This window comes from Bacillus sp. TL12 (assembly GCF_022625245.1).
Classification (GTDB): Bacteria; Bacillota; Bacilli; order Bacillales; family Bacillaceae_G; genus Bacillus_A.
Window position 1 is genome coordinate 57672 of the sequence record NZ_JAJJBY010000012.1, and the last position, 103800, is coordinate 161471.

Here is a 103800-nt window from a genome sequence, read left to right on the forward strand (position 1 = left end):
GTAGCTTTTAAAATATGTGTATCCGAAGCTACTGTAATAAGCTCACGAGAGTTCCATTCTATTTCTGTGTAACCCTCCATAACGTATAACCAATAGTTAAAGATTTTCGGTCCAGAAAGATAAGCGAATTCCGATTTTCTCGTTTTTTGCATTATATTTTTTAATAAGTACATCTCAAATTGTACAGACTCAATTACCCCCATAACCCCCCCATTAGAAGAAGAGCGAGTAATCCCCATTGCTACCCGTTTCTAAATTTCAGGGTGACGGTTAGGCTGTAATGCTACCCTCTAATGTACCAACACGTTTCGTAACTCATCTAGATTACACTTAATTACTGATTTATATAAGCAACTATTTATGAAAAACAGGAAAATTTTCGCCCTTCCTGTTAATTTTTCATTCTTTTCAATCTTATCTATGTACATTTTTTTATTTATTAGGTATATTATGGTTATTGAATGATTACGATGATTCATCTATTCGCTTATATACCTTGTGTTTCTTATATCCATGATAAAACTACAAAATTTTTGAACGTTCATTTGTCAAATGAATTCTACACGGAAGGAGGTTTGTGGTTTATTCATCAGGATATAATGTTCAGTTTTCCCTTTTAGGTAGCTGATAAAAATACAGGAGGCGACATGATGTTTCGTACGATTTCAAACTTTATGAGAGTAGCTGAAATAAGAAGGAAAATCCTTTTTACACTTGCGATGTTAATTGTTTTTCGAATTGGCACGTTTATACCAGTTCCTCATACTAACGCAGAGGTATTAAAAGTACAAGATCAAGCCAATGTTTTAGGTATGCTTAATGTATTTGGCGGAGGAGCATTACAAAACTTCTCAATCTTTGCTGTAGGTATCACACCATACATTACAGCTTCCATCATTGTACAGTTATTACAAATGGATGTTGTACCAAAATTTACAGAGTGGGCAAAGCAAGGAGAAATGGGCCGCAAAAAGTCAGCTCAATTTACCCGATACTTTACAATCATTTTCGCATTCATTCAAGCTATAGGAATGTCTATTGGCTTTAATAATATAGCAGGCGGGCAATTAATTTCTAATCCAGGATGGACTACATATTTATTTATTGCTACAGTATTAACTGCCGGTACTGCATTTTTACTTTGGTTAGGTGAACAAATTACTGCAAACGGCGTAGGTAACGGAATTTCAATGCTTATCTTTGCAGGACTTGTTGCAGCAATTCCGAATGTCGTAAATCAAATTTATTTACAGCAATTCCAAAATGCTGGAGATCAACTCTTTATGCATATTATAAAAATTGTATTGATTGGATTAGTTATTTTAGCAATCGTTGTCGGTGTTATTTATATTCAACAGGCAATTCGTAAAATACCAATTCAATATGCAAAAGCCGTTTCAGGGAATAATCAATATCAAGGAGCAAAAAATACGCATTTACCTTTAAAGGTAAATAGTGCTGGTGTAATCCCAGTAATCTTTGCTTCAGCATTTCTCATGACACCGCGAACAATCGCACAGCTCTTCCCGGATTCTAGTGTTTCCAAATGGTTAAGTACAAATCTAGATTTTGCACATCCAGTTGGCATGACACTTTACGTAGGTCTCATTATTGCTTTCACATACTTCTATTCATTTATTCAAGTAAATCCTGAACAAATGGCAGAAAACTTAAAAAAGCAAAACGGATATGTTCCAGGTATCCGACCAGGGGAATCAACAGAACAATATGTGACAAAGATTTTGTATCGCTTAACATTTATTGGTGCTATCTTCTTAGGTGCTATTTCAATTTTACCGCTTGTTTTCACAAATGTTGCTACTTTACCACCTTCTGCTCAAATTGGTGGTACAAGCTTACTCATCATCGTAGGGGTAGCATTAGAAACAATGAAAACGTTAGAAAGTCAGCTTGTAAAACGTCATTACAAAGGGTTTATAAAAAAAGTAAACTAGTGCTTTTACATACAAACTAGCCATAATGGAACCCTCTCGTTATATATACGAGAGGGTTTTTCATGTTGCTTTAAAAGTTACAGGCCACATATTTTAGAATAAAGTCCAATCAAATTTGTTTGTAAATTTAAAAATTCATTTTGGATTTTTAAAGATTCGTAGATATGTTGAATTTCGATATTAATGCTGCAAAACTATCATTTGCCCGGGAATGTACGCGAATTGGAAAACATAGTTGAGCAGCTCGTCATTATGGCAAAAGAGGATAAAATTCCTATTGATGATTTACCAAAACACTCGGTCGATTCAGCCTTTGAACAAGAGGTTTCTATCTCTCCAAATGAAGGGAATTCTTTACCTGAGGTTTTGGAAAAAATCGAAGCATGCCAAATAAACCTAGATAGGCATCATTATTAGCTTGATAGCGATGTGGTAATACCCAACACCCTTGCAAACTTCTGATTACACAGAAGGGCACTGTAGCCTTATATAAATTTTATATTAATTCATTATTAATAATATATTATCCATATTAAAATATGGTCTTTATAATGAAGATATCACTTTTAAAAGGAGGTACTAGAATGGAGTTTAGTAAACTTGGCAATAGCGGATTGACAATAAGCAAGATTGCATACGGAAACTGGATAAATCATGGGGGTAAAGTAGATGAGGATACTGCAAAAGAGTGTGTTAAAGCAGCACTAGATGTCGGTATAACAACATTCGATACTGCTGATGTTTATTCAGATACTAAAGCTGAAGAAGTACTCGGCCGGTCTTTACAAGGTATACGAAGGGAGAGCATTGAACTATGTACAAAGGTTTGCCATCCGACTGGGAATGGGCAAAACGATAAAGGTTTATCACGAAAACATATTCTAGAAAATTGTAATGCATCTTTGCTTACATCATTCATTTTCATGGAAAACGTAACGTTAGAGCTCATGATTCTTCACACCTATTTTTGTTCGTTGAGTTTGTTTGTTTTGTTAGCAGCCTTGACTCCAGCCCAAATAGAAAATGAACAAAGAAAAGTTAAACATATCAAACCTGTCACTGTAATGATTGCTAATCCATCTATTCCCTTTTCTCCTTATCTTTCCTTAACAACAAACAAGACGCCACCATGATCTAGGCAGCGTCTTACGAGGTAACTATAGAATTAATCATTAATAAGTATATCCGGCCCCTGTCTCAACATATATGTGAAACCCGAAACAAATACGATGCAAAATATAATAACAGAAGGCCACATATTAAAATGAAATCCTTTATCCATAACTAAATAATAGATGTTTTGGATCAAGAAATTAGCACCTACGATAATTCCCCCTAATATCGAACTGACCACAATGCTGATTAAATAAAATTTAAATTTCTGAAACATTTTCCCTCTACCCCTTTTCTAAAATAAACTTTATTTAGTCCGTTTTAGAAAATTATACCATTTCTATTTTTTATATCCTTAAATCTAGATATATTTAAGGATATTTTAAGAAAAGAAAGTGGAAGTACTATCTCTTCAAGTGTCCATTTAATTCAATAAAAAAGAGCATCCACGTTAGTAGATGCTCACCTGTGTGATAAGGAGTTTCCATTGAGTTATGTTCTAACTTCAAGTCCTTTAATTCAATCTCTAGCATTTCAACCTTTTCTCCTAAGTTTTGGTAAAATATTATCATGGTAAGTCCCTCTATTGTAATTTTGTTATTTTCAATTTACATTAGGTATGTGAAATTTTAATATCCACCTGTTGAATAAGGGAACGATGCTTGGTAAAGTAGCCCCTACCAATCTATTCTGTATGGTTCCTTTATCCATTTATAATTCATCAACATATCGTAAATAATCAACTGGCGCTCTTTCCGTCTGATCTGCCAGGTATCCATAATTCCGTCAATACTGTAGATAACATGATTGTATTTCTCCTTGTTCCCCCTTAAAGTCAAGCAGTTAGCGTTGGCTAGCTGCTCTTTTTATGATTCCTCATCAAGGGACAAAAAGAATATGTCGAGCTTACCTTTTCATATTCTTTTATAAAAAGGAGCGTGGTAATAGTGATTAAAAAAAATAACCAAGTTGTTTTCCACTCAATAAAAGTAAAAAAATCAACAATTAAAAATTTCATTATCATTGATTTAATTACCGGTACAGGTATTTATTGGATAATTAAATCTATTTCCGCCAGCTCTATCATTGCAATTGTTGGTAGTATTGCTAGTTCAGAATGGATAAAAAAGAGAGAAAGTCCTTTTAAGAAATCAACTTAAATTCTTGTATGGTTATTTTCCAATGGATAGAATCCTGGTTATCTAGTGATATTCTTCATTTTAATTTATTTGTAGGTATGACAACCATTATCTCTCTAGCGTCCGTTATCTTATTCTCTATAACGTTTAAGAAAATAGGTACCAACGATACAGAAAGACTTAAAATCAAGCTCCAAATATCTTATACAATGTGCACCTCACTACTTGTCTTATTAGCCATGTTTATTCTATGGATGCCTACAAATACTATTTATTTAAGACAGTATCTCATCATAATAATTTCCATTTCACTTCTTTTTGGATCGATTTCAGGACTGTACCATTATAGAAAAGAAATAGTCCTTGAGAGTTGAGTTAGGCTCCTTTTTAGAACTCGTTGCAGTTAGCGGGTTCCTTTTTATAAAATAACGTTTTTGTTAAGAAATCTTTTCTAACTCATGTTCGAAGTACCATGTAGCTGGATGTTCCATAATACTGTACTGCACTTCCCAACCTGTATTGCTTGCATACCACACACAAGGTTTGAATAGTCATCTCAATACGCGAGAACAAACAGAGAAAAGGCATCTAAAGGTGCTTTTTCTTTATGAAAAAATCCACACACAATGTGCAGGGACTAAAGAAGACTGTTCAGTTGGATGAACAACCTCATCATAATACATTTATCCCACATTGGCAAAACAGTAAAATGTGAGCGCTACCCCATTAAAGAGTGCTTTTGAACGCATTATCAATAAAATGATATCTAAAATAAATAATTACTTTAATGAATAGGTACAAGACTCCCTTTGATACTCTAGACGTAACCTATCGTCATCTTTTTTCATTTTTATAGTTTTTTCTTCATCTCCACTGATTTCTTGTATTTCTCCATTGATCTTAGCAGCAGTAGGCTTTACTTTGAAATCATCCTCAAATACCCTTGTATATTTTGACTCTATAATTGTACTTTTCCCTGTCATCCAAATCATCTTATCTTTCCCTGTAAACTTTATTGTTGTTGGACACCCCTCTTTACCACTAACATCCGCATCTATCAATTCCCAAGTACCGCTAAACCCGTCCTTATTTCCATTAGATACATTATTACTTCCACATGCACTTAAGATTAAAATATAACCAACTGATATAGCAATTAGTTTCTTTTTCATAGTACACCTCCAAATATAAATTTGTACTAATTATGAAAAAAACTATTTATTTAAGAGCATCTTGTTATATTTACTCTGCCATCGACCTTGTTATTCCTCTATATGGGGTCACCATATCATTTCGGGAAAATTGTACGTTAAGGACTACAAAACCTTAATGTGACAACATTTTTAAATGATAAATACATCTTCAGAAAGATAAAAACTGCAGATTAACTGAACATTGAATTTTGTACACACTTTATGAACGCGATTATAGCTGAAAAACGTTGATATCATTAAGTTTTATCCTATGTTCATAAATATAAGATTTATTGAACAAATACTGAAATTGATTGGATAGTCAAATCGACTTGATTATGTAATAATGGATTACTAAAAAAGAAAAGCGAGGTTCGTATATGAAGACTGTCAGCCAAGAAATCCAAGATTTGTCTATTAAATCCTTAGAGTCGACTTTTAATAAACTTTCAAATGCTTATAAAAGCATGAGCGAAAAAGGTACAAATACAACTCTTGTCAAAAAGAGACGAGACGCCGTAAAAATCGGTATAGAAAGCCTCAAAAACGTTTGGAATGGGGGAGATTTTTCCTATGACGAAGAAAACATTTTGACTTCTAAAGATATTCTACAAGGTGTCCTTCCATCTATCGAAAAACAGATAGCAAAAGCAAAAGAAGGTAGTTCTCAAAAAACACTAAATGAGCGACGCTTAACTGCGCTTGAACTGGCAATCGAATCCTTGGAGAACCGTCATAAAGCAAGGAGTCTTAGCTTTGACCTAAATGGTGAGGTTCAACAATCGGGCCAATTTGCGGAGTAATACTGATACATGAAACTTTAGATAAAGTTAAACGTAACTCTATAAGGGTGTTTTGGAATCACGTCGCATACTTATAGAGTTTGGTTGCAAACACGTTTGGAATTATTACTAGGTACTTTGGCCAGCTATTCTTTTTACATCATTCTTATGGGCGAGCTGGCATATTGCAGTACACGGCTCTGATCATTGGGATGTTGATACAGCCACGGTCATTGCGAACCATGGTATCGTAGGTCTATTCCTTGGATATTTGTGGGCGCGTTATCGCAGGGTGTGGGTAATTATTATTGTCCATGGATTAATTAATGCACATCCACAACAACTAATTGAGATTATATTCAATTAAAAGGCGCGATATAGAAAAAAGAAAAGTCACTGAATAAAGTGCCTTTTCTTTTTTTGTACGGAGTTAGCTTATTTATCCTTGATATTTCTTATTTTAAAAACATTTTATTTTTTTCTGCTTCTCTTCTCCCCTTCTTCTACATTCCACTCATCACCCCAATATATTGAAGCTCTATTTCCTTCTTGCGTACTTGTTTCTGGCTCTACTATATCTTGAATCCCTTCACTTACGTCTTTCAGATTAATCAATCCATCCATGTTTGAATTTTTTTGAAGTGCTAATTCTTTTTTAGGATCATTTGATTTATTAATAGTCATATGTGTCTCTCCTCTTTATTTTAGTAATTACTACGAACCATAATATTATTTCTAAATTATAAAAGCTTATACTTATTCTATTGTCAATTTCATTCCTATTAAAAAAGCGTGTGCTCTTTCTTGGTTGAAGGTTAAAAGCTAAAAATTATTTGTTTTATAATAAAATACAAAACATTTGTATAACTAGATTTCTACATGTAATATACATAATGATATATAATATTAGGGGGATTAAAAATGGGGCTAACACTTTTTCGGTATATTCTTTTTTTCTTAGGATTAACTTTCTTTGGACTCGGCAATGCCATTGCAGTAAAGGTTAAATTTCTTGGCCTACATCCATGGGAAGTTTTGAATATGGCACTTTATCAGCGATTTGGATGGACCATTGGTACATGGAGTGTTATATGCGGTTTATTTCTTGTTCTTGTTTCCTTAGTAGTAGATCGGAAATATATAAACATAGGAACATTCTTAAACGCACTGCTAATCGGCCCTATTATGGATTTTTTCTTAAGGTTGGATATTCTTCCTCATGCCACACATTCTTTGTGGATCAATCTTCTTATTTTACTTTCTGGAATTATAATTACAGGTATTGGCGGCGGTATGTATGTCGCTGCTGGAATTGGTGCAGGACCAAGGGATGGATTCATGCTTGCCATTTCTGATAAAACAGGATTATCTGTAAGCCGGGCTAGAATTATTGTGGAAAGCATTGTATTAGTAATTGGTTATATTCTAGGCGGTCCCGTTTTTATTGTGACATTCCTATACACTTTTATCCAGAGTCCAATATTCCAGCAATCATTCAAGATGTTTCAAAAATTTTTATATACTTTAGAGAGGAAAAAGAAAGACAACGTTAGTGCAAATTTATAAATATATAAAACTTCTTTTACAAAAATATACGAGTCTATTTTGAAGTCAAATAGAATAATGCCCTATTTAAGTAGAGTAAAATATCAAGTATACAGAAACAACCTTAATAACCTCTACCAAATTAACAAGTAGGGAGTTACTACATATCTATAAACAAAATTAAACAATTTTATTTCCACTACACAAATTTAAGTCCCTATCACTTTCTTGCCGTAGTTGTAGCTTTGGAATAAAGTTTAATCATTTATAAAAAAGTTGTACCGGTATATCCTTTTGGTGTGGACTTGAATTAAAGTTCAATCATTCATAAAAAAGTCTAATCGTTTATAAAAAAGATTGATCAAAAAAACTGTATTTAAATACAGTTTTTTTCTTGTTCAGCAATCAGGCCATTTTTTGAATAAGAAAAGGAATTATTAAGCTTTAAGTTATTGAAATAACGGAGCTGTTTAGTGTGATAATGAATAATTATTGAACTAAGTAATACTAGTATTTCAAGTACAAGATTAGCTTTATTTTTCCAATCTGCTTGTGTAATCAAACAAATTTTTCGCATTAATAAAATCTAATTATAAAGGAGACCAAAATTATGAAAGTTACTAAAATTAAGTGATAAATCGTATTTTATCAGCTATTTCTTGAATAGAATCATATTCGGTAATTCTAGAGTACAATAATAAAAAATCATTTTTCTATCTGAGTATCCCACTTTATAAGAATCCGGAATAATGCTATGAATATTGATAAACCAACAAAACAACTAGCTTAATATTCTGCTTTAAAAGTTTTGAGGTTTTTCAACAAATAAACCTCAAATATATCCACATTTCAAACAGAAATATGAAGATATTGGTGGAAATTGACTTCTTGGATTGTTATAAGAAAACATATGAACTACTCCATTGCCTGCCCTTATCATCCCTTTCTCAATTTGATTAGCATTACAATTAGGACATACTTTTAAGGTTCATAGAAATGTCGAATTTCGATATTGTTACATAATGTAACCATACAAAAATAGAATACACATATATAGTTCTCAACCATCCCTCTCTCAAATGGAATGAATTAGGAAAAAGAGAGGATAAAAATGGGTAAAAGAAGACTTTAGTGATCAAGAAAGGATTGGTGAAGAACCATGAACCAAGTAAGTGATAAAATCCGAACATACTTTGAGGAGTTTAATCGAGCGCATAATGCGTTTAAGCCAGAACTTCTGGCTCCTCATGTGATTGATCCCCTTGTGGGTGCCGATCCTAGTGGCGCTCTCCAGATAGTTTCAAAAAAAGATTATCTGGCGGGAACTGAAAAAAGTCAGGAATACTTACATTCTTTGGGTTTTCAATTCGTCAAAACGATCCCAGTTGAAGAAATCCCCCTCAATCCTTACTATACGATGGTGAAAACAAAAGGTACGATGCGCCTTGAAAAAACCCCGGGTCAGCCAATAGATTTGATCCATGATACTATTTACATCTTGTACATGAAAGATGAGAAACCTAAAATGGTATTTACTCTTTCTCACGAGGACCCTATGAAAATGGCGGAAGAGCAGCATGGTATATCCTACAATGGGCAAAGTTCATGGGATGATATGCTGTAAATATAACTAAATACCTTTGTTACCGAAAAGACCCCTTTAGATAATTTTATCCAAAGGAGTCTTTTCGGTACATCTTTTTTATAAATAGTTGAAATCCATTTTAAATTAACACTTAATTTATATAACTTTGATATATATATATTAAAAACGATTTAATTACATACCAATTCCATTGTCATAAACACACTATTTGGATCCTCTTTATATTCCGAGAACGGTTTGCAATATTGAAATCCCATACTTGTATACAAACTTCTAGCTGGTTTGAACACACTCATAGATCCTGTTTCTAAACTTAGCCTCTGGTAACCACGTCGCTTTGCTTCCTCAATTATATGTTGAAGAAGCCGCTTGGCAACACCTTTTCTTAAATGCAATGAAGATGTTTTCATTGATTTTATTTCTCCATGTTGACTATTGAGTTCTTTAAGTGCGCAGCATCCAACTAAATCATTACCTTCCCATGCACTCCAAAATGTAATATCTTCTTTCCGCAACCCTTCTAAATCTAGAGCATGTCTGCTTTCTGGAGGAGAATGTAGTGCCATGCTTTGCAGATGATCCATCAATAATTTTTCTACTTCTGTACCGGTACCGGTTAAATCATCTATTTTTATCTCCATAAAGCTTCCCTCCCCATCAATATTTTCCTCGTACTTATTTTAAAGTTCACAAACATACTACCTTTTTTAATTGATACTGGTACTCTAATTTATTTTTGCCCAGTTAATAACTGTATTCACATTTTGAAGCAATTGTTCATGCTGATATAAGTAATTTTTTTCCTCTGAGAAAAAGATTTCTTGCAAATCGATAACGATTAATGCTTGTTTCAAGTGAACCGCCCCTATCCGTTTGCTAATGAAAATTTTGATTGTCCTTAATATGTATTATTTTCTACTGTACAACTCAAAAAAGCCCTATGATATATAGGGCCATTTTATGAAAATGATATATAAATTATAACATATAAAGAGTTCTAACTCTATTTAATAGTTTGTTTTTTCTGTTATTTACAGGTGCATTAAGTATCCCACAGCCAAAATACAATCATGTTACATTTCTTTTTTCAATAATTTTCCCTGTTTAAAGTACACCTCAAGTATAGAGCGATTTACTAAAAATACACCAATCAAGATGAGACACGCTCCGATTCCCATTAGTGGATTAATTGGTTCCCCTAAAAATATATATCCTGCAATAACAGCGATTAAAGGAGATACATATAGCCAAGTTGATGGAAATACCGGATTGGTCTTTGATAAGAGCCAATAATAGAGCCCATGCCCACCAATTGAACCAACAAATATGAGGTACAAAATAGGCCATTGCACACTCCAAGATGTTAATATAGCTGGATTAGGCTGTTCTATAAAAATAGAAGTAATCAACAGAAAAATTCCACCGTAAAACATTTGGATTCCATTAATGAGAAACGGCGATACTTTTGGCAAATCTGAAAGTATTTCTTTTGAATGGATGGAACCTAAACCATAAAATAATTCGCCGACTAATAGGATAACGCAAGCTATACTCCATATAAAAGTAAGTTGATGGTACATCCCTGGTAAAGAGATACAAATAACGCCTATAAGCGCTATAATTAAAGCAAGAAATTGTTCCCGTTGTAATTTTGTTTTATTTTTCTTTACTTGTAATAGCAAAATCATCATTGGTCCTGTTGCCGAAAGAACAGCTGCTAATCCTGAAGAAATATATTGTTCTGCCCAATATAATGTTGCAAATGTCATAAAGGTTAAACAAAAACCAGCATACATAATTCTTTTTGATAACAAGTATGGCATGATATGTTTCCGTTTTATCATAAATATGATAATCAAAATAACACCCGCTAAAAAGAAACGGATTCCCGCTGAAAATAACGGTGGTGCTCCCGCTTCAATCCCGATTTTTATTGTTAAAAATGTTGTCCCGAAAATAATACAAATTAAAATATAATTAAAAATGACCATTACGTTTCCTCCTTTTGATTATTAAGGTGAGTATAAAGGAAGAAGTGTATAACAGTATATCAAGGTATATAACAGTTGGACAAATCTATAGTTGCTCCTATATATGTTTTTAGATTTAATTAAATTAAAAAGAAACTTAGGTGAGATAATGAAGATTATACTGCGGAAAGAATCTAACATACCATTCTATCAACAAATTTATATGCAAATCGTTGAACGAATTCAAAGTGGACTGCTATCAAAGGGAGATTCTTTACCTTCATTACGCTCTATGGCGAATGATTTACAAATAAGTATATTAACCGTCCGTAAAGCTTATAAGAAGTTAGAAACGAAAGGATATGTATATATAAAGCAAGGGAAAGGCGTCTATATACATAAACACGAGCGCCGTAAATCTCAATCTCTACCGTATGATTGGCAACATACGAAATCAATCAATGTTATTCGATCTCAATATGTAATGAATCAACATAGAAAGTATTATGATTTTTCACAAGCTATTCTTTACCCTCGTCTTTTACCTAATCCATTTCTTTCGGAGGAAATACAAAAAATAATAGATAAAGATCAAATGATCTTAGCAACTTATGGACCAGTTCAAGGAGATAAAGAACTTCGATTAGAGATTGCAAGATATTTAAAGGACTATCAAAAACTATCTGTAGACCATTCTAATTTATTAATTACAAGTGGCGCCCAGCAAGGAATTGATTTAATCGCTCAAACATTATTAAAACCAGGTGATACAGTTATAATAGAGAGCCCTTGCTACGGTGCAGCAATTGATGTGTTTGTAAATAAAGGCGTTCAAATCATACCAATTGAGCTTGATAAACAAGGGATTCGTTCTGATTTAATCGATGAAGTTTGTCAAAAAAGGACGCCAACTTTACTATATGTAAATCCTACTTTTCAAAATCCTACAGGTACTGTTATGAGTAAACAAAGGCGAATGGAACTTATAGAACTGGCGGAGATATATCAGTTTTTTATAATTGAAGATGACTCGTTTGGAGAAATATATTTTGATGAGGCTACAATTCCGGCTCCACTTAAAATCTTTGATACAAACGGGTATGTCATATATTTAAAAGGATTCAGTAAAACATTAGCGCCAGGTCTGCGTATCGCAGCAGTAGCGGCGGAGGGGCCTGTATTTGATTGGCTAAATGCTGTAAAAGCTTTGATGGATATAGGAAGCCCATTGTTAACTCAAAAAGCTATTCAACCCTTTTTACGAACTGAAAGAATGAAAAATCATTTAGAAAAATTGCGAACTGCCTTGCAAATACGATGCGATACTGCAGTAGAGATACTTTCTCCTCTAACAGATACGATTCACTTCCAAAAACCACAAGGCGGTTTTAATTTATGGATTTCTCTTCCGGATTCAATGAATTCATTTGCATTACTAAAAAAGGCAAATGAATCTAACATTTCTTTTTTACCTGGAACTGCTTGTTTTGTTCATGAATCGAAACATGATCATTTACGTATCAGCTATTCTATGTTAAGTGAACAAGATACTCTGATTGGATTGAAAAAACTTCGTGAAGTAATATACAATTTTCAAAATGGTCATTAATCAAATTCTTTATTGTTCACATAGTACATACAAACGAAAAACAAGTATATACTAGTCCTTCCTAGCATATACTTGTTTTTCGTCATCCTAATCAATTCTTATTTCTCTACTGGTTTTTTTAAAATGCAAAAAAAGATTTTCAATTTGCACCTTCTCTTACTCTACTTCACCAAACAAAAGAAGCGGATGGGTTCACCTTTTTTCATTTAAATAATTTTGTAAACGGTGAATACGTCTTTATAATCCAAGTAATAAAAGATTGAAATGTATATGTATTTTTATCAATAACTACGCTTGTTAGACTGCCTATAACAGCACTCCCGATTATGTCAACTGGATAATGATGCCCTACCCAAATACGTGAAAAGCCTGTTAAAACCGCTAATAACCACATAATAGAACCAATGAAACGTTCACGAAGTAAAATGGAAGTTGCTACAGCAAAAGCTAAAGCAGTATGTTTACTTGGGAACGAAGAATTATTCTTTGATGGGATAAGCAAACGAACGCGATGGACAATAAAAGGACGAGGTTTGAAATAAGAAAATTGGATGATACGGTTTATACATAAGGTGAATCCAGCTGATATTCCTGCATACAAAATAATTTTTTTGTAGAAATTGCTTCTAAACCACATACAAATCAATGTGAAAAGGTATAAATATCGGGTCTTCTGTGAGATAAAAACCATTATCGTATCCATAGCAGTTCCGCGTCCAGCAAGACGATTAATCGCTTTAAATAGTATATAATTCATTGCGAATGTTCTCCTTTATTTTCAGAAATATATAGAAACCATTAACTTAATAAATAAAAAGCAGTTTAGGACTGGATTATCTAAGGGGCAGTTAGTCACAAACAAATTTAAAATGGACCCCACAAGCTATAAACCATACCTCCAACAAAGAACACTAAACCTAAAACTAACACGATAAAAGCGAGGATTGATTTTCGATTATCTTCCAAGAACTTCACCTCCTATATAATTAAAATTGTTGGTCCTGTATACATTTCCCCACAACAAAAACCTTTAGTCATGATTATGTCTAAAGGTTTTTGTTAGCATACTTATAAGCAGAAACACACTGTACATACATCTAAGAAATTTTAAAACCTTCTTATTTGCCCTCGAATTTGTCCAGGTGGATGTTTTTCAGTATGAACGTTTACATAAGTATTACCTGTATTCATCCGATTTGCAAGTTCTAATAATGACATATTTTGTAAAGGGCCAACAAGATCAGTTTCTGAAATAGTTCCTGTTACCACTCCTCTATCTCCTAAATGAATATGAGCAGCAGTCACTTGTTCTATATCATGTACTACCAGTTTAAATTGAAGTTTCATAAAATCATTGTTAAATCTAAATTGCGCGTCTGTATAAACAGGAGGTACTTCCTCTCGACCTGTTAATTTAGAAATAAAACATGTGGACAAGACGTGCTTCACTTCCTTATTTCTTTGATGCTATATAGTATTCATTAAATAAAAAAACAGCTTGTTCATTTTCACTATAACAGAAATATGAACATACAAATCCTACACTTTTCCTTTCTAAATAACGCTTATAAAACTTCGCCATTGTTACAAATACTTTTAGCGGTGTAAGTGCAACGAATACATTTGATTCTGATATTGCAGATCAAAATCAAATTGGAACAGCTTAAATCAACTTTTATAAATTGTACACGGCGCCAAATGGAATCGTTGAAAAATAAATTCCACTTTGAATAATGTACGTAGGATAATAATGTTGTACAGGTGGGTACGCTAATGGCATACCTTGCATTTGCATGGCTTGTGCTTGTAGTGCTTGTAGAACGTGCTGAGCAGAATGAACCGTTTCCTGTGCCGCAGTATATGTTACAGCAGGGACCCGAATTTTATCATTAATATATGGAACATTCATATTCATTTACTCCTTCTTATTTAATTATCCACATAGTGTTTTATATACTATAGATATGAATTTTAAAAAGTTCCAATACCCGCCACCGGAAGAAAATTTATAATACAAAAAGAAGACTAAAAACCGATATATATAGAGTTCTTAGCCTTCTTTTCATTTTATATGATACTCATTGTTCTTTTAACACATTCTCTTCAAAATATTTTCCCCAATCAGGTTGTCTTCCATCAATATCTTTAAATCTATATTCTCTCGCTAACTCCCATGAGCTAAGTGCTTTTCCTGTTTTATTATGAACGTTCGTATCACTTGCTAAAGCGGCAATTGCTCTCCCTACAAAGAAAGGTGTTTCAGATGCGATAAAGTGAGGGTCTTTCTTTGTACCTTCTTGCCAGTTTTCTTCTGTTACACCAAATAAATCTAACATTGCTTCAGAACGGAGAAAGCCAGGACTTACCGCAACAGCCGTAATATGATGTTCCTTTAAATCTTTCGCCATCGCTTCCGCTAAGTGAATTGTTGAGATTTTCGCTAAACTATAATAGAGGTTGCCACGATATTGATAATCTACACCATCTGTAATTTCAATTACGAGTCCCCTCTTGTTCTTCACCATAAGCGGTACACCATAATAACTCGTCATCATATGCGAATGGACAGCACGTTGTTGCATTAGTAATCCGTTATGTAAGTTATGTTCCCAAAACGGTTTTTTCCATTCAGTAAGCGGATCACCGCCCCAAACATCATTTACTAAAATATCAAGTTTTCCGTTTTGTTCTTCTTGGATTCTATTAAATAGCGCTTTTATATCAGCTTCTACTGTATGATCTACACGAACAGCAATCCCTTTTCCGCCTTGTTTTGTAACGAATTCTGCGGTTTCTTCAATTGTTTCTGTTCTTCCCATTGATGATAAATTGCCTTTTGTACTTCTTCCTGTTACATATACAGTCGCTCCCGCTTCACCAAGCATCATCGCAATGCCTCTTCCGGCGCCACGTGTTGCACCTGCTACAACCGCAACTTTACCCTGTAATGGTTTCATGTCAAATTCTCCTTACTATTATCAATTTAGATATATGCTTTCGCTCATATTTTTTTGTATATTTCTCTTCATCCAGAATAACAAATTGTAACGTAATTCTACCACAAACACCAGATTAAACATTGAACTCACCTTGTCAATTTGAAGTAGCAAGCTTCTTATTTGCAGTTGAATCTTCATAAACTTGAACGTTTGCTAAAGGTAGGGTGTTATGATCTATAACACCGGATTTTATCTGAGTAGCAACCCCTTTACAATTTTCGCTTTCTTAATTATTCAAAACAATTTCTATCACTCCGGTTCCTACCACAATACATATAAGCAAGGTTATTATGTTTTTCTTCATAATAAACATCCTACTCCTATATAAAGTGTTAATCTTTCTTAAAATGGAAATCTACACGACTTACGTGTTTCATTTCCTCAATTACTCTATGAATTCCTATCCCAATTTTCTCTTCTTTCACATTTGATACATTTAGTTTTAAAAGTTTTTCTTTATGAAAAGAAGACAAATAATTTTTATCTACAGTCTCTATAAATATTTGATTTTGTCTTAAGTTTTTAATAAGCGTTTCCGTCATAATATTTTTATGTAATGATAAGCACGTATGTATTCCTATATTACTTTCTGTTTTACAAAACAGATGTTGATTTTCTTTATAAGCTTCTTCTAATACCTCAGATAACGCCTTAGATCTAGTGTAATATGACAATTGGATTTTTTGTTTGTGTCGTTCAAACATCCCACTTTTTATGTAAATTTCTAACGCAGCTTGGGAAATCATTGAACTATCAATATCTAATAGTTTTTTATATTTATGAAACGCTTCTGCAATAGAAGAAGGAATAACTGCCAAACCTACACGTAATCCAGGGAAAATAATCTTTGAATAACTTTTTAGATAGATTATATGTGAAGAATCATCGTAACTATATAGTGGATCTACCTTTGGATTTTGTTCTAAATCTGCTAAATAATCATCTTCTACTATAAATACATTGTATTTCCTCGCGAGAGAAATAATCTTTTCTTTTTCTTTCTTAGAATATGAAGTACCTAGTGGGTGATGGAATCTTGGAATGGTATAAAAGAATTTTATCTTTCTCGTTCGAAATATTTTTTCTAACTCAATTAAATCAATACCTTCAACAGTTCGTTTTATTCCAATTACAGGAATACGATTTTTTTCTATATATTCAATAAATAAGTGATAACTCGGTTGCTCAATAAGTATCGTTTCATTTTGATTTGGAAAGGGTATGGAAGTTAATATAGCGAGAGCTTGCTGAACTCCCGAGGTGATAAAGATGTTTTCTTCTTTTGTGAAAACTTGATAGTTCGTTAGTTGTTTTTGTGCAACTGAAATTAATGATGGTAGCCCTTTTGGTGTACCGTATATAAATAGATCATTCTTATATGTATCAATCGCCTTATTGATACAATGTTGAAAATCTAAATATGGAAATACATCAGGATCTGGCGCTGAAGATGCGAAATCAATCTTTTCTGATTCATTTTCTTCATGATTCCCCATTCTTTTCACCACATAGTACCCACTTTGAGGTACGGAATAAATAATATGACGCTTCTCTAATTCATGAAGCGCACGTATAATTGTTGCTTTGTTGCACTCATATTGTGATACAAGTGAACGTATAGACGGTAATTTCTTTCCTTCTTTTATCTCTCCTTTTTGAATCATGCTTTCTAAATCATTTAATATATTTAAATATTTATACATAATTGTACCCCCATGTCTATTTTGTACCGGTACAGTTTAGATTTGTTAACATTGTAGCACTGACTCAGAAAGATTACCATGTACATATACTGGCCAGTAACAAATCAACTATATGAGGTGAAATTATGAAAAATACAACTAAAGCATATACAGCAGCATTAGTATATTCTTTTATTATCGGTTTTTCATTTATGTTTGTGAAATTAGCATTAACAGTTACAACTCCGCTTGATACACTTGCTCATCGTTTTACTGTAGCTTTCTTAATAGCAACTATCCCAATCATTTTCGGGTTTGTAAAATTAAATATTTCATTTAAAAATATACTTACACTTTTGCCATTAGCAATATTTTACCCTGCACTATTTTTTGCTTTCCAGGCATTTGGTTTAGTGTATACAAGCTCATCTGAAGCCGGAATTATCCAAGCTACCATACCTATATTTACAATGATTTTAGCTTCTTATTTTTTAAAAGAGCATTCAAATGCATGGCAAAAAATATCTGTACTCATTTCTGTCATTGGTGTCATTTATATATTTGTAATGAATGGTATAGAAACTCATGAAACTAGCTTTATTGGAATTATCCTTATTCTGTTATCAGCATTATCCTCTGCTTGCTACAATGTATTAGCTAGGAAAATGACAAAAAAATTCAAGCTGCATGACTTAACGTATATAATGACAGCCATTGGATTTCTTAGCTTCAATTTAATCGCCATCATTAATCATATAAATAAAGGTACAGTAAACGAATACTTTATACCATTTACAAACGGAACATTCCTTATATCTATTTTATATTTAGGATTATTCTCTTCCTTACTAACAGCATTTCTACTTAATTATTCATTGTCTTATATAGAAGCAGCTAAGATGAGTGTCTTTAGTAATCTATCTACACTTATCACGATTATTGCAGGTGTATTATTTTTACACGAACAAATCGCACACTATCATATCTTTGGAGCTATGATGATTATCTTTGGTATAGTAGGCACCAATTTCTTGGGTAAAAAAGGAATTCATACGAAAGAAAAGAATACCTCTATTAGTAAATAATAAGTGAGGGATATTTCATGCAGCAGACAACGCCTATCAGTATTAGTAACATAGAAGAATTAGTTAAAGAATTGGATGTACTATTAAACGAATCCATATCATCTAGTCAAGAACTTAAGATTTGGTTAGTAAAACAATCACAAACTTTAAATTCTATTAATGAACAACTTATGAAACATTATATCGCCTTTCAACGAAATACAAATGATATAGATGCAAAAAATACTTTTGACTTTAATCAAAAACACGTACAACCTATATTAAAGCGTTATAAAAATCTATTTGACCAAAAATATTATGAATCATCCTATCGTTCGCAGTTAAATCCTTCTCAGTTTGGATTCTTAGATAAAAAAATTAAAAATACTAGAGAACTCTTTCATGAAGAAAATATTAGTTTAGAAATTACTGAAGATGAGTTAATAACAAGATATTTTGAAATCACTGGTAACCTCGTTTCTATGTGGAATGATGAAGAAGTAAATTTATCTGAATTAAATGTCTATCTACAGGATCCAGATCGAAGCGTTCGTCAAAAAGCAATGACTGCTATCTCTGAAAAATTTCTATCCGTAGAAAATGAGATTCAGGAAATCTTAAATCAGTTAATTATTCTTCGGTCAAAAAAAGCTAGAAATGTTGGTTTAACGAATTATCGTGACTATATGTTTAAAAAATATGAGCGTTTTGATTACACTGCTGAGCAATGTAATCAATTGGCTGAATCTATTCGTAAATACGTTGTGCCGCTTCAAGAAAAAATTCATAAAGAATTACAGAAAAAGCTTCAGATAGATACGTTACGTCCGTGGGATATACAGGCTTTACCTGCAGAGCATAAACTTTTACAACCTGTAGAACAGGAAAATGAATTAATAGAGAAAAGTAAAACACTTTTTGGTGAGATTGATTCAAGCTTTTCAGCTCTTCTAGAAAAAATGCATAACCATTTAGATTTAGAAAGTAGAAAAGGAAAAGCACTAGGTGGATTTTGTGAATATTTGCCCCTATCTAAGTTATCATTCATTTTTATGAATTTAACAAAAACACAAGATGATGTTATTGTTTTCTTACATGAGATGGGTCACTGTATACATCATGATTTAATGAAAGATATTTCAATACATCAATATCAACATTTACCGATGGAGACTGCTGAATTAGCAAGCATGACAATGGAGCTTTTCACAATGGAGCATTGGAACATTTTCTATACAAACAAAGAAGATTTAAAACAAGCTATGAAAGAGCAATTAACACAGATTGTAGAGTATTTACCAATTACACTCATCATTGATCAATTTCAACACTGGTTGTATGAGAACCCAAACCATACTGTCGAAGAACGAAATGCTAAGTTTCTAGAACTTTCTGCCCTATATAACTCAAGTGTAGTAAATACAGATGGATATGAAAGTTGGATAGTTGCACAATGGTTCTCTGTTCTTCATATTTTCGAAGTACCCTTCTATTATATTGAATACGCAATTGCACAAATTGGCGCTTTACAAATGTATAAGCTCTATAAAGAAAACCCTCACCAAGCATTGCAAAACTATAAAAAAGCTTTATCTTTAGGTAGTTCTAAATCTGTAAAAGAAGTATATGAAGCAGCTGGAATTCAATTTGATTTTTCTAGTGAAACAATAAAAGAAGTAATGAGTTTTGTAGAAGAAGAATTACAGTTACTAGAAAACATATAAATAATTAAAAATACGTTGCACTGCATTACTTTATTTTTAGCCTCTAATTTTAATATTAGGGGCTAAGTTTATCATTATAAGTTTACATAACTAAATTATAGTAATCTCTAATGGGTTCTTTTTTGTGAAAAATAAAAAATTAGCATCAAATAAAGGGATCAGAAAATCCAGGAACAAAAAAAGAGTGTTTTTCTTTAAAACACTCTTTCAAAGAGATTTACCAATCTCGACAATCATCACAATCATGATGATGTTGATGTCTACAACGGCAAGCATCACAATCATGTTTTTGTCTACAACGGCAAGCATCACAATCTCTATGTCTGCATCTACATCTTCCAAACATCAAATCATCCCAAAATTTATCACAATCTCGAAGATCTTTGCAATGACAATTACATCTCATAAATATGATTACCTCCTCTTAACAATAGAATTCATCATATTCTATGTTTAGAAACAAAAACAGCTTGTTTACTAGTCTAGTTTCTGCATTCTATAATAATATATATCTAATCTTCAAGTTTTTAATTATAAATTACGGAACAATTTCAAAAACAGTACCTTGGTTAAAATCAGTCACTTTCATAGAGCCATAAACCCCTAAATATAGTCTGGTTTGATTCAGATTCGACCCCAAATTAACATAATAAGCTGGTTGAGACCCAAAATTATAATCGGTTTCAATAACACTAAAATCATTTGGCTTACAATCTGTCCTTACCCTCGTATAAGCTAAGACCCCTCTAACCGGAGGGCGAGATTCTTCATACCGGGCAAGATCGGTAAATACAACGCTTCCCGTTAAATTTGGGATTCCATTCCCCATATATGGCTGGACTCCTGTAAGTGCAATTCCTCCAAACTTATCGGGACGGGGATCTTTATGAAAATAACTAGTTAAAGGCTGAAGACGCCTCACTGAAGTTATTATTGCTTCATTGTAATAAGCAATTGTTTTCTCATCCAAAGTCGGACTTGTAGAGCAGCCCCTTATAACTGAAGTAGGAAAAGTACCTTCCCACCCTCGCCAGCCAAATATAAATCCTTCTTGGTCAGGTTTAGAGTTCATTAATGAAGCTTGAATAAGCTGTGTAACCGGTATTGGTTTATAATGAATGAATGAAAAAATCGACTCTACCAAATCCTGTCCGACATTTCCCGCATATTTGATATACTGATTATAAAGCTTTTGAAATGAAATGCCTGATATATTACGAACCCCTTTTGCAATTACTGTAAGCGTTTCTTGGATAGGTGCGGGAAGTTCATTAAAACGTGTGACTACGGGTGGATTATAGATAAATGTATTCTTAACATCAATTTCAATTATTTTACCAGCCATCTCCATGTCGTCCTGACTTAAATTAAATGGATCATAGCCTGAACCACCATCTCCGGTTGTTAAAATAAGTTTTCCGGTTTCAGGTGAGAAGTTTAAGCTATTGGCACCATTATGATTATAAAATGGTCTTCTTAGGTTAAGTAATGTTCGTCGTTTTTGAGGTTGACCATTCGATTGTAAAATCCATTCTTCAACTGTATCAATATGATCATATTGAGTTTCTCTATTTATCCATCTTAGGTTTAAAGTTCTGGGATCACATGGGTTAGGCTTAAAAGATTCAGAAAGAGCACCTGGACCTTGTGTTCCAGCTACTGAATAATGAAGATAAAACAGACCGTTATTATAAAATTCTGGATGAAATGCTAGCCCTAGCAATCCCCGTTCATCATATCCACTACCAGAATCACCTAGTTTTATGATTCGCGAACGAATATCTAAAAAAGTCTTTATAACCCCGTTTCCTATGTAAAAGATCTCTCCTACCTGGGTTGCAATAAATAATCTTTCAATTGAGTCACCCGGAAGTATAGCTGTTTTCAAAACAGTGGGTAAATTTATCTTACTTACAATGGGTCGTAAACTAACCTTAACTTTTATCAACTAACTTTACACTCCTTCTAATTGTTTTCTTTTATAAGAATATGATTAGAATTGTGCTTTTAGTATCAAATTAAGGCCGGGAGATTGGGTGATTTCCTTTTAATATTGGTACATTTTTGGTAGGTTCTATGTGGATATTAAGATGGATATATGGAAATTTCAAACTGTTTATATTACTCAACTGTTAAGGAAATATCTGATACAATCTATTCATGAGTAGTCTACAAAACTCCGCGAAGATCCAGCAGTATAGAAAACTAAATATAAATATTATTGCGATAACTTTTAAGTCCACAGTTGTATCAACAGTAGGGCCTAGCACTGGAAAACGGAATACATACAGAATCATCATAATACCTGTAAGTAGACATATTGATGAAAAGGAAACAATCATAATTCTACTCTTCAATTGTAAAAAAGCCACACCCATCACTATACCTAATAAACCTGTTGTAAAGGGAAAGATAATTAGTTCACTCGGCTGAATAATAAATAAAAGGAAAATCGTAAGGGTAAAAGAAAGGATTCCCTGGCGGATATAAAAACAAGTAGCTAAAAAAATGGGTACTGTCGCTAGAGAACTAATTAGAAAGCCTATACCAGGCATAAAGCCTCCCGCTGATTGAAGCATAGTAGCAATTGTACTCAATAAAGCTGTAATAACTAACTTGGTTGCAAGGGCCATCTTTCTTACATAAACATAGTTTGCACCTGTCTCTATCATCGATTGATACCAATAACGAACAAACCGATTGATGAAAACACCCCCAAAAAATATCCAATTCGTCATTTTCTATATTATTCATTCTCTTGCGCTTTATGCGGTATTGCCTGTTAGTAATCAATTGGAATGAGGACTGCGCAAATATTTAAAAATAGAGGCTTATTCTAGGGAGGAACGATGTATCGTACTGATACAATAAAAAGAATTATGACCAAGACACTTCGCTTATTGCTTTGGCTAACTTGTGGTTTTTTAGCATATTAAGACTCTTACCGTGCCCCTTTATACAAAAACAGAGGGCAGATATGCATCCCCCTCTTGTGTCCAACCAATATTATTCTTGCTCTTCCATAATTTTCTCAAACGCAGCAGATACTTTTTCGAATTCCTCGTCACTCTCAATGTATGAGAATTCACTATCTTCTTCTACTTTTAAAAAGAAAATATCTATGTCTTCCTCTGTTTCCGTTTGAATGTCTTCTACAAAGCCAACAGCAATGTATTCTGCTCCTTCAACATTCATCGTTCCGAGCACTTCAACTTCCTGCTCCTTATTACGCTCATCGCTAAGAATAAAAATTTCGCCTACTTCAATTTCCGACATATTCATTCTCCTCCTGTTATACTCTAAAAAATAGAACGTTCAAATCGCATACTTACTAGTATATATTTCCATAAAAAATCAAATTAATGCACAAAGAACAACAATTTCTTACTGCTTCAGCGTAAGAACACAACTAAAAGGATATTGAATACATCAACTCTTTTCTAACTTAGACAAACCTGATTGGAATTCTTTAAAAATCAAACAGGTGTATATTTACACTTTGAAGATCATCTTCATTACTTTATCTAATCGTGTTACAAACGAAAAGCTATTAATCTGGACTTATCCTATGTGATATTGACAAGATTTCGTTTTATTCGATTATCGACATAGTTGTTGAACAGGGCCATTTTTTAGTTTGTCTTCTGTAAATTCCTTATTCAATATAAAACCTTCTAATGTTTTTTCTTAATAAATATATTTTTAACCTATAATTATTACACAATAATATAATTAATTTACATCTTTATTTCCTATTTTATTAACTACTAACTTATATCTTTCATACCATTTTTCCCATTCATCTTTCGGAAACTCCATATTACGTCCATCTAATACAGAAGAAAACATTTCTAAACATATATGCCATCCAGATAAGTCCTTTGGCGTGTGATCATTTATTTCATGAATGAACTCCTTTAAAATCAATATACAACCATCGTGATTTTTATGTACTTCAAATCGAACTCGGTCTTCTCCCCAAGTAAATTCTAATACGGAATTCATTTGGCATTCCAAAATATTGATATCAATAAATTCCCCAGAGCCATCCATCATATCAAACTTTATCATACCTCCCTTCCGCAAATCCTCTATGTGAAGATTTGGCATCCATCTTGCTAGTTTCTCATTCTCTGTTAATACAGCCCAAATTTCTTCTACTGAATAATGTAACGGACGATTAAATTGAGCTACATACTCGTTATCTATTTTCTCTAGTAGAGCTAACATTGTCACACCTCCATTTAAACAAAAACATACGTTCGTTTAACTTTAATATCACACAAAACACATGAAAAAGCAAATGCAAACTTATGATGTCTATAAAAATATAAATCCTTCCGTTTCGTTTAAAGTATGAAGCTAATGGACTTTTCTATTTTTCTCTAAATATTATAATGTATAATACATTTTATACTGAGCCAATGAACTTTTTTCGAATCCACACTTTTTTACAAACCCTTCAAGTAAACTATTATTTGGGAATCCTATAGAAAGACTGGAAAGCTGTAATTCTTTACTTACAGTTTGTAATAGATTTGTAGCTATTCCAATTCCTCTATATCTTTTATCCACAAATAAGAAACTGATTTTACCATTGTCACTCACACATATACATCCTTTTAAATCATCGTTAATATATGCTCCATAATACGTATTATTTTCAGTTTTCTCCATATAATCGATATCATTTTGCCAATTTATATGGAAGTTTAACCATTTTTGTATTCCATTTTGAAATTCGCTAAACTTAATTTGCTTTATTTCTACATTTTGTAGAGTCTGACTTGGCAAATTAGAAAGATCCTTCAAATTATAGTAAGACAGATTATATACTTTTTCATACCCTAACTTCTTATAAAATTGAATTGCTCTATCATTACCGACAATGACTTCAAGAAAAAGCTGCTGACATCCATTTTTTATCGCTTCTTCTTTATGAAGTTCAAATAATGTATGACTAACGCCAGTTCCACGAAAGTCCGGATGAACCGTTAATGTTCCACATCGCATTGTTTTTATACTTTCATAGTCTTTAATTCCACCAAGTATAACTCCAATTGGCTTATTTTCATCTAGTGCTAGATGAGAGTGTTCAAGTTTATTTCCTTCCGGACCAAAAAATCTTTTTATAAAGTCTTCTTTCGAAACCTCCATTTTTATAATGTAATCAGAAAAACCATCTCGAAAAGCTTCGTATACGAAATCTATATTTACTTCGCTACATTTTTTATAATGAATCATAGTAATACTTGCATCTACCTTTCCTATTAATTTGAAATAAATGGACACTTAATAAAACATTGATTTATTGATGAGCTGTCGTTACTTCGTATACACGTAAAAACGCAAGCAAATATTCACATGCTCTCTCACAAGCGAACATTTTAAAAACCTTTTGTTCTTCTACTGTTCTATCATTCGCTTGATCTGAGGCTGCTTTTAAACAAAGAAAAGGCTTTTTATTCACATGACATACGTATGCAAAAGCTGCTACTTCTTGATCGACAGCTATTGCACCATATACCGTATGTAATAAGTATCTCATTTCCGTACTACGAATACGCTGATCTCCGGATATGAAGGTCCCGAAGTGTACTGGATTATAAGAACGCACTTTTTTTATTTGTCTTACGAGATACTTCGTTGTTTCAATAGGAGCTGTTCTACCAGTATATAAGTCGAAACTATCTGATCCTGTTCCCGCAGCAGTTACATCATGCTGTAGGGTATTAAGTGCAACAACAATATGACCATTTTTTACTTTTTCGGATAAACTTCCACAAATACCTGTCATAAATAACTGTTCAGGTTTAAATTCACTTATTAGTAACTGTACGCAACTAGCACAGTTTACTTTTCCAACGCCCGTAATTACAGATATTACTTCTAACTCATCTATAGAATGAAAATGAAATTCCCAAGCTGCTCGTTTTTCTACACGATGACTTGGATAATGTTGATGCAGATATGTAAGCTCTGGCTCCCATGCTGATACAATTGCAATACGCTTCATTACACTTTTCACTTCCTCCTATTTTCATTTGAATCATTCATAACATGGAATCCACTCTCTGTATTTTATATATAAATCTCGTATCATTTCTTTATTCTTCGCAATCACCTCACATCCTCTATCATCGTAAATAAACATAATAATATCTTTAGTCGCATTTATAAAAAATACATCCTTAAATCCTTTCTATTTAACCAGCAATAGCAGCTTGTTCTTCATTTAGTTGAAATCTTTTCGCTATTTTTCTCGCTTCATTTGCAACATGCACTGAATGTTCATAATTGACCACTCCCACGGCTAAAGCCATGGGATTCTTTTTCGCAAACATCCTACTTGCATTCTTCCAGAAGAAAATGCAGAGGCAAGACTTGGGCGAACAACTCTTACCAGTGGAACACACCAATAAGAGGGCAAGGTCTGTGCCAACTACGCTATTCAACAGGCGATACTTTTTTTCGGTTTATCATTTGGATGTTTCGTTTTTTGTCTTATATCTTCAGACAAAAAGCGTCTATGCCAAACGGGTTGTTAATATACAATCGAAACGATTGGTTTTACGTCCATCTGATATAATTTACGGGCAATATTCTGTGCACCATTTACATCACGATGGATTTCTGTTTTATGAACAGAACATTTGAAGCTTCGTCCATTCGCTTTGTGTCTACCACCACAAAATGGACAACTATGTAGTGTAGTTTTTGTGTATAGGCACTAAATTCTGGGGGTTACATGGCTGAGTAGTTACAAAATTTTTATATCTTTTTCCCAATCTCCACTCGGCTTAAATGTAGTTTGTTTTTTATGTAACACGTTATTCTCTCCTAACAAAATTTATATCCCGCTTATCATAAGAAACAAAGCATCCTCTTATTTTTATTCGTGCTGTATTTTTTAAACCCTTTTAATACGTTACATGAAATTTTGCATATAATCGTAACTCCCAAACAACTAAATGTTTGTTATTATATTAATGATGATGAAATGTAGAGAGAGGAATTAAATTTACGATGGAAAGAAATATTTTAATTATTGATGATGATAAAGAGATTGTAGAATTACTTGCCGTTTATTTACGAAATGAAGGTTTCAACATTTATAAAGCCTATGATGGTGAGGAAGCGTTACATATGCTCTCACTTCATCAAATTGATCTTATGATTTTAGATATCATGATGCCAAAGCGTAACGGATTAGAAGTTTGTCAGCAAGTTAGAGAAGAAAATACGGTACCCATTCTTATGCTAAGCGCAAAAGCCGAAGATATGGATAAAATCCTCGGTCTGATGACAGGTGCTGATGATTATATGATTAAACCTTTTAATCCATTAGAATTAATCGCTAGAGTCAAAGCATTATTGCGTAGATCCTCCTTTCAGTATGCTGCGACACAAATAAAAGAAGATGGGATTATTCGGATTCGTTCTGTGGAAATGCATAAGCATAATCATACTGTGAAAATGAATGGTGAGTATATTAAACTTACATCTATTGAATTTGATATCTTATATTTACTTGCTAGTAATACGGGTAGAGTATTTAGTTCAGAAGAAATATTTGAACGTGTTTGGAATGAAGATGGTTATGGTTCTAATAAAACTGTAATGGTTCATATTAGCAACTTAAGAGATAAGCTTGAAACAAGAACAAATGGTGAAAAACTCATTCATACTGTTTGGGGAGTGGGTTATAAAATTGAAAAATGAAACGGTTGATATATTGAAGGTCATCCCAAAATGGAAAATTGCATTTTGGCTTTTAGTTTCTATTTTACTTACACCAATTACCGAGTTTGTCATATCCCGTCTAGTTACAAGTGTAATTGATAGTTCCCTTACATTAACAGCGTTAAGTGGAGAATTTGTCAGGATTGTCGGATACGAAAAATATAGGGGATTAAAAGAGTCCCTTTGGACAATGATGGGATCCTATCTGTTTTTATTCTCCATTTTTTCATTCTATGTTTATATTTTTTATCGTCACGAAAAAAAACTATATTATGAAGTGTGTATAAAGCAAATGATTGAAGAAATTCGTTATATTGCAGATGGTAATTTTAATCATAAAGTGTCTATTTTACAACATGATTATTTAGAAAATTTAGCAACTGGTGTCAATCGCATTGTAGAGCAGTTAAAAGTTTCTATTGAAGAAGAGCGTCAAACTGAGCAAGCAAAAAGTGAACTCATCACAAATGTATCGCATGACTTACGGACACCATTAACATCCATAGTTGGCTATGTTAATCTTATTCATCATGATAATTACAGAGATGAAGTAGAATTACGCCATTATATTCAAGTTATTTATGACAAAGTAACTAGGTTAAACATGCTTATGAATGATTTGTTTGAATATACCCGTGTTCAAAATAAAGATTTACAACTAAATACTGTACCTATTGATATAATTGAATTGCTTGGTCAACTATCGGTTCAATTCCGTATACAATTTCAAGAAGCAAATATTGAATGTAGACCTTCATTTCCTTCAGAAAAACTAATGGTACTCGCTGATGGAGATAAATTAGTACGGGTATTTGAAAACTTAATTATGAATGCGATGACGTATGGTAATGATGGGAAATTCATTGATGTAACAGCGTATCAAGACGGTAAAATGATTGCAATCGATATCGTCAATTACGGTCAGCCTATTCCAAGTACAGATTTACCACATATTTTTGAACGTTTCTATCGTGTTGAAAAATCTCGTTCCATATACACAGGAGGATCTGGCCTCGGTTTAGCCATCGCGAAAAGTATTGTGGAGATTCATAATGGAACGATTGAAGTGTATAGTAGTGATGAAAAAACAACATTTACTGTGAAGCTTCTTCCATATAAACAATAAAAGTATTTCGTCTCAATATCTAAATACATTATCCACCAAAACAAGAAAAGTATTGTATTTATAATACAATAAAATAATGATACTATCTCAAAAGAATCATTTCATTTCGAGATAGTATCATGCTAACTGGCATTTTAATACTCTGAGCCATCTAATATATATCGTTTCACGATTTCAAGGAAATGCTCTTTACTTTCCCTCTCTATCATCACCTCAAAATTTGTCGATTCATCTAAAACTAACACATTGTATCTTCCAAAAACAGTTTATAGAATACTAGACGGATTGTTTCTCCACCACTTAAATTACGGATATTCTTTCTTAATTCCTCTCCCCTGACAGCTTTTAAAGAAATGATAATCCCTTCTCCTTTTTGTAAAGTATAGATATGTATAGTTATTTCCTCTGAAGCATTATTTACTGTAACCAGAATGGTATTACCTAATGGGAATTCAAAACTTTCTTTATTGAGAAGCCACTGCTTCAGCGATAATCACGGCTATGTACACTTTTTTCAACCTTACATATGTGTCAATTTTTCAATATGAACTTATATAAATTAACAAAGTTTTGAGCGATACTTGATAATTCATGATGCTTCAACCAAATTAACCCTGTAGAGGCAGTCAAATCTGTATCAGCAATTTTAAAAGCTTGTATAGGATAATCTTTATATCGCTGAATTACGGTTTCTGGAACGATGGAGGCTCCAAAGTCAGACGCAACTAAATCTAATAGAACAGATATATCAGAACATTCAGCAATGACATTCGAGCATAACTCATATTTAGAAAATAAATCCAAAATCATATTGTATACCCCTAATCCCTCTGTACTAGGCAAGATTAATGGTAATTTTTTTATCTCCTCCAAAGTAACCTTATGATTAGCTAATTGCTGTTTTTTTGAAGTAATAAAATAAAACGGTTCTGTATGAAGATGGATAACAGAAAAGTCGTCCAACTTCAGCGGCAATCGAATGATCGCCAACTCTACTACCCTATCTCTCACTAGCTGACAAAGCTGAGCGGATTCATTTTGTTGAATTTTATACGTGATCATAGGATATTTTTCATGAAATTGTTGCATCAATTGAGGTAACCCGACTACTGATAAAGTATTGACACCAAGTGTCAGCCTTCCTGTTATTCCATTCCCTACTCCTTTTACTTCCATTTTTGCTTCTTCTAATAATTGCGTCATTTGTAATGCATATTTATATAAAGCTTGACCTGCTTGCGTTAGTTCTAAAAATTTACCTGATCTCTCAACCAATTTTGTTCCTAGCTCTTGTTCCATCGCTTTCAAGTGTTGACTGAGCGGAGGTTGTGAAATATGAAGCCTATGAGCAGCAGCCGAGATTTGTCTTTCCTCTACAATCGCAATAAAATAACGCAGTTGTCTTATATCCATAAATAGAAAACACTCCCCTTTTATATATGAAAAACTTAAGTAAAATTAATTTTTTTTATATTTTTCATATATCCTCCTTTAGTTTATCATAATCTTACGAATATTTTTTTACATTCCCTTTGTCATAGACGTATTGAAATTTCACAAGGGAAAAAAGACCATTTGATTATTTATAAAAGAAAGGACGGGATACACTATGGACTCCGCTTTTTGGTTAATAAATGCCAAATTAGAAAACGGTCATCACGTTGAAAATGGAACCATTATAGGAACAAAGACAGGCTCTTACCATCTTCTTATTGACAATGAAAAAATCGCAAAAAATTGTTACGGCTGACGAACCTTTTCAAGATCATCTACCGAAAGTAGATGTAAAGCAGCTATTAATTCTTCCATCGTTTATTGAAAAGCATTGTCATTTGGATAAAACGATAGTGGGCGATCGTTGGAAAGCAGTAACACCTGTAAACAGTATTTTTGAACGACTCGAAATGGAAAAAGAAGTTCTTCCCTCTTTATCTACTACTACTCAGGAACGAGCGGAACATCTACTGAAGACTTTCTTAAAAGCTGGATCTACCCATATTCGTACGCATGTAGATATTTATCCAGAAATCGGTTTGCGAAATTTAGAGGCTATTCAGAAGGTATTACAAACATTTGACGGCAAGTTATCTTATGAAATTGTTGCTTTCCCGCAGCACGGTTTATTGCGCACTCAATCAGTGAATTTAGTAAGAGAAGCAATTCGCCAAGGTGCCTCTCTTGTTGGTAGTGTTGACCCGGCGACTGTTGATGGGAATATCGAAGCATCATTACAAGAGATGATCGAGATTGCTGTGGAAGAAGATGCCGGTATCGATTTACACTTACACGATACCGATTATCTTGGTATTTTTACGATGAAAAGGCTAGCTGCCCTTACAAAAGAAGCCGGTCTGCAAGGAAAGGTCGCCATTAGCCACGCGTTTGGCCTAGGAGATATTCCACTCAATCAAGTAAGTGAAATGGCAGAATTATTGACTGATGCAGGAATTTCAATTATTACAAGTGTTCCAATTGACAGAAGTTTTCCACCTGTTGGCCTATTACATGACAAAGGAGTGGACGTCGCCGTCGGATGTGACAACATTTTTGATGTTTGGTCGCCATTTGGCAACGGTGACATTCTCGAACGTGCCAGCCGTTTAGCAGAAATTTCAAAGTGGGTAGATGAACGGTCCTTGGCACAAACTCTCGGATTTATTACGGGAGGCAAGACACCGCTCAATCATAAAGGGAAACAAGTTTGGCCGCAAGCCGGAGACGATGCAAATATCGTGTTTGTCAAAGCATCCTGCTCTGCTGAAGCCATTGCAAGAAGAGCAAAACGAGCAGCCACTATGTTTAAAGGAAAAATCGTTTCCGGATCGCTTTAATCTAGTAAATGAAGAAGCAAGATCTTAATCATTTTTAAATTAAGATAAAAGGTAAGTAAAATACAGATATCGTGTTAAAAATTGCATGCTTTAAGTTCCATGCAAAGCTTATAAGAGGAGGATAGTCCAATGGATCAAGAAAACAAAGGTTTTTCTCGTAGAAAGTTTTTAGGTAACGCATGCAATGGAGGGGCTACAGCAATTCTCGGCGTTACAGACGCGATGGGATTATTTGTACCTGGAACTGTAAGCGCGGACGAAAAAGAAAAGAAAGATGATCACAACATCAAAAAACCTGGAAAAAATAGTTCCTATATGCTGTTGAATGTGCGATTAGAAAGCGGATATAGATATGAAAACGGCCAGGTTATCGCAACGGACACTGTACTTCGCAATCTTCAAATCGATAAAGGTATTATTACAAAAATATTAGATACAAAAGTTCCTTATAAAAAAAATATCGATCGCTATGATGCAAAAGGCATGCTGCTGCTTCCTTCCTTTAAAGATATGCATATTCATTTGGATAAAACCTTTTATGGTGGTCCTTGGAGAGCTGCAACGCAAAGAAAAAACATTTTTGACATGATTGAAGTTGAACAAACGCTGCTACTTGAGTTGCTGCCGACTGCCCAAGAACGTGCGGAAAAATTAATTGAATTGATTCTTAGCTACGGTTCAACATATGCCAGAAGTCACTGCAACATTGATCCCGTCGTCGGCCTTAAAAATCTTGAGAGTTTAAAGCGCGCTTTAGCCAACTATTCAGATAAATTATCACACGAAATTGTCGCTTTTCCCCAACACGGCTTACTTCGTTCCAATGCAGAGGGACTACTACGGGAAGCTATGAAGCTCGGAGCGACACACGTTGGCGGTCTAGATCCAACTGTGGTTGATGCAGATATGGAAAAATCACTGCAAACTATGGTACAAATTGCGGTGGACTACAAAGCAGGCATTGATATCCACCTTCATGAAGGCGGCGAAACTGGATTGAAAGCAATTCGTCGATTGACAGATTTAACTGAAGAAGCTGGTCTGCAGGGCAAAGTGACAATCAGCCACGCCTTCTCTCTCGCCTCGCTGACAGCTGGCGCCGACATCGAAATGGCAAACCGCCTTGCTTCACTGGGCATCTCGATTGCGTCAACTGTTCCAATTGGCAAATATGCGATGCCGATTCCGCTTCTTCAAAAGCAAAAGGTGAATGTCATGCTTGGCAATGACAGTATTATGGATCACTGGTCCCCGCTCGGGATTGGTGACACGCTGGAAAAAGCTCATCTTGCTGCAGAGTTGTATGGATGGTCTTACGAATACAATTTGGCCCGCGCACTTTCTCTTGCTACCGGCGGCGTTACACCATTAGATGAATCCGGTAGGCAAGTTTGGCCAAAAGTTGGCGATGCTGCTACCGTCGTACTCGTTCCAGCAAGCTGTTCAGCCGAAGCGGTAGCCCGGCTGCCAAAGCGCGATGCTGTGCTACATAAAGGTACTCTGTCTGCCGGCTCTCTTGATAAAACAAAAAACTAATCACTGCGAATACGAATAAAATTGATAAAATTTTGTTTGGTATGCAACTAAGTAAATGAAATTGAATGGAAGGCAAAAAAAACACACAATAATTTCACCTAAAGATGCTTTTTTCCGAAATGCTCCCTAGCATTGCTATAAGCATGTAAAAGGAATTATAAAACTCAATACTAAGGAGGATCTTATGTTCCAGAATATTGGAATCCCAGGATTATTACTCGTCTTAATGCTCGCCCTGATTATTTTTGGCCCTTCTAAGTTACCGGAACTAGGAAGAGCATTCGGATCAACATTAAGAGAATTTAAAAAATCTACTAGAGATCTTATCGCAGATGACACTGATGAGTTACAAAAAAATCTAAACAAGAAAGAAAAACTAGACAAATAGATGAATAGGAGATGTAGAGCACGTCTTACATCTCCTATTTCATGGGGTGATTAATGTTGGAAGATAAAAATATGAAAACCGTTCAACACCTTGAAGAATTACGTAAACGCATTATTATCACTTTAGTTGCATTTTTGCTGTTTTTCATACTGACATTTATATATGTGCAAGATATTTACCATGTGCTGGTCAAAGATTTACCATTTAAGCTTGCGCTGTTAGGACCGAGTGATATCTTACTCGTTTATTTAACAATTGCTGCAATCGCTGCCGGCACTGTTACTATACCAGTTGCTGCGCATCAAGCTTGGTTGTTTGTACGTCCAGCGTTAACACCAAAAGAACAAAAGGTTACAATCACTTATATTCCAGCACTATTGATTCTCCTCCTATTGGGAATTAGTTTTGGTTATTATATTTTACTTCCTCTTGTATTACATTTTTTAATGTCACTGTCAAACGATATGTTTACTACTTTCTTTACAGCGGAGAAATATTTCCAATTTTTTCTTCATATGACATTGCCCTTTGGATTTCTATTTGAATTACCCGTTGTTATTATGTTTTTAACAAGTTTGGGAATTATCAATCCATACCGTCTGCAAAAAATTAGGAAATACGCCTATTTTCTATTAATAGTCGTTGCAGTTTTAATTACACCGCCGGATTTTCTATCAGATTTCCTTGTGGCTATACCGTTACTACTCTTATATGAGGGAAGCGTCAGCTTATCTAAATTTGTATACAAACGGCAGCTAAGTGCTAAAGAAAGGAACAAAAAAGCATACGAATATGTTTAATTTTTCAACTTGATGAAGCCCATGGAGTTTTTCCGTGGGCTTTTATGTCCAGTATATCGACTTTTCACTATCAAGGTGAAAAATAAAAATCTAGAATATAAGTAGTTTACATATTTTCAATGTTTTCCACTAACGTATAATACCCACCTTCTACTCCTTCAATTAGGTGCTTAATCTTGTTTAAATGTTCGGAGAAGTCATTTTTCTCTAACCAATTTTTATGATATTCAATACTCTCAAAAGTAGTCATCATAATTGCCTTATTATTATCAACAATCGATGCCAACGACTACTAATCCAACCAGGAATACCTTCCCTCTTAAAGTTAAGTAATTCTTCAGCTTGGATAGCAACTAATTCATCTAGTTTACCTGGTTTGGCAGTAAATACATTAATCCACACTATTACTTTATTAGATTCCATCTACATCCCCCCTTGAAGTTAAAAATCACCTTTTCTACATGAAATATCATGTATATCCGGAAAATTGATACTGAAATCTAGGTTGTTCATAAATGTCCCTCCTGTACTTTTAAATTAGTTTTACTTTCATTTTAAGGGTATTTCAAGACCTTAACTTGATAGCGATGCGTATTCCCATTAAAGCTAATATACAAATAACATCAATAAACTTGTAACAATCCCGACCCAAATGCAGAGAATGAAACAATAGCCCATGATATCTTTAATTTTCAACCCTAGCACTCCTAATAGAGGTAGTGCCCAGAACGGCTGAATCAGATTTGTCCATGCGTCCCCCCATCCTACCGCCATAGCGATAGTAGCTGGATCTACACCTAGCTTCAACCCTGCTGGGACCTGCAGTGGCCCTTGCAAAGCCCATTGTCCTCCGCCAGATGGTGCCAATAAGTTCACCAATCCCGCTGACCAATATGTAAAAATATCAAATGTATCCTTTGACGCAATGGATGCCATCCATTCGATGATAGAGCTTCCCAATCCTGAACTTCCTAAAACAGCAATAATTCCTGCATAAAACGGAAACTGTAGGATAATTGGAGAAATGGATTGCGCGGATTCTTTGAATCCTTGTGCAAAATTACCAAGAGAACCATGTAGCAGTAAACCGAGTGACAAGAAAAACAAATTAATGATATTTAAATCTAAGCTGCGACCATTCATGAATTCATACAAACAATACACCGTGCCGATTGCACCTAATACTATTCCTAAAACCGGTGTCCATTCCAATTTTTCCGCAGTAGTTAAATCCTTTTGAGGTGGTTTTACAAAAGAATTTGTATCTATTTCAGGTGCTTTATACCTAATAATTCCGCTTTTTGGAGCCATAAGTACGATAATAATTGGCATCGTGATGAATAGAGTGAAAAAAATAATTAGAGTAGAGTAGCTAAAGATTGTTTGCGAGGTAGGAATAATTCCAATCATATCTGCAAGAAAATGATCCTTTGTGGCAATCGTCAAGCCAATGGAACTAGAGAGGCCTGCGCTATATAAGGCTGTCGGAGCATAAGCGGCTGCTACGAGTAATGGAAAGTGCGCATCTGGATTTTTTTTCGCCACTTCCTTCGCAATGATTGCTCCTACAACTACTGCTAACCCCCAATTGATATAGTATGCAATTGCACTGATTAAAAATGTCATCGTATAAGCCTTTTGAGGTGTGTCGGCTAACTTGGCAATTGACTGCAAACCTCTATTAATAAACGGGACGGAAGCTAACGTCATCCCCGTAACCATTAGCAATACCATTTGCATTGTAAAAGTTAAATAAGTCCAAAAACCATCCCCCCACGATTTTACGATTGCGTATGGCTTTGTAGGGTTCATCAACAAGGCTACTATGAAAGTGAATAAAGTGAGCAGCACAGCGATAACAAAGGCATCCGGGACATATTTTTGGGACCATCTCGAAAATACATTTGCACACCGTGTAAGCAATGATTCTTTCTTTCCTGGATTTGGATTTGTCTCCAATAAGGAATGCTTCATAAATATTCTCCTTTCCAAATTTTAATAAGGTTAATATGATTAACATTCCACAAAAGAAAATGAAATCCTTTTACATATGCAAATTCTTCCTCCACTCGACTTAAGGAGACTTTTCATCTCTAGCTGCTATTTCTATCCCATAATTTACTTCTATTCTTGTCTGCTAATGCCAAACCTTCTTAGTATTTAAATATGGATGAAAGCACACTCCCCCCTGATTATAACCATAATTATCCAATCTTTATATTTTCCTTATAATTCTTTAGAAATTCTTTAACTTTTCTTTCCTCCTAATTAACTATTAATTTTTAAACTAGTAATATCGATATACAAGGAGGATCGTTTATGCAATATTTCAAGAAATTGATGCTTCTTATCTTGTCTTTTCTTATTACTGCAATTCTTGTTTTTTACTTTTATTTCTATGTAAATGGACCTTCAATCCAAGCACAATCAGCTATTTTAATAGATGCAAAATCAGGGGAAATTGTATATAAAAAAAATGAAGACACCCCTTTTCCTTCAGCGAGTTTATCAAAAATGATGACCGAGTATATTGTACTAGATCAAATACATAAAGGAACAATAAAGTGGGATGATCATGTAAAAATAAGTAATCATTCGATTCAAACAGAAGGAGATAATATCGATATAACGACTAAAGATCAAATAAAAGTTCGTGATTTGTTTCATAAAATGGTTCTTGCATCTGATAATAGTGCAGCCGTATCTTTAGCAGAACATATTTCAAAAAGCGAACAAGAATTTACGAATTTAATGAATGAAAAAGCGACACAATTGGGATTATCTAATAACACTTATTTTGCAAGTGCAACCGGCATAATGAATAAGCAAGAAGAATCTAAAATAACCGCCTTAGATGCCTCAAAACTAGCCCAGCATTTAATAACAGATTATCCTATGATATTGGAAATCGCCCAATTAACCTCTTATCAATTTACCTTCAAAGATATACATGTTTTCAATACAAATAAAATGTTGTATTCACTTGATAACAATGTGAAATTTAAAGGAGTTGATGGTTTACAAACTAGCTTTTCAAATACTACTGGATATAGTTTTGCTAGTACAGCCAAACAAGGAAACAAAAGATTCATTTCCATTGTAATGAAAGCAAATGGAGAAAATAGCGCATTTATCGAAACGAAAAAACTATTTACTTATGGTTCTGAGCCTACTCACCTTCCTTCTCTGCAATCTGTTAAGGATTATATAAAATCCTGGATATCCATGCCTCAGTTTAAAAATCTATCTTTACAAACAATAACAATTTTTTCTTATTATATCTATTTCACTATTTATAGATATATGAAAAAAAGATTCCGAGAATTTTTAATTTCACAGGCTCTTTTACATAAAAACCGACTTGTGTTTTCAAAACAAGTCGGTTTATCTTATTTGTCTTTCTCTTTCTCATAATATAGCTCATCTGCATATTTTTGATTTGTTCCTTTTAAATACGCAAAAATAATTTGAGGTCTCTTTATTAATGCCCAATCACCATGTTCATCAAATTTTCGACAAGAAGTTGTCATATACGCTTTCTTGATCGTAGTGAATTTTTTTCCACACGTTTTACCATATTTTTTTAAACGCATTGCAAATTCTGCATCCTCGGCCATCAACATCTTTTCGTTAAAGCCACCAATTGCATCAAAATCTTTTCTATAACACCAAAATATCCCGACAGATACGAGCCCATATTTAAAAATAAGCGGGATAATTAATAATAATCCTGATACGATAATCCCTAAAGAAATACGTTCGAACTTTCCTCTTACGCCTCCACCTATATACTTTCCACTTATTAAGTGTCCTTCTATTTCACTCAACATATTCTCACTCATTTGGCTATCTGCATCTATTGTAACAATAATTTCTCCTCTAGCTATTTTTGCACCAGCATTTCTAATTTTAGAAAGGTTTTTGTTTTCATCTTGCACTGTTATGCAATGATATGACTGTGCAATTTCTTCTGTTCGATCACTACAGCGATTTAGCACAACAATAACTTCGACCTGATTTTTATAAATGTTTGATGCGGCCACAATAGAATCCAGACATCTACCAATATACTTTTCTTCATTGTGTGCAGGGACTATAATAGAAAATTTAATGCCTTGTTCATTATCTCCCCCTACAAAACAACTCCCCCTATCCATATCACATCTCTCCCAATACAATTTTTATATTTAGGTATTACTTTTACTATAGAACAGATTTCTGTATTCGCATTGAATTATAATCACTCATGAGTACAACCTTCCTACTTTTTCATACAAAAAACACCGGAATTTAGGATTTATGCCTAACGACTCGGTGTTTTTTGTCTGCTGACACCCCCCACTGATTAAAGTGTCACTTTAATCAGTGGGGGTCTTACTGCCCGATAATGCTGGATAAAATAGTTCAATACAAAATTAGTATCCCTATTTTTGATAACTCAATTTCTGTATTATCTTTTAAAATAAATAACTTATCCTCATGTTGTTTCAACATATGTAAAATCTCTTTTTTACAATTTTTTCAAAATCATTGGTCCACTTAAACATTTTCATAAACATTTCAAATGTGGGTGTATAGTTAGCCTTTTCTAGATTAAGCAACTGCAACATAAATCTTTTTATTATTCTGGATTTCCTCTTTGCTACACTGACATCTAAAAATATAATTAAATCTGCTTTTTGAAAGCTTTGCGATACCCATTTATGATGAGCACCTTCAATAATCCAAGCGTTTGAATGTACAATATTATAAAGTTGTTCATCTCTTTCCTGAGGTGTATTTCTTACATCTCCATTTTTTGGTCCTTCTCCAAACAACATTATCTAGCTCATAATAAGGAATATTTAATTGAGAAGACAATTCTCTTGCTAATGTTGTTTTTCCACTTCCAACAGGACCAATGATATGAATTTTACTAGGTATAATACTTTTCAAGACAACCACTACTTTGTAAATTTTTTTACAAAATGGCTTTCCCTGTTTGCTCCATTAAACCTCTTCTAATTAAATTTGCTGAAACAGGCTGAAGATTCAACTCTCTTGCCCAAATAGATAATTGACCAATATGATGGATTTCATGTGCAATTACATGACGTACTATCTCACCATATTTAAACGTTTCATCAGTCCATGAAGCTGTTAATATTTTATTCTCTAAATTACTTGACCATGCTTGCAAAAAAGATTCCATTTCATTTTTAAAAGAATCTGAAAGTTCCTTCACTTTTTTAAGTGATTGATAGTCTTGAAATTGCAGATCCAAATCATCTTCTCCTTGAAGAGCACGTATCCAGCTATATTCTACATCTACAATATGAAACAAAGTTTCCAAAATACTCCCTACACCTCCAACGCGTTTACAGAGTAAATCATCTTCCGAAAGCTGCTTACACCATTCAAACCATTGCTCTCTAACTTGCCAGTTATATAGAAATAAAGTTTTCAATCAACTTCTCTCCTTTTTCATATGATATAGTACCCATTTAACAGCCCCTATCACATATTCAGACCTATCCATTTAAATATAATGACCGCTATTGGGTACAATAACCAACTTATAGTTATTCGATGATTGCAATAATTATCCTTGCATTTGTAACCACTTTATTTGAACTTTATGAGAATAAAGTGCTTTTTTCCAGCAGCCACTATAACAAGTGAAAATACGAAAACTTGTATTATTAACTTTCTGCTCGATAATTCCTTCCTAGCGCTTCTCCTATTGAAAAATAATGTCTAAAATTATAAAATAACGGACTCCATTTTTGTGGATTGATATGATTTTCTCTTTCTATAATCTCTTCATGCGCATGAACACAAATGACTTCTGTTTCAACAATTGCAAAGAAAGGATCATATTCAGGAATTCGAATATCCTTTATCTTTGCTTCAATTTGTAGTGGACATTCTTGAATACGCTGCGGCTTTACGAATTGTGAATCACATGGTGTAAAACCAGCTATTGTAAATTTATCTTTTTGATATGTAAATCCCATTTCTTGTTTATAAACCGGAACTTTCTCTACCCCTGTATAAGGCGCAATTTTTTCTACTTGCTCCCACTGCATTGAAGAAGGTAAATTAATAACACACTCTCTGTTTTTTTCAAGATTCTCAATTGATTTCCCTCCAAGTCCAACACCTAAAATAATATAGTTCCCTAAAGCCCAAGAAGAAGACATTGGACTTATATTTGTTGTTCCATCTTCATTTAATGTTGATAATAAATAAATTGGCATTCCGTAATATAAAATTTTGGGTTTAATTTCTTTACAGGAACCTTGTTGAAATGTGAAATCCATAAAATCACTCCTATTCTTATTATTCCATTTACATTGTAAAACACAAATAATTCCATTATCATCGAAATATAGACGTAAAATAAGGAGTGATGCAAATGAATGTAAATGTAGCAAAAATAGCTTCTCTTATTAGTGATACATCACGAGCAACAATTCTAGTCCAACTTTTGGATGGTCGTCCACATCCAGCCACTGAATTAGCACATGCCGCGAAAATCCAACCACAAACAGCCAGTTTTCATCTTCAAAAACTATATGAAGCACAGATTATAGATGTTGAAAAACATGGAAGACACCGTTATTACAAAATAGCCAATCATGAAATAGCAGAATCACTGGAAAAAATACTATATTTAACTCCTCCAGAACCAATTCAATCCTTTAAACAATCAAGGGAGTCTAAAGAAATTCAATATGCCAGAACTTGCTATGACCATTTAGCAGGAAAATTAGGTGTTGAAATTACAAATTCACTTTTAAATAACAACATATTAATTAAAGAAGATTTGCAATTTAAAGTAACGAAGAATGGACAAGAATTTTTTGAGAGTTTTGGTATTGATTTAGACTCGTTATATAAAAAAAGAAGATTTTTTTCAAAATGTTGCTTAGATTGGAGTGAAAGGCAACATCATATAGCGGGATCTTTAGGGAACGCTATTTTGGAGCAAATGTTACATGAAAATTGGATTGCTAGAGCCGAACACTCAAGAGCAATACACATTACTCCATTAGGAAAGAGAAAAATATATGAGACTTTTTCAATACATATGTAATGTCTGGTGCTCATTACAAATTAATAAAAGGCTGCCCTAAACAGAGCAGCCTTTTATCAACTAAACCGCATTTGCTCTTGAGAAAAACTCAATTTCACAAACCGAAACTGTTGTCCGTGTAGTGCCTGCAACAATATCAACAGTGTCACATGAGACAGCTGCAACAGTACCAGTCACTGTAGCACCACTTCTAGTAGTAATTGTTACAGCAACACCTGTACCTATCAAAGCTCTTAGTCTCTTAACTAGACCTGTTGTGCAACAACAATCGCATTTTTCATTTTGATCCTTTTTGCACTTTTTAAATTCTTTCCAGCAATCATCATCATGATCATCCCAGCATTTAGAATGTCTTTTTGAATCGCTACACTTAGAATATTTTTTTTCATACCAACCTTCACGACAACTCATAATTTCACCCCTTTATCCTTTTACTATAAATTATGTAAAAAGAAATAAAGTGATAGAGACAAACACATAGATACAAGAAAACAAACAACTGTCCTATACTTCGTTTAAAATAGAGACAATAAAAAATGAGCTCTTTATAAAGAACTCATTTTTTATGATTATATTTGTTTAGCTTTTAATCCTTGAATATATGAAACAACCTCTGGATTTACTAAAGAAGATAAATCACCCAGTTCCTTGCCTAAATACGCCGCTTTAATTACTCGTCTCATCACTTTTGAATTGCGCGTTTTCGGCAAATCTTCTACAACATGAATATCTTTTGGACATAACGCCTTTCCAATATGTGAATTTACTAAATTCATCAACTCTTTTTTGAGTTCCGTTGTAAATATTGTCCCTTCTCGTAAAACAACGAAACAGTGACAAACCTCGCTTTTCACTTCATCTGGTACACCTATTGCTGCTGCTTCGATTACATCATGGTGTTTTACAATAATCGATTCATATTCAGCTGGTCCGATACGCTTCCCAGCAATATTTAATGTATCATCAGAACGTCCTGTAATGATATATTGCTCTCCATCATAGATTACCCAGTCACCATGTACCCATTTATCCCCAAAACGTGACCAATACGTATTGACATAACGTTCGTCATCTTCCCAGAAGCTTTTCGTCATTCCAACCCATGGTTTTTCTAAACATAATTCTCCAACTTCATCACGAATTGGGCTACCTTGTTCATCTAATACAACCGCTGCCATTCCAGGTAAAGGTGCATTGAAACTAATCGGTGCAATTGGTTTAACTAGGACATTCCCAAATATTCCACCAGAAATTTCGGTTCCACCTGAATAGTTACAAATTGGTACTTTCCCTTTTCCAACTGTTTCAAAAAGCCACATCCAAGGATCTGGATTCCAAGGTTCACCCGTTGATGCGAATACTTCTAAACTTTCTAGAGAATGTTTCTTTACATATTCATCACCTTTTGCCATCAATGCTCGAATTAATGTCGGTGAAATCCCAAGATGAGTAATTTGATATCGATCAACAGTTTCCCATAATCGATCTGCTTCTGGGTAATCTGGAACACCTTCGTACATGACCATTGTTGCTCCATTAATAAGAGAGCCAAATAATAAAAACGGTCCCATCATCCAGCCCATATCAGTCACCCACAATACACGGTCGCCTTGCTGAATGTTCATACCAAACCCTGCATCAAATGCCGATTTCAGAGGAAATCCAGCATGCGTGTGTACCGTTCCTTTTGGTTTACCAGTTGTCCCAGATGTATAAATGAGCATAAGCGGGTCATCACTTTTCATTTCCTCAGCATGCGTAAATGGTTTTTCTTTTTCTAAAACACTCCATGAAACATCATAATTGTGGGGTATAAAATCATTTCCAGCATGACGAACAATAACAACCTTTTCAACAGATGGACAATGTTCACACGCTTTATCGACCTCATCTTTTAAAGAAACAATTTTACCGCGGCGTGAGAATCCATCCGCTGTAATAATCATTTTTGAGCCTGCTGCTTGTACACGCGTCATAACTGCATCAGCTGCAAACCCAGAAAAAATCGGAGAAATAATCGCACCTATTTTCATTACTGCCAGCATGGCAACAACGGTTTCTGGAATCATTGGCATGTAAATTGTTACGCGATCACCTTTCTCAATGCCCATATGCTTCAATCCATTGGCAACACGACTTACCCAGTTATCGAGCTCTTCATATGTAAATGATTTTGTTGTGCCATCTTCTCCTTCGTACATGAGGGCAGGTTGTTGTTTTGTCTCTTCATCTGCAAGCCAACGAGATAATACAGATTCTACTACATTGCATGTCCCATCCTTATACCACTGTGCAAACGGTGTGCCGTTTGCTAAATCTAACACTTCTGTATATGGCTTCATCCATTGATAACCAACTGCACGTTCTGCTTCCCCCCAGAACCATGCAGTTTCTTCAATTGACTTATCATAAAATGCTTCATAATCTTCATAACCAAGCGATTTCATCCACCCGTATAAACGTGTTTTGTCTTTATATTCTTCTGTTGGAAACCAAACGGCTTGCTTCAATGTTTTCCCCTCCTCATTTTTCGAACAAGAAAGCCCTAAATAGGGCTTTTATACTGGATAAACTGGATGTTTTCGATCTGTAAACACTTGATATTTACTCATGTACATGTCAAAGCGTTTCTTTAGCTCTTCACGTAAATCATTCGGATGAACAATACCATCAATTACCATTTCAGATGCTAGACGGTAAATATCAATATCTTGTTTATACTCTTCACGTTTTTCTGCAATAAAGCTCGCACGTTCTTCTTCTGGCAACGCTGCAATTTTGTTTGCATATACAGCATTAACGGCAGCTTCAGGTCCCATTACAGCAATAGAAGCCGTCGGCAACGCAAGACAGCAATCAGGTTCGAACGCTGGGCCTGCCATTGCATATAGACCAGCACCATATGCTTTACGAACAACGATTGAAATTTTCGGTACTGTCGCTTCACTCATTGCAGAAATCATTTTCGCACCGTGACGAATAATACCGGCTCTCTCAACTTTCGTTCCAATCATAAATCCAGGTACATCAGCAAGGAATAATAATGGAATATGATACGCATCACATAAATTAATAAACTTCGCTGCTTTATCGGCAGAATCGTGGAATAATACGCCACCTTTCATGCGTGGTTGGTTTGCAACAATACCAATAGGTTTCCCATCGATTCGTCCTAACCCTGTAATAAGTTCTTGTGCAAATAATTTTTTCACTTCAAAGAAAGAACCTTCATCGATAATACGATTAATAAGATCTTTCATATTAAAAGGTGCATTTTGATTTTCTGGGATGATTTGTTCTAACGTTTTTTCGAATTGCTTTGGTTCTTGAGGTGTTACCTTAGGAGCATTTTCTTTGTAATTACTTGGGAAGTAAGAAATATACTGTCTTGCCTGAACGATTGCATCTTCTTCTGTCTTACATAAAACATCGCCGCATCCTGATACGGAGCAATGCATACGAGCGCCGCCCATTTCCTCTAGTGTTACTTTTTCACCAATAACCATCTCAGCCATACGTGGTGAGCCTAAATACATAGAAGCATTTCCTTCCACCATCATGACAACGTCACAGAAAGCAGGAATATACGCACCTCCAGCTGCTGATGGACCAAATAGTAAACAAATTTGCGGCACCTTACCTGATAGCTTCACTTGGTTATAAAAAATGCGTCCTGCGCCGCGGCGGCCTGGGAACATTTCAACTTGGTCAGTAATACGCGCACCTGCAGAATCAACAAGATAAAAAAGTGGCACACGTAATTTTTCTGCTGTCTCCTGGATACGTAAAATCTTTTCAACAGTACGAGAACCCCAAGATCCTGCCTTAACTGTTGAATCATTTGCCATAACACATACTGTACGACCATGTATTTTTCCTGTTGCCGTTACAACACCATCCGCTGGTAAACCTGTTTGCTCACAATTTGCAAATAATGCATCCTCTACATATTCACCGTTATCAAATAGAAAAGCTAAGCGATCTCGAACAAAGATTTTTCCTTTTGCTTTATTTTGCTCATGATATTTCGGCGCTCCGCCTTGTTTAATTGTTTCAACACGTTCTGCAAATGAATTCGATTGTTGTTTTTGTTCTAGCACATTTACTCCCCCTTATAAATTGGTTCACGTTTTTCCTTAAATGCTTGTAGTCCTTCCAATCGATCTTTCGTATGAATTACACCTTCATACGCTTGTTTTTCCATTTGTAATCCAGTATGCAAATCTACTTGTATACCATTTGAGATTGCTTGTTTTGCTAATCGAACTGCAATTGGACCGTTACTAGCAATGCGTTCTGCTATTTCAATTGCTTTTTCTTCTAGTAAGTTAGCTGGTACAACGAACTCGACCATTCCATATTCCTTTGCTTCATGCGCTGAAATACGTCTCGCCGTATAAATTAATTCCTTTGCTCTGCCGACACCAATTAATCTTGGCAGACGCTGCGTACCACCAGCTCCTGGGATAATAGCTAAAGATGTTTCAGTAAGTCCAAGACTTGCTGTTTCTGCTGCAATTCTAAAATCACACGCTAAACTTAATTCGGTACCACCACCAAGTGCAATTCCATTTATTGCAGCAATAACAGGTTGTGATAATTGCTCAACCATATCCATTGTAGAACGAATCATTCCAACAGCATGTCGTACTTGCTCCTCATTCATATTGGCACGTTCTTTTAAATCCGCTCCGGCACAAAATGCTTTTTCACCATAGCCTGTTAAAATAATGACACGAACATCAGTCTCTTCATTTAAATCGCTTAATGTAGACTGCAATTCTTCTAATAATGCAAGAGATAACGAGTTTGCTTGTCGCTGGCGATTTAATGTTATTTTTACGATATGCGGTGTTACATAATCTACTGAAATGTTTTGTAATTGTAGCATTTTATCACCTACTTATTGTTTTATGTTGCAATGCTTTATACACATGACTTGGCAATTGAATATTTAACTTACTTTGAATAAATTGACTAGCCTTTAATAGCTTTTCTTCATTTATATTTGTTTGTACGCCCATTTTATGGAGCATATGTACTAAATCATCAGTCGCGACATTTCCTGATGCTCCTGGTGCATAAGGACAACCGCCAAGACCGCCACAAGAACTATCAAATGTCGTAACACCGTATTCCAATGACTGAACGACATTTGCAAGTGCCATCCCATACGTATTATGAAAATGCATCGCAAATTGAGAAGAATCATATTTTTTAAGTAAACGTTCTAATACACGCTCTACTTGCAATGGATTTGCTACACCAATCGTATCTCCAAGAGAAACTTCATAAATACCGTATGAAAAGAGTTGATCACATAGTTCATCTACAGCATCAATGCTCACATCTCCTTCATAAGGACAACCAAAAACGGTAGAAACGTAACCTCTTACTCTTTTCCCTGCGAACTGTGCTTGTTTTGTAATATCTTGCACAACAGATAATGCTTCTTTAATGGACTTATTAATATTGCTTTTATTATGCGACTCACTTGCTGATAAAAAAACATTCACCTCATCTACATTTTGCAAAAGAGCTCGTTCCAAACCATTTTGATTTGGAACAAGCGCAGCATATGTAACATCTGAATTCCGCTTTAACTCTGCAAATACATCACCCGCATCAGCTAAAGCAGGAACCCATTTCGGGTGAACGAAAGAGGAAACTTCAATATATGATAATCCAGCTTCTGAAAGTAATTGAATCCATTTCACTTTATCTTTTGTGCCAACAATTTTCTTTTCATTTTGCAAACCATCACGTGGTCCCACTTCTTTAATGACAGCAAAAGTAGGTAGCTTCAATACATTTCACCCCTTCTTCTCCCTATTCAATCTCTACCAATACATCTCCTTCATTTACAAAATCGCCCTCTTGCACATTAATTTTCATGACTGTGCCAGCTTCTTCTGAAACGATTGGAATTTCCATTTTCATAGATTCCAAAATGACGACATCCTGTTCTTCTTCTACTGTATCTCCTACTCCCACAACAATTTTCCAAACATTACCTGCCATCGATGCATACACTTTTGTCATCATTTTTTCCCCCTTTAATATTCATGAACCTTATTTTTTTACAAGTTGTTTTGTTACAAAACCTGTTGTATAAATACCACTTTGGAAGACTTCATCTTCTAGTACTTGGAGTAGCATAGATGTATTTGTCTTAATACCTTCTACTTTCAAGGCTTGAAGTGCATCCTGTAATTTTTCAATTGCTTCTTCACGCGTTTCACCATGAGCAATCACTTTTGCAATCATCGGATCGTAAAACGGTGTGATTGTCACATTATTTTCTAAAAAGTGATCAATACGCACTGTTTCTGGTAACGTTAGGTCCGTAATCTTCCCAGGTGATGGGAAAAATGTTTTTGGATCTTCCGCATAAATACGCGCTTCAATGGCATGACCACTACGTTTTATATCCTCCTGTGTAAAGGAGAGTTTTTCACCAGATGCAATGAGTAATTGTTGTTCTACAAGGTCTAGTCCAGTAATTTCTTCTGTGACAGGATGCTCTACTTGTAATCTCGTATTCATTTCTAAGAAATAGAAGTTTTTCTGATCATCCACAAGAAATTCAACAGTACCTGCATTTGTATAGCCAAGAGCTTTTGCTGCTTGTACAGCAACTTCTCCCATTGCTTTACGTGTCTCTTCATCTAAAAACGGAGACGGTGCTTCTTCAATCACCTTTTGATTTCGGCGTTGTACAGAGCACTCTCGTTCCCATAAGTACACTGTATTTCCATGAGTATCAGCTAAAAGCTGAATTTCGATATGATGTGCGTCTGCAATATATCGTTCTAAGTACATTTCACCATTACCAAAGAAGTTTTGCGCACGTGTTTTATTACTCTCGAATGCTTTGGTGAGCGTTTGCTCAGTTTCCATCAACTGCATTCCAATGCCTCCGCCGCCCGCGGATGCCTTCAACATTAATGGATAACCAATTTGTTTTGCGATTTCAATTGCTTCTTCAGCAGTTTCAATATTTGTTGTAATACCTGGTACAACTGGAACATTTGCTTCTTGCATTGCCAAACGTGATTCAATTTTGCTTCCCATCTTAGCAATAATTTCTTCTGAAGGACCAATAAATACAATTCCTTCTTCTTTACAGCGAATCGCGAAAGAAGGATTTTCTGATAATAATCCATATCCTGGATGAATCGCTTCCGCATTTGTTTTCTTAGCAATTTCAATTATCTTTTCAAGATTTAAATAACTCTCTTGAACACGCGGGCCACCAACTAAATAAGCCTCATTTGCTAGTTTTACATGAAGTGCATTTTCATCTGCCTCGGAATAAATAGCAACTGTGCGAATACCAAGCTTTTGACAAGTTTTCATAATTCGAACTGCAATTTCTCCACGATTAGCAATTAATATTTTTTGAAACATAGTGAATCCTCCTTTTATCTACACCCTAAGTGTCTTGCGATTACGAGACGTTGAATTTCAGAAGTTCCTTCACCAATTTCTAAAAGTTTTGCATCACGAATATGACGCTCAACTTCATATTCACGCATATAACCATATCCACCGTGAATTTGCACGGCTTGATTCGCAATACGACTTGCTGCTTCAGATGCAAATAACTTTGCCATAGCTGCTTCTTTACCAAAAGGTTTATCATGATCTTTTAACCAAGCTGCTTTATGTACTAAATTACGCGCCAATTCCACCTCAGTAGCCATATCTGCCAGCTTAAATTGAATCGCTTGGAAATTCGAAATTGTTTTTCCGAATTGCTGACGCTCTTTTGCATATTGAAGTGCACGTTCAAAAGCAGACTGTGCAATCCCTACAGCTAATGCTGCAATTGAAATACGCCCTCCATCAAGTGTATATAGGAATTGCTTAAATCCTTTATTTACATCACCAAGGATATTTTCTTTTGGCACACGAACGCTATCAAGTACGATTTCGCAAGTATTTGAAGCGCGAACACCCATCTTATCGTATGGACTTGAAATCGTTAATCCTTCACTATTTGTCGGCACAATAAATGCAGAAATACGTTTTTTACCACTTTCTTCAATACCGTTGACAGCGGTTACAATAATTGTATTTGCATACTCAGCATTTGTGATCCAACACTTCTCGCCACTAATCACATATTCATCGCCATCTAAAAATGCTTTTGTTTGTGTGCCACCTGCATCAGATCCAGCATTCGGTTCAGTCAAACCAAAAGCACCTAATGTTTTTCCAGATGCCATTGGTACTAAATACTTCCGCTTTTGTTCTTCTGTACCAAAGTAATAAATTGGAGAAGCACCTAATGAAATTGTTGCAGCATAACTTAAACCTGTACCGCCACAAGCACGGCCAATTTCTTCAACAGCTAACGCGTACGATAGAGTATCACCGCCAGAACCTCCATACTCTTCTGGGAATGGGATTCCTAATAATCCTAGTTCGCCCATTTTTTGAAACGTTTCATATGGAAATTCAGCTGTTTTGTCATAATACACAGCTTTTGGTGCGATTTCCTTTTCGGCAAAGTCACGTACCATTTCTTTAATCATTTGTTTTTCGCGAGTTAGAGTAAATTCCATTCCGCTACACACCCCTTATCGAATATTGAGTTTCGACAGCGTACGAGTCTGTACTACAAACATTGCTTTTTAAAAGACAGGAATAGTAGTTAGATAATTGTTATAATTCTGTCATAACTTAATTTTAAAACAGAATCTGTACTCATGCACAAAAAAATTCCTACATTGTTCTACAACAACATAGGAATAATCGTGTCGAATTATGCGATTTTTCTTTAATAATCTCTACCTTTACCTGAATCTGATATTTCCACTAATGCTTCTGGATACGGTTCAAAATATGTTTGTCGTAATAAATAATTTTCTTCGAATCGAATCGCCCATGTTTTTAAGATTGCAAGCAAACTGCTAAGTGGCATTTTCTTTTCAGCATACTTGTGAAGTAATTCCAAAAAATGCTCTTTTTCTTGTCTCTTTAACTTCGTTTTAAAGTATCCAAAAATATGCTCACATACATTTATATTCGATGTATAGCGCGGTGTGCGCATTAACAATTCATACAAAGCCTTCTCATAATTTTCAAAAACAACTTCAATCTTTTCCTTTTTCTGATTCGCGATAATACGACCTAATTCTTTCTGTTTCAGTTGATTATATGCCATAAATAAATATTTATAATTAGACTGAAAATGAATGAGATTTTTCAAGTCTCTATCATGCTTTAATGTTTTAAAATTAGCAATTGTAAACAGCCTAGTAAAGAAATGTTCGCGGATAATAAAATTCGACAATCTACCTTCTTCCTCTATTGCAATATGCGAAAATTTTTTTAATACAGCGCCACCAAACAAACCAGCACCCTTCTCTTTTACTGGTGATTTTTCATATCCTGTATAAATTTTCACATCTCTAGTTCCACAACTTGGAGAACGATTCTTTAAAATAAAACCATCAACATCTGGTAAAGAATTTAAAAATCGATCAGAAAAAATTTGCATTTTCTCTGTTACATCTTCTTTTGTTGAAGGTTGTACAAGTTTGTGAATGCCGCTATCTTCAACAACTCGAATCGTTTCACGAGGGATTCCTAATCCGATTTCTACTTCAGGACATACTGGAATAAATGTAACAAACGGTTGTAAATTTCGAATTGTAACATCAGAAATCATTTCCCCATTATAACGGCAAGCATCAAATTCTAGGCATTTACTTACAACAACTGTTGGTTTTGCAAATTGTCGCATTTTATTACCTCCGCGGTGTTAATCCGTATAATATAAATTGAATTGTATTTTCAATTTCTGCTTCATCGTCCCATTTTTCTTCAGGTAATAATAAAAATCGAGTTAAAATTAACCCCATTATAGCTGATAAAGTAAAGCGAATAACTGAAGGAGTTGGCATTTCGATAATTTGTCCTTGTTCCTGAAAATGTACAATTAATTTTTTAAAGCGAGAAAAAAGTTCCTTCTCTACTAATTGTTGTATTTCATTTTTTAATTCTGGTTGAAATGGTACTTCTTGTATTAAAATTTTTAACATTGGAAAATGTTTTTTAGCAAATTCAAACCGATTTCGAATTGCTTTTCTTAAAAATTCTTCGTACGTTTCATACGTATTCTCCAATATTTCTTTTGCAAAAGCTTGTACGAAAAATGGAGCAGCAAACTTTGTTAAAGTTGGCATGACAACCGCTAATAGTAAATCTTTTTTCGTCTTATAGTAGCGGAAGATCGTTCCTTCCGCTACACCGGCACGCTTTGCAATCTCACTTGTTGAAGTGGCTGCATACCCTTTTTCTCCAAATATATCAACCGCAGCTTCTAATATACGCAGTTGTCGTTCATTGCGCTTATCTGTATCTACACTAGCGATTAATTCTTCCAGCCAATCTTTTTTCATTCATCATGCCCCTTTTTATAAAAATTATATTCTACGATGTTTCTTCAAAGCAAATACATTTCCTACTGTAAATACTAGCGCAAAAAGAAGCAACACACCGAGATCGCTTGCAATTTCAGTAAAACCTTGATTCCGAATCATCACTTGTTTCATTGCATCAGCACCATATGTGAGTGGGAATAACTTTCCAAGCATTTGTAACCACTTATTCATTGATTCCATTGGAAACAAACCCGAAAAGAAAATTTGCGGTACGATGACAAGTGGGATAAATTGAATCATTTGAAATTCGTTATTGGCGTATGCTGATAAAAAAGTGCCTAGTGTTAACGCTGTTAGCGAAAGCATACACGTAATCAATAACGTAAGCCATGGTGACCCTGCTACATATAAATCAAGAATATAAACAGAGAAACCTACAATAATAACAGACTGTAAAAATGCAAAAATACCAAATCCAACTATATAACCAACAACAATTTCCCAGCGGCGGACTGGAGTAGATAGCAGCCTTTCCAATGTCCCACTTAAACGTTCTCGCACAAAGGAAACGCCTGATAAAATAAAGACAAAGAAGAATGTGAAAAAGCCAATTAATACCGGTCCTAGTCCATCAAACATCGTAAAATCTGCGGAACCATGTAAAAAATCAATTTCTGGTTTCAAACCAGGTATATCATTTTTTTCTGTGGATTTTTGTAATACTTGTAGTACGGCGCGATTTTTTGAAGAATCGCTACCTTCCAGTAATACATTTATTTTTTCATTTTCTAAAGTTATAATGGCATCTATCTGTTGATTTTCCAACTTAGAACGTGCGTCTTCTTTACCATATTCATAAATGGTAGCATCTTGTTTTTTCATTGATTCCACTATAGGTGCTGGAACATCTACTAATGCAATCTGAGGTATATAATCCTTTTGTGTAAACACAAGTGATAATAACCAAAGAAGTAACATGGGAGCGCCAAACATCATTGCTAGTGATCGTTTATCTCGAAGAAACTGACGAATAATCCGTATAATTACACCACCAACCCTCATGATTCAACCGCTCCTTCCAATAGAAAAACGTCTTCAATTCGTCCTGATGAAGTTCGTTCTTTCAAGTCATTTGGAGTTCCCGTCGCAATTAACTTCCCATCTCTAATTAATCCAAGACGTTCACAAAATTCAGCTTCGTCCATAATATGTGTTGTCACAATAATCGTTGTTCCTTGTTCTTTGAGCTCATAAAATTTCTCCCAAATAGATTTGCGAAGAACTGGATCAATTCCAACCGTTGGTTCATCTAAAATCAATAATTTAGGCTCATGTAAAAGTGCGATAGCAAGTGATAAACGCTTCTTCATTCCACCTGAAAAATGCTGTACTTGTTTCTTAGCATGCTGTGATAATTGAACTAATGTAAGAATTTCTTCTATTCTCTCTTTCTTACTCTTTCCTTTTAATCCATACATCGCCGCAATAAAATCTGCATTTTCATAAGCTGATAACTCTTCATACAGGGCATCAGCTTGTGCCATATACCCAATATGCTTCATCTCATTTAAATTAGGCATTTTCGTTCCTAGAGCTGTTACATCACCAGTCGTTGATTCACTAATACCAGCAATCATTTTAATAAGTGTCGTTTTTCCAGAACCCGAGGGACCTACTAAACCAAAAATCTCTTTGTCTGATACAGATAGTGAAATATTGTGTAATACTTCTTTTTTACCAAAACTTTTTGATACATCTTGCAAAATCACAGAAGGTTGTTGCAATAAAATCTCCTCCTTTTCGAAATGAGTGAGTACTCACTTTTATTTTACTCTTGGAGTATTATATGTCAAACTTTATTTATAAGTATTATTTTTTCTTATTTCTAACAACTCACTTCGTCATAAAACAATGAAACAGAGTCGACAATAGAATGAATTTCTCATTACCGACTCTGTTTCATTTTAAACGATTATTTATAAGCTATGTTTCTAAATTTAAATACTTTCTAATCCTAGCAAGATCCAAAGAATACTCAATTACTAATTGCTGTATAGGTAAAATGACTTTTTCAGGGTACAAGTGCGCATATTGTAATGTTTCTGTATACTTTTCTAACCTCTTTTCTAAGTACTTCACAATTTGTTCAGGGTGATTTACCAATAAACACTGACTATAATAATGAATTTGTTCTTCAATTGCTGTGTATTCCTCAATTTCAAATTCTTTATGCATGTGTACACGACTCCTTTATACAAAGTTTTTTATATGCTCTAACCATATTCTAATCCAATTAAAAACTGAGTATTTTAATTATTTACACTATATCAAAAGAAGGACGTCAAAATTTGTTATTTTATGTAGTGTAGAACAAATTTAACAAAATTGTAATGGATACTTGTACTTAAAAACACCTATTTTTCATATAAAGTGCCCCTTTAATCAGTGGGGGTTTTCTTTATCCCCCACTGATTATTAACCCTCACCAATCGGGCTTTTACGGGCAGTTAATCTCCCACCTATCTTTCCCGTTTCTCTCTGAATCTTGAGGTGGGGATCTTACTGCCCGTTAATACAGGATAAACAGTTCCTTTTACTAATATATTTTGGTTTTCATTTTCTATCAAAATAGTTGCATTAGATATAAAAAAAGTCGTGCAGCTTAATTTAATTGCACGACTACAATTTCTAGTCTGTTAAAAATCCTTATAAAAGTTCTATTAAATATATTTTTAGCACTTCTTTTTAATTATGTTATTCACCTTTCAGCAAATGTTTTATTTTATATTTTTTCTTTCAATACGGTATGTGAAATTTCTCAAATTTCCTTCCTCCTTAACTAAAATTGCAGATACCAGCTGCATTGTCGCTCTGTAAAGTTTGCTTTATTTTATCTATACCGCAGCAACAAATGTTGCTTTAAAAGATAGTTTGATTAGAAATCACTCTTTAAATCTTGATTCAGTGCATATTAAAATCCATTATTTTGAATATAGATTGATCAATACAATGGCTTCCTTCTAGTTTAGGAACTACTTTTTATAAAAAGTTTGATTATTTTGATGTTCCTTGTTCAACTAACAGGATCCTAAGTTGAAGTGAACATATTCACAATGTTACATTTCCATTGTGGAATGATAATAACCTCATTTAATTTTAGACCTTATAAACATATAACCCCATCCTAAAAGTAGGACAGGGTTAACATAAGGGTTTTTATTTTTTGATAAAAAGCACTTCACCTAACTTAAAACTTGCCAATAAATTCGTTTAGTACTAGGTTACTTCGTCATGAAGTTACTTCTGCACTATTTGAATAAAGTTGCCGCATGTATCGTCGAAGACAGCTATTGTGACTTCGCCCATTTTTGTCGGCTCCATAGTAAACTTCACGCCTTTTTCCAATAATCGTTCGTACTCTTTATTAATATCTGTAACGCCAAACATTGTTGCTGGGATGCCTTCAGCAAATATTTTCTTTTGATACTCTTTTGCGGCAGGATGTTCATTCGGTTCGAGTAAAAGCTCAGTACCGCCCTGATCATCAGGAGAAACAAGCGTTATCCACCTAAATTTTCCTACGGGAACGTCCTCCTTTTTTACAAACCCTAGCTTTTCTGAATAAAACTCCATTGCCTTGTCTTGATCTTGTACAAATATACTAGTAACAACGATTTTCATATTGTTTTTGCCTCCCTTTTTATTGGTGACGCATGGTGCTGTACTAACGGTCTGGTTTTCCGCAAAACACCCCACATGTTCGTCAGAAAATCCTGTTACGATATTATAAAATTACTCTATCCATCCTTTCAGTAAGTTTTTAAGTGGTTCGTTGTTAAACATAAGTACTCGATATTTTCCCTTTCGCATTGATTTTACGAGCCCCGCATCTTCCAATGTAGTAAGATGTTTAGCAATCGCCTGTCGCGAAATGGAAAGGTCGTGCTTCATAATAAGACGTGCCGTAAGTTCATACAACGTCAGCTCGTTACGTTCGGATAGTTCGTCTAATATAAGCCGCCGAGTCGAGTCGCCAAGTGCTTTGAATATAGCGTCTTTGTCCCAATTCATATATCAAGTATAAGCAACTATATGGTTGCCATCAACAATAAGCAACTGTAAAGTTACATGATAAAGGAACCGTATTATGCAATCTTAACAAGTTAAAGTCACATAATTGTAATTTGGAACCATTACAGAAATATAAACTGAATTTCAACAAAAAACTGCCCAAAGTCCTCCTTAGGCAGTTCAGCTCATTCTTATTTATGCTAAAGACTTCGTTTCTTTCATTACATCAACAAAGAATCCCCAGTTATTGATAACTGATGAAATACTAATATGCTCGTCTGGTGTGTGAACGTTGAAAATATCTGGTCCAAATGAAATTGCATCTAATTCCGGCATTTTTTGAACAAATACACTACACTCAATACCGGCATGTACCGCAAAGATCTCAGCATCCTTGTTATATTTTTCTTTATGCACTTTTTCAAATAAATCACGAATTGGTGAATTCGGACTGTACGGCCATTCTGGATACTCTGATTCCTTCTCGAACGTTGCTCCAACCAATTCTGCAATATGCTTAATTTCATTTGTAATGTGCTGTTTTAAACTACTTACAGAACTTCTTACTTCATTTCGTAATTTAATTTCATTATGTAATGTTTCAATAACACCTAAATTTGTTGAACTTTCTACAAGTCCTTTAATATCCATACTCATGCTTTGAATACCGTTTGGAATTAGGAATAAAGAAGAAATAAGCTGACTTTGTGTTGTTTTAGCAAATACTTTTTCTACTTTTCCTTCTAATTTTGTAAGAGAAACATGTACATCAGGTTCTACAGCACGTAACTCTTCTTGGAAAATGCATGTCCATTCTACCACTTTCTCTTCTACCTTTTGTACGTCATGTCCAGATAATAAAATTGTCGCAACACTTTCACGTGGAATCGCATTTGTTTTTAATCCGCCATGAATTTCACTCATGTTAAATGAGATTTCTTTTGATAAATCATGAAGAACGCGTCCTAATACTTTATTGGCATTTCCTCTTTGTTTATCAATTTCCATACCGGAATGACCGCCTTTTAGTCCACCAACATATAGACGATATGCTTCTAGTTCAGCAGGTACTTCTTCCCAATCAACAGAAATTGTTTCAACTGCTTTCGCTCCGCCTGCACTGCTCACTAGTAATTTATGATCTTCTTCAGAATCGATATTAATAAATATTTTTCCATCAAAATGCTTTGCATCAACAGCAAAAGCTCCACCCATTGTTGTCTCTTCCTCAGTTGTAATCACAACCTCAAGAGATGGATGCGGAATATCAGCCGAATCTAATAGTGCTAATGCATATGCAACTGCAATACCATTATCAGCACCTAAAGTCGTTTGATTTGCATACAGCATGTCCCCAACGATTCGTAGCTCAATCGGATCCTTTTCAAAATCATGAACAGTTGCTTGGTTCTTTTCGCAAACCATATCCATATGACCTTGTATAATAATTGCTGGGACATGTTCATAACCGTCAGTTGCTGGTTTTTTAATAATTACGTTTAAAGCTTCATCTTGCACTACTTCTAAATTACGATCTTTTGCAAATCCTACTAGGAAATCACTAATTTCTTTTTCATTTCCAGATCCTCTTGGAATCTTTGAAATTTCTGCAAAATGATAAAATACAGGATGCTTTGTTAATTGTTCTAAATTAGAATACATTGTGAAGCTCCTCTCTTAAATACATCTTTGAATTTTAAATCATTCTATTCGTTATCATTATACCACGCTTCATCATGATACTTTTTATTAAAGATGTAGAGTTATCACTCCTACTAATCAAAACTCTCCTATACCACTTTCACAGAATATTGTTATAATTTTTTATACTACATAAAAAAGGAGAATGCATATGTATTTTATAGACAATCTGCCTTGCCCTGAACACATTTTCGATTTATCCCGCATTAACGGGCAGTAAAATCCCCCACCTCAAGCTTCAAAGAAACGCGAGGAAGATAGGCGGAGGATCAACTGCCCGTAAAAACCCGATTGGTTCAACTAATAATCAGTGAGGATGAAGAAATTGCTCACTGATTAAAGTTTCACTTTATACCATTCCGTCGGTTGGAATGACTTTTTAAAACTTTCAAAAGAGCAATTGCATCATGCTCTTACTCAAAGTACTTTTGTCATAAGTGTTTATGATAACGATCAATTAATTGGAACAGGACGTATTATTTCAGATGGGGTAATTCATGCTTACCTATGTGGATTGGTCGTCCATCCAGCCTATCAAAATCAAGGTATTGGAAAAGACATAGTTCAAAAATTATTAGTGAAATGTGAAAGACAGAATCTACATTTACAATTAATTTGCACAGAAGAAAATATTCCGTATTATAAGAAGCTAGATTTTGAGGAATTCGGAGCAGGAATGAAGAAGAAATAAAAAAAGAAAATGCTTTTATACATTTTCTTTTAATTTTTTCCCTTGCATATATTTTGATGCATCATGATTCATGAGCTTTTCTAGTCGATTAATATTTTCTGTTAATGCACCTTTCACAAGAGAGAAATCTGTATTCGATGCTTCTTTTTTTTCTTTAAAAAAAGCAAGTTTTTGTTGTTTCATTTCTTGCATTTTTTCCTCCCCCTTTATAAAAAAGATACAATCTTTCTCTCTTCATTATATCTCAAATATAAACCAGACGTTATCCTTTTCTTTTCAATTCTTCTTCTAACTCTTCTACTTGTTGCATTGTATCTCCTTTTATTAAAGAGAAATCTGTTGTATCCTCTGTTTCTTCTTTGAAAAATTCATTGCTATATTCTTTTTCCACTACAATCACCTCTACCTGCTAGTGTTGGGATGATTGTCCAAATTTATTCAATTATGTTTCATTTTCACGAACTTTGCCTGTATTTATGTATGAAAGAAAGGACAGAAACTTTTGCTTCTGTCCTATTTACTAAAATAACTATGCTGAATCGTTAAATTATATACATTTTCAAAATCTCGATCTTGAAGATTGTTCTTTTGACCATCAATAACAATACAAACATCTTTTACTATTTTCGCTGGTATGATACCGACATTTTCTACTTGAACAGCTTTTTGTTCATTTAATTGCTCTATATGTTCTAAAGGTACTGTGATACTAAACTGAGAGCGGATGCCACGAAAATTTGTATTTAATTCATCCGCTGTCACAAAGACAACAATTTTCGCTCCAATTTTTTCAGCATACGTATCAAGAAATACATTTAAACTTTGTGCATACTCAGCCTCTGCCCTCCACTCCATCGTACCAAATGCTGCGGGGTTTACATTTTGAATGATTGTGGTATAAATCTCTCCTCTTGCTTTCGAAGCGATTAATGATCGTTTAATGGATTGAACAGTCTTTCCGATATCACTAAATTTCGCCCCCCATATCTCCGAAATGTTTGGAGTTAAAATAAAGGCAATATCAACAAATATGACCATCGCAACGAACATTAAAATATTTTTCCAGAGGGTTAAATCAATTCCTTTCATCATGAAATAAATTGTGACTGATGTAATAAACACACCATACCATGTTTTTCGAATAAGCTGCTTTTTTTCTTCGTACAACTCTTCATTTTTCCAATAAAAGAAAATAAGAAATAAAAAAACTAGTACTAGAAAAAACAAACCAATTCGAATGTTAGAGACTGTCAATCACATCACCCTCCATTCAAAAACTTCTCACGATATCATTACATGCTCAATTTTCTCTCATTATGACAAAAGACATGGACAAGCTTCTAAAGTCTGCTGCATCGCATATACTAAAAAGGAAGCCACGTCTTTTATAATGAATCTACATTGTATATGTAGACAAGCCTGCATTTCAAATTTTCAAAAATATTTTTTTACAAAGATATGTGTTTGGGAATTACGCCTTTAGGTACTTCCCCATCCATACTTAAATAATAATGACGAATAGGTTGTAATTTTTCATCTAATTCATAAACAAGAGGAATACTCGTCGGAATATTTAATGACACTACGCCATCGTCCGATAAATTATCTAAATATTTCACAAGCGAACGAATTGTATTCCCATGCGATGAAATGATTACTTTTTGACCAGATTGTAACGTTGGTGCGATTTCCTTATGCCAAAAATCCAACACTCTTTTTTCTGTGTCTTCTAGACATTCTGTAAGGGGAAATTCTCCTTTTTTAAGCAGCTTATACCTTGGGTCAGCAACTTCATACCTTGGATCATCTTCAGCAAGAGCGGGCGGTCTCACATCCGTACTTCGTCTCCAAATATGAACTTGTTCATCTCCATATTTCTTTGCTGTCTCATCTTTATTTAAACCTTGCAACGCTCCGTAATGTCTCTCATTTAACTTCCATGATTTATGTACGGGAACCCAAGCCAAATCCATTTCATGCAGAATAATCCACAGTGTTCGAATTGCCCGTTTTAAAACAGAACTATACGCAACATCAAATGTATATCCATTGTTTTTTAATATCGCACCTGCTTCTCGTGCTTCGTTTAATCCATTTTCCGATAAATCTACATCTGTCCATCCTGTAAATCTGTTCTCAAGATTCCATAAACTTTGTCCGTGACGAATAAGTACAAGTTTTATCATCATAATTCCCCTTTCGGAAATAACACTTTAAGTTTTGTAATACGTACACGTCATAAAGTATCTGGTAATGTTCATTTTAACCCATGTATTCTATGATTCCCTCATAGTTGCCAAAATGCATGGATATAATGAATTCTTTTTCAAACCCTAAAAACTGAAGAATGATTTATTTCCTTATTTTTGATCAACGGGTTCTTCACGCTTAGATAGCCATGCATCAAAGCCCAAACGACTATTTGCTAGTTCTGTCATCACTTGATGCCAATGTTCTTCACACGTTTCACCAAATTTTGAAAAAATACTGCCCATTTGCTCTCTTTGCACGTCGCTTAGTTTTCTCTCGAGCTCTGCTCCTTCTTTCGTGAGAACAAGCTGTTTCACACGACGATCATGTTCTGCTTCATTACTTTCGATAAGCCCTTTTTCAAGAAGTTGACGAAGTGGTCCGTGAAGAGCTTGTTTACTTATTTCCAATAGAGATAACAATTCATTTATACTGAGCTCTGGAAAGCGAGCAATAAAAAATAAAATTCGGTGATGTACGCGCTGTATACCATATTCTTTTATAATTTCATCTGGTTTTTCTGTAAATGTTTTATATGCAAAATAAAACAATGCAAGCGCCTGATTCATTTGTTCTTCTTTATGTTGTGTCATCTACTTTCCCCCTATATGTAAATTATACCACAATTTCTCTCGGGAACATTAGATCATCTATTCAACTTAAAAAGGCAATCATTTAATGAAACAACTTAGGAATTGAACCCATCTTCGTTGTATCAACAGAGCTCCTTCTTTAATACTGCCGTAATTCCAATATACTTTTGTTTAACTTTCTTCTTTTCGCAAATTGAACTACCTTTCATATCATTTTCCTTCAACTTTTGAATGCTCTATGTCAAATTCTCGATATTCCATGTGCTTAACTTCTCATTTCTTCTTTTTCACTTGATTGCTTTGCTTTTTCCATTCATCTAATTAATCTTTTCATGCTTTCACTCCACACATGTCCTTTTATTGAAATAAAAGGATTATTTTGTTCGATTTTTAGATAGATGTTAATATTCTTCATAAAGGAGGTCTATTGATGAAGAATATATGGACAAAGATTTTTATAGGTGTTCTCATAGGAATTCTCATAGTAACTGCTCTTTTAATAACTTGGTATTTTGTTAACATTTCACTTTTTTGGAATCAACCCTAGATTAAACACGTTTTAGAATATAACTATTAAAAAGATATGTTTACTTAATGAATATTCAGTCAATTATGTAAATACAATAATCTTTCTCTATCCCCCTTGGAGCCGAGCAATTAGCTTTTACTAGCTGCTTATAAATTTACAATTCGTCTACAATTCAGACACATTCTTCATGATACTTTCGAAGAAGTTAATGATAATATTAACTTGTTGAATACGACATATTTCGACAAATACAAAATAATCTTCTTTACCCAAGAATCCCTGCCCCTGCCTATCAGGGATTCTTGTATTTACTTTTTATAAAATTCAAATTTTTTACCCCTTCATATCCATTCGGTTCTTGCAATCTTCTTCACTAAATCTTTTCGTGCATCGCTTCACCAATCGAAAATGTAATGAATCAAGAGATCAACCAAAATGATAAGTAAAACGTACAAATCGATTTTGGAAGCAACATTCTTAAAAAATAAAAAACGTATCTCTCATTATATTGAGGATACGTTTTTTATTTACAAAAGAAGACCTACTCTGCAGAAAGAGTTATTGATATCGTTCGAGATGAATTGAATGATACATACAATGTAACCATTCAATTCACCTTTATTCGATTCCGAATAAAATTGAGCGTATCAGTCCCTATTTTCTTTTTCTTTAATACAATACCAGCATGCCCACAATTATATATATATCTTGTTGGCCTATCCCATGAAGACCACAAGTAATCAGTATCTTCAAAGTGTACGTATTCATCATATTTAGCTGTTATTAATAGGATATTTTCCTTTTTCACTTTTGGCAAAGCTTGACTTGGCTCCGTAACTTTCCAGTAATCGATTAATTCTTGATATGTAACGCCATGATTTTCTAGGTCTGACTTAATATACTTACCAGGATCCGTATTCCAGATTGAATAGGAAATTCGATTCGCATAAAATATTGAGGCTAATACATCTATATCCGGTTCAACTAGAGATGTTAAATTGGTGATAAAGCCCCCTAAGCTAATTCCAATTAATACAATTGGACCTTCTTTATTCGTTTTTATCCAGTTAATTAGTGTTCTTAAATCAACAACAGCTTGCTGGGTTGATCTTACTGTACGTTGTATATTAGCACTTACCATAAATTCCCCGCTGTATAAAGAGTTATCTGGTTCTCTATCAAAATGAAATGGAAGTGTGAAATAATACATGTTCCAACCCAAATCCATAATTTGATTATGAAATATTTTCTTTACTCTATCATTTGAATCCATTCTCCAGCCGTGTACAAATATTACATTTGCAGCTGCTTCATTATTATTTATATAAGCTTCACCAGTTACAAGATCATTACGACTATATCCTGTTTGTATTCCGCTCTCATATTTAAATTTGCCAGTCTTATAATTTTTAATATCCGAACTTTTTAAGTCAAATGATATGTCAGTTAATTGTTTTTTGTAAAAGGCCTCGATATCTTTTACTTCACCTTTTATACTTGGCAATGGGCTAAATTGAAAGTTCTTGCTTCGTTTCCTATGTAAATCATATAAAGCAAATCGTTCGACCATCTTTGTAATCAACATAATACCTTCCCCTATATACGACGGTTTTTAGCGACGAATATCTATTTTTGTATTTATTTGAAATAACTGACGTTTTATTACTATTAAAACACACTATATATTAACGAACAAGTATTCTCGAGGTTACAATTTATTCGACCTATGTTAACTTAGAAGGCATTTTAGCTTAATTAAAGGGGAACGGAAAGCTAGAAAACTCTTGGTATATCACAAAAATAAAAAAGCCGTTTTCCTTTTAAAAAGGAAAACGACTTTTCATTATTAACACATACTCTGCATTAACGCCCTCGTCTTTTCTGTCCTTGCTTTGTACTACTTTTCTTTTTACTTGGTTTATGAGATGATCGCTGTTTGCCATTTTGGGATCCTTCGCGATTATCTCTTTGACGATATTGACCTGTTTTTTGGGGTTTCTTTGTGTGTTCTTTTTTCTTTTGTTCATTTTTGGCATTTGCTTGATGTGCAGATATTTCCAACTCTTGTCTCTGCAATGTTGTGCCAATACCTTTTTCAATCTCTTTTAAATACATTTCATCTTTTGGTGCAACAAATGTAATGGCAAGTCCTGACCCACCCGCACGTCCAGTTCGTCCAATTCGGTGTATATAACTCTCTACATCTTCAGGAATATCGTAGTTAAATACATGTGTTACACCTTCTACATCTAATCCACGAGCGGCAACATCTGTTGCGATTAAGTATTGAATTTTTGCATCTCGGAAACTTTTCATCACTCGTTCACGTTTTCCTTGAGATAAATCACCGTGAAGTTCATCGCAATTATAACCGTACCCTTTTAAATCATCATATAGCTTACTTGCTCTCCGCTTTGTACGGCAAAAAATAACTGCTAAAAACGGTTGATCACGGTCCATTACATAGCGCAGCGCATCTTGCTTTGTACGGTCTGTCGTTTCAATCACACGTTGCTTAATATTATTCACCGTTACTTCTTCACTTTGAATTCGAATCATCTCAGGCTCTTTCATGTAACGCTTCGCAAGTTTTTTAATATCTTTTGGCATTGTCGCTGAAAACAACATCGTCTGTTTACTCTCAGGTGTTACTTCTAAAATATCCTCTATATCATATAAAAAACCGAAATGAAGCATTTGATCCGCTTCATCTAATACAAGCATAGAAACATTGGATAATACAATCGTCTCACGGCGTAAATGGTCTAATAAACGTCCTGGCGTTGCTACAACAATGTGTGTATTTCCTTTTAATTTCCTCATTTGCTGCGCTACATCTTGACCGCCATATATCGCAAGAACATTGATATCCTCTTTATGAACAAGCATCTTTTCAATTTCAGTTGTAATTTGCAGTGCTAATTCTCTAGTCGGCGCAACAATTAAAGCTTGTACATCACTTGATTCAGGATCAATTTTTTCTAAAATTGGTAAGATGAATGCCAGTGTCTTACCTGTACCAGTTTTTGCTTGTCCAATTATATCTTTTCCAGCCATAACAACAGGGATTGCTTGTTCTTGAATTGGCGTTGCTTCAGCAATCCCATTTTCACGTAGTGTATGATTAAACGTTTCACTAATTCCTAATTCTAAAAAGTTTTTCAAACAGATCACTTCTTTTCCTTATTTTTCACATTAAGCTCTCATTGTACCATTTGTTTCACTAAATATGAAAAATAAGATAATTCTTATCTCCTTTTTTCATACTCACTATGAATCAATTGGATTAGTTCTTCCTATTTCTCTTTTGATGTTGTTAGCAATTTCATATTAACAGGCGCCAAAATAAACTTCTTTATTTTTTGATTATTCCAAACGATACCTGTATACCTAGTATCTTCATGTACATCTCGAAACCATTCTTGTTCACTTAGCTTCGCAATATAATGTTTTAACTTCGCGTCAGTCCTCGGATAAAACAAGGTAATATCTGCTATTATATCAAACAAAAGCCACATGTTTTCTCCCCACCAAGCCTCTTCTTTTTTATTCATATGAGTATAAACAACAAGAAAAAATGATAAGAAGGGTTATTTTGTCGATTGTTTGTCTATCCTTTTAAAAAATCTATATTTTTAAACGCATTTACATAATGTTAAATATACTTTTACAAAATTAATGAAAAAACGAAATATGGAGTGATTATATGGAGAAACAGAAACTATGGAAAAAATTGAAAAAAGGTGCAACAAAATTAGGTAAGTCTGGCGTGTATGAGAGTATTATTTTATATTACACCTTAAAAAAGAACGGATTACCTGCTAAAGCCAAGATAATTATATTAGCTGCGCTGTCCTATTATGTATGGTCAATCGATTTCATCCCGGATTTAGCAGCTATTATTGGAATTGGCTTGTTAGATGACGTTATTGCAATTGCTTGGGCACATAGATATATCATGGTACATACAAATGCCGAAATTCGCAAAAAGGGAAAATTGAAAATGGAATCCCTATTTGGATCAGCACATGCATAATGCAAAAATAAGAAAGACGGTTTTCATAACCGTCTTCTCTGTTAACTATACATGAAGTTGTTCTACATACATCCCTAAACAATCCAACATTCTTTTCATTTCACGTTCTTTATAATGATTTAGGCAAGCAATTTGGACCCAATTATTTTGCTGTAAATAGGATGATTCATATTGAATAATAAATCCTTGCAAGGCTAATGAATCTCCTATTTCCTTAGAAGAAAGTTCTTTATCTAATGCAATTGTAAGAATGATAGATGAGGTATGCTCTTTGGGAGATACAAGTTGTAATCCCATATTGGTAACAGCTTCTTCAATAAAAGCATATGTTTGATATATCTTCTTATACTCGGCTTCATCTTCAAATTTCTTTAGCGCTTCTTGTAATGCATATATTAAATTCCAAGATTGTGAATACGGTACACTCCCGTTTTCCGCGTACATTCCTATATCCATGTAGATAGGTAATGTTTCATTTGCATTCACAATATGATTGTAAAATACAAAAGATAATCCCGTGTATGCTCCAATTGCTTTTCCGCTAACTCCGCTGGCAAAATACACATCTTCTAGAGAGAATTGGATTGCTCCAATAGAACTAATACAGTCTACACATAATTTAATACCGTACCTTTTACCAATTCCAATTAACGTTTCTAAATCATTTAACATACCGGTGGACGTTTCATGATGAACAAACCATATCCATTCATACTCTTGATGTTTCACTAACTCCCCTATTTCATTGTATAAAAATGGTGTTCCCATTTCTCGTTCATATGTATCAAATGATAAGTTTACTCGGTTTGCCTGCTTGATTAAACGATTCCCAAACTCACCATTTGTTAAAATTAACCCACGTCCCTTTAATAACTTCAACTGTAAAGCGATTGAATCATTTGCTAATGTACCTGTCCCAAGCATGATTTGTACATGCTTGGCTTTTGTCATTTGCAAAAGTCGTCTTTTCACATTCTCCATCACAGCTTTAAATTGGTTGGAACGATGCGAAATTGGATTAGAAGCAAATGCTTGCTGGACATTTTCACCAATCTCGACAGGTCCTGGTAAAAATGTATATTCTTTTTTTACTACATTTATAATACTAGATTGTTCAAACATTTTTGGGGTGATATACATCGGCTGGAATGCTGCTTGCTCTGTCCCAACTAATGTATAAAAAGGACGAAAACCTATTTGTTCATAAAGTGCAAGTTCACGTGTTGTTGCTGAAATGAGCGCTAAATCATACCCATTTAGAAGCAAATAGCGATGTAAAAATCGAATCAATCCGAGTAAAGCTCTTCCGCTTCGATATTCTTGCTCTACAGCTAATAAACGGATTTCATATACACGATCACCACGTTCTGGTAACCACTTATCTAAATGAAGTATTTTATTATCTAATGAGAATGGCCGTGTCCCCCTTACCGCAACCATTCCTACTAATCTTCGACCATCTAAACATATTAAATATGTATTTTCTTCATGGAACAAATCTATACGTTTGCGCTCTTCTGTTTGTTCATGCTGCGGAATTTCTTCTACAAATGTTTTATAATTTAATTTATGAATACTTTCAAATTCCCAAGTTTGATCAGCAATTTTATACATTAACCCCATGTTTTACTCTCCTTTATTTTCTATGTGCGTACAAAATCAATAGAATCATGCAAACACTTAATATAATTGCTACCATAGAATACGAGTATGCAATCATACAAAGTGGTAGGCAAGCGACTGTAATTAAACCAGCCTTTGTGAAACTCTTAAAAATGAAATAAAATAAAATAAATACAAACATCAGAGTAAGCACTATTAAATAATTGAACACAAGCAGTCCGCCAATAAATGTCGAAATTCCCTTTCCACCTTTATATTTAAAGAAAATTGGATATATATGACCTACAATAACTGCTAGTAACGAGAGTAATGAAAATATAGACTCCCCAAATAAGATTCTCGCTATATAAACAACAATTGCCCCTTTTAGCGCATCTCCCAAAAATGTAGCAAGAAAATATCCTTTCCCATATAAACGCCCCATATTCCGTGCACCAGGGTTTCCACTACCAGCTTCTCGAATATCTATCCCATATTTCCATTTTATAATCATATATGCTGTTAATACATTTCCAACCATATAAGCGCCTATTACATACAGAAACTGGTTGATATGAATCATATAATCATTCGCTTTCTAATTACTATTTTCAATACAATCTTTAAGCATAATTAGCAAAGAAGTAAACGATACAATAATATATAAAACCTGCTACCATTGCAAAGCCTATCAATTTCCATGCAATAACATGTACAGATTTCATGTATTGTAAAATATATCCTAATAACCATGCTATATACAAACTTATAAGTATTATAACTTGCGTTTTATGTACCGGAACTTTATCGATTCCTATAATGGCTATAATGTTCACACATACGATAAACAAGAAGATCGGAAATAAAATTCTAAATAAAAAAATCCATATTTTAATACCCAACTCCAAATAACACTTCCTTTTTTGTAAATAATACCAAATATTCACTTTTAAAACGAGAGTGCTATATTGAAAACTATGTTTAAAATAAAGTAGATTTTTTTGTAGCTAAAAAATAAGCTCCTTTTGCTGCTGAAATTTCCCTATGAATAAAATTTATTTTATTGATATTCTTTTCACAACACCGCTTAAATTCAGCGTATATTTCTGGTGCAGAGCATAAAATCCCACCTTTCACTGCAATTGAAATTGGTACTTCAAATGACATTTTTTTATACACATCAACTGTAATTGTGGCTAATTCTTCACTAGCTTTTAATATAATTTTGAGCGCATCATTATTACCTTTCCTTGCTTCTTCTATTACAAGAGAAGCAATCGCAGCAACCTGATCTTTCTGTGAGGAATATACAAGTTGTTTTATATCAAATGGTGTATGAATAGGAACTTGATTTTGTATTGCTGTGCTAAGATTGCAAAATTGAGCACCTTTATCGTACTCGATTGTCATCCTTTTTAACGCTTGTAAAGCAATCCAATACCCACTTCCTTCATCTCCTAATATATGGCCCCATCCTCCGCTATACTCAAATTTTTCTCCTTTTTTCCCTAAGCAGATAGCACCTGTTCCCGCTATTGTTAAAATACCATCGTTTCCTCCTAATAAAGCGGCATGCGCAATTACTGCATCATCATAAATTTCAATATTTGTTTGATATTTCGTTTTTAAACGCTCTTTTAACGCATTCATATCTATACTTTTCACACCAGCCAGCCCTAAACAAATACAAACGCAGTTCTCTTTAGATAAGCTTTGTTGACATTGATTAATTGCCTGCATAATATGCGATACAGCTTTCTCATAATCTAATAAAACATTTCCGAAACTGCTCATACTTCTTGCTATTTCTTTACCATTTTGGTCAAATGCAATCGCTTCTGTTTTTGTCCCACCACCATCTACGCCGATCATATACTTCATCTTTCCACCCTCTTTTTCTTACCTCACAATTGGAGGGAATGTTACATTACCTAAAACGACAGAATGTCTTGCCCCTGTAGCACTTGGTACATTACTTGGGTTACGATGATATGTTTCATTTGCTAGCACAGCAAAAGCTATTGCTTCTTTTGCTTCCGATGAATACCCCAGTTCTTCTTGTCTAAATACCTTACAAGATTCCTCTTTCAAACTTTCTTTTATCATTTCTACAAGTGTTTTGTTATAACTTCCACCTCCGCCAAGAATAACTTCATCGATATAATAATAAGGAAAAATATCTTTTTGAAAATGATGAACAATCGAGTTTGCTGTAAACATTGTTACAGTAGCTATAATGTCCTCCTTACTGTGCCCATTAAATTGCTTTAACAATTCATCTGTAAACTCTTCTCCAAACTGTTCTCTTCCTGTTGATTTGGGTGGTGAAATTTCTAAAAACGGATGTTTCATACAATAGGAAAGCATTTCATCTATCACATTTCCCTGTTTTGCTATGTCCCCATTTTTATCAAAAGACTGCTGAAATAATCGTTGACACACTTCATCTATCACCATATTTCCTGGTCCCGTATCAAAGGCAATCGCTTCTTGTTTAGCTACTCGGCTTGGAATGACGGTTACATTCCCTATTCCGCCAATATTTTCGAGTACTCGATTTTTATTTTGGTCTCTATATAAAATGAGTTCTGAATATGGAACAAGCGGAGCTCCTTGACCACCAGCCGCCATATCCATCGTTCGAAAATTTGAAATGACTGTTGTTCCTGTTTCATAGGCTATAACTGCAGGTTCTCCGATTTGTAGTGTTGATGGAACCATCTTTCCCTCTTGAACAGGATGATGATAAACTGTTTGACCATGTGAGCCAATTAAATCTAATTGTTCTATTGGAAAATTAGATTGTTTACAGACTATTTTCACTGCATCGGCAAAACATTGTCCGAGTTTAAAATTTAAACTACATATAAGTTTTACATTAGAAGTTTCTATCGACAACGCTTGCTGAATTTCACTTTTTATTTCTCTTGAAAACCGTGCTGTAATAAAAGGAATAAGTTCCACTTTTGTATCCTTACCATTTCCTTCAATATGGACAAGAGCAGCATCTATGCCATCTAAAGAAGTACCAGACATTAAGCCAACAATATACATAGTATCACCTCTTTATTTCTTTAAAAGACAATCATATAGGTAATAAATATACAACCAACTAGAAAAAATACAAATCTAGCAATTAGTTGTACTTTTGATGAATACGTACCATCTATAAAGGATATAACAATTGTTAGCATTATACTTGCCGAAATACTCGTCACAATCCATATACTATACATCTGTGATACATCTAACATTCTTAATAGAGGCGTAAACAGAAGGTTTGAACAGATCACTACAAATAGTAGCAAAAACACACCTTTATAACTGAATTTTATCCCCACTTCATTTCACCTTCTTCTATTGATAAAACAGATTCGTTTCACCTTTAATCATGAAAGAAGTGATAGACTCGTTGCCTATCACTCAAATACATGTCTGTATGATTTCTTCGCATTTCGCATTTCTCATTCTTACACATTCACAGAATCTTGTTCGTCATCACCGCTTTTTTCGATTTCAATCATATTTTTATCGTACATTTTAAAGAATGGCAGATAAATAAGGAATGAGATTGCTATATTAATGAAGACTAATACAACCGCTCTCCAGTCCCCACCCGTCGCTAAATATGCACCAATTGGAGCTGGCAATGTCCACGGCGGCATAATATAAGTCGCAGTTACAAGTCCCATTGCAGTTGCGGTATAAGCAATGGTTGCAGTCACAAGCGGCGTAATAATAAAAGGAATAATTAAGATCGGGTTTAATACAATCGGAAGTCCAAATATAACTGGTTCATTAATATTAAAAATCCCAGGTACAATGCACGTTCTTGATAGCGCTTTAGAATATTTTGATCTACCGAAGACAATCATGGCTAATACAAGTCCTAACGTAGCTCCGGAACCGCCAATCCATATAAACCATTGATATAATGGCTCCGGTGCAATAAATGGTATACTGCTTGCTCCATCTGCAACTGCAGCAGAGTTTTTACCAAGATAAACTTCCCATAAAGGACGGGCAACTGTCCCAACAACAGAAACACCATGTATACCAAATGACCAGAAGAATGTAATTAGAAACACAGGTAGAATAACTCCAAAATAACTATCACCAGCTTTTACTAATGGTGCAGCTAGCTTATCAACTAAATGGTGTAAATCAATGCTAAAAACAACTGTGATAATACTCATAATAATAATAACGAAAGCAGCAGGTATAAGTGCTTCAAAAGAACGAGATACAGACGGTGGTACTTGTTCTGGCATCTTAATCATCACATTTTTCGTCTTACAGAATCTCAAAATCTCAACCGATAAAATGGAAACAATCATTGTAACAAATAACCCATGTCCCCCAAGGTTTGTCATTGGAAGCATAAACCCTTTCTTATCGATTAATTCAGGCGTCAATGTAAGGAGCAAGGAACAAACTGCAAGCTGGGCTCCTGATAATGCATCTAATTTGTAACTTTTCGCTAAATTATATCCAATACCAAAGGCGATATAAAGCGACATAATAAACATGGTTAATCGATATGGTATTAAAATACTTGTTATATGCTTTGCTGCCCAGATTGAAATAAAACTATCTTTCGGGAGAGGCGGAAACGCCACGATTAAAAAGAAACTTCCTACAATAATAAACGGTAATGCTGAAATTACACCGTCACGAATCGCTTGTAAATGCCTTTGCTCAGAAAGCCTTGCCATTGGGCTAGATAAGTTATTCTCAAGAAACGAGATAAACTTATTCATACTACTCTCCCTCCTAATGAATGAGTTCTTGCACTGTTTTTAATAACGTCGGACCACCAAGTGGTGTATAAGCCTGCGGCGGAATCACACCACAAGGAACAGACTGCTCATCTGCTATTTTTTTCACTGCAACAAATCTATGCCTTACTTGCGGAGCAACCATTACAACGTCCCAGCCATTTTTCACCTCTTCTTCCACTTCACTCGTGCCAATTGCGTGCACGTCCATACTGATTCCTTTCTTCTCAGCTTCTTTTTTTAAAGCGTTTACAACAATTGAGCTGGACATTCCTCCAGAACATACAAACAGAACTTTCATTTCATAATCCTCCTATATGCTTTAAGTAATTTTCATCCTTTTTCAAGGACTGTCAAAACACCACTGAAAGGAAGTTTCACGTTATTAAAAATGATATGAAGAATATAGACAAATTAGTTCTGATGAAATGAAATTTCAGTAAAAAAAATTTTTATATGAAATAAAATTTCCAGTACCCTACTTTCTCAATTGTGAATCTTATATTCACGTGATATAGTAGTCTCGATAATAGAATATGTAAGGAGGCGTACGATGATTTTTAGAAGATTATTAATGAGTTGTTGTAGCGTCATCTTGATTATTCCCTTCCTGTTCATAACCTCTAGCCCCATACAAGCTGAAATACCCACTACGTATCAAAAACATGAATTACGCGCTGCATGGATCGCATCTGTGCTCAATATTGATTGGCCCTCTAAGCCAGGGCTACCTATTGAAAAGCAGAAACAAGAATTTATCAAACTACTAGATGATGTGAAAAATGTAGGTATGAACGCAGTTGTTGTGCAAATTAAACCAACCGCAGACGCTTTTTATCCTTCCCAATATGGTCCTTGGTCCGAATATCTTACAGGCGTGCAAGGAAAAGACCCCGGCTATGATCCGCTTGCATTTATGGTTGCAGAAGCCCATAAAAGAAATCTTGAATTTCACGCATGGTTTAATCCGTACAGAATTACGATGAACCATACAGATATAAACCGACTAGCAGAAAATCACCCCGCAAAACAACATCCCGATTGGATTGTAACTTACGGAGGAAAACTATACTATAATCCTGGTATTCCAGAAGTAAAAAACTTTATAACTGAAGGAATATTAGAAGTTGTACAAAATTACGAGATTGATGCTGTTCACATGGATGATTATTTTTATCCTTATAAGATAGTTGGGGAGGAATTTCCAGACCAGAATACCTATGAAACTTACAATAGTGGAAAATTCTCTAACATTGAAGACTGGCGTCGCAATAATGTCAACCAACTTGTTAGTGGTTTAAATACCGCTATTAAACAAGAAAAACCGTATATCAAATTTGGAATTAGTCCATTTGGTGTATGGCGGAATATAGCTGACGATCCAACCGGTTCTAATACAACTGCTGGACAAAGAAATTATGATGATCTATATGCTGACACACGAGAATGGATTCAAAAAGGATATATCGACTATATTACACCACAAATTTATTGGAATATCGGATTTGCACCTGCAGCATATGACATATTATTAAATTGGTGGGTAAAAGAAACTGTAAACAAACCTATTCACCTATATATCGGGCAAGCAGCATATAAAATTAATAATAACTCAGTACCTGCATGGTCAAACCCTGAAGAATACCCAAGACAAATTACGCTAAATCATCAAAATTCACAAATAAAAGGTAGCATGCACTTTAGTTTAAAAGATATAAATAAAAATCCATTAGGGATAAAAGACCGACTAAAAAATGACATTTATAAACACCCTGCATTAATCCCACCAATGACTTGGCTAGATCACGATCCACCTAAACAACCCACTTTAAAAGGGGCTATTCCAAGAAATGAAGGTATCGCTTTAGGCATTATTGATGATAGAAACAACGACTCTGCTTATTATGCCATCTACCGAGTAAACGGAAAAAATGAAGTCGATATTCAAAAATCCGAGAATTTACTTACTACTTTACGAAAAACAAAACCTGGAGAAATTTATGTAGATAATACAGCTGTATCTGGGGAGATATATACGTATGTAGTAACTGCAGTGGATCGGTTGCATAATGAAAGTATTCCTTCTAGTAAAACTACTATAAAAGCAAAATAATTATGAAATCTCTCACTCTAAATGTGAGAGATTTTACTTTACACATATAAATAAACTACTATTTTCTCAGTTCACTATATTGAATGTGAATTCTATTCTAAAAACATAAAATCTAAAACTACATAAACTGGACTTCAGCCGGTAGATTAAGCCATGAATGGATTATTCGGAATACCAGAAACTGATATTGAAGACAAAGAACAGCAAAAAAGAGAACTTAAAAAATACTTAGTATTTAAATATTACTTTTATTTTGCATACATATTTCATTCCTTATAAAAAACCAGGGAAAATCAAAGTTCCCTTGGTTTTTTAATTTTCTTGTATTATCAAGCGTCTACTTTTTTTGTCTCTTTCTTCCTCCAAAGATTCCCTGGCCAAAAAGCGAAACGGCCTAAAACAACTGTAAGTGAAGGGACAAGAAGTGGTCTTACTATAAATGTATCTAGTAGTACTCCTATTGCTGTAACAATACCAAATTGAACAAGTACTTGGATTGGTAAAGTAGCTAATACAGCAAATGTTCCTGCTAAAATTAACCCAGCAGACGTAATAACACTACCTGTTTGTACCACCCCATTTTTAACTGCTTCAAGGTATGGCTGGCTTCTTTTATTCTTCCATATTTCAGAAACCATAAATATGTTATAGTCCTCTCCTAATGCTACTAAGAACACAAATGCATATAGAGGAATTGCTCCTTGTATTGCGGGAGTATCCATACCATAGTGAAGTAGTAACCAACCCGCCCCTAATGCAGAGAAGAATGATAATACCACTGTTACAATTAAGTAAATCATCGCCACAATAGAACGCAAATAAAAAAGTAATAATAATGCGATAATACCAATCATAACTGGAATAATCACATTTTGGTCACGTTCAGTCGTTTGTTTCGTATCGTATAATGTAGCCGTTTCTCCTCCAATCCAAATATGATTATTAGCATCACTTATTTCAGCACTCTTCATTACCTGTTTCAAACTTTTTCTTAACTCAGGGATTTTATTCATTCCCTCAATAGAATACGGATTATCTTTTATTGAAACTTCATACATTTGTAATTGATTGTTCTGTTTCCCTTTCACTGGTTCTGTTACTTGATCTACAAAAGAAAGTTTTGTTAATTCTTCTTTGACAGGTACATCTTTTCCTTTTGTATCAACAATAATTTGTACAGGTGCTAACTCTCCAGGTGAAAAATGATCAGAGATTAAATCAAATCCTTCACGTGAAGGCATATCTTTTGGAAATGATTCTAATAAATCATACGTAAATTGGATGCGTGGAACAAATGAAGCTAACCCACCTAATAGGAATAAAGTTAGCAGGATAATCGTCCATGGTTTACGGATAACAAGATCTCCAAGTTTTTTGCTTAAGAATCCTTTTGATTCTTTTACTTTGAGTGTTTTCTTTTTTTTCTTAGCGAGTTCTTCATTCATTTCTTTTGTTCTTGGGATGAATGGGAAAAATGCTATTCTGCCAAAAATAGCTAATAATGCCGGTAAAATCGTCAATGAAGCGATTCCCATAAGAAAAACAGCCACACTAAATGGTACTGCAAATCTATGGAAAGAACCAATATGAGCAAGTAATAAAGTACCTAATCCTACTACAACTGTAAGAGCACTCATAATAATGGCTCCACCTGATTCTATAATTGCAAGTTGTATCGCTTTAAATTTATTTTGCTCTACAAGAAGAAACTCTCGATATCTTGAAATTAAAAATAGACAATAATCCGTACCAGCTCCAAATAATAGTACAGTCATAATTGAAATTCCCTGTGCATCAGCAGCAATCCATCCTTTATCTGCTAGCAGTCCTAAAGTTGGACTAATTATTCCATAAGCAAATCCAACTACAATCAAAGGTAAGATTGCTAAAAGTGGCGAACGATAAAGAAGAATAAGTAGAACTAAAACAAGCAATACAGTTGCAACTAATAATTTCACATCGGCCTGACTAAATATGCTTACTGCATCAGTCTGAATACCAACTAGCCCTGATAGACGTACATGCAAACCAGAATCAGAAATCTTTCTTTTAAATGGATCATCTCCCAATGTATTCTTTATAACACGCTGCAGTTCAATCATATTCTCTTGTAGCATATCTGTCCCTGCAGTTTTATCAAAAAACACAGGTGTTACAAGAGACGTGCCATCTTCTGAAAGACTTTTTGCTAACACTTGGTGCGGTATGGTATCAAAAGGTGGTAACGTTGATTGACCCTTTAATGGCGAATTTCTAAGCTTTTGATAAGTATCTTGAATTGTCTTAAAATCCTTCTCTTCTAAACCTTTATCTTTATGCCAAACAATAAGAACAGGGTTTCCTGAGTCCTTCGGAAATTCTCTCTTAATCATATTATTGGCCTGTTGTGACATAGCCGTTTCAGGAAGATTAGGGGCTGTCTCATCTTCAACAGTATTCACAGCTGGCCAAGTAAACGATAAAACGAGTGTCAATAAGACCCATACAAAAAGGGTAATCCACCTTGCTTTTGGTCCCCCGACATATTTCCCCCATGTATAAAGAAGATGCTTTTTCATCATATTCCACCTTTCAGACTAACTATAGAATCAATTATATATACTGGTCGGTTAATTAATTAAGAGCCATTCAACTAATATGTTATAATATTTTTAATTATAAAGAGTCAGGAGAGAATGATATTGGAACAAAAACAACGTCCTTTAGGAAGACCACCTCAAAATAAAAATACAAAATCTACAAAAGATAAAATTGTTGATATTGCTACAAAGTTGTTTTTAAGTAAAGGTTATCAAATTGTTTCTATGGAAGATGTTGCAAAAGAGTGTGATGTAACAAAGGCAACTGTTTATTACTACTATGCTACAAAAGCTGATCTTTTTACGGACACAATGATTCAAATGATGGCTCGCATTAGAGACAATATGCATAAAATTCTTTCAACAAGTAAACCGCTTAAGGAGCGATTACTTGATATTGCAAAAGTTCATTTAACTGCAACAATGAACATTGACATCAAGAGTTTTATGAAAGATGCAAAAATATCTCTTTCAGAGGATCACTTAAAACAAATGCAACAAGCTGAAGATAAAATGTATGAAGTATTGGATCAAGCAATACATAAAGCAATGCAAAAAGGTGAAATCCCAAAAGGGCACTCACTTTTAAGTGCTCATGCCTTTGTTGCTTTGCTATACGTCGGTGATTACAAAGATGTAAATCAAAAACCACTGATTACCGATATAGATAATTTAGCTGTAAGTATTGTAGATTTTTATTGGAATGGATTGGGACATTGATTCAGGGTTTTAAGTCAAATGTATTTCCCTGAAATTAGTGTTTACATATTTATATAAAAAGCGACCATACTAATGTTAGTATTTTATTTATTAAATACTACATGTTTTACTAACTACGATGCTAGGAGGATATTACAATGGATATTCGTGAAGGATTAATTCCAACTGCATTAGGTACAGCGGTTACAGCTGCAGGTTATGCATTGAAGCAGACACGCGGGTCTAATAAGATGATTGCTAATACGGTATTTGGATTTGGTTTAGCTCACGTTGTTTTAGGGGTAATTGATCTAGTAGAGCATCGTCGTCAGAACAGAGGTAAGCATATTTAAATGCTTGCCTTTCCTATACCAAAATCTTAGATACTTTTATTTGAAATACTTTAAATTAGGTATATATCATGCTGAGAAGGTAGTCATCCGCTATACATGTATACGAAAAATTTACTATCTCTATTAAATGATTGGATTAGTTTACATGAACTTTGATAGTGTATATACACATTTTTAACTTTATTCGCTTATTTTATAAGAATAATTTCTTAGAAAGTAAAGATGTTACGTAATATTCTCCGATATGTTATTCTAACAACCCCTATCTTGTTTTAACCTCCTTCAGAACTTTAAAGTAAACTTCAAATATGATTAATCAAAATGCTTTAAGCTCATACTAACTTATGTTTCATAACTACTAGAAATGGGGTTGATTAAATATGGAATTTGAAGGTAGAAATACTACAGAATCTGCACTCCTTCACTATAAACATGGGTTAGGTTTATTTACGGAAAAAATGCCAAAACTGGCTGAACAGTTTAATTCTTTTACAGAGGAATGCTTTAAAGAAGGTACCTTATCAAAAAAAGTAAAACAATTAGTTGCTTTAGGGATAAGCCTTTATTCTCAGGATGAGTATTGCATTATTTATCACACTAAAGGATGTATAGATCAAGGAGCTTCGGAACAGGAAATTCTTGAAATCATTGGCGTAACAGCTGCCTTTGGCGGGGGGGCTACCATGAGCCAGGCAGTCACACTTGTTCAAGAGTGTATGCAAGAGTTAAATGAATTAAAGCAGTAACTATTCAAGATGTTGTTTAAAGGTAAGTTTAGATACAATTCAAATTAAAGAATTAAACTAAAGAAAGCCTCTTGAGTAATGTACTCAAGAGGCTTTCTTTTACTTATTCTTAAATTTCTCCTTCGCCGCTCTCATCTTCACATTCAAATCATGATCAATGGAGTCTCGAATATCACACTCTACTGCTTCCATTTCTTTTTGGAAGTTTTGTAAGTAAACTTGCAACTCTTCTTCTTTTTCTGGACGCTGTGAAGGTGGAAGTTGTGCAACCAATGATAACATATCGATTACGTCTTTCATTAAGAACGTTTCAAGTTTGTGTTGTTGTTCAAACATGCGATGTTCTTGGTAATATGGAAGAGCATTCAATACAGAAACTGTGATGTCATCAACTGTTTTTTGGAGTGACGGATTGATTGAGCGTTTATACGCTTGAATTGTATTTAATGCATCTGGATAACGGTCAGAAAAATACAATTTATAAAACGATAGATCTGTTGGCTTAGATGATTGTTGTGATTCTTGTCTTAAGAAGTCTTTCACTTTCATTACTGCTGCATCAATATCTTCATTCGTCACTTTTTTCGTTGTTTTTGCCATAGCGTGTACTTTCTTTTGTTTATCCTTCGGTAACATAGAGAAGACTTGTTCTCTTGTACGTTGATTTGCTGTACAGAAAAGGGTATTAAATGCTTTTTGTTCCTTTTTCCCCTCAGTACGAATCCAACGATAAAAAAGTGGATGTTGCGTAAACTCTTGTAAAAACGGCGTTGATTTGTTGGATAATTTTTCAATTGATTCATGTGCTCGTTTATACGGTTTCGCCCATGACAAGTAAAATTTCCTGCCAAAATAAACAAGTAAAACTACAGCTGTAAATCCTAGTAAAAGCAAAATTCCACCAATCATTAAAACAAATTCGAAGAAACCCATTTTTTCACCTCCTCTAATGCACTTTTATTTCTTTGGACGCTGAATGAGCTTCTGCTTCATTTCATCATTAAATGTGTCAAGTTCAATAACAAACTTCTTACTAGATTCAATAATGCGCTCTGACGATCTCTCAGATGCTTCAATCGCCGCAAATACATTTTGGAATGATTCACGCAATTTATCCATGCTGATCGCTGGATTTTCAAGCAGCTGCGTCGTTTCTTCTGTGTTTTGTTTTAAAGCCTGTGAATTACTTAATACCATCGATTCAATTGCTTCGTTTGTTGCATTCACTGCATCAATCGTTTTTCGTTGGTTTGTTAATGCAAGCTGAATCGCAGCTGAAACAGTAACAACATTTTGCGTCATTGTAATCGCGTTACGAATCGCTTCTGTTAACTTTTCATTATTTTTCTTAATGATATCTACAGATGCGATAGATTGTAGTAATACACTTTTTGCTTGTTGCATGTTACGCGTACGTACAAGAATTTTTTCTAACGCATCATTGATTAATGGAATATCCTTTTGACGATCTGGGTTTTGTTTTTCAGCCTCAAGCATCCCAGCAAGCTTTCGTCCTAGATACACTTGTTTATCAAGAGCATGAATTTTATCGTGTGATTGTTCTTTTAACATTTCTAAACCGACTGTATCTTCTTGGAGATTGTCACGCCCGATAAGTAATGATCTTATAATTTCTTCAATTTGTTTATCTATGGATTGATATTTATGAACATATGTTTCAAGTGGATTTTTCTTAAAAACTTTAAACATAAATTTCTTCATACCCGAGGCTTTTAATGAATTAGGGTCGAGTTCTGATACGACTTTACGCAATTCTAACAATGTATTTGGAATCTCTTCATTCTTCCCGTTCATCATCGCAGTTACAGGACGTTTCAGTGCAGATAATGTTTGCCCGGCTGCTTGCTGTTCCTTATCGCCTAAATCTCCAAGCTGTGATAATACTTTTGAAAGATCTGTATTTTGTTCACTATTTAACTTTTGTACATATAAATCAGCCTCTTTATTCAATTCAACAAGTTCGTCATCTTTAATAACTGTATCAACAACCACGTCTACATTATCTTTCACTACTGATACAGATTCTTTTTTCTCTAATTCAGTCAACAAAATCGCTCCTTTATTTATATGTGCGAATTTATTTGCACTATATTTGATACCCCATGTATTTTCTAGTTAAAGTATCCTATTCAAAATAATCGAACAATGAACCCCTGCTTATGCAGTCATTCCCTGTTTCTTACCATAAGTATACCTGTTTCGTGCATTATTTTCCTCGGACTTAAGACCTAGAAGGCCACGTGCTGAAGGCGGATTCTTTACGTGTTACACAGTTTATTACTTAACAATTCAGCCCTCAATTTCATTTTATCTACCTTCCCGTTCGGCTTCTTGGGTAAATGTGATAGTACAGTCCAATTTCTTGGTTGCTTATACGATATTAATTTTTGACGGCACTCTTTTTGAATATCGACTAATTCTCGAGACAATTCTTTAACGATAACAGCACGTATAATTTCTCCACGCTTCTCATCTTTTTCCGAAAACACTACTGCTTCTGTAACCCCGGTGATTCCAAGTAATACATCCTCTATTTCACCAGCATACACAAAGCTTCCAGCAGCTTTTATAATGTCTCGGTCTCTACCTACTAAAACAATTTTCCCATCTTCTCTTTGGAAACCAATATCATGTGATGTTACCCAATCTTCTATGAAAGTAGCTTTTGTTTGCTTTTCATTTTCAATGTACCCTTCAAAAGCCTGACCGGACCGAACAAATAATTTCCCAAAGTTTTCTTTATTAGTTACTACTCGTTCTTTTTTCTCATTGAAAAAGGCAATCTCTACATCTGGAAATGGTATTCCAACTGTTTCAGGTGCAGTTCTTGCATCATCTGGTGTTAAAAGTGAGGCATAGCCCATTTCTGATGATCCGTAATATTCATACAAAAATGATTTAGGAAAACATTCCTCAAATTTTTGTCTTTGTATAGGCGATAATTTTGTCCCAACTGAAATCATACACCTCGGAATCATTTCCTGCACACTTCGTTTTTGCTTTGCATGGCGAATTAAAGGTTCAATTAAAGCCGGTGTGATAGAAGCACACGATCCTTTCGCTTTAAAAAAAGTTTCTGGGGTGAACTTAGATAATAAAACAATCTCAGCTCCTATAGCTAATGCCTGAAGTGCCGGATACAGCTGGGCTGAATAAGATAAGTGTAACGGAACTACTACACGATCGCTTTCAATTAATGAAAATGCCTTACTCCACCCTTCAAAACTACTAGTCCATGATTGATGACTTTTAACAAACCCTTTCGGTGTACCTGTTGAACCTGAAGTATAACCAAAGAAGTATAACTCATCCTTACTACTCACATGTCTAAAAGGAAATGGGATAGTATTAGGCTCAATTGTTTGACATAAAGTCTCTTTGGATGTGATAATCCAATTAGGCCCCGTACTACTTATAATTGTTTGCCATTCAATTTCTGTAACGTCTGGATGAACCGGCAATATAATTCCACCAATTTTTGAAACCGCAAGTGCATCTTGAATCCATTCCATACGATTTTCTAACTTGATAATAAAAATATGTCCTGGTATCGCTCCGTCTTGCATAAGAGCTGATGCGCGATTTGAAACACATTCCGCCAATTCTTTATAAGTCCATCTGTTATGTTGTTCCGAAAGCGCAACGCGATCAGGATATTTTTGCGCCTGTTCATAGAAATAAGAATGTATACGCATTTTTTATTAAATCTCCTTTTTGAGTATGACTGTATCTCTTCATTTTTTTCTTGCTACAAACGCTCCTTTTTGAAAAGCTAGTAACACAGTTTCAAATGTCTCATCTTCTTCAATCATCTGAATAAATTCCGCTAACTCTTCTGTATGTGAAATTGCATTATCAATTACCAGAAATCCTTTAGGCTCTAATATACGCTTTATATTTTCCCACCACCACATGTATTGCGTACGCTCTGAATCTAAGAAAATAAAGTCAAAGGACCGATTAACTTGTGCATCAAAAAATGCACCAGCTTCCTGGTTATGAATATCAATACGGTGCCTAAGATTGGCTTTTTGAAAATTCACAAGCGCTTCTGCAACACGTTCTGAAGACAGTTCCACGGTTGTAACGACTCCATTTGTTTCTTGTACAGCATTTGCAAGCCATATTGTGGAGTATCCATTCGATGTCCCAATTTCTAATATCTTTTGAGCACTACATCCTTTCACTAAAATGGATAAAAACTGTCCCATTTCTCGAGAAATATTTCTCAACCTTTCTTCTCGTTTTTCTTTTGTTCGATCATAGTTTTTTCCGTATTTTTCAAGTTCTAGCAACAATGATTCTATATGATGCATTTTATTCATCGCCTTTCCAAGCAAATTTAATAAATGATCAAAATTGATGAGAAACTCGATTATGTTTGTCTACCTTTCATTATATGCTAAATGAATCCGCTTTTCCTGTTATAAGACAAAGAATCGAATTTTTTTGTAGCATATTGTTACGTTTTTTGGTAAAGTTAATTTCTACGTGTAATTATTCCATTCACATTATTTTACAATCAAAACGCAATTATAAAATCATTTTTAATCGGTATTTTCCATTAAAGAAGCGCCCTTTTGGGACGCATTTTCTTTTGTTTATAACTGTAAATAGGAAAGGATGCTTTAAACATGAACGTGATTAATTTAGAAGCTGTTAGAAAACGTAAGCAGCATAAAAAGCAAATGATAACTATACCGATTATTAAACGTATTTACGAAGAGGACGGAGAAATCAAATTTGAGGTATTAGGTGAAAAAGATGTTCCTCTTGAAATGTTAGAGAAGTAAATCACATGATTTTAAATGAAAGACGCATTTCTTTTAAAATGCGTCTTTCCCATCCTAGACATTCCGATTTAAATGCATAAGCTTCTCTGGATTCATCATCATATAAATAGATGATATTTTTCCCTCTTTAAATTCAAATGAAATTACATACACAGCGCAATTATTTAAACTGACAATAATACCTGGAACACCATTTACCATTTTAAATGTGATGGAGTGTTCTTCTAGCAACTTCTTAGTAATTCCTAAGAATAAGCGTACAATTCTTTCAGAAGTGTAAATTGGTTTAAGAGCCGTTGTAACCTTCCCTCCACCATCTGACTTCAATATCGCATCTGTTTTTAAAATTTCTAGCATTGCCTGCACGTCTCCTCGCTGTATCGAAGCAACGAATTGTTCTACATATGTGGCCATCTGCTTTGTACTTAACTTTGAAGCTTTCGGTTTATCTACTATACTCTTTCTAGCTCTGTGAAAAATTTGACGACAATTCACGCTACTTTTTTCAACGATTGATGCTATTTCATCATAATCGTAACCAAAAACTTCTCGTAATATAAATACAGCCCGTTCAACTTCAGATAACTGTTCCAATAATAAAAGATATGCTGTAGACATAGACTCCTTCATTATATATGTCATTGAGGGGTCATCACTCTCGTCAACAACTGGTTCCGGTAACCACATACCAACATAAACATTTCGTTTATGGACCGCTGAACGTAATTTATCGATTGAACGATTTGTAACCATTTTACACAAATAAGCTTTTACATTATCAACAGACTCTAAATCTTCTATCCTACTTAATGAAAGAAATGTATCATGAACAATATCTTCAGCATCCATAACACTCCCAAGCATACGGTAGGCTAAAGAAAATAATAAAGGTTTATATACTTGATACAATTGTTCCGTTTCCACACTCGCATGACCCTCTTTCAATTTATGACTTTACTTTGTTCTAGAATTTGTAGTGCTGCTCGTTTACCACTAGAAACCGCAGCATCAGCTAATAATTCATCATGGCCAGCCCAATCTCCTGCCACATATATCCCTGGCATTTCTGGAATAATAGGACCTGGATTTTCAGTACGACCAATATGAGGAAAATCATAAACAACCGTTATTTTAGGTAAATATTGTTTTACAACTAATTCCTGTTGCCAATTCGGATGTAATAAATCCATTATATGTTCTAACATAATTTTATCGTCATTAGAGTTACTAACTTGTAATGTAGGATTATGATATTTTATCAATCCCACTACTACAGTTCCATCGCCGCTTAGTTTAGCCGCTCTCGATTGATTCGTAAAAAATACAGGTTGGTCTAATCCTAAAGCAAACTGATGTAATGAATTAGGTAATTTTCTTAAAGCAAGATCTAGTGAGGCTACTGTAATTGGTACTGATTGTTCTTTCCATATATGCAGTGCTGTATCTTTTGCACCTTTTACAATATTCCAAGCCTCTTTTGGTGGTATTGTAATGACAATCGTAGAGACTTCAAATATTTCATCACCAGAACAGCGTATTCTTTGAACATCATTACAGTGTTCAATTTCAACTACATTTTTATTAGTCATAAATTGGACTCCAGCATTCATAGCTTCATCTCTTAGTTTTGTTATAATTGTCTCCCAGCCACCATCTACATAAAAAACTCCTTCTTTCATTGATCGTTGTATTTGTTTTAATACGGAAGATGCTAGCTGTATTGTCGGAGCATATGTGTAGGTTGTTGTCCGGCATAATGCATAAAACACATTTCTTACCATGGGATCTTTAATTTCTTGTTCTGCCCATACACTCAAACTTATTTTCGGAATTGTATTCAAATCTAATTTACCTAGCTTTAGCATCAAATGAGAAAATTGTATTTTAGCAGACCATGAGAGTAATGGTGTAGATAAAATTGATCGAAAATCTGTCGGCACTGTATACACATCATTTTTCCATATACCATGCGCCGTAGTTGAAGGTATACCTCCTGGAATATTGATTCCAAGTTCCTCAAAAGTTGATAGTGCTTCTCCTCCGCAATATAAAGCGTGTGCCCCAAGATTCATAAGAATGCCGTTTTTATTCGTAGTCATTGCTCTTCCGCCAAAACGATTTGATTTTTCTAATACAACCACTTTTTTCCCTTCCCTAGCTAAATAAATCGAAGCTGTTAATCCAGCAAGCCCCCCGCCTATAATTGCGACAGTAAAGTTCTCCATACAAATTCCCTCCTTATTGTTCTACACACAAGACGGATGAAGAAAGCAGAATGTGACATCTTTGAAGATTTTATTTTTTCTTCAAAAACAAAAAGATCCTTTACTATCTGATAAAGGATCTTTTTGTTTACATAATATAATTACCACCAACTGATGTGAGAGGTAGTCTTCAGTGGGACCGGATTCCATCTTTGTTGTATTGTTTGCCATGATTTGACCGTTCCATCTTTGCTTTTAATAAATGCTTTAAATTCTATATTTCTTTCAGCTGGCAATACAACATTTCCTCGCCAATCATTATTATGAGAATCATAATATAATTGAATTGGATATTGTTTCGTGTCCCAACTTCCTAATTCCGCACGATTCCCAGTAATATAAACAGTATCTCCTATTGTTGTAGGAGCATTTTTCACTACAATCGTTTGCATAACAGGGGTCACACCTAATAAATCCTTAAATCTTCCCATTAATGAATTGCTGTACATTACATCTTGATAACGAAGTAACGTAAATCCAGAGAAATTATAATTAAAGGTCATTTCTGCAACTCTGTTATACTCAGCCTCATTTCCTATACTTAAAGCATTTTCACCATTTAGTACAATTCCCTTTTGATTAGCTAATGTTGCAATATCTTGTACTAATGTTCTAGGCATTGAATATTCTGGATAACTGCCTTTGTCTGTCATTTCTAAACAAGTAAATGTTACATCTAACTTTGCACTTTTGAAAGCATCGAGTAAATGGCTATAATTATTATAGCCTGCTGGCCTTTCTGCTCCGTGAGGTATAACTGGATTATTATATTGCCAATGTACTCCTGCAATCTTTGCGCCGATTGGTACTTGAAAACTTGGATCAAAAGCATTGTGTGCCAATTCACCAATTAATTTTGTATGATTTTCTAAAACACCTTGATACCATTCTAAATAATCTTTTCCATATACAGAATTATATCCATTCTTTAGAAACAGTTCCCCATCACTTGGTGGTAAAATTTCTGAAACGGAAGTAAGTTTTGTACTCCACGCTTTGTTCACTTCATTTAAGGAACCATATTTATTTAATATCCAGGAACGGAATTTTGACTTTGCAAATTCTGTATATGCTTGAAACTTTCCACGTGATGGATAACCGCTTCCATCAGCAGATGTGTAGGAAGGATATCTCAGCTCTCCAGCTGGCCCCCCAGATAAATATATCTTTGCAACTACATCTTTATAGGGTTTCATAGCAGCTGCGAATGCTGTATATAGTTCACCATATTCCTTTTGAATTACATCTGAAGCAAGTGGATTCAATGTTTCTTTATTAACGATTCCAGTTTCAGATTTAAAGTAAAGACTATCATCATTTTTTTGATTCCAAACCCATGAAGGAATTGGTGTATTACAATCATCTCCAACATTTCCACCACACTGATGCGTAGAAATAATAGGTATCATTTTCATACCTGCATCTCTTACCGATTGAGCAAAACGCTGTGCGTATGAAAAATCAAATTGCTGATCCCCGTTTTTTTCCATATCTCCCCACCAAAAATCAACAGTAATAGCATAAAAACCATTTTGTTTTGCCCATCTTAAATCATTTTCGAATGTCTCCCAATTTGTTACTTCCGGAATCTTTTTTAATGGTGCCATTAAGTAAGCTTTATAATCCGGATTCATTCCTTTTCCATTTACAGCCGCATAACTTACTTGTGGAATGAATAGAGATACAAATAACATCAAGACAGGTAAAATGACACTACAATAATATTGAAACTGTTTTTTCATCTCTTTTCTCCTTTTCTCTTTTTAAATTTATAAAAAACATGTATCCGTTTTCATTATAAACAAAAAACGCAATCGTTTGCATGAAATATTGCATAATATTAAACTAAAATAAACAAGCTAGGTTAATTAACTTGTTTATTTTAAAATTCAAATACAGATTATTCACTTTGATCTAAAAATATCATTTCTCGTTTTTGCTGAACTTGTTACACTACTTTTATAATATTTCACTCAAATATCAAGAAATCCTTTTACCAAGAATGATTAAATCCCTTTCTATTCCATCTAATTCTGCAACGTTAGGCAAATGCGCCCACTTTTCAAAATTAAAACATGAAAATAACTGAAGACTAGCTTTATTATGAGCAAATATGAATGCTAATAATGTTTTAATCTTGAGCTTCGGACAAATATCTAACACTTTTTGTATGATATATTTACCTATCCCCCTACCTCTATGCATTGGATGAATGTATATACTTATTTCAGCTGTTCCATTATAAGCAGGTCGACCGTAAAAGGATTGGAAACTAACCCATCCGCATATCTCTCCTTGAGATTCTATTACCCATAGAGGTCTAAAAGAAGGTGAATGTTCATGAAACCATTGTTCCCTGCTCGTAACAGTAACAGGTTCTGTATCAGCAGTTACCATTCTGCTTGAAATAGTTGAATTGTATATATCCACTATGCTAGATAAATCACTAATTTTTGCATTTCTAATCTTAATATCTTCTTTCATAAACAACTCATCCCCCTGGTAAATATACTATTTTTTCATATATTAACTGAATTTTCACATACAATTCAAACATGAATTGTAATAAATCTAATGTTTTTTTCTTTTATTTCAAGTATTTACGTATCATATTTATTCTTACACTTTAGACTCAAAAAATAAGCAGAATTCCTCTGTCATAAAAAAATAACTAGGCATTTATACCTAGTTATTTTGTAAATGAAGTACCAACCTCGACTTTTCTCTAATTTTTTACGAATCTATCATACTGCATCCGAAAAAGTTCAATGAGAAACGGAAGATCCTCTTCACTTTTTATATGATAACTGATCCATCCTGACTCAGGTAATACATGATGCGGTTGTACTAATCCTTTATTTACTAATTCATCCCGTTTTGATTTTTGAAATGGAAGGTCGGCTAATTTGTCACCATGAAGATGACCTAACTCTTTCTTTTTATAATTTAATTCAATACCACCAAAGCGATGTGGCTTTTCAGAAACACCTTCCCAGCTCAGGACTTCTTTTCTAATCATTTCACTATATGACATAACCATTCACTCCTTTATCATTTGGATGTAAGAATAATATACCTTTTCTCTTTAAACGTTACATCACTCAAAGGTATGAATGGATTTACGAAAATAGTTTAATGTTTTACTTTATTAAACATTTTTTCCACTATATGTACAGCGACATAAAAACTTCATTTCAAACGAATACGTATAATCAATACTGCACACTAAAATAACTAGACTCATATCCTAGTTTGTATACTTAATCCTATTTCAAAACAGAAAGGCAGGAACAACAAATGACTTCTTATATAGATTACACATCCCCCTCTGTCCGTTTCACTCATGATTTAAGTACGAGTAATTTTTTTTAAAAGGATGGAGAAAATTATATAAATGTACTTGGGATTAAACAATTAAATACATTAGACAATACTTCTTTATTAGATATTTTTCTAAGCACTGGTAATGTCGTAGAGCCTCATGTACATCAAAATGCTACTGAACTGGTTTACTGTATTTCAGGAGCAGCTGTCGTTTCCTTACTTAACCCATTTACAAATCAAATTCTTAATCTTCCTATTAAACCAGGTCAAGTTGCCAACGTACCCCAAGGTTGGTGGCATTATGAAATCGCCTCTGTAGACAGTACACATTTATTAGCAATTTTTAACGCTCCTACACCAGAAGTTATATTTGGTTCGGATATTTTAAGACTGACACCATCAAATGTAATGTCTCATACTTATTGTCTCGATGAACAAGAGTGGAAGAAAGCAATATCCCCTATTCAATCAACTACAGTAATTGGTCCTCCAGCAAACTGCATCCAAAATCAAAACCGAGATACAATGTATCATGCACCATATTCCCAGCAGCCTTCATACTATCAACAACAGTTTTGGGGGTATTAATAGGCGAGATATCCTTGAAGTGGATAAACAGATCCAAATCGTAAAGTTATTCTTTATGCAGTTGATCAGAGAATATTTAAGTATATATTGTTTTAATATCCTATTAAAACAATATTGCACGTTACTTTAATTTACAGTTTAAAAATAAGTGTTAAGAGACAAAAAAAGATGTTTAGCCACTCCATAAACATTTTTTTGTTTTGTAAAAATCTTATATACTCATCTTTTTCATTACTCTATATTTACCTGAAGTATCTAAGCTAAACACAACGTAACTTCCTTTACCCTTCTGCTAAATATATAGATTGAAGTAATATATTATACATACATTTTGTTAAAACATTACTCATTTCAAAATTATTCATAATGCTTTAGGTTTCGAGAATCTTCCTATTATTTCTTCAATATTATAATAGGAATTACAATTAATGACACTCTTATAATAAATTCTCATTATATACTCATTGTTTAGCCACTATTAATATATACTTTAAACTATCGTAACGATTACTAGAGTATTCACATATAATATATATATATCAAACTGGAGGTGATGGTATCATGAATAAAGAGTACAATTCTAACAAAGATTCTAGCAATAAAGATATCCGCACTTCATCTTCACAATCTTCCAATTACCAATCATCACAAGACTTATATCGCCAAGGGTATGTAAAGAAAAAAGGATGTAATTGCGGTAAAAACAAATAGAGTTTCCGCTTTATTTAGAATCAAATTTACTATGTAATATATTACACCTCAAAAAAGAGCATCCTTAACAGGTGCTCTTTTTTGATAATCATAAATAGTTATTAACTATGAAAGAATACATGTATAGAATATATCAAGGAAAAATGTAAATTCACAAAGGTTTGCAAATAATAAAATGTGATTTCTCCTATATAAGAAACAGCATTGTATCAATATTTATAGTTAAATCTTAAACTGACTCGTATACAATCCATAATAGAATCCTTGATTTTCAATTAAAGATTCATGATTGCCTCTCTCAATAATTTCTCCATCTTGAATAACAAGAATTTGGTCTGCTTTTTCAATCGTTTTTAATCGATGAGCAATCACAAAGCTCGTACGTCCCTTCATCAAATAATTTAATCCAGATTGAATTTGAAGTTCTGTTCTTGTATCAATGTTAGATGTAGCTTCATCAAGAATTAGAATGTCTGCATCTGTTAAGATTGCTCGTGCAATTGCAAGCAATTGCTTTTGCCCTTGACTTAAATTTGACCCTTCTGAAGCAATTTCTGTTTCATATTGCTTTGGTAAATGTTTAATAAATGAATGTGCAGATGCTGCCTTTGCTGCCGCAATCACTTCTTCATTACTTGCATCTAGTCGTCCATAACGAATATTATCCATAATTGTACCTGCGAAAAGATATGTATCTTGCAAGACGACTCCTATTTTACTCCGCAGAGAGCTAATATCGTAATCTTTTATATCTTTCTCATCAATCTTAATTTGCCCTTTATGAATATCATAAAAACGCGTTAACAAATTAATAACTGTTGTTTTTCCTGACCCCGTTGGTCCAACAAGTGCAATCGTTTCTCCTGGATACGCATGTAAGTTAACATCTTTTAAAATTTCTTTTTCTTTCGTATATCCAAATGATACATGTTCGAAAGAAACATTTCCTTTTAGCTTCTCAACAATAATTGCATCTTTTTTATTTTGAATTTCTGGTACCTCATCCATAATTTCAAAAACGCGCTCTCCCCCAGCAACTGCAGCTTGAATTGTATTCATAAGCGTTGCAAACTGACTAAGTGGTCTTGAAAATTGACGAGAGTAATTAATAAACGCTGCGATGACACCAACTGTTGTCATACCATTTAAAACCATAATGGCACCTGCTAATATAACAAGTCCCATACCTAAGTTATTAATGAAGTTCATACTCGGGAAGATAAACGCTGAAAATGTATCAGCTTTTGTAGCAGAAATTCTAAGTTGTTCATTGACCACATGGAATTTATTTACTGTTTCTTTTTCTTTTCCATATAGCGTAATAACATCTGCACCTGTAATTGCTTCTTCAATAAAACCATTCAATTCTCCTAGATCTTTTTGACGCTTCGCAAAATTTTTACCACTATATGTAACCAGTTTTTTTGTTACCAAAAACATAATTGGTACTGTAATGAGTGTCACAATTGCTAAAATCCAATCTAGTGCAAACATTGCGATTGTCACACCGATAAATGTTAAGGCAGACGAAATGATTTGAACGACGCTTTGTGTTAACGCTTGGTTTAAACTATCGATATCATTTGTAACGCGACTCATTAAATCTCCCTGTGAACGAACATCAAAGAAACGAAGAGAAAGCGTTTGGATTTTTTCAAAAATATCTTGCCGTATTTTTTGTATCGTTTTTAATGCTACATTAACCATCAGGAATGTTTGTAGCCACGTTAATAATACCGTAATGCCATAAATCCCAATGAGAAGCATACACATTCTTGCTGTCCCATTTAAATCTCTTGGTACGATATATTCATCAATAATAACTCCCATATAATATGGTCCTAATAAACCAAGTAATGTTGTAACAAATACAAGAACAATAACGAACATAAGAGCTGCTTTTTGATACCCCATATAGTTCCAAATTCTCATTACAGTTCCTTTTGTATCTTTTGGTTTTCCTGATTTTGAATTGCTACGTCCACCTTTATTTCCGAACTGCCCTTGAAAATTACGCATGTTCTTTCCCTCCTTCTTGATGTAAACTACCACCTTGGGAAAGATATATATCTTGGTACACTTCGCATGTTGCTATTAAATGTTCGTGTGTCCCACTTCCAACTAATTCACCGTGATCTAAAACGAGAATTTGATCAGCATCTATAACAGATGATATTTTTGAGGCGATTAAAAATGTTGTCATTTCTGTATGTTCTTCTTTCAATGCTTCTTGTATAATCCCTTCTGATTTTGCATCAACAGCTGATGTAGAATCGTCTAGCACAAGGATAGATGGTTTTCGAACAAGCGCTCTCGCGATAGAAAGACGCTGTTTTTGACCACCTGAAAGATTTGTTGCGCCTTGCGTTAAGTTATACTGATATGTATTTTCAAGTTTATGAATAAACTCCGTCGCACAAGCAGCTTCTGATGCAGATTCTATTTCGCCTTGCGTAGCTTCTTCTTTACCATATCGCATATTTTCTTCAATACTTCCTGAAAACAGCAATGCCTTTTGTGGAACAAATCCAATTGAAGAACGAAGCACCGGTAAATCGTACTCTTTGACATTGACACCATCAACAAAAATTGCTCCTTGATCAACATCATATAAACGTGGAAGTAATTTAACTAAAGTAGATTTCCCACTTCCCGTAGGACCGATAATCCCTACTTTTTCACCTTTTCTTACGGTAAATGAAATATCTTTTAAAACATATTCATCATTTTTGCTGTAACTGTAACTAACATGCTTAAACTCAATATTTCCATTTACTTTCTCCGGTTGATACGCATTTTTTCCATTTTCAATATCAGCTTTCGTCTCTAGTACTTGTTGTACACGATCAGCAGATGGGAAAGCACGAGCAATTTGAATAAATACCATACTGATTGACATAAGCGACATTAATATAATATTTAAATAGTTAATAAACGCTAAAATTGCTCCAACTTGTAATGTGCCGTTAAACACTTTCACGCCACCTATCCATAACGTCGCTACAATACCACCATTTACAACTAGCATAATGATCGGCATCATTAATGAAACAATTTGTACCGCACGAATGTTGATGCATGTTAAGTTTTTATTTACTTTTTCAAACTGGGAAATTTCATGATTCTGTCTTACATAAGCCTTTACAACGCGGATACCGGATAGGTTTTCTTGTAATTTTGTATTTACTTTATCTAAAGCTTCTTGAACCCCTCTAAATGATCCGCTTGCATTCCCAGCGATGAAAATAATTGCAACTAAAAGAATAGGTACAACAACAAGTAAAATAGAAAATAAATCTTTTGCTGTTACAAAAACAATAATGATACTACCCATAAATAATAAGGGGCCACGAACGAGAACACGAAGTGTCATCGTCATAGCTGCTTGAATGGATGTAATATCATTTGTGACAATTGTTAATAACTTTCCAGTTCCAAATGAGTCCCGATTTTCACTAGAAAGCGTCTCAATTTTTGTAAAGACGTCCTTTCTTATATCCGTCGCGAAGTTAACAGCCGCTTTCGTAGAATACATCATACATCCAAGCCCACCAATTAATCCAAGTGCTGCTGCTCCTATCATCAGAATTCCCATTTTAATTACATACTGAAAATCTTGATTTGCAATTCCAACGTCAATAATATGTTGCATAATCGTCGGCTGAATTAAGTCCATCGCAACCTCAAGTACCATAAACAGTGGTCCAATAATAGCGAAGAACATGTATGGTTTTAAATACTGTAACAATTTGCGGAATGATTTCATACATTGTCTCCTTTTCTTATGAAATTGTCAGTTTATAATTCAAATACCACCTTCTTTTTATTCATTCATACGGACTTTTCCATTACTACTATTTATATTCTAAAGATTAATATTTAACATTATTAAATGATAAATATTAATCTTCCATCCGTCAATCAATGCGCCTTACCTTTATAGAAAATACATCTTCCTTATTTCTAGACAATCATAAAAAAACGCATTCTATTATAAAAGAATGCGGTCAAGCTCAATTATATATGTTCAATTGTAAAATTAATGAATTCTGTTTCAAAACCATTACCTTGTGATGGACTACAAGTGTAAAATCCTATTTTTATAGGACAATTCCCCTGATCTTCTATAAGATGAGCAATTCGAACCTGTTCCCATTCATCACCCATTTGTTCAGTCTTTACATAAATCGTATAGTCACCTTTCTTTCGAATTATTCGAAAATGTAGCTGTTGTTTGACAAGCTCATTCAAAAAATTTTGCGTCGACCAATCAGAATATCCACTATTTGTTACAACGCCACCTAAATGTGATGGTCCTTCAGGAATATATTCAAGAGATGTTTTTAACCAACACTTCTCCGATAACATAACAAAAAGTCCTGCTTGGTCGTATGTAGATTTAGGGTCCATACGTAATGATACTTCAGCTACAAAATCTGTAGACAGTTCTTCATAAAAAACATGTCCATTCATTATCTCGAATCCATAGTGTGTTTTTAACCAAAAATCGGTTTCTTCTTTCGAATGAACGATAAAAGTTTTTTCTTGTATCTCATAATATTTTGGTTCATTTATAATATTTAGTTGTTTCATATGATTTGGTATATAGGATATTTTCATAGGACCTCCATAAAAATATGTTTCTTAAGCATTCATGATTCACTCATGATTATTTGCTACAATCCAATCATAAAGAATCTACTAATGGCGATTGGGGGGGTTAAAATTCAGTTGCAATTGGAAATTTATATCCTTTAAAATTAATCTTTTCACCACCGCGAATCATCAAGTATGTTTCAGGTTGAAACTCTTTACATGTTACCGCTTCTATCCCTAGTTCATCAGGATAAAAGTAAAATACAATCGCTGTAAATGATTCAGCTATTTCAGCACATATTTCATCTAAAATCGGCATAATTTGTGCAAAAATCCCAAATAAATGTAGCACTTTATCTTTCACTTCATATACAATCAATGCGTCTAACTTCTCTGAATAGTATAGTTTTCCATTCCATTTCGTATCGTACATATTAAAATAAAAAGAAGACTGATAGTTTAGTGTGGAAAATTCCATTGAAAGCTGTTGAGAGTTCTCCATTATTTCTTTTATTAGTCGCATATCTTTTTCAACATGAAAGTTTAATTTTCGAAGTGAAGATGAACAAGGTTGCTTATTATCATAAGATAATGTCATCAGATGTTCTTGTACGACTCGAAAACCAAATGACTCATATAATTCCGGCTTCTCTGTAAATAATATTGCACATTCATATTTTGTATCTATTTCTTGTAATACTTTACAAAATAGCTGCTTCATCAAGCCTTTTCTACGATATTCTGGATGTGTCATGACAGATTGAATACCAGCAGCATGAATTTTCTCTCCATTTACTAACATTGGTAGCGCAAACATAGATACATTTGCTATTACTTGACCTTCTTGTAAATAGGAAAAAGGTTTGTATGTATTGTCCCAAAATCCATTGGACTCAAAATTTTGTAACGTTTGAACAGGAATATGAAACACCTCTTCAAATAATTGAAACAACAATTCCTTTTTCGGTTCTTCCACAAAAAAGTTTTCAGAAAGAATAAGATTCCCCATATTGTTCCTCCATAAGTTCATTCCTATTAGTGTAATCGTTTTCTATTGTGTTTAAATGAAAGAAGTTTCTTTCAGGTCAACATACCCTCACAAAATATACCAAAATAAGTTAAGATTTTCAAGATAACTGCGAATACAACTTCCAATAAAAATTATTTTATATTGCTCTTACATGTATTATTCAATAATCAACATACTAAGTGAGAGCTAATTTCGTAAAAAGTGAGGGCTATTTAACTATGGAAAATTATACTACCCCTAAATGTATTATCGTTATTTTTGGTGCGACAGGCGATTTAGCAAATCGCAAATTATTCCCTTCTCTTTTCAGGCTCTTTCGACAAGGGAAAATCTCCGAAAATTTTGCCGTTGTTGGTGTGGCAAGAAGGCCATTATCTAATGAGGAATTTCGTGAGAATGTTAAACAATCTATTCACAATTTACAAGAGAAAAATATGACTCATGATACATTCGCTTCCCATTTCTATTATCATCCTTTTGATGTAACAAATTTATCTTCTTATCAGGAGCTAAACAGTTTGTTAAGCACTCTAGATGGAAAGTATGCTACTGAAGGAAATCGTATGTTTTATTTAGCTATGGCTCCTGATTTTTTTGGCACAATTGCTACAAATTTAAAATCAGAAGGGCTAACTTCAACGGAAGGTTGGATTCGTTTAGTAATTGAAAAACCATTTGGACATGATTATGAATCAGCACAAGCATTAAATGATCAAATTCGTCATGCCTTCACAGAAGATCAAATTTATCGTATTGACCACTATTTAGGGAAAGAAATGGTTCAAAACATTAAAGTTATTCGATTTGCGAATGCGATTTTTGAACCTCTTTGGAACAATCAGTATATAGCGAACATCCAAATTACTTCAAGTGAAACTTTAGGAGTAGAAGAGCGCGGCCGCTATTACGAAGATTCAGGCGCACTACGTGATATGGTTCAAAATCATATGTTACAAATGGTAGCACTCCTTGCAATGGAACCACCAATCAAGCTAACTGCAAATGAAATTCGAAGTGAAAAAGTGAAAGTACTTCGTGCTTTACAACCACTTTCAGAAGAGACGGTAGAACGTGATTTTGTAAGGGGACAATACGGATCAGGAATCGTAGACGAGCAAAAAGTAATTAGTTACCGTGAAGAAAACGCAGTAAATTCAGAATCAAATACGGAAACATTTGTTGCTGGTAAGCTAATGATTGAAGATTTCAGATGGTCAGGCGTTCCTTTCTATATTCGAACTGGGAAACGTATGCAAGAAAAATCAACCGAGATTGTCATACAATTCAAAAATTTACCAATGAATCTATATTTTAATAAGGAAAAAAAAGTTCATCCTAATTTATTAGTCATTCATATTCAACCAGAAGAAGGTATCACACTTCATTTAAATGCACAAAAAACTGATAGTGGTACTACTTCGACACCTATACAATTAAGTTATTGTAATAACTGTATGGATAAAATGAATACACCGGAAGCATATGAAATACTTCTATACGATTGTATGCGTGGTGATTCAACTAACTTTACTCATTGGGATGAAGTATCCCTTTCTTGGAAATTCGTTGATACAATCTCAAATGTTTGGAGTAATAAATCAGCTAAACATTTTCCTAACTATGAATCCGGCTCAATGGGTCCTAAAGAATCTGATGCTTTATTAGAAAAAGATGGTTTTCATTGGTGGCCAACGATAACCTCTCATTTGACAGGAGAAAGCTACAATGAAAATATATGATATTACAGTCCCTCTATTTGAAGGAATGACTGTTTACAAAAATAAGCCTAAAAAACAAACACAGTTTTCAAGAATAACAAATGCGCACGTTACCGAGTCACGTATCAAATTTGACGTCCGTACAGGTACACATATTAATCTTTACATATGATTATTGAAGGAGCGACCTTTGAAAGTATTGGGAGTGTTACAGGTCATGATCGCCTCCCTAACTTCTTCACTTTTATATTCTTGTCCGCGAATAGAGAAATAAGTAATAAACAACCTCGCTCTTATAAGAACGAGGTTGTTTTTATGTAGAAAAGATTTTTCGACTCCTTTGTGATGATAACTCATTGTTTATCGCTTTTTTCTACCGCATGTCCGCCGAATTCATTACAAGGCCTACAACAATGTAATCTTTTCAACATGATTATGTATACTTTATAAGTTATTTTTCCCTTTGTTCGCCACTTGCTATTAACGTACTTCCCGAAAATGTCTCTTTTTGCATGAAGAGTTTATTAACCAACTCTTTCTGTTCATCTTGTGACATTACGCCCTTACCTTCACCAAGATTACCGCTTTGTAATTTCCAAATCGTATTATGATCGGCATCAACTTTCTTATATTCCCCTTGTTTCCATCTTTCTAAAATATCTATATATGCTTTTTTTTGATTCAAATTACCATTCTTAACAATCTCTATTAAACTTTCAATTCGTTCTTGTGTTATAAAAATATAACCCCATTTTTGATCTGCTTTCACTTTTTGATGTGCCATTTCATGTAATGCAATTTGCATTTTTTCATCAGTCCACTTAAAGTCTTTATTAAAATCACTATTTGGTAATGAGTAATTCCCATTCTCTAACAGTTTTGCATTTTCTGCTTTTACTTTACTATCAGCTAATACTTCTACTGCTGGAGCCGCAATTGGTGTTTTTTTAGCAGTTGGCTTACTATTATTGAGATAGTATAAGATTCCATAAGTTAGTGCCACACCGATTACTGCCATTCCAGCAATTATCCCTAATATTTTTAATAGTGTTTTCATTTAACACATATCCTCCCAACATTCTATCATGCATTTTCTTTCTACTTATTTCGGTTTTTAATAACTCATTATAAATGATTCGTTGAAGATGCTTTTTTCATCAAAATTCTCCCTCAAAAGTATTATTTTATTAGTTTTTTTCCCGTTTTTCCTTTTATTGTATTTCTATTCAGTTTCATATTGCAAGATTATTCTGTAAAAAGATTATAATTTTCTAACATTCAAATAAGAATTTTCCACACCTTATCTCTTTTCGCAAAATGCGATTAACTTTATCTAAACCACATGTCCATCAACTTAAGAGCGGAAATACAATGAACTTTCGTTCATATAAACGAAAAAAACCTTAAAATATTTTGCGTTCTTAAAAATGAGTATACCAAATAAACCTAGATAGGTATCGTTTTTAAAAATTATGCAGCTTTCTTTTGTTTTCTCAATCCACTATACTTATAGACAACACCCAAAATATCAAAGATTGTTTTCTTCTCATATCGATGAGATTTCCGTCCGTTCTTCTGTAGGAGGTGGAACAGACGGATTAGGATCTTTATTATTTCTTGGGTGTTTTGCTGTATAGCTTGATACAGAATGTATAGATGGTCTTTAATCATTCCGATGGCTTTATATTCGCTTAATTCTCTTTTCTTCTTTTGTAAAATTAATTGTCTCATCTTAAACATAGTAGAAGAACATAGAAAAATAGCGATAAGTTTTCCATAAACATGGCATTCTAATCGCTCTTGTTTAATATTTTGCAAATGATGAATTTGAAATAAGGATTTCCAAGTTTTAAAGATGATTTCAACTTGCCAGCGGAGAGAGTAAAAATCATGGATTTGTTCCATCGGGACAATCTCCCAAGGTGTGTTGGTAACATATAGGTTCATGCCAGCTAATCGTTTGCTTCTTTCTGAATATGTAATGCCCTTTTTACTTTCCGTATACACTTGTTTTTTCATACGCTCACGAAGTTGTTTTTCTGTTAATCGATACATAATGACTCGAGTGAATAGTTTTTTATCCTTTCCAATATAAGCATCCTTTATTTCATAGACCTGTCCTGATTTTAGGGTATCCATAATGTGTTCTAAATCAACTTTGATGTACTGGGACTGTTTTTTTATTGTCCCATTTCGAAAGTATTCAGGAAATTCATTTTTGATATACACCCTATTGTTTAGTTTGAGCCGCGATATATAATACACGCCACGTTGGTCCATTTGATCTAAATCATCCAGTGAATAATAGCCTAAATCTCGAATACATAGATCGCCAGGTCGTAATGTCGCTAAACACTCTGTTCCAAAGGTCTTATCATTATTTTTTCCTGGTTCAACTTGAAAATTTAAAAACTGTCCACTATGTAAATCATATTCTAATTGAATTTTTATACCCGCTGTTTGTGCACAACCACCTGATCCAGGATACACACTAGCTAAATGTTTTGGCACCTGAAAAATCGTTGCATCTAAAATACGAATTCGTTGAAAATAAGCGATTGAAGAGCTTGGAATCACTGATGTTTCACAAATTTTATTTTTTAATAATGCAGAGAAAATATGTTTTAAAAAGCAAACAGCTTTTTTATTGAAACGTTTATTGAGCCCTTCCGGACTCATAAGCGTTCCTGTAGCAGCATGAAGTTGACTACATAGTCGCACTAAAGAATCACTCGCTACCCGTTGACTAATCCAGACACAGATAGTAGCTAAATCCTGACCCGAAAACTTACGTTTTCGTTGTACAAAACCTAATTCTTTAGCAAGACTTTCTAAAAATGAAGGAGTAAAATATTGGTATAATTCCTCAGCAAATAATTGGAGTTCATCTTGAATCGAAAGATTCATAAAAAATGCCATCCTTTCTGTATATTTCTACAAAAAGAATAGCTGTTTTTTCGCTGTATGGATACAAATTTATCTTAGTTTACTGGCTATGTGATGGGCCCACTCCTAGTATTAACATTTTCCGTATTCATGAACCCAACGTATGATAATTGTTAGAGGAATTGAGATGCCACATTCGTTTGAAATTTCAGAGGCATCATGATAGCTTAATGAAAAACGACAGTAGTAGTCAACAGCTATTAAAATAATATCTTTATTAAACTGTTTTTCTTTAAAATATCCCATTTGTGATTTCCCTCGTTTTCTGTTCTTAAAGTGTAGCTTCACTTATTGTAAAGTTGGATTTTTTGCGGAATGAATGTTAAATTAATTTTACATTTTGTTAAGTGTAGTATACAATGAAGGTAAGGGGTGGTGAACTTGACCATTTTTAACAAAGTAAAAGAATTAAGAGCTCGTTTTAATTTTACACAAAGTGTATTAGCTGAAAAAGTTGGAGTGACGAGACAAACGATCGCAGCAATTGAAAAAGGGGACTACGTCCCTTCATTATTACTAGCATTGACAATTTGTGATGTGTTTGATTTGAAGATGGAAGATGTGTTCGTTTTAAATAAGGAGGGCGAAGAGGATGAATAGATTGATGGTTTCTTATGCGATTAATGTACTTATTATGGCATTAGCATGTTGGGCGTTCATTGAATTGTATTACGGAGTTATAGCAATTGCCAATACCATTGAAGCTAAGAAGGTACCATTTGAAGTATCGGTAAATATCACACCAGGCGTATTACTATTAGTTGTAGCCATTGTAACGACTGTTTTCTATAAAGTGCAGAAGAAGAAATATAAGGCCCTTTCATATTGGATGTATCCGTTATTGTTCCCACAAGAAGATGAACGTGAAAAGTTAATTACTGAAAGAGCTTGTCGTGCAACATTTGTTTCACTTTGGTATGTGTTAATTCCCGCGATGGGACTTTTAACTTTTTCTCCTATCTTCAATATATATATTCCAGGATATCCCTTATATATTATATTTAGTGTTTTCTTTATTCAAATAACAGTTTTTCATTTGTCTTTATATCGAAATAAAATAACGTAAAGTGGAACCTTCTTGCAAAAGCAAGAAGGTTTCTTTTTAGCTGATACTGGTATATAGCAATATTATTTTTGTTGCTTTAGAATAGAGTTTGTTCAAATTAATGCAAATGTCCTTGATAAACGAACAAAAAGAAAGAGCCTATTTTGAAAAAAGATTGATCAAAACAGGCTCTTAAAATATTCTAACAACTTAATTTTTTATAAAAAAGTTTAATCGTTTTTTGTGTTGATTGTTAAACTACAGCACCTGTTAATTGATTAACCTCTAGAGAAACCAAGTAAGAAGAACTGCAATTATAAAACTTTGAACAAGGTAGATGACAAACCCTTTTCCCTTGTTTTTTTCCTTTAAACAAGTAGGTATTAACTATAAAGCCGATAACTCCTATAAATACAAAAGTAACAATAAATGTTAAAACGAACTGATATGTCATTTTAACAGCTCCTTGTTTTTAAACTAATATCACAACAATACCACATTTACCTTGATTTATTAATTAATCTTCTCTGTTAGCTCAATAAGAAAAAAATCGAAATCACAGATAGATTTCGGTTCATCATTTTTATAAACAGTTCACCTTTGTTTCAAACCAACATTAGAATAAGGTTTACGCAAAAATGATTTATGATGTGAAAAGATATTAAAGTTGTTTAATTATATACTTAGAGATGCAAAAACCACCTACAAGTTAATTTAGTAGGTGGTTTTAAAGTTGATAAAAAATACGTTTTATTTGTTGCTGTCGTTCATTTAAATGAATAATAAAGTTGTTTCATTTCGGAAAGCGCATCGTTTAACATAGCCCCCATTTATAATAAATAACGTTCAATAATGTGTTTTGTTATTTCTTCTTGATACTTACTAGAAAAAGGGTCTGCAAAACCATGCTCTGCTTCTACAATTTCAATAAACACATTACTTTTTTGTTCTAACACTTTTTTCAATTCTTTTGGTTCAAAGGACTTTTCTTTATCGCCATACAATAAAACAACTTCAGCTTTTGGTTCAATTTCTATATATTGTCTAATACGAGAACCATAAAAACCAATTACCTTTTGAATTGATGGCTCATCACTACATAGCCAACCAACAGTTGCCCCTATACTAAAACCAACAATCTGAATTTTATTATAAGACTGTTCAACATCACGTATGAGTTTCTTTATTTGTTGAAGTACAGCATCAAATCCAATATTTTGATTAAAATTATGATAGGCTACTTCTTCATTTTCATAAGAATATGGTACATCTTTCCCTAATAGATTTGGTATGTATACATCATAGCCATTTTGAAAAAAATAATCTGCATAATATCGAATATGTTGATTGATTCCGTAAATTTCGTGAAGTAAAATCACACATTTTTCAACATTTTGTTTTAACTCCATTAGTAAATTTACACTCCCTTTCTGCCCTTTATTGTACTAATAAAACATCGTAATATTGTAATTTTTATTATACATCAAAAAATAAAATACGGAATAAAGTCCCAATTCAATCCCGTCTTTTAAAGAAACTTTATTTGTTTTTAAACGACTTTATTGTAAATGTAACAACTTTATTGTCACTTAACATATGAATCCTTATTTAGTGAAAACAAAAAAGAAACCACTTTGAAAAAAGAATAATCAGAATGGTTTCTTATCCAACAGATTTTAGTATGGTTTTTCTAAAAAAATTTAAACAAAACATACTCTCAGTATACTCATTCTAGGGGCACGGCAA

Annotated in this window: 102 protein-coding genes and 13 pseudogenes (1 of these 115 cut by a window edge); 34 read left to right on the plus strand and 81 right to left on the minus strand. The window is 34.0% G+C overall.

Features of this window, described 5'->3' with window-relative positions:
• Window positions 1-203, minus strand: the 5' portion of a protein-coding gene (locus tag LOK41_RS13550) for a hypothetical protein (RefSeq protein WP_241816988.1). The gene continues 76 nt to the left of window position 1, outside the view; the window shows 203 of its 279 coding nt (coding positions 1-203); the start codon lies at window positions 201-203; its stop codon lies off the left edge, out of view.
• A 447-nt stretch (window positions 204-650) separates the two neighbouring features.
• Between LOK41_RS13550 and secY the strand changes: the two genes are divergently transcribed.
• From secY to LOK41_RS29290, 3 genes are all read left to right on the plus strand, one after another.
• Window positions 651-1955, plus strand: coding sequence for a preprotein translocase subunit SecY (gene secY, locus LOK41_RS13555; RefSeq protein ID WP_241816989.1), 1305 nt, complete (start codon window positions 651-653; stop codon window positions 1953-1955).
• Window positions 1956-2138: 183 nt separating this feature from the next.
• Window positions 2139-2372: an AAA-type ATPase lid domain-containing protein gene (locus tag LOK41_RS13560; protein ID WP_481748809.1), complete on the plus strand. Its 234-nt coding sequence runs from the start codon at window positions 2139-2141 to the stop codon at window positions 2370-2372.
• Between the two features lie 167 nt (window positions 2373-2539).
• Window positions 2540-3088, plus strand: a complete 549-nt coding sequence (locus LOK41_RS29290) for an aldo/keto reductase (RefSeq protein ID WP_481748810.1) — start codon at window positions 2540-2542, stop codon at window positions 3086-3088.
• A 32-nt stretch (window positions 3089-3120) separates the two neighbouring features.
• On the opposite strand, the gene LOK41_RS13570 is transcribed toward LOK41_RS29290, so the two are convergent.
• Entirely contained in the window at window positions 3121-3345 is a 225-nt protein-coding gene (locus LOK41_RS13570; RefSeq protein ID WP_241816992.1) for a hypothetical protein, read from the minus strand.
• A gap of 127 nt (window positions 3346-3472) precedes the next feature.
• Window positions 3473-3640, minus strand: a complete 168-nt coding sequence (locus LOK41_RS13575; RefSeq protein WP_241816993.1) for a hypothetical protein — start codon at window positions 3638-3640, stop codon at window positions 3473-3475.
• Between the two features lie 375 nt (window positions 3641-4015).
• Here LOK41_RS13575 and LOK41_RS13580 point away from each other — a divergent pair, with 375 nt between their 5' ends.
• A complete protein-coding gene (locus tag LOK41_RS13580) occupies window positions 4016-4228 on the plus strand; it encodes a hypothetical protein (RefSeq protein ID WP_481748811.1) in 213 nt (70 codons plus the stop codon).
• A 758-nt stretch (window positions 4229-4986) separates the two neighbouring features.
• On the opposite strand, the gene LOK41_RS13585 is transcribed toward LOK41_RS13580, so the two are convergent.
• Complete coding sequence (locus LOK41_RS13585) at window positions 4987-5379, minus strand: hypothetical protein (protein ID WP_241816994.1); 393 nt, start codon at window positions 5377-5379, stop codon at window positions 4987-4989.
• Between the two features lie 401 nt (window positions 5380-5780).
• On the opposite strand from LOK41_RS13585, the gene LOK41_RS13590 reads away from it, so the two are divergent.
• Together LOK41_RS13590 and LOK41_RS13595 are read left to right on the plus strand one after the other, a co-directional pair.
• Window positions 5781-6203: a hypothetical protein gene (locus tag LOK41_RS13590; RefSeq protein WP_241816996.1), complete on the plus strand. Its 423-nt coding sequence runs from the start codon at window positions 5781-5783 to the stop codon at window positions 6201-6203.
• A gap of 72 nt (window positions 6204-6275) precedes the next feature.
• Window positions 6276-6549: pseudogene (locus LOK41_RS13595) on the plus strand (CPBP family intramembrane glutamic endopeptidase); the annotation flags it as partial.
• 104 nt (window positions 6550-6653) lie between these two features.
• Here the strand turns inward: LOK41_RS13595 and LOK41_RS13600 are convergent.
• Window positions 6654-6866: a hypothetical protein gene (locus LOK41_RS13600; RefSeq protein ID WP_174099775.1), complete on the minus strand. Its 213-nt coding sequence runs from the start codon at window positions 6864-6866 to the stop codon at window positions 6654-6656.
• Window positions 6867-7103: 237 nt separating this feature from the next.
• Here LOK41_RS13600 and LOK41_RS13605 point away from each other — a divergent pair, with 237 nt between their 5' ends.
• Complete coding sequence (locus LOK41_RS13605; RefSeq protein WP_241816997.1) at window positions 7104-7748, plus strand: YczE/YyaS/YitT family protein; 645 nt, start codon at window positions 7104-7106, stop codon at window positions 7746-7748.
• A 1138-nt stretch (window positions 7749-8886) separates the two neighbouring features.
• Window positions 8887-9351 carry a hypothetical protein gene (locus tag LOK41_RS13610; protein WP_241816999.1) on the plus strand — a complete coding sequence of 155 codons (465 nt, stop codon included), beginning with the start codon at window positions 8887-8889 and terminating at the stop codon, window positions 9349-9351.
• Window positions 9352-9503: 152 nt separating this feature from the next.
• Here LOK41_RS13610 and LOK41_RS13615 read toward each other — a convergent pair whose 3' ends face one another.
• The 3 genes from LOK41_RS13615 to LOK41_RS13620 form a co-directional block, all read right to left on the minus strand.
• Window positions 9504-9974: a GNAT family N-acetyltransferase gene (locus tag LOK41_RS13615; protein ID WP_241817000.1), complete on the minus strand. Its 471-nt coding sequence runs from the start codon at window positions 9972-9974 to the stop codon at window positions 9504-9506.
• Between the two features lie 84 nt (window positions 9975-10058).
• Window positions 10059-10187 (minus strand): cysteine hydrolase family protein, encoded by a 129-nt coding sequence (locus tag LOK41_RS28970; RefSeq protein ID WP_262386301.1) that lies wholly within the window; start codon window positions 10185-10187, stop codon window positions 10059-10061.
• 219 nt (window positions 10188-10406) lie between these two features.
• Complete coding sequence (locus LOK41_RS13620) at window positions 10407-11324, minus strand: DMT family transporter (RefSeq protein ID WP_241817002.1); 918 nt, start codon at window positions 11322-11324, stop codon at window positions 10407-10409.
• Window positions 11325-11472: 148 nt separating this feature from the next.
• Here LOK41_RS13620 and pdxR point away from each other — a divergent pair, with 148 nt between their 5' ends.
• Window positions 11473-12912: a MocR-like pyridoxine biosynthesis transcription factor PdxR gene (pdxR, locus tag LOK41_RS13625; RefSeq protein WP_241817004.1), complete on the plus strand. Its 1440-nt coding sequence runs from the start codon at window positions 11473-11475 to the stop codon at window positions 12910-12912.
• A 202-nt stretch (window positions 12913-13114) separates the two neighbouring features.
• Here pdxR and LOK41_RS13630 read toward each other — a convergent pair whose 3' ends face one another.
• Together LOK41_RS13630 and LOK41_RS13635 are read right to left on the minus strand one after the other, a co-directional pair.
• Entirely contained in the window at window positions 13115-13669 is a 555-nt protein-coding gene (locus LOK41_RS13630; protein ID WP_241817005.1) for an undecaprenyl-diphosphatase, read from the minus strand.
• 350 nt (window positions 13670-14019) lie between these two features.
• On the minus strand, window positions 14020-14349 hold the full coding sequence (locus LOK41_RS13635; protein ID WP_241817006.1) for a CHRD domain-containing protein: 330 nt from the start codon (window positions 14347-14349) through the stop codon (window positions 14020-14022).
• A 134-nt stretch (window positions 14350-14483) separates the two neighbouring features.
• Here LOK41_RS13635 and LOK41_RS13640 point away from each other — a divergent pair.
• Window positions 14484-14579 (plus strand): annotated as a pseudogene (locus LOK41_RS13640) (spore germination protein); the annotation flags it as partial.
• Window positions 14580-14587: 8 nt separating this feature from the next.
• Here LOK41_RS13640 and LOK41_RS13645 read toward each other — a convergent pair.
• The 3 genes from LOK41_RS13645 to LOK41_RS13655 form a co-directional block, all read right to left on the minus strand.
• Window positions 14588-14821 carry a DUF3947 family protein gene (locus LOK41_RS13645; RefSeq protein ID WP_241817008.1) on the minus strand — a complete coding sequence of 78 codons (234 nt, stop codon included), beginning with the start codon at window positions 14819-14821 and terminating at the stop codon, window positions 14588-14590.
• 169 nt (window positions 14822-14990) lie between these two features.
• The gene (locus LOK41_RS13650) at window positions 14991-15869 is read right to left on the minus strand and encodes an SDR family oxidoreductase (protein ID WP_241817010.1); all 879 of its coding nucleotides are present in this window, start codon (window positions 15867-15869) and stop codon (window positions 14991-14993) included.
• A gap of 374 nt (window positions 15870-16243) precedes the next feature.
• Window positions 16244-17614, minus strand: coding sequence for an aminotransferase-like domain-containing protein (locus tag LOK41_RS13655; protein ID WP_241817011.1), 1371 nt, complete (start codon window positions 17612-17614; stop codon window positions 16244-16246).
• A 125-nt stretch (window positions 17615-17739) separates the two neighbouring features.
• On the opposite strand from LOK41_RS13655, the gene LOK41_RS13660 reads away from it, so the two are divergent.
• Both LOK41_RS13660 and LOK41_RS13665 read left to right on the plus strand, forming a co-directional pair.
• Window positions 17740-18678, plus strand: coding sequence for a DMT family transporter (locus LOK41_RS13660; protein WP_241817013.1), 939 nt, complete (start codon window positions 17740-17742; stop codon window positions 18676-18678).
• A 17-nt stretch (window positions 18679-18695) separates the two neighbouring features.
• Window positions 18696-20381, plus strand: coding sequence for a M3 family oligoendopeptidase (locus LOK41_RS13665; protein WP_241817014.1), 1686 nt, complete (start codon window positions 18696-18698; stop codon window positions 20379-20381).
• 217 nt (window positions 20382-20598) lie between these two features.
• On the opposite strand, the gene LOK41_RS13670 is transcribed toward LOK41_RS13665, so the two are convergent.
• From LOK41_RS13670 to LOK41_RS13715, 10 genes and pseudogenes are all read right to left on the minus strand, one after another.
• Complete coding sequence (locus tag LOK41_RS13670; protein ID WP_241817016.1) at window positions 20599-20787, minus strand: hypothetical protein; 189 nt, start codon at window positions 20785-20787, stop codon at window positions 20599-20601.
• A gap of 132 nt (window positions 20788-20919) precedes the next feature.
• Entirely contained in the window at window positions 20920-22329 is a 1410-nt protein-coding gene (locus tag LOK41_RS13675; RefSeq protein WP_241817017.1) for a PQQ-dependent sugar dehydrogenase, read from the minus strand.
• A gap of 184 nt (window positions 22330-22513) precedes the next feature.
• Complete coding sequence (locus LOK41_RS13680) at window positions 22514-23119, minus strand: hypothetical protein (RefSeq protein WP_241817018.1); 606 nt, start codon at window positions 23117-23119, stop codon at window positions 22514-22516.
• A gap of 268 nt (window positions 23120-23387) precedes the next feature.
• A complete protein-coding gene (locus tag LOK41_RS13685) occupies window positions 23388-23657 on the minus strand; it encodes a DUF1292 domain-containing protein (protein WP_241817019.1) in 270 nt (89 codons plus the stop codon).
• 456 nt (window positions 23658-24113) lie between these two features.
• Window positions 24114-24611: an SRPBCC family protein gene (locus tag LOK41_RS13690; protein ID WP_241817020.1), complete on the minus strand. Its 498-nt coding sequence runs from the start codon at window positions 24609-24611 to the stop codon at window positions 24114-24116.
• Between the two features lie 162 nt (window positions 24612-24773).
• The gene (locus LOK41_RS13695; RefSeq protein ID WP_241817021.1) at window positions 24774-25625 is read right to left on the minus strand and encodes a GNAT family N-acetyltransferase; all 852 of its coding nucleotides are present in this window, start codon (window positions 25623-25625) and stop codon (window positions 24774-24776) included.
• Between the two features lie 64 nt (window positions 25626-25689).
• Window positions 25690-26397, minus strand: a complete 708-nt coding sequence (mtnN, locus tag LOK41_RS13700; protein ID WP_241817022.1) for a 5'-methylthioadenosine/S-adenosylhomocysteine nucleosidase — start codon at window positions 26395-26397, stop codon at window positions 25690-25692.
• Between the two features lie 33 nt (window positions 26398-26430).
• Window positions 26431-26577 (minus strand): annotated as a pseudogene (locus tag LOK41_RS13705) (DUF3885 domain-containing protein); the annotation flags it as partial.
• A gap of 13 nt (window positions 26578-26590) precedes the next feature.
• A pseudogene (locus tag LOK41_RS13710) lies at window positions 26591-26677 on the minus strand (HAD family hydrolase); the annotation flags it as partial.
• Window positions 26678-26925: 248 nt separating this feature from the next.
• Window positions 26926-27081: pseudogene (locus LOK41_RS13715) on the minus strand (zinc ribbon domain-containing protein); the annotation flags it as partial.
• Window positions 27082-27407: 326 nt separating this feature from the next.
• On the opposite strand from LOK41_RS13715, the gene LOK41_RS13720 reads away from it, so the two are divergent.
• On the plus strand, window positions 27408-28103 hold the full coding sequence (locus LOK41_RS13720) for a response regulator transcription factor (RefSeq protein ID WP_241817024.1): 696 nt from the start codon (window positions 27408-27410) through the stop codon (window positions 28101-28103).
• Complete coding sequence (locus LOK41_RS13725) at window positions 28093-29250, plus strand: sensor histidine kinase (RefSeq protein WP_241817093.1); 1158 nt, start codon at window positions 28093-28095, stop codon at window positions 29248-29250. Before LOK41_RS13720 ends, LOK41_RS13725 begins: the two co-directional genes overlap by 11 nt.
• Before the next feature lie 531 nt (window positions 29251-29781).
• Here the strand turns inward: LOK41_RS13725 and LOK41_RS13730 are convergent.
• Window positions 29782-30663, minus strand: coding sequence for a LysR family transcriptional regulator (locus tag LOK41_RS13730; RefSeq protein ID WP_241817026.1), 882 nt, complete (start codon window positions 30661-30663; stop codon window positions 29782-29784).
• Between the two features lie 196 nt (window positions 30664-30859).
• Here LOK41_RS13730 and LOK41_RS13735 point away from each other — a divergent pair.
• The 4 genes and pseudogenes from LOK41_RS13735 to tatC all read left to right on the plus strand — a co-directional run bounded on the left by LOK41_RS13735 (window position 30860) and on the right by tatC (window position 34805).
• A pseudogene (locus LOK41_RS13735) lies at window positions 30860-32081 on the plus strand (amidohydrolase).
• 129 nt (window positions 32082-32210) lie between these two features.
• A complete protein-coding gene (locus LOK41_RS13740) occupies window positions 32211-33617 on the plus strand; it encodes an amidohydrolase family protein (RefSeq protein ID WP_241817027.1) in 1407 nt (468 codons plus the stop codon).
• 184 nt (window positions 33618-33801) lie between these two features.
• The gene (locus LOK41_RS13745; RefSeq protein ID WP_241817028.1) at window positions 33802-34005 is read left to right on the plus strand and encodes a twin-arginine translocase TatA/TatE family subunit; all 204 of its coding nucleotides are present in this window, start codon (window positions 33802-33804) and stop codon (window positions 34003-34005) included.
• 71 nt (window positions 34006-34076) lie between these two features.
• The gene (tatC, locus tag LOK41_RS13750) at window positions 34077-34805 is read left to right on the plus strand and encodes a twin-arginine translocase subunit TatC (RefSeq protein ID WP_481748812.1); all 729 of its coding nucleotides are present in this window, start codon (window positions 34077-34079) and stop codon (window positions 34803-34805) included.
• A gap of 106 nt (window positions 34806-34911) precedes the next feature.
• On the opposite strand, the gene LOK41_RS13755 is transcribed toward tatC, so the two are convergent.
• From LOK41_RS13755 to LOK41_RS13765, 3 genes are all read right to left on the minus strand, one after another.
• Window positions 34912-35055 (minus strand): hypothetical protein, encoded by a 144-nt coding sequence (locus LOK41_RS13755; protein WP_241817032.1) that lies wholly within the window; start codon window positions 35053-35055, stop codon window positions 34912-34914.
• Window positions 35055-35228 (minus strand): hypothetical protein, encoded by a 174-nt coding sequence (locus tag LOK41_RS13760; RefSeq protein WP_241817033.1) that lies wholly within the window; start codon window positions 35226-35228, stop codon window positions 35055-35057. The genes LOK41_RS13755 and LOK41_RS13760 overlap by 1 nt, the downstream gene beginning before the upstream one ends.
• Before the next feature lie 183 nt (window positions 35229-35411).
• Window positions 35412-36779, minus strand: coding sequence for a short-chain fatty acid transporter (locus LOK41_RS13765; protein WP_241817035.1), 1368 nt, complete (start codon window positions 36777-36779; stop codon window positions 35412-35414).
• A 345-nt stretch (window positions 36780-37124) separates the two neighbouring features.
• On the opposite strand from LOK41_RS13765, the pseudogene LOK41_RS13770 reads away from it, so the two are divergent.
• Window positions 37125-38112, plus strand: a pseudogene (locus LOK41_RS13770) (D-alanyl-D-alanine carboxypeptidase family protein).
• An 82-nt stretch (window positions 38113-38194) separates the two neighbouring features.
• Here LOK41_RS13770 and LOK41_RS13775 read toward each other — a convergent pair.
• From LOK41_RS13775 to LOK41_RS13790, 4 genes and pseudogenes are all read right to left on the minus strand, one after another.
• Window positions 38195-38962, minus strand: coding sequence for a glycosyltransferase (locus tag LOK41_RS13775; RefSeq protein ID WP_241817036.1), 768 nt, complete (start codon window positions 38960-38962; stop codon window positions 38195-38197).
• Window positions 38963-39209: 247 nt separating this feature from the next.
• Window positions 39210-39740 (minus strand): annotated as a pseudogene (locus tag LOK41_RS13780) (AAA family ATPase).
• Between the two features lie 25 nt (window positions 39741-39765).
• Complete coding sequence (locus LOK41_RS13785; protein ID WP_241817038.1) at window positions 39766-40251, minus strand: DinB family protein; 486 nt, start codon at window positions 40249-40251, stop codon at window positions 39766-39768.
• A gap of 235 nt (window positions 40252-40486) precedes the next feature.
• Window positions 40487-41107, minus strand: a complete 621-nt coding sequence (locus tag LOK41_RS13790; protein WP_241817039.1) for a flavin reductase family protein — start codon at window positions 41105-41107, stop codon at window positions 40487-40489.
• A 95-nt stretch (window positions 41108-41202) separates the two neighbouring features.
• Here LOK41_RS13790 and LOK41_RS13795 point away from each other — a divergent pair, with 95 nt between their 5' ends.
• A complete protein-coding gene (locus tag LOK41_RS13795; RefSeq protein WP_241817041.1) occupies window positions 41203-41883 on the plus strand; it encodes an ArsR/SmtB family transcription factor in 681 nt (226 codons plus the stop codon).
• A gap of 60 nt (window positions 41884-41943) precedes the next feature.
• Here the strand turns inward: LOK41_RS13795 and LOK41_RS13800 are convergent, their stop codons facing one another.
• The 17 genes from LOK41_RS13800 to LOK41_RS13880 all read right to left on the minus strand — a co-directional run bounded on the left by LOK41_RS13800 (window position 41944) and on the right by LOK41_RS13880 (window position 58010).
• Entirely contained in the window at window positions 41944-42111 is a 168-nt protein-coding gene (locus LOK41_RS13800) for a hypothetical protein (RefSeq protein ID WP_241817043.1), read from the minus strand.
• A gap of 17 nt (window positions 42112-42128) precedes the next feature.
• Complete coding sequence (locus LOK41_RS13805) at window positions 42129-42272, minus strand: hypothetical protein (RefSeq protein ID WP_241817044.1); 144 nt, start codon at window positions 42270-42272, stop codon at window positions 42129-42131.
• Between the two features lie 180 nt (window positions 42273-42452).
• Complete coding sequence (locus LOK41_RS13810; protein ID WP_241817045.1) at window positions 42453-44393, minus strand: AMP-binding protein; 1941 nt, start codon at window positions 44391-44393, stop codon at window positions 42453-42455.
• 48 nt (window positions 44394-44441) lie between these two features.
• Window positions 44442-45983 (minus strand): acyl-CoA carboxylase subunit beta, encoded by a 1542-nt coding sequence (locus tag LOK41_RS13815; protein WP_241817046.1) that lies wholly within the window; start codon window positions 45981-45983, stop codon window positions 44442-44444.
• Between the two features lie 2 nt (window positions 45984-45985).
• Window positions 45986-46774: an enoyl-CoA hydratase gene (locus LOK41_RS13820; protein ID WP_241817047.1), complete on the minus strand. Its 789-nt coding sequence runs from the start codon at window positions 46772-46774 to the stop codon at window positions 45986-45988.
• Window positions 46775-46778: 4 nt separating this feature from the next.
• Window positions 46779-47690, minus strand: a complete 912-nt coding sequence (locus tag LOK41_RS13825) for a hydroxymethylglutaryl-CoA lyase (RefSeq protein ID WP_241817048.1) — start codon at window positions 47688-47690, stop codon at window positions 46779-46781.
• Window positions 47691-47712: 22 nt separating this feature from the next.
• Window positions 47713-47928 (minus strand): acetyl-CoA carboxylase biotin carboxyl carrier protein subunit, encoded by a 216-nt coding sequence (locus LOK41_RS13830; protein ID WP_002056745.1) that lies wholly within the window; start codon window positions 47926-47928, stop codon window positions 47713-47715.
• Between the two features lie 27 nt (window positions 47929-47955).
• The gene (locus tag LOK41_RS13835) at window positions 47956-49293 is read right to left on the minus strand and encodes an acetyl-CoA carboxylase biotin carboxylase subunit (protein ID WP_241817049.1); all 1338 of its coding nucleotides are present in this window, start codon (window positions 49291-49293) and stop codon (window positions 47956-47958) included.
• A 14-nt stretch (window positions 49294-49307) separates the two neighbouring features.
• A complete protein-coding gene (locus tag LOK41_RS13840) occupies window positions 49308-50453 on the minus strand; it encodes an acyl-CoA dehydrogenase (protein WP_174099736.1) in 1146 nt (381 codons plus the stop codon).
• A 215-nt stretch (window positions 50454-50668) separates the two neighbouring features.
• On the minus strand, window positions 50669-51637 hold the full coding sequence (locus tag LOK41_RS13845) for a YbgA family protein (RefSeq protein ID WP_241817050.1): 969 nt from the start codon (window positions 51635-51637) through the stop codon (window positions 50669-50671).
• A gap of 4 nt (window positions 51638-51641) precedes the next feature.
• Window positions 51642-52295 (minus strand): TetR/AcrR family transcriptional regulator, encoded by a 654-nt coding sequence (locus tag LOK41_RS13850; protein WP_241817051.1) that lies wholly within the window; start codon window positions 52293-52295, stop codon window positions 51642-51644.
• A 24-nt stretch (window positions 52296-52319) separates the two neighbouring features.
• Window positions 52320-53339, minus strand: coding sequence for an ABC transporter permease (locus tag LOK41_RS13855; RefSeq protein ID WP_241817052.1), 1020 nt, complete (start codon window positions 53337-53339; stop codon window positions 52320-52322).
• Window positions 53336-54061: an ABC transporter ATP-binding protein gene (locus tag LOK41_RS13860; RefSeq protein ID WP_241817053.1), complete on the minus strand. Its 726-nt coding sequence runs from the start codon at window positions 54059-54061 to the stop codon at window positions 53336-53338. The genes LOK41_RS13855 and LOK41_RS13860 overlap by 4 nt, the downstream gene beginning before the upstream one ends.
• Before the next feature lie 199 nt (window positions 54062-54260).
• Window positions 54261-54512, minus strand: a complete 252-nt coding sequence (locus tag LOK41_RS13865; RefSeq protein WP_174099730.1) for a hypothetical protein — start codon at window positions 54510-54512, stop codon at window positions 54261-54263.
• A 1062-nt stretch (window positions 54513-55574) separates the two neighbouring features.
• A complete protein-coding gene (locus LOK41_RS13870; RefSeq protein WP_241817054.1) occupies window positions 55575-55958 on the minus strand; it encodes a VOC family protein in 384 nt (127 codons plus the stop codon).
• Window positions 55959-56069: 111 nt separating this feature from the next.
• Entirely contained in the window at window positions 56070-56348 is a 279-nt protein-coding gene (locus LOK41_RS13875) for an ArsR/SmtB family transcription factor (protein WP_174099728.1), read from the minus strand.
• A gap of 195 nt (window positions 56349-56543) precedes the next feature.
• On the minus strand, window positions 56544-58010 hold the full coding sequence (locus tag LOK41_RS13880; protein WP_241817055.1) for an aminoacyl-histidine dipeptidase: 1467 nt from the start codon (window positions 58008-58010) through the stop codon (window positions 56544-56546).
• Between the two features lie 412 nt (window positions 58011-58422).
• Between LOK41_RS13880 and LOK41_RS13885 the strand changes: the two are divergent.
• A pseudogene (locus LOK41_RS13885) lies at window positions 58423-58740 on the plus strand (GNAT family N-acetyltransferase); the annotation flags it as partial.
• A gap of 15 nt (window positions 58741-58755) precedes the next feature.
• Here the strand turns inward: LOK41_RS13885 and spoIISB are convergent.
• The 8 genes from spoIISB to LOK41_RS13925 all read right to left on the minus strand — a co-directional run bounded on the left by spoIISB (window position 58756) and on the right by LOK41_RS13925 (window position 65630).
• Window positions 58756-58932, minus strand: a complete 177-nt coding sequence (spoIISB, locus tag LOK41_RS13890; protein WP_174099725.1) for a stage II sporulation protein SB — start codon at window positions 58930-58932, stop codon at window positions 58756-58758.
• A gap of 70 nt (window positions 58933-59002) precedes the next feature.
• Window positions 59003-59131, minus strand: coding sequence for a hypothetical protein (locus tag LOK41_RS13895; RefSeq protein WP_033671175.1), 129 nt, complete (start codon window positions 59129-59131; stop codon window positions 59003-59005).
• 122 nt (window positions 59132-59253) lie between these two features.
• A complete protein-coding gene (locus LOK41_RS13900; RefSeq protein WP_241817057.1) occupies window positions 59254-59994 on the minus strand; it encodes a type II toxin-antitoxin system SpoIISA family toxin in 741 nt (246 codons plus the stop codon).
• Window positions 59995-60188: 194 nt separating this feature from the next.
• Window positions 60189-60926 carry a 2,3-diphosphoglycerate-dependent phosphoglycerate mutase gene (gpmA, locus tag LOK41_RS13905; protein ID WP_241817058.1) on the minus strand — a complete coding sequence of 246 codons (738 nt, stop codon included), beginning with the start codon at window positions 60924-60926 and terminating at the stop codon, window positions 60189-60191.
• A 174-nt stretch (window positions 60927-61100) separates the two neighbouring features.
• Window positions 61101-61583: a MarR family winged helix-turn-helix transcriptional regulator gene (locus LOK41_RS13910; RefSeq protein WP_241817059.1), complete on the minus strand. Its 483-nt coding sequence runs from the start codon at window positions 61581-61583 to the stop codon at window positions 61101-61103.
• A 1136-nt stretch (window positions 61584-62719) separates the two neighbouring features.
• Window positions 62720-63697: an alpha/beta hydrolase gene (locus tag LOK41_RS13915; RefSeq protein ID WP_241817060.1), complete on the minus strand. Its 978-nt coding sequence runs from the start codon at window positions 63695-63697 to the stop codon at window positions 62720-62722.
• 278 nt (window positions 63698-63975) lie between these two features.
• Window positions 63976-65286, minus strand: coding sequence for a DEAD/DEAH box helicase (locus LOK41_RS13920; protein WP_241817061.1), 1311 nt, complete (start codon window positions 65284-65286; stop codon window positions 63976-63978).
• Between the two features lie 122 nt (window positions 65287-65408).
• A complete protein-coding gene (locus LOK41_RS13925) occupies window positions 65409-65630 on the minus strand; it encodes a hypothetical protein (RefSeq protein ID WP_241817094.1) in 222 nt (73 codons plus the stop codon).
• Between the two features lie 188 nt (window positions 65631-65818).
• Here LOK41_RS13925 and LOK41_RS13930 point away from each other — a divergent pair, with 188 nt between their 5' ends.
• Window positions 65819-66148 (plus strand): YkvA family protein, encoded by a 330-nt coding sequence (locus tag LOK41_RS13930; RefSeq protein WP_241817062.1) that lies wholly within the window; start codon window positions 65819-65821, stop codon window positions 66146-66148.
• A 45-nt stretch (window positions 66149-66193) separates the two neighbouring features.
• Here the strand turns inward: LOK41_RS13930 and LOK41_RS13935 are convergent, their stop codons facing one another.
• From LOK41_RS13935 to LOK41_RS13965, 7 genes are all read right to left on the minus strand, one after another.
• The gene (locus tag LOK41_RS13935; RefSeq protein WP_241817063.1) at window positions 66194-67771 is read right to left on the minus strand and encodes an aminotransferase class V-fold PLP-dependent enzyme; all 1578 of its coding nucleotides are present in this window, start codon (window positions 67769-67771) and stop codon (window positions 66194-66196) included.
• Between the two features lie 13 nt (window positions 67772-67784).
• The gene (gene plsY / locus LOK41_RS13940; protein WP_174099716.1) at window positions 67785-68333 is read right to left on the minus strand and encodes a glycerol-3-phosphate 1-O-acyltransferase PlsY; all 549 of its coding nucleotides are present in this window, start codon (window positions 68331-68333) and stop codon (window positions 67785-67787) included.
• Between the two features lie 398 nt (window positions 68334-68731).
• Window positions 68732-69631 (minus strand): BadF/BadG/BcrA/BcrD ATPase family protein, encoded by a 900-nt coding sequence (locus tag LOK41_RS13945; RefSeq protein ID WP_241817064.1) that lies wholly within the window; start codon window positions 69629-69631, stop codon window positions 68732-68734.
• A gap of 18 nt (window positions 69632-69649) precedes the next feature.
• Window positions 69650-70804: an anhydro-N-acetylmuramic acid kinase AnmK gene (gene anmK / locus LOK41_RS13950; RefSeq protein WP_241817065.1), complete on the minus strand. Its 1155-nt coding sequence runs from the start codon at window positions 70802-70804 to the stop codon at window positions 69650-69652.
• 20 nt (window positions 70805-70824) lie between these two features.
• Window positions 70825-71091, minus strand: coding sequence for a hypothetical protein (locus LOK41_RS13955; protein ID WP_241817066.1), 267 nt, complete (start codon window positions 71089-71091; stop codon window positions 70825-70827).
• Between the two features lie 129 nt (window positions 71092-71220).
• Window positions 71221-72510: a PTS sugar transporter subunit IIC gene (locus tag LOK41_RS13960; protein WP_241817067.1), complete on the minus strand. Its 1290-nt coding sequence runs from the start codon at window positions 72508-72510 to the stop codon at window positions 71221-71223.
• 13 nt (window positions 72511-72523) lie between these two features.
• Window positions 72524-72829 carry a PTS sugar transporter subunit IIB gene (locus tag LOK41_RS13965; RefSeq protein ID WP_174099711.1) on the minus strand — a complete coding sequence of 102 codons (306 nt, stop codon included), beginning with the start codon at window positions 72827-72829 and terminating at the stop codon, window positions 72524-72526.
• Window positions 72830-73081: 252 nt separating this feature from the next.
• On the opposite strand from LOK41_RS13965, the gene LOK41_RS13970 reads away from it, so the two are divergent.
• Window positions 73082-74641, plus strand: a complete 1560-nt coding sequence (locus LOK41_RS13970) for a glycoside hydrolase family 10-like protein (protein WP_241817068.1) — start codon at window positions 73082-73084, stop codon at window positions 74639-74641.
• A gap of 60 nt (window positions 74642-74701) precedes the next feature.
• Window positions 74702-74860, plus strand: a pseudogene (locus tag LOK41_RS13975) (DUF4021 domain-containing protein); the annotation flags it as partial.
• A gap of 110 nt (window positions 74861-74970) precedes the next feature.
• On the opposite strand, the gene LOK41_RS13980 reads toward LOK41_RS13975, so the two are convergent.
• Window positions 74971-77199, minus strand: a complete 2229-nt coding sequence (locus tag LOK41_RS13980; protein WP_241817069.1) for an MMPL family transporter — start codon at window positions 77197-77199, stop codon at window positions 74971-74973.
• A 123-nt stretch (window positions 77200-77322) separates the two neighbouring features.
• On the opposite strand from LOK41_RS13980, the gene LOK41_RS13985 reads away from it, so the two are divergent.
• The 3 genes from LOK41_RS13985 to LOK41_RS13995 all read left to right on the plus strand — a co-directional run bounded on the left by LOK41_RS13985 (window position 77323) and on the right by LOK41_RS13995 (window position 79018).
• A complete protein-coding gene (locus LOK41_RS13985; protein WP_241817070.1) occupies window positions 77323-77940 on the plus strand; it encodes a TetR/AcrR family transcriptional regulator in 618 nt (205 codons plus the stop codon).
• Window positions 77941-78077: 137 nt separating this feature from the next.
• Window positions 78078-78272 carry an asparagine synthase gene (locus tag LOK41_RS13990; protein ID WP_241817071.1) on the plus strand — a complete coding sequence of 65 codons (195 nt, stop codon included), beginning with the start codon at window positions 78078-78080 and terminating at the stop codon, window positions 78270-78272.
• Window positions 78273-78652: 380 nt separating this feature from the next.
• Window positions 78653-79018 carry a carboxymuconolactone decarboxylase family protein gene (locus tag LOK41_RS13995; RefSeq protein WP_174099707.1) on the plus strand — a complete coding sequence of 122 codons (366 nt, stop codon included), beginning with the start codon at window positions 78653-78655 and terminating at the stop codon, window positions 79016-79018.
• Window positions 79019-79117: 99 nt separating this feature from the next.
• On the opposite strand, the gene LOK41_RS14000 is transcribed toward LOK41_RS13995, so the two are convergent.
• The 4 genes from LOK41_RS14000 to LOK41_RS14015 all read right to left on the minus strand — a co-directional run bounded on the left by LOK41_RS14000 (window position 79118) and on the right by LOK41_RS14015 (window position 83355).
• A complete protein-coding gene (locus LOK41_RS14000) occupies window positions 79118-79951 on the minus strand; it encodes a DUF3974 domain-containing protein (RefSeq protein WP_241817072.1) in 834 nt (277 codons plus the stop codon).
• Window positions 79952-79975: 24 nt separating this feature from the next.
• Window positions 79976-81085, minus strand: coding sequence for a toxic anion resistance protein (locus LOK41_RS14005; protein ID WP_174099705.1), 1110 nt, complete (start codon window positions 81083-81085; stop codon window positions 79976-79978).
• A gap of 212 nt (window positions 81086-81297) precedes the next feature.
• Window positions 81298-82734, minus strand: a complete 1437-nt coding sequence (locus tag LOK41_RS14010; protein WP_241817073.1) for a class I adenylate-forming enzyme family protein — start codon at window positions 82732-82734, stop codon at window positions 81298-81300.
• Between the two features lie 39 nt (window positions 82735-82773).
• Entirely contained in the window at window positions 82774-83355 is a 582-nt protein-coding gene (locus LOK41_RS14015) for an O-methyltransferase (RefSeq protein WP_375335749.1), read from the minus strand.
• A 318-nt stretch (window positions 83356-83673) separates the two neighbouring features.
• Here LOK41_RS14015 and LOK41_RS14020 point away from each other — a divergent pair, with 318 nt between their 5' ends.
• Window positions 83674-83832, plus strand: coding sequence for a hypothetical protein (locus LOK41_RS14020; RefSeq protein ID WP_174099702.1), 159 nt, complete (start codon window positions 83674-83676; stop codon window positions 83830-83832).
• 54 nt (window positions 83833-83886) lie between these two features.
• Here LOK41_RS14020 and LOK41_RS14025 read toward each other — a convergent pair whose 3' ends face one another.
• From LOK41_RS14025 to LOK41_RS14045, 5 genes are all read right to left on the minus strand, one after another.
• The gene (locus LOK41_RS14025; protein ID WP_241817074.1) at window positions 83887-84756 is read right to left on the minus strand and encodes a sigma-70 family RNA polymerase sigma factor; all 870 of its coding nucleotides are present in this window, start codon (window positions 84754-84756) and stop codon (window positions 83887-83889) included.
• 17 nt (window positions 84757-84773) lie between these two features.
• Window positions 84774-86057: a phytoene desaturase family protein gene (locus tag LOK41_RS14030; RefSeq protein ID WP_241817075.1), complete on the minus strand. Its 1284-nt coding sequence runs from the start codon at window positions 86055-86057 to the stop codon at window positions 84774-84776.
• A gap of 140 nt (window positions 86058-86197) precedes the next feature.
• Entirely contained in the window at window positions 86198-87838 is a 1641-nt protein-coding gene (locus tag LOK41_RS14035) for a family 14 glycosylhydrolase (RefSeq protein WP_241817076.1), read from the minus strand.
• A 238-nt stretch (window positions 87839-88076) separates the two neighbouring features.
• A complete protein-coding gene (locus LOK41_RS14040; RefSeq protein ID WP_241817077.1) occupies window positions 88077-88580 on the minus strand; it encodes a GNAT family N-acetyltransferase in 504 nt (167 codons plus the stop codon).
• A 241-nt stretch (window positions 88581-88821) separates the two neighbouring features.
• On the minus strand, window positions 88822-89130 hold the full coding sequence (locus LOK41_RS14045) for a luciferase domain-containing protein (protein ID WP_241817078.1): 309 nt from the start codon (window positions 89128-89130) through the stop codon (window positions 88822-88824).
• Between the two features lie 263 nt (window positions 89131-89393).
• Between LOK41_RS14045 and LOK41_RS14050 the strand changes: the two are divergent.
• Together LOK41_RS14050 and LOK41_RS14055 are read left to right on the plus strand one after the other, a co-directional pair.
• Window positions 89394-90008 (plus strand): annotated as a pseudogene (locus LOK41_RS14050) (cupin domain-containing protein).
• Window positions 90009-90569: 561 nt separating this feature from the next.
• The gene (locus LOK41_RS14055; protein WP_241817079.1) at window positions 90570-90719 is read left to right on the plus strand and encodes a hypothetical protein; all 150 of its coding nucleotides are present in this window, start codon (window positions 90570-90572) and stop codon (window positions 90717-90719) included.
• 222 nt (window positions 90720-90941) lie between these two features.
• Here LOK41_RS14055 and LOK41_RS14060 read toward each other — a convergent pair whose 3' ends face one another.
• The 4 genes from LOK41_RS14060 to LOK41_RS14075 all read right to left on the minus strand — a co-directional run bounded on the left by LOK41_RS14060 (window position 90942) and on the right by LOK41_RS14075 (window position 96324).
• Window positions 90942-92738: an ABC transporter ATP-binding protein gene (locus tag LOK41_RS14060; RefSeq protein ID WP_241817080.1), complete on the minus strand. Its 1797-nt coding sequence runs from the start codon at window positions 92736-92738 to the stop codon at window positions 90942-90944.
• Window positions 92731-94485 (minus strand): ABC transporter ATP-binding protein, encoded by a 1755-nt coding sequence (locus LOK41_RS14065; RefSeq protein WP_241817081.1) that lies wholly within the window; start codon window positions 94483-94485, stop codon window positions 92731-92733. Before LOK41_RS14065 ends, LOK41_RS14060 begins: the two co-directional genes overlap by 8 nt.
• Window positions 94486-94736: 251 nt before the next feature.
• Window positions 94737-95339: a DUF1349 domain-containing protein gene (locus LOK41_RS14070; protein WP_241817082.1), complete on the minus strand. Its 603-nt coding sequence runs from the start codon at window positions 95337-95339 to the stop codon at window positions 94737-94739.
• A 100-nt stretch (window positions 95340-95439) separates the two neighbouring features.
• Window positions 95440-96324 carry a GNAT family N-acetyltransferase gene (locus tag LOK41_RS14075; protein ID WP_241817083.1) on the minus strand — a complete coding sequence of 295 codons (885 nt, stop codon included), beginning with the start codon at window positions 96322-96324 and terminating at the stop codon, window positions 95440-95442.
• Window positions 96325-96563: 239 nt separating this feature from the next.
• Between LOK41_RS14075 and zwf the strand changes: the two genes are divergently transcribed.
• Both zwf and LOK41_RS14085 read left to right on the plus strand, forming a co-directional pair.
• Window positions 96564-98084, plus strand: coding sequence for a glucose-6-phosphate dehydrogenase (gene zwf / locus LOK41_RS14080; protein ID WP_241817084.1), 1521 nt, complete (start codon window positions 96564-96566; stop codon window positions 98082-98084).
• A pseudogene (locus LOK41_RS14085) lies at window positions 98071-98264 on the plus strand (cyclase family protein); the annotation flags it as partial. The gene zwf and the pseudogene LOK41_RS14085, both read left to right, overlap by 14 nt.
• A 250-nt stretch (window positions 98265-98514) precedes the next feature.
• On the opposite strand, the gene LOK41_RS14090 reads toward LOK41_RS14085, so the two are convergent.
• The 3 genes and pseudogenes from LOK41_RS14090 to LOK41_RS14100 all read right to left on the minus strand — a co-directional run.
• Window positions 98515-99120 (minus strand): PRK06770 family protein, encoded by a 606-nt coding sequence (locus LOK41_RS14090; RefSeq protein WP_241817085.1) that lies wholly within the window; start codon window positions 99118-99120, stop codon window positions 98515-98517.
• A 413-nt stretch (window positions 99121-99533) separates the two neighbouring features.
• Entirely contained in the window at window positions 99534-100970 is a 1437-nt protein-coding gene (locus tag LOK41_RS14095; RefSeq protein WP_241817086.1) for an IS4 family transposase, read from the minus strand.
• Window positions 100971-101090: 120 nt separating this feature from the next.
• Window positions 101091-101255, minus strand: a pseudogene (locus LOK41_RS14100) (IS6 family transposase); the annotation flags it as partial.
• A 135-nt stretch (window positions 101256-101390) separates the two neighbouring features.
• Between LOK41_RS14100 and LOK41_RS14105 the strand changes: the two are divergent.
• Together LOK41_RS14105 and LOK41_RS14110 are read left to right on the plus strand one after the other, a co-directional pair.
• Window positions 101391-101609, plus strand: a complete 219-nt coding sequence (locus tag LOK41_RS14105) for a helix-turn-helix transcriptional regulator (RefSeq protein WP_241817087.1) — start codon at window positions 101391-101393, stop codon at window positions 101607-101609.
• Window positions 101602-102075, plus strand: coding sequence for a DUF2178 domain-containing protein (locus LOK41_RS14110; RefSeq protein WP_241817088.1), 474 nt, complete (start codon window positions 101602-101604; stop codon window positions 102073-102075). Before LOK41_RS14105 ends, LOK41_RS14110 begins: the two co-directional genes overlap by 8 nt.
• Window positions 102076-102884: 809 nt before the next feature.
• Here LOK41_RS14110 and LOK41_RS14115 read toward each other — a convergent pair.
• Window positions 102885-103463: a dienelactone hydrolase family protein gene (locus LOK41_RS14115; protein ID WP_241817089.1), complete on the minus strand. Its 579-nt coding sequence runs from the start codon at window positions 103461-103463 to the stop codon at window positions 102885-102887.
• Window positions 103464-103800 lie beyond the last annotated feature (337 nt).

What these genes read in the sequence shown, in the direction of transcription:
- secY (WP_241816989.1), top strand. Translation starts at nt 651, where the DNA reads ATGTTTCGTACGATTTCAAACTTTATGAGAGTAGCTGAAATAAGAAGG.
- LOK41_RS13560 (WP_481748809.1), top strand. Translation starts at nt 2,139, where the DNA reads ATGCTGCAAAACTATCATTTGCCCGGGAATGTACGCGAATTGGAAAAC.
- LOK41_RS29290 (WP_481748810.1), top strand. Translation starts at nt 2,540, where the DNA reads ATGGAGTTTAGTAAACTTGGCAATAGCGGATTGACAATAAGCAAGATT.
- LOK41_RS13570 (WP_241816992.1), bottom strand. Translation starts at nt 3,345, where the DNA reads ATGTTTCAGAAATTTAAATTTTATTTAATCAGCATTGTGGTCAGTTCG.
- LOK41_RS13575 (WP_241816993.1), bottom strand. Translation starts at nt 3,640, where the DNA reads ATGATAATATTTTACCAAAACTTAGGAGAAAAGGTTGAAATGCTAGAG.
- LOK41_RS13585 (WP_241816994.1), bottom strand. Translation starts at nt 5,379, where the DNA reads ATGAAAAAGAAACTAATTGCTATATCAGTTGGTTATATTTTAATCTTA.
- LOK41_RS13590 (WP_241816996.1), top strand. Translation starts at nt 5,781, where the DNA reads ATGAAGACTGTCAGCCAAGAAATCCAAGATTTGTCTATTAAATCCTTA.
- LOK41_RS13600 (WP_174099775.1), bottom strand. Translation starts at nt 6,866, where the DNA reads ATGACTATTAATAAATCAAATGATCCTAAAAAAGAATTAGCACTTCAA.
- LOK41_RS13605 (WP_241816997.1), top strand. Translation starts at nt 7,104, where the DNA reads ATGGGGCTAACACTTTTTCGGTATATTCTTTTTTTCTTAGGATTAACT.
- LOK41_RS13610 (WP_241816999.1), top strand. Translation starts at nt 8,887, where the DNA reads ATGAACCAAGTAAGTGATAAAATCCGAACATACTTTGAGGAGTTTAAT.
- LOK41_RS13615 (WP_241817000.1), bottom strand. Translation starts at nt 9,974, where the DNA reads ATGGAGATAAAAATAGATGATTTAACCGGTACCGGTACAGAAGTAGAA.
- LOK41_RS13620 (WP_241817002.1), bottom strand. Translation starts at nt 11,324, where the DNA reads ATGGTCATTTTTAATTATATTTTAATTTGTATTATTTTCGGGACAACA.
- pdxR (WP_241817004.1), top strand. Translation starts at nt 11,473, where the DNA reads ATGAAGATTATACTGCGGAAAGAATCTAACATACCATTCTATCAACAA.
- LOK41_RS13630 (WP_241817005.1), bottom strand. Translation starts at nt 13,669, where the DNA reads ATGAATTATATACTATTTAAAGCGATTAATCGTCTTGCTGGACGCGGA.
- LOK41_RS13645 (WP_241817008.1), bottom strand. Translation starts at nt 14,821, where the DNA reads ATGAATGTTCCATATATTAATGATAAAATTCGGGTCCCTGCTGTAACA.
- LOK41_RS13650 (WP_241817010.1), bottom strand. Translation starts at nt 15,869, where the DNA reads ATGAAACCATTACAGGGTAAAGTTGCGGTTGTAGCAGGTGCAACACGT.
- LOK41_RS13655 (WP_241817011.1), bottom strand. Translation starts at nt 17,614, where the DNA reads ATGTATAAATATTTAAATATATTAAATGATTTAGAAAGCATGATTCAA.
- LOK41_RS13660 (WP_241817013.1), top strand. Translation starts at nt 17,740, where the DNA reads ATGAAAAATACAACTAAAGCATATACAGCAGCATTAGTATATTCTTTT.
- LOK41_RS13665 (WP_241817014.1), top strand. Translation starts at nt 18,696, where the DNA reads ATGCAGCAGACAACGCCTATCAGTATTAGTAACATAGAAGAATTAGTT.
- LOK41_RS13670 (WP_241817016.1), bottom strand. Translation starts at nt 20,787, where the DNA reads ATGAGATGTAATTGTCATTGCAAAGATCTTCGAGATTGTGATAAATTT.
- LOK41_RS13680 (WP_241817018.1), bottom strand. Translation starts at nt 23,119, where the DNA reads ATGACGAATTGGATATTTTTTGGGGGTGTTTTCATCAATCGGTTTGTT.
- LOK41_RS13685 (WP_241817019.1), bottom strand. Translation starts at nt 23,657, where the DNA reads ATGTCGGAAATTGAAGTAGGCGAAATTTTTATTCTTAGCGATGAGCGT.
- LOK41_RS13690 (WP_241817020.1), bottom strand. Translation starts at nt 24,611, where the DNA reads ATGTTAGCTCTACTAGAGAAAATAGATAACGAGTATGTAGCTCAATTT.
- LOK41_RS13695 (WP_241817021.1), bottom strand. Translation starts at nt 25,625, where the DNA reads ATGATTCATTATAAAAAATGTAGCGAAGTAAATATAGATTTCGTATAC.
- mtnN (WP_241817022.1), bottom strand. Translation starts at nt 26,397, where the DNA reads ATGAAGCGTATTGCAATTGTATCAGCATGGGAGCCAGAGCTTACATAT.
- LOK41_RS13720 (WP_241817024.1), top strand. Translation starts at nt 27,408, where the DNA reads ATGGAAAGAAATATTTTAATTATTGATGATGATAAAGAGATTGTAGAA.
- LOK41_RS13730 (WP_241817026.1), bottom strand. Translation starts at nt 30,663, where the DNA reads ATGGATATAAGACAACTGCGTTATTTTATTGCGATTGTAGAGGAAAGA.
- LOK41_RS13740 (WP_241817027.1), top strand. Translation starts at nt 32,211, where the DNA reads ATGGATCAAGAAAACAAAGGTTTTTCTCGTAGAAAGTTTTTAGGTAAC.
- LOK41_RS13745 (WP_241817028.1), top strand. Translation starts at nt 33,802, where the DNA reads ATGTTCCAGAATATTGGAATCCCAGGATTATTACTCGTCTTAATGCTC.
- tatC (WP_481748812.1), top strand. Translation starts at nt 34,077, where the DNA reads ATGAAAACCGTTCAACACCTTGAAGAATTACGTAAACGCATTATTATC.
- LOK41_RS13755 (WP_241817032.1), bottom strand. Translation starts at nt 35,055, where the DNA reads ATGACTACTTTTGAGAGTATTGAATATCATAAAAATTGGTTAGAGAAA.
- LOK41_RS13760 (WP_241817033.1), bottom strand. Translation starts at nt 35,228, where the DNA reads ATGGAATCTAATAAAGTAATAGTGTGGATTAATGTATTTACTGCCAAA.
- LOK41_RS13765 (WP_241817035.1), bottom strand. Translation starts at nt 36,779, where the DNA reads ATGAAGCATTCCTTATTGGAGACAAATCCAAATCCAGGAAAGAAAGAA.
- LOK41_RS13775 (WP_241817036.1), bottom strand. Translation starts at nt 38,962, where the DNA reads ATGGATAGGGGGAGTTGTTTTGTAGGGGGAGATAATGAACAAGGCATT.
- LOK41_RS13790 (WP_241817039.1), bottom strand. Translation starts at nt 41,107, where the DNA reads ATGGATTTCACATTTCAACAAGGTTCCTGTAAAGAAATTAAACCCAAA.
- LOK41_RS13795 (WP_241817041.1), top strand. Translation starts at nt 41,203, where the DNA reads ATGAATGTAAATGTAGCAAAAATAGCTTCTCTTATTAGTGATACATCA.
- LOK41_RS13805 (WP_241817044.1), bottom strand. Translation starts at nt 42,272, where the DNA reads ATGAAAAAAAATATTCTAAGTGTAGCGATTCAAAAAGACATTCTAAAT.
- LOK41_RS13820 (WP_241817047.1), bottom strand. Translation starts at nt 46,774, where the DNA reads ATGCTACAATTACAAAACATTTCAGTAGATTATGTAACACCGCATATC.
- LOK41_RS13830 (WP_002056745.1), bottom strand. Translation starts at nt 47,928, where the DNA reads ATGATGACAAAAGTGTATGCATCGATGGCAGGTAATGTTTGGAAAATT.
- LOK41_RS13835 (WP_241817049.1), bottom strand. Translation starts at nt 49,293, where the DNA reads ATGTTTCAAAAAATATTAATTGCTAATCGTGGAGAAATTGCAGTTCGA.
- LOK41_RS13840 (WP_174099736.1), bottom strand. Translation starts at nt 50,453, where the DNA reads ATGGAATTTACTCTAACTCGCGAAAAACAAATGATTAAAGAAATGGTA.
- LOK41_RS13845 (WP_241817050.1), bottom strand. Translation starts at nt 51,637, where the DNA reads ATGCGACAATTTGCAAAACCAACAGTTGTTGTAAGTAAATGCCTAGAA.
- LOK41_RS13850 (WP_241817051.1), bottom strand. Translation starts at nt 52,295, where the DNA reads ATGAAAAAAGATTGGCTGGAAGAATTAATCGCTAGTGTAGATACAGAT.
- LOK41_RS13855 (WP_241817052.1), bottom strand. Translation starts at nt 53,339, where the DNA reads ATGAGGGTTGGTGGTGTAATTATACGGATTATTCGTCAGTTTCTTCGA.
- LOK41_RS13865 (WP_174099730.1), bottom strand. Translation starts at nt 54,512, where the DNA reads ATGCATAAAGAATTTGAAATTGAGGAATACACAGCAATTGAAGAACAA.
- LOK41_RS13870 (WP_241817054.1), bottom strand. Translation starts at nt 55,958, where the DNA reads ATGAAAATCGTTGTTACTAGTATATTTGTACAAGATCAAGACAAGGCA.
- LOK41_RS13875 (WP_174099728.1), bottom strand. Translation starts at nt 56,348, where the DNA reads ATGAATTGGGACAAAGACGCTATATTCAAAGCACTTGGCGACTCGACT.
- LOK41_RS13880 (WP_241817055.1), bottom strand. Translation starts at nt 58,010, where the DNA reads ATGTATTCTAATTTAGAACAATTAACAAAGCATCCTGTATTTTATCAT.
- spoIISB (WP_174099725.1), bottom strand. Translation starts at nt 58,932, where the DNA reads ATGCAAGAAATGAAACAACAAAAACTTGCTTTTTTTAAAGAAAAAAAA.
- gpmA (WP_241817058.1), bottom strand. Translation starts at nt 60,926, where the DNA reads ATGATAAAACTTGTACTTATTCGTCACGGACAAAGTTTATGGAATCTT.
- LOK41_RS13910 (WP_241817059.1), bottom strand. Translation starts at nt 61,583, where the DNA reads ATGACACAACATAAAGAAGAACAAATGAATCAGGCGCTTGCATTGTTT.
- LOK41_RS13915 (WP_241817060.1), bottom strand. Translation starts at nt 63,697, where the DNA reads ATGTTGATTACAAAGATGGTCGAACGATTTGCTTTATATGATTTACAT.
- LOK41_RS13925 (WP_241817094.1), bottom strand. Translation starts at nt 65,630, where the DNA reads ATGTGGCTTTTGTTTGATATAATAGCAGATATTACCTTGTTTTATCCG.
- LOK41_RS13930 (WP_241817062.1), top strand. Translation starts at nt 65,819, where the DNA reads ATGGAGAAACAGAAACTATGGAAAAAATTGAAAAAAGGTGCAACAAAA.
- LOK41_RS13935 (WP_241817063.1), bottom strand. Translation starts at nt 67,771, where the DNA reads ATGGGGTTAATGTATAAAATTGCTGATCAAACTTGGGAATTTGAAAGT.
- plsY (WP_174099716.1), bottom strand. Translation starts at nt 68,333, where the DNA reads ATGATTCATATCAACCAGTTTCTGTATGTAATAGGCGCTTATATGGTT.
- LOK41_RS13945 (WP_241817064.1), bottom strand. Translation starts at nt 69,631, where the DNA reads ATGAAGTATATGATCGGCGTAGATGGTGGTGGGACAAAAACAGAAGCG.
- anmK (WP_241817065.1), bottom strand. Translation starts at nt 70,804, where the DNA reads ATGTATATTGTTGGCTTAATGTCTGGTACTTCTTTAGATGGCATAGAT.
- LOK41_RS13960 (WP_241817067.1), bottom strand. Translation starts at nt 72,510, where the DNA reads ATGAATAAGTTTATCTCGTTTCTTGAGAATAACTTATCTAGCCCAATG.
- LOK41_RS13965 (WP_174099711.1), bottom strand. Translation starts at nt 72,829, where the DNA reads ATGAAAGTTCTGTTTGTATGTTCTGGAGGAATGTCCAGCTCAATTGTT.
- LOK41_RS13970 (WP_241817068.1), top strand. Translation starts at nt 73,082, where the DNA reads ATGATTTTTAGAAGATTATTAATGAGTTGTTGTAGCGTCATCTTGATT.
- LOK41_RS13980 (WP_241817069.1), bottom strand. Translation starts at nt 77,199, where the DNA reads ATGAAAAAGCATCTTCTTTATACATGGGGGAAATATGTCGGGGGACCA.
- LOK41_RS13990 (WP_241817071.1), top strand. Translation starts at nt 78,078, where the DNA reads ATGGATATTCGTGAAGGATTAATTCCAACTGCATTAGGTACAGCGGTT.
- LOK41_RS13995 (WP_174099707.1), top strand. Translation starts at nt 78,653, where the DNA reads ATGGAATTTGAAGGTAGAAATACTACAGAATCTGCACTCCTTCACTAT.
- LOK41_RS14000 (WP_241817072.1), bottom strand. Translation starts at nt 79,951, where the DNA reads ATGGGTTTCTTCGAATTTGTTTTAATGATTGGTGGAATTTTGCTTTTA.
- LOK41_RS14010 (WP_241817073.1), bottom strand. Translation starts at nt 82,734, where the DNA reads ATGCGTATACATTCTTATTTCTATGAACAGGCGCAAAAATATCCTGAT.
- LOK41_RS14015 (WP_375335749.1), bottom strand. Translation starts at nt 83,355, where the DNA reads ATGCATCATATAGAATCATTGTTGCTAGAACTTGAAAAATACGGAAAA.
- LOK41_RS14020 (WP_174099702.1), top strand. Translation starts at nt 83,674, where the DNA reads ATGAACGTGATTAATTTAGAAGCTGTTAGAAAACGTAAGCAGCATAAA.
- LOK41_RS14030 (WP_241817075.1), bottom strand. Translation starts at nt 86,057, where the DNA reads ATGGAGAACTTTACTGTCGCAATTATAGGCGGGGGGCTTGCTGGATTA.
- LOK41_RS14035 (WP_241817076.1), bottom strand. Translation starts at nt 87,838, where the DNA reads ATGAAAAAACAGTTTCAATATTATTGTAGTGTCATTTTACCTGTCTTG.
- LOK41_RS14040 (WP_241817077.1), bottom strand. Translation starts at nt 88,580, where the DNA reads ATGAAAGAAGATATTAAGATTAGAAATGCAAAAATTAGTGATTTATCT.
- LOK41_RS14045 (WP_241817078.1), bottom strand. Translation starts at nt 89,130, where the DNA reads ATGTCATATAGTGAAATGATTAGAAAAGAAGTCCTGAGCTGGGAAGGT.
- LOK41_RS14055 (WP_241817079.1), top strand. Translation starts at nt 90,570, where the DNA reads ATGAATAAAGAGTACAATTCTAACAAAGATTCTAGCAATAAAGATATC.
- LOK41_RS14060 (WP_241817080.1), bottom strand. Translation starts at nt 92,738, where the DNA reads ATGCGTAATTTTCAAGGGCAGTTCGGAAATAAAGGTGGACGTAGCAAT.
- LOK41_RS14065 (WP_241817081.1), bottom strand. Translation starts at nt 94,485, where the DNA reads ATGAAATCATTCCGCAAATTGTTACAGTATTTAAAACCATACATGTTC.
- LOK41_RS14070 (WP_241817082.1), bottom strand. Translation starts at nt 95,339, where the DNA reads ATGAAAATATCCTATATACCAAATCATATGAAACAACTAAATATTATA.
- LOK41_RS14075 (WP_241817083.1), bottom strand. Translation starts at nt 96,324, where the DNA reads ATGGGGAATCTTATTCTTTCTGAAAACTTTTTTGTGGAAGAACCGAAA.
- zwf (WP_241817084.1), top strand. Translation starts at nt 96,564, where the DNA reads ATGGAAAATTATACTACCCCTAAATGTATTATCGTTATTTTTGGTGCG.
- LOK41_RS14090 (WP_241817085.1), bottom strand. Translation starts at nt 99,120, where the DNA reads ATGAAAACACTATTAAAAATATTAGGGATAATTGCTGGAATGGCAGTA.
- LOK41_RS14095 (WP_241817086.1), bottom strand. Translation starts at nt 100,970, where the DNA reads ATGAATCTTTCGATTCAAGATGAACTCCAATTATTTGCTGAGGAATTA.
- LOK41_RS14110 (WP_241817088.1), top strand. Translation starts at nt 101,602, where the DNA reads ATGAATAGATTGATGGTTTCTTATGCGATTAATGTACTTATTATGGCA.
- LOK41_RS14115 (WP_241817089.1), bottom strand. Translation starts at nt 103,463, where the DNA reads ATGGAGTTAAAACAAAATGTTGAAAAATGTGTGATTTTACTTCACGAA.